We start from the raw sequence: 115,343 nt of genomic DNA on the forward strand, positions 1-115,343 counted from the left end.
GAGGAGACCACGACCTGCCGGGTCGGGCCGTCCGCGACGACCTCACCGTCGGCGAGTATCACCACCCGGTCCGCCAGCTCCGCCGCCAGCTCCACGTCGTGCGTGGCCAGGACGATCGCGTGGCCCTCACCGGCCAGCCGCCGCAGTACGCCGACGAGCCGGGCCTTCGCCGCGTAGTCGAGGCCGCGCGTCGGTTCGTCCAGGAGGAGGAGCGGGGGCCGGGCGGTGAGGACCAGGGCGAGGGCCAGCGCGAGCCGCTGCCCCTCGGAGAGATCACGGGGATGGACGTCGTCCGGCACCCCGGGCAGCAGCTCCGAGACCAGCGCCCGGCAGCTGCCCGCGGGCGCGCCGGCGTCGGAGTCGGCCGCCGCGCACTCGGCGGCGACCGTGTCCGCGTACAGCAGGTCGCGCGGCTCCTGCGGGACCAGCCCGACCCGGCGCACCATGTCGCGCGGCGGGGTCCGGGACGGCTCCAGACCACCGACGAGGACGGAGCCCGTGGTCGGCGCGGTCATCCCGACGAGCGTGGTCAGCAGGGTCGACTTGCCCGCGCCGTTGCGGCCCATCAGCGCCACGGTCTCGCCCGGGGCGACGGACAGCGTCACCCCGCGCAGCGCCTGGACCCGCCCGTGCCGCACCCCGAGCCCCTCGACCCGGGTGGTACCGCCGTCCTTCGGCGGCTCGGCGGGACCGGGCTGCGGGCGGCGGCCCAGCAGCCGGCCCAGCAGACCGGGCCGGGGCGCGGCCGGCGCGGGCAGCGGGGCCACCGTGGCGTCCGCCGGCGCCGTGCGCGGCGGCGGCTCCACGTCGGCCAGCCGCTCCCGCAGCTCCTTCGCCCGGCGGCGCGCGTCGCGCACCGACAGCGGCAGCGGGTCCCAGCCCACCAGCCGGCCCAGGGCGACCACCGGGGGCCGGACGGGCGACACCGCCATGACGTCGGCGGGCGGGCCCATCACCGGTGCGCTGCCCGGCGAGGGCAGCAGCAGGACCTGGTCGGCGTACTGCACGACACGCTCCAGGCGGTGTTCGGCCATCAGCACCGTCGTCCCCAGGTCGTGCACCAGCCGCTGGAGCACCGCGAGGACGTCCTCGGCCGCGGCCGGGTCCAGCGCGGACGTCGGCTCGTCGAGGACCAGGACCTTCGGGTGCGGGGTGAGGACCGACCCGATGGCGACCCGCTGCCGCTGGCCCCCGGAGAGCGTGGCGATCGGCCGGTCGCGCAGTTCGGCGAGGCCCAGCAGGTCCAGCGTCTCCTCGACCCGGCGCCGCATGACGTCCGGGGCGAGACCCAGCGACTCCATGCCGTACGCCAGCTCGTCCTCGACGGTGTCCGTCACGAAGTGGGCGAGCGGGTCCTGTCCCACCGTGCCGACGAGGTCGGCGAGTTCACGCGGCTTGTGGGTGCGGGTGTCCCGGCCGCCGACCGTCACCCGGCCGGTCAGCGTCCCGCCGGTGAAGTGCGGCACGAGACCGGACACGGCGCCCAGCAGGGTCGACTTGCCGACGCCCGACGGGCCGACGACCAGCACCAGTTCGCCCTCGGGGACGGTGAGGTCCACCCCGGACAGGGTGGGGCGTCCGGCGCCCTCGTACCGTACCGAGACCTGCTCGAACCGGATCATGGGCGCTCCTTGGAGTCCGAGGGGGAGGCGGGCAGCGGCGCCACCACGGCGGGCAGCAGCCCGATCAGTACGGCCGCGGCGGGCCACAGGGGAAGGACGGGGGCCGTGAGCGGCACGACACCGGGGCTCAGGGCGTCCGGGTCGACGGCGCCGGCCCGGATCATCGCCGCCGCGACGGCCGCGCCCGAGGCCGCGACGAGCCAGGCGCGCACGTCCCACCGGTCGGGCCGGTAACGGGTGCGGACCGAGCGGCGTCCGCCGAGCCGGAGCCCGGCCAGCGCCGCCACCAGCCCGGCGAGCAGCAACGGCAGCCCGTACGCGGCGCCCTGCGCGGCCAGCAGTCCGTACGTCCCCGCGCAGACGCCCAGCAGCCCGCCGAGCGTGAGCACACGGGTGGTGCGGCGGACGGCGGGCGGGACCTGCGCGGTGCGGCCGTAGCCGCGCGCGTCCATCGACGCGGCCACGGCCACCGAGCGTTCCAGGGCGCCCTCCAGCACCGGCAGGCCGATCTGGAGCACCGCCCGGATCCCGCCCGTCGGACGGCCGCGCAGCCGTCGGGCCGTACGCAGCCGGGCCACGTCGGCGACCATGTTCGGGGCGAACGTCATCGCGACGACGACGGCGACCCCGGCCTCGTACAGCGCGCCGGGCAGCGACTTCAGCAGCCTGGCGGGGTTGGCCAGGGAGTTGGCCGCCCCGATGCAGATCAGCAGCGTGGCCAGCTTCGCGCCCTCGTACAGTGCGAAGACCAGCTGCTCCCCGGTGACCCGGCCGCCGATCCTGATGCCCTGCGCCCAGTCGGGCAGGGGCACCTCGGGGAGGGTGAAGAGGGTGTCCGTACCGGGCACGGAGGAGCCGAGGAGGACGGAGAAGACGAGGCGCACGGCCACGACGAACAGCCCCAGCCTGATGAACGCCCCGTAGGAACGGGCCCACGGGGCATCCGTGCGGCGTGCCGCCACCACGTAGCCGGCCACCCCCACCAGCAGCCCGAGCAGCAGCGGGTTGGTCGTGCGGGACGCGGCCGTCGCCAGCCCGAGCGCCCACAGCCACCAGGCCCCGGCCGGTACGGCGTTGGACCGCGTCGCCCGCGGGGCGCGCAGCGCAGGGCGGAGCCGGGCGGGGCCGGTGGAGCGGGTCATCGGCGGCGGCGGGCCTGGAACACTGCGGCGACACCCAGCAGGAGCACCGCGCCGACGCCCGTCAGCACACCGGCCGACGGGCCGCCGCCGGAACTGTCCGAGCCGGAGCCGTGGCCACCGGGCGCCGCGGCGTCGTCGCGGTCGCCGTCCGCCTCGGTGGTCTCCTCCGACCCGCCGTCCCCGGTCTGCTCACCGCAGCCCGAGCGCGGATAGCCGGATATCGCGCAGAGCATCGCGGAACCGTCGTACCGCAGTGGCTTCGCCACCGAGGCGAGGGCCTCCGCCGTGCTGGCGTCCGGCGCCACCTGGGCGCAGGCGGTGCGCAGCGCGGGCGGCTTCTCGCCGTCCGGCGCGTCCGCGGCCGTGCCGGGGTCGACGACCAGCGCGACCCGCTTGCGGCCGTCCTTCGCCGGGGTGTCCGCGCAGACGGCCCCGAAGTCCGGGGCACGGCGCGGCTGCGCCGAGTCCTGGGAGTCCTCGCTGACCGAGAAGCGGAAGCCCTGCACCGCGCCGTCGTCCGGCCGGACCACGGACGGCCCCTGGGTGGCGTACGTCCAGCCCTTCCCGCCGTCCCCCTCCCAGAACGACCAGTAGCGGTACCCGGCCGCCTGCGCGTTCCCCGCGCCCAGCAACGCGAGTACGGCGCCCACGAGGAGAAGCAGCGCCGCCGTTCCCAGCGGGCGCCTCACAGCTGCTGGTTCTTCCGGCGTCCGCTGAGCAGGAAGCCGATGCCCGCGCCGAAGGCGAGACCGATGCCGATGATCCACCAGAGGCCCAGGCCCTCGTCGTCGCTGCTCGTGTCCGCCGGCTTCGAAGGAGCCGTCGCGGTCGGCGAGGGCACGGCGGTGGCGGCGGGGGCCGGGCCCGTCGCGTTGAGCTGCCTGACGAGGTCGACGCCGCCGAAGTCGCGGGCGTCACTGCCGGTCGCGTGGGCGGCGAGCACCAACTGCGCGGTGGCCGCGGGGCCGCCCTCCTTCGCCCAGCCCTGCGCGTGCTTCTCCAGGTAGGCGACCGCGCCGGCCGCCTTGTCCTTGTGGCCGGCGGCCGCCAGCGCCACGACGGCGTCGGCGGTGTTCCCGAAGTCGGGCTGCGGGTCGGACTCCTCGGCGCCCGGCATCGGCGGCAGGTCCAGGTGCCCGGACCCGTCGAGCGCCCTCGCCAGGTAGGAGGCGCCGTTCTGCGCGGTCTGCTCGATGGTGAGGCCGGTGCCCTTGTGGCAGACGGGGGCCTTCACCGCGTTGGAGTTGCCCGCGGCCAGGCCCTTGCCCATCGCACCGATCACCGCGGCCGCCGTCGCGTCCGCGTTGGCGGTGAGCTTGCCGTCCTTGTCCGGCTGGTAGGCGAACGCCCCGCCGTCCTCGCCCCCGCACGGCAGGGCGAAGCCCTGCAGTGCGGTGTACGGGGTCTTCCCGTCCGCCGTGGTGACATCGGCGAGCGGCACGCCCGCCCGGGCCAGGGCCCCGGTCACGACGGCGGTGGAGTTGGCGTCGCTCGGGCTGCCCGGGTTGTAGCCCCAGCCGCCGTCCTTGTTCTGGACGGACTTCAGCCAGCTGACCCCGTTGTCCACGACCTCACGGTGCACACCGAGCTCGACCACGGCCTGGACGGCCGCCGCCGTGGCGTTGGTGTCCGCCACGGTCTTGGCGTCGCACGGTGCGGACGCGTCCCGGTAGGCGGCGAAGGCGCCGCTGGAGCACTGCTGGCCGACGAGCCAGTCCACGGACTTCGTGGCGGGCGTGACCAGCTCGACCTTCTGGGCGAGGAACGCGAGCGACTGGCGCCACACCCCGTCGTACGTCGGGTCCTTGGTGCCGTACAGCCCGGCCGGCAGGTCCGGCGTGGACGGGGACGGGGTGGGACTCGGCGCGGCGACCGCCACCGGGGCGGCAGCTCCACAGAGCACGGCGGTGATCGCGAGCGCGGCCGCGCGGCGGCGTACGGACATGAAGGACTGGGCCTCTCGAATGGGGTTTCCCCTGCTCGAGCTGGGCCGAGCGCGCGGGGAAGGGTCGGCGCCGGATTCGCACCGGCTTCCCCCTGTACGGGCATGATGACGACCAGCCCACTCTACCGGGGCCCCTCCGGCGCCCTCCGGGCGGACAGCCGCACCTCGTCGGTGAAGGGCCTTCCCAGCAGGTCAGGGCCCATGCAAGACTCCCGCGGGGGTCACATGGGCGCGTGCCCGTGGGGGAGGAACGACCTGGTGGGAAGCAGAGTTGCGCAAGCGAAGGACGGCGGCCGTCGTTGCGGTGGCGGGATTCATGACGGTGACGGCGGGCTGCGGTCTCGCGGGAGAGACCGGGACCGTGCCGAAGGCCACCCGGGTCCCCCTCCCCCCGCTCACCGCCGGGACGGTCGGTGACGAGATAGAGGGCTTCGCCCGGGCGGGAGGACTGCCGCCCGGGGACACCTCCGCGACGGGACTCCCCGGAGGCGAGTGGCGGACGTGCGTGGCGCCCTGGACGGGCTACGCGCCGGCGGCGGACGCCGCCGGCGCCTTCGAGGCGACGGTGATGCGACTGCGGCAGCACGACTGGGAGATCGTCTCCAGCCATGCCGAGCGGGACGTCACCTACCGCACCCTCGCCAAGCGCGGCTGGAAGGTGTACGCCCGGTACTACGCCGCGGAGAGCGCCGGATGGACCGTGTCGCTCACCGCGGTCGAGGACGGCTGCAAGCTGCCGGGAAAGGTCCGGGCCGGCTACGAGGACCCGGCCTGACAGCCGGAGTCGGCGATCACGAAGTGGCCCGCCGGTGACTCCCTCAGGGTGTGGGTGACGAAGACGTTGTACAGCCCCATGTCCTGGTTCGAACCGTTCGCCCAGGCGTGGCCGCCCGAGGTGTGCGCCCGGCCGGCCGTCACATGCGCGTAGTTCGTCGCCGTGAAGCACCGCGCCGGCGTCGTACCGCCCGTGGTGGTCGCCGTCACCGCGGCCGACCCCGCCCCGGCGGTCCCCGAGGAGTCGCTCGCGGTCACGGAGTAGCGGTAGGCGGTGCCCGCGGTCAGCCCGGTGTCCGTGAAGGAGGCCGAGGCGGTCGTGGTCACCTTCGTCCCGTCCCGGTACACCGTGTAGGAGGCTGCGCCCGTGACCGCGTTCCACGTCAGTGAGGCCGTGGTGTCCGTGACCCCGGTGACCTTCAGGCCGGCCGGGGCGGGCAGGCCGTTCCCACCGCCCGGGGCGCCCTTGTCCAGTCCCCAGAACACACCCGTGTGGTACGACGAGCAGACGGTGTTCAGGAAGTAGGCGGCCGTCGACCCGCAGCTGTCGGCGCCCGACCCCGGGCTCACCGGCAGACCGTGGCCCATGCCGGAGACCGAGAAGGTCTCCACGGCGGGCTGCCCGGACGTGTCGTTGTAGACGCTCCGGGTGGTGCCGCCGGGCAGGCTCTGGGTGCTGGACGGCGTCTGCCCGATGCCCCAGACGTCGGTCCACTGGTCGCGCAGGGCCGTGGCGTTGGCCGGGTAGACCGTGTAGTCCGAGGTGCCCTGCCAGATCGCCACCCGGGGCCAGGGGCCGGTCCAGCCCGGGTACGAGCCGCGGACCTTGTCGCCCCACTGGGCGGGCGAGAGGTTCTGCGGCCCCGTCTGGCAGGCGGACGCGGCGGCCTGGCTGGTGGCGCACTGGGCCGGGAGCCCGGAGGCCACGGAACCGCCGGCGAAGACGTCCGGGTAGGCGGCCAGCAGGTCGGCGGTCATCCCGCCGCCCGCCGAGAGCCCGGTGACGTAGACCCGGCGGCCGTCGGAGCCGTACGTCTTCTTCGCGTACTCGACCATCTGCACGACGGACGCGGCCTCGCCCCTGCCCCGCGTGCTCTCCGCCTGGTCGAACCAGCCGAAGCAGGAGAGCGCGTTGTTCGCCGAGGTGGTCTGCGGGAACACGACGTCGAAGCCCCAGAGGTCGGCGTACTTCGGCCAGCCCGAGTTGGTGTAGTAGGCGTTCGCCGACTGGGTGCAGCCGTGCAGGGCGACGACCAGGGGAGCGCCCGCCGGTACGGAGTCCGGGGTGTACGCGAACATCTGGAGGTTGCCGGGGTTCGAGCCGAAGCCGGTGACCTGCTGGAGGCCCGCGGCCGACGGGGCCGCAGGTGCGGCGGTGACGGGATGCGCGGCCAGCAGGGGCAGCACGGCACAGACGGCGACGGAGGCGACGCGGCGGAGCAGGCGTCGCAGGACAGGTGGGCGCACGGTGGGGCCTCCTCATCGGACGTGCGGAAGGGCTGGGGAAGGACGTGGGGAACTGCTGCCGGAACCTACGAGCCGGAGACGGGGCCGCCCATGTGGCAGGCGGACATCCGCCGCCCACCGCTGTGTGCGGCGCTCCCCTTGCGCCCGCGTCCGGCGTCCCGGACACGCGCCCGACCCGCCGGGCCGCACCATGTACGCCGCCACCATGCGGCCGCCCAGGGGTGTGTGCACCGACCCCGTGTGATGCGGGCGGCGACATCCTTACGGTGACGCCCATGCAGACTTCCCGGACCCCCCAGCACGACCCCCTCGCCCCCTCGGCCCTCGCCGGGCGCACCGCCCTGGTCACCGGGGCCGCCAGCGGCATCGGACTGGCCTGCGCCGAGGCGCTCGCCGCCGCCGGAGCCCATGTGCACGTGGTGGACAAGCAGGGAGACGCGGCCAAGAGCCTGGCGACACGGATCGGCGGGACGGCCTGGGTGGCCGATCTCTCCGTGGCCGAGGCGGTGGACGCGCTGCCTGCCGACGCGGACATCGTGGTCAACAACGCGGGGCTCCAGCACGTGGCGCCCGTGCACGAGTTCCCGCCGGACCGCTTCGCGCTGATCCAGCGCGTCATGGTGGAAGCCCCGTTCCGCATCTTGCGCCGTACGCTCCCCGGCATGTACGAACGCGGCTGGGGCCGCGTGGTCAACATCTCGTCCGTGCACGGACTGCGCGCCAGCCCCTACAAGTCGGCCTACGTCTCGGCCAAGCACGCACTGGAGGGGCTCAGCAAAGTGGTCGCACTCGAAGCGGCTCCGCACGGGGTGACGAGCAACTGCGTCAGCCCCGGCTACGTCCGCACCCCCCTGGTCGAGGACCAGATCGCGGACCAGGCCCGCAGCCACGGCATCTCCGAGCAGGAGGTGGTGGGCCGGGTGCTGCTGGAACGCAGCGCCCTGAAGTCGCTGATCGAGCCCGCCGACGTGGCCGGCGCCGTCCTGTGGCTGTGCGGACCCGGCACGGGACACATCACCGGAAGCTCCCTCACCATGGACGGCGGCTGGACCGCCAACTGACCCGACCGACCAGGAAGCCCGGAGAACGATGGAAGCCGGAAGAACGATGGCCGCACATGTCTGAACCGCCCCCCGCCGCGGCGCCCCTCCTGGCGCGCCTCCTCGACCTGCTGGCCGACGACGCCCCCGCCGAGGCGCTGGGCGCCGTCACCTCGGAGGCCAGGGCCGCGGGGGTCTCCCCGGCCGAGCTGGCCGAGGTGGAGCGGGCGGCCGCCACCGCCCTGCGGATCAGGGGCGCCCTGCGCCAGCACCGGCGCAGGGAACTCCAGCTCACCGCGCTCTTCGACACGGCGGGCGACCTGGCGGCCTCCCGGGACCTGGACGACGTGCTGAAGGCGATCGTGCGGCGGGCCAGGATGCTGCTCGGCACCGACACCGCCTATCTGACGCTCCCCGACGAGGAGGCCGGGGACACCTACATGCGGGTGACCGACGGGTCGGTGTCCGTGCTGTTCCAGCGGCTCCGCCTCGAACTGGGCGAGGGGCTCGGCGGGCTGGTCGCCCAGACCGCCAGCCCCTACGCGACCCCCGACTACCGCACCGACGAACGCTTCCGCCACACCCGCAACATCAACGCCGGTGTGCTGGACGAAGGGCTCGTCGCCATCCTCGGCGTCCCCCTGCTGCTCGGCTCCAGCCGGGGCGGTACGGGAAAGGTCATCGGCGTCCTCTTCGCGGCGGACCGCGCCGCACGGGTCTTCAGCCCCGACGAGGTGGCCCTGCTCTGCTCGCTCGCCGCGCACGCCGCCATCGCCATCGACACCGCCCGCGCCCTGGACGACACCCGGACCGCCCTGGCGGAACTCGCCGGCGCCAACGCCGAACTGGCCGAGGCCAACGCCGCCGTACGCGCGCACTCGGCCGCCATGCGACGCGCCGAGGAGGCCCACGACCGGCTCACCGACCTGGTGCTGCGCGGCGGCGACGTGAAGGACGTCGCCGTCTCCGTCGCCGGACTCCTCGACAGCTCCCTGACCATCCACGACCCGGGCGGGCGCCCGCTGGCCGCCGTACGGCCAGACGGCTCGGGCCTCGCCGCCGACAGCATGGACGCCGGCTGGCTCGCCGCGACCGCCGAGGAGTCCCGGCACGGGGCGCGCGCCGTGCACCGCGACGGCCGCTGGATCTGTGCGGTGCTCGCCGGACAGGAACTCCTCGCCGGGCTGGTGCTGCACCGGCCCGGCCGGCTCGACGACTCCGACCGGCGGCTCTTCGAGCGTGCCGCCGTCGTCACCGGGCTCCTCCTGCTGCTGCGCCGCACGGTCGCCGAGACCGAGAACCGGATACGGGGGGAGCTGATCAGCGACCTGCTCGGCGATCCGGAGCGTGATCCCGCCGGGCTGGCCGAGCGGGGCCGGAGACTCGGCATCGACCTGGACCGGCCACGCCTCCTGCTGGTGGCGGAGGCGGCGGCCCGGGAGAAGCTCGGCGGCGCCGCGATGCGGTACCTGTTCGGCGGTGACATCCACGGGGTGAGCGCCGAACACGCGGGCACCGTCGTGCTGCTGATCGACTGCGACGGCCGCTCGCCGCACGACGCCGGGGACGCCGCGCGCGCGGCGGCGGCCCAGCTCGGCCACCTCGTCCAGGCGCCCGTCACCGTCGCCGGCACCGGCCCCGCGGGCGGCGCTCGCGAACTGGCCGCCGCCTACGCAGAGGCCGCGCGGTGCCTGCGTGCCATGAGGGTGCTGGGGCGCGAGGGCGAGGGCGCCTGCGTCGACGAACTCGGCTTCCTGGGCGTCGTGCTGGGCGACGCCAAGGACGTCGACGGCTTCGTGACCGCCGTGCTGGGGCCCCTGCTGCGCTACGACGAGCGGCGTGGCACCCACCTCGTGAGGACCCTTCGCGCGTACTTCGGCGCGGGCGGCAGCCTGATCCGGGCCAAGGACGAGCTGCACGTGCACGTGAACACCGTGGTGCAGCGCCTCGACAGGATCCAGGTGCTGCTGGGGCGTGACTGGAACGAGCCCGACCGCGCCCTGGAGCTCCAGCTGGCGCTGCGCCTGCATCTGCTGGGGGGCGGCCGGGACACCCCGTAGGGCCCCGGCCGCCCGGACCGCTCAGCGCCGGAGGGCTGCCCGCAGCAGGGCGCCGGCGACCTCGCCGGCGCCCTTGTCGCCCGTCAGCACCGTGTAGTGGTTGACGTCCTCGACGGGCACCGCCCCGACCTTGGTGTCCGGCTGGCCCGCAGCGGCCAGCCGGGTCTCGTCGTACAGGCCCTGCTCCTCGTTCATGAGCCCCCGGCGTGCCCACAACAGCGTCGCCGGCACAGGGAGTTCGCGTACGGCTGCGAGTACCTCGTCCCGGAACAGGCCCACCCCGTCCGTGCGGACCGCCTCCAGGACGCAGCCGGAGCGCATCGCCGGTTCCGTGCCCGTCAGGTCGCGCTGGAGGTACGCGTCCACCTCCGGCGTCCAGCCCTCACCGCCGAACGCGGGATGGGCCCGCCAGAACGACCGGTAGGCGTCCCGGTCGGGGAACGTCATCGCGAGCCGGTCCATGGCCGGCCCGATCACCGCCGTCAGCAGCTCGTCCGCGGACAGGTGGGTGGGGGCGGGGAAGCCGAAACCGCCGTCCACGAGCACCAGTTCCCCGAAGCGGTCCGGGTGCCGCACCGCCGCGAGCGCCGCGACGAACGCCCCCATCGAGTGGCCCGCGAGGACCACGGGTCCGTCACCGGCCGCCTTCGCCAGGGCGGCCGCGTCGTCCGCGTGGGGGGCGATGCCGTACGGGCCGGGCAGCCCCGCGCTCCCGGCCCGGCCGCGCAGGTCCGGGGCGACCAGGGTGACGCGGCCGGCGAGGACACGGGCGACCGCGCCCCAGGACAGGGCGTTGGCCGTGATGCCGTGCAGGGCCACCACCACCGGGGCGCCGGTCTCCCCGGCGGGCCAGCGCAGGGCGGCCAGTTCGCCGCCGGTGACGGGGACGCGTATCTCCTCGTACGGGGTCATCGGTTCTCCTCACGGGTCCTGCGCAGACGGGACGGCAGCCGGGCCAGGCCGCCGGGCAGCAGGTGTACCACGGCGACGAACAGCACCCCGAGCAGGAAGAGCGGCTGGGAGAGCGGCACGCGCAGGACCGCGGGCAGGTCGGAGACCGCGCCCGACCCGGCGAGGTCACCGAGCCGGTGGTCGGCCCAGGTGTAGAGGATGCCGCCGACCATCGGACCCCAGCGGGTGCCCGATCCGCCCAGCACCACCATGACCAGCAGCGACAGGGTGAAGTCGGAGGTCGTCGTCTGAGGCGTGGAGCCACCGGTCAGCAGCAGGTGGACGAGCCCGCCGGCCGCCGCGAGCGCCCCCGCGAGGACGAAGGCCGTCAGCTTGAAGCCGTACGGCCGCAGCCCCAGCACCTCGACCCTGCGCTCGTTCTCCTTGATGCCCTCCCAGACCCGGCCGGTGGGGGAGCGCACCGCCCAGTGGACGACGCCGAGAGTGAGGACGAGGTAGGCGAGCGCGATCCAGTACAGATTCGCGGTGTGGTCGATCCCGACCAGCCAGGACGGCAGCAGCTCCGCCGGAGCCGCCCGGCCCTCCTCGCCACCGGTGAAGCCGCCCGGGTCGCGGGAGACGAGGATCGAGCCGGCCTGGGCGAACGCGAGCGTCACCATGGAGAAGCCGATGCCGGTGACCCGCAGGCTCACCGAGCCCAGCAGCAGGGCGAGCAGGGTGCCCGAGCACAGGCCGAGGATCGCCGCGACGGCGAAGGGCAGCCCCGCCTCCAGGAGGAACATGTTGGTGGCGTAGCTGCCCGCCGCGAAGTACAGGGCATGCCCGAAGGAGAGCAGCCCCGTGCGGCCGAGCAGCAGGTCGTATCCGGTGGCGAGAGCGCCGAACAGCAGGCAGGTCGCCAGGAGTTGCAGGCTTCCCGGGCTCCCGACCGGACCGTCCAGCAGTCCGGGGACGGGCAGAGCGCTGTACGGCGCGACGGCCAGGAGCACGAGGACGGCGGCCGGCCACCAGCGCAGCAGCCGGGGGCCCTCGCGCCCGGGCGCCGTCTTCACGGCGGTGGGTGCGGGTGTGGTGGCGGTGCTCACGCGAGCCTCCCGGTCAGTCCGCGCGGCCGGACGAGCAGCAGCGCGGCGAGCAGGACGACGACCGCCAGGTCGCCGAGGCCCGCTGCGGTGTAGTAGTTGGCGAACTGCTGGACGAGGCCGATCACGACGGCCGCCACGGCGGCGCCGGTCACCGAGCCCATGCCGCCCGTGACCACGACGACGAACGCGAAGATCAGCAGCGAAGTGCCCTGGCGGGGGTCGACGGAGCCGAAGTACAGCCCGCCGAGTGCCCCGCCCAGTGCCGCGGCGCAGCCGCCGATCGCGAAGACCAGCGTGAACGCCGTACGGACGTCGATGCCCAGGGCCGTCACCATCGCCCTGTCCTCGACCCCGGCCCGCACGACCAGGCCGTGCCGGGTCCGGCCGAGGAACAGCCGCAGGGCGACCAGTACGGCCACCGCTGCGGCGATCAGCACCAGCCGGTTGACCGGCACCTCGGCACCCAGCAGCCCGAAGGTGCCGGACAGGGCCCCGGGCCCGGGGAAGGTCCGGGCATCGGACCCCCAGATCCCCGAGAGCAGGGCGGGTACGGCCAGCCCCACCCCGACCGTGGCGAGCACCTGCTCGCGAGGCCGGGTGTACAGCGGGCGCACGACGGCCAGTTCGAGCACCACGGCGGCGAGCGTGCCCACCGCCGTCCCGAACAGGACCGCCAGGACGAAGCCCCACCCGCCGGGACCCGCGCCCGGCAGATGGCCGGACGCCGCCCACCAGGTGCCGTACGCGCCGATGGAGAGAAGCGCCCCGTGGGCGAAGTTGAGCACGTCCATCAGGCCGAAGATCAGTGAGAGCCCCGACGCGACGAGGAAGTAGAGCGCCCCCAGACCGAGTCCGGTCATGGTGAGCAGCACGATGGTGGACATCAGGAATCCGCCTCCGCGGGGTGGGGGGCGAGGGGGCCGTGGCCCACGCCGAGCAGCCGGCGGGTGGCCTCCGCGTCGCCCAGCAGTCCGGCGGCCTCGCCCCGGTGGGCCGTCCGGCCGTCGGCGAGCACCACGCAGTGCCCGGCGAGGCGGCGTACGACGGCGAGGTTCTGTTCGACGAGCAGCACGGGTACCGCCTCCGCGGCGCGCTCCAGGACCTGGGCGACCTCGGTGACGACCTTGGGGGCGAGGCCCTTGGTGGGCTCGTCGGCGATGATCAGCCGGTTGCCGTTGAGCAGGGTGCGGCCGATGGCCACCATCTGCTGCTGGCCCCCTGACAGGGTCCCGGCCAACTGCCCTCTACGGGTCTTCAGTTCGGGGAAGAGCTCGTGGACCAGGCCGTACGCGGGCCCGTCGGCGCCCCGGCGTTCGGCCAGCCGCAGGTTCTCCGCGACGGTGAGGCCGGCGAAGATCCCCCGGTCCTCGGGGGCGTAGCCGATGCCCCGGCGGACCAGGGTGTGCGTGGGCAGTCCCACGGTCTCCTCGCCGTCGAGGAGCACGCTCCCCTCGCGCGGGACCAGCCCGAGGATGCCGCGTACGGTCGTGGTCTTGCCCGCACCGTTGCGGCCGAGCAGCGCGGTCACGCCCTGGCGCGCCACCTCCAGGTCCACGCCGTGCAGGATGTGGCGGCCGCCGATCAGGACCCGCAGGCCGCGCACGACGAGCAGCGCGGGCGCCGTCACAGCCCCTCCCCGAGGTAGGCCTGCTGGACGACCGGGTCGGCGGTCACGGCGGCGGGGGTGTCCAGGGCGAGGAGGCGGCCGTGGTGCATCACCGCCAGCCGGTCCGCGAGATCCAGCAGGACGTCCATGTGGTGCTCGACCATGAGCACGGTGCGGCCCTCCTCGCGGTGCAGGGTGCGGATCAGTTCCGTGAGGGCGGGCACCTCCTCGGCGCTCACCCCCGCCATCGGCTCGTCGAGCAGCATGAGCCGGGGTTCGCCCACCAGCAGCACCGCGAGCTCCAGCTTGCGTTTCTCGCCGTGGGAGAGCTCGGCCGCCGTGGCCCCCGCGCGGTGGCCGAGGCCCGTGCGCTCCAGCACGCCGGCCACCTCGGCGGCGTACGCGGAGGCGCGCCGCCACAGCCGGTGCGAGCCGCCGTGCCGGGCCTGGGCGGCCAGCCGGACGTGCTCGGCGACGGTCATGCCGGGCCAGAGGCTGGAGGTCTGGAACGTCCGGCCGATCCCGCGCCGCGCACGGGTGTGCACGGGCAGGCCGGTCAGGTCCGCGCCGTCCAGCGCGAGGGTGCCGGCGGTGGGCCGGACGATCCCGCTGATCAGGTTGAACAGGGAGGTCTTGCCCGCCCCGTTGGGCCCGATGAAGGCGAGGAACTCGCCCTCCCGGACGGTGAAGGTGACGTCCTCGACGATGGTCGCCCCGCCGACGCGCCAGCCCAGTCCGTCGAGCCGGAGCACGGGGGTGCCCGCCCGTGCCCCTTCGTCCCGCGCGGTGGCGGTGCCTGGTGCGTGCACGGGTCAGCCCGCCGAGGGCTTCGCGGGCGGTGCCACCGTGTCGGCCGGCTCCGTGCTCACGAGCTCGGGCACTGCCGCGGCGCCGGTGCCCTTCAGCTTCGCGGTGAACATCGGCTGGAGCAGTGCGTGGTCCTCGGCACGGATCTGCTGCCCGCCCTTCACCCCGTCGAAGCTCCAGCCCTCCAGGGCCTTCGCCATCGCCGCGGTGTCGGTGGCCCCGCCCTCCTCGACGGCCCGCACGATCATCTGCGCCGCGGTGAACCCGTCGGTGCTGAACAGGTCGGGGGTGCCGCCCTCCTTCCCGACGCCGTCCAGCATGGCCTTCTCCACGGCGTTGCCGCCGCCGGCGCCGGGGAAGTAGTGCGCGAGGAAGGAGACCTTCGTCCCGGCCGCCCCGAAGACCGGGTACGAGGCCGTCCCCGCAAGCCCGGTGACGACCTTTCCGGCACTCAGCACACCCTGCTGGTCCAGTGCCGTCCACAGTGCGGGGGCGGTCGCGCCCGCCCAGGCCACGAAGACCAGGTCGGGGCCGCCCGCCTTGACCTGACGGGCGAACGGCGTCAGGTCGGTGGCGCTGGGCGGGGCGAGGACGGAGCCCACCGTGGCCCCCTCTGCGCCCAGGACCGCCTTGACGGCGGCGACGTTGGCCTGGCCGAAGGTGGAGTCCTGCGCGAGGACGGTGACCTTCTTGCCCTTCGGGTCCCCGAGCATGGTGCCCGCCGTGAGGATGTCCTGGTACGACTGCCGGCCGGAGCGGAAGGTGTACGCGTTGACGCCGGTCACGGCATCCGTGGCGGCCGGGCCGCTGACGTACAGCACCTTGTTCTGGGCGGCCAGCGGGGCCATCTGGAGGGCGACCCCGGAGTCGGTGGTGCCGGCCAGCACCTTGTACCCCTTGCCGATCAGGTTCTTCGCGGCGGACACCGCCTTGCCGGGATCGCCTGCGTCGTCCTGCTCGGTGACCTCGATGGGATGGCCGTCCGCCTTGCCGGTGCCCTTCGTCGCGTAGTCGAGGCCGGCCATGAACCCGTCGCGGTACTGCTTCCCGTAGGCGGCGAGCAGCCCCGTACGGGAGTAGACGAGCCCCACCTTCACGGCCTCGTCGGCCCCGGACCCGCCGCCGGACCCGCCCGCCTGTCCGGCGGCGGTGCAGCCCACCAGGAGCAGACCGGTGGCGCCGAGCACGGCCGCGGTCAGGGTTCTTCTGTGGACGGTGGCTACGGCTCTGCGACGCATGGTGACCGGCTCCTCGGCAGGTTCGGGTGATGTGGGCCGAACCGTACGAAGACCGGGGCGCCGTCGACATGGTGCAGGGCACCCCACCTGGCGGGATCCCGGTGTGGGCACCGCACATGGGCAGCTCCCGGCGGGTGCCCGCCGCGGGGCAGGTCAGCCCGCGGCGGCCGGCCGGCCGATCAGTCCGCACACCGTCTCGATGTCCCGCTTCACCTGCGCGATCGACTCCCTGCCCGACAGCCAGGTGATCAGCGCCGAGTGCCAGGTGTGCTCGATGACGCGGACCACGGACAACTGCTCCTGGGTGGGGTCCTCCAGCCCCATCGCGTCCAGGACGATCGCCGTCGTCAGCCGCGAGACGGCGTCCACCTCGGGGCTCACCCCCCGGTCCGCGAAGGTCAGCGCCCGCACCATGGCGTCCGCCAGGTGGGGGTCGCGCTGGAGCGCCCGGAAGGCCCGCATCAGGGTCTCGGCGACCCGCTGGGCGGCGTCGTCCCCGGCGGGCGGCTGCCTGCGCAGGGTGATCTGCAGGCGCTGGAGCTGGTCCTGCATGATCGCGACCAGCAGATGGACCTTGGAGGGGAAGTAGCGGTAGAGCGTGCCCAGGGCGACCCCGGCGGCGTCGGCCACCTCACGCATCTGCACGGCCTCGAAACCGCCCCGCCCGGCGAGCTGCGCACCGGCCCGCAGGATGCCGCGCCGACGCGCCTCCTGGCGCTCCGTCAGGGGACTCGCCGCCGGCCTGGCTTCCGCTGTCATCTGCCCCATCCAAAAAGGGAGAACCCGTTACCTGTCCGGCCGGCCACCGGTTTCCGGTCGCGCACAGCCGGCCAGGGCGTCCGTCGTGGCGTGAATCACCTGATCCGGCCGTCACGCAGACGCTACCTGCCGGTAGATTCGGTGCGTGTTGAACGAACGAGTCTGAAACTTGTTCTAGATTAGCGCGACCGGTTACGCTCCGGCGAAAACGCAGTGAGAAGGGGGCCGAGTGTGACCGCTGAGGCCATAGAGTCAGGCCCCCTCGCGGGCGGTGGTGCGCCGGGCACCGACGGTGACCGGCCGTTGCGCATCGCCCTCCTGACGTACAAGGGCAACCCGTTCTGCGGCGGCCAGGGCGTCTACGTCCGCCACCTCGGCCGCGAACTGGCCCGGCTGGGCCACAGCGTCGAGGTGATCGGCGCCCAGCCCTACCCCGTCCTCGACGAGGGAGTCCCGCTCACCGAGCTGCCGAGCCTCGACCTGTACCGCCAGCCCGACCCGTTCCGCACCCCCGGGCGCGGCGAGTACCGCGACTGGATCGACCTCGCCGAGGTCGCCACCATGTGGACCGGCGGCTTCCCCGAGCCCCTCACCTTCAGCCTGCGCGCCCGGCGCCATCTCCTCGCCAGGCGCGGCGACTTCGACGTCGTGCACGACAACCAGACGCTCGGCTACGGCCTGCTCGGGGACCTCGGCGCACCCCTCGTCACCACGATCCACCACCCGATCACCGTCGACCGCCGACTGGACCTGGACGCCGCGGAGTCGAGGCGCCGCCGCCTGTCGGTGCGCCGCTGGTACGCGTTCACCCGCATGCAGAAGCGCGTCGCCCGGCGCCTGCCGTCGGTCCTCACCGTCTCCGGCTCCTCCCAGCAGGAGATCACCGAGCACCTCGGGGTCCGGCGGGACCGTGTCCACGTCGTGCACATCGGGGCCGACACCGACCTCTGGTCGCCGGACCCCTCGGTCGCCGAGGTCCCCGGCCGCATCGTCACCACCTCCAGCGCCGACGTGCCCCTCAAAGGCCTCGTCCACCTCGTGGAGGCGCTTGCCAAGCTCCGCACCGAGAACCCCGCGGCGCACCTCGTCGTCGTCGGCAGGCGTGCCGAGGACGGTCCCGTGGCCCAGGCCATCGAGCGCTACGGGCTCCAGGACGCCGTCGAGTTCGTCAAGGGCATCAGTGACGCCGAACTCGTCGACCTGGTCCGCAGCGCCCAGGTCTCCTGCGTCCCTTCGCTGTACGAGGGCTTCTCGCTGCCCGCCGCCGAGGCCATGGCCACCGGGACCCCGCTGGTGGCCACCACCGGCGGTGCGATCCCCGAGGTCGCGGGGCCCGACGGGGAGACCTGCCTGGCGGTCCCGCCCGGCGACGCGGGCGCCCTGGCCGCCGCGCTCTCCCGGCTGCTCGGCGACCGCGAGCTGCGTGTCCGCCTCGGCGAGGCGGGCCGCGCCCGGGTGCTGGCCAACTTCACCTGGGCCAGGGCCGCTCTCGGTACCGTCGAGCTGTACCGACAGTCGATCGCCGCCCGGGGAGCCCGCAGGTGAGCGTCCCCGTGACTCCCGGAACCCGTACCTCCGACCTCGAAGGCAGGCCCCCGTGCTGACCGTCGACTTCACCCGCTTCCCGCTCGCCGCCGGCGACCGGGTGCTCGATCTGGGCTGCGGCGCCGGCCGGCACGCCTTCGAGTGCTACCGGCGCGGCGCCCAGGTGGTGGCCCTCGACCAGAACGCCGAGGAGATCCGCGAGGTCGCGAAGTGGTTCGCCGCGATGAAGGAGGCCGGTGAGGCGCCCGCGGGCGCGACCGCCACCGCGATGGAGGGCGACGCGCTCAACCTGCCCTTCCCCGATGCCTCGTTCGACGTCGTGATCATCTCCGAGGTCATGGAGCACATCCCCGACGACAAGGGTGTCCTCGCCGAGATGGTCCGCGTGCTCAAGCCCGGCGGCCGCATCGCGATCACCGTGCCCCGCTACGGCCCCGAGAAGGTCTGCTGGACGCTCTCCGACGCGTATCACGAGGTCGAGGGCGGCCACATCCGCATCTACAAGGCCGACGAACTCCTCGGCAAGATCCGGGAAGCGGGCCTCAAGCCCTACGGCACCCACCACGCGCACGCGCTGCACAGCCCCTACTGGTGGCTGAAGTGCGCGTTCGGCGTGGACAACGACAAGGCGCTGCCGGTGCGGGCGTACCACAAGCTGCTGGTCTGGGACATCATGAAGAAGCCCCTGGCCACCCGGGTCGCCGAGCAGCTGCTCAACCCGGTCGTCGGCAAGAGCTTCGTGGCGTACGCGACCAAGCCGCACCTGCCGAAGGCCGAGGCGTGAGCACACCCGAGCAGACCGAACACCTGGTCCTGCCGGGCGTCCTGACCGCGGAACAGGCGGCCGAGACCGTGGCCGCGCTGCTCGCCGTGCAGCGCGAGGACGGGGCGTTGCCCTGGTTCCGCGGTCACCACCTCGACCCGTGGGACCACACCGAGGCCGCCATGGCCCTGGACGCGGCAGGTGAGCACGAGGCCGCCGCCCGTGCCTACGCCTGGCTGGCCCGCCACCAGAACGAGGACGGGTCCTGGTACGCCGCCTACCACGACGGCGAACCGGACCGGCCGACCGACCTCGGGCGCGAGACCAACTTCTGCGCCTACGTGGCCGTCGGCGTCTGGCACCACTACCTCGCCACCGGGGACGACGCCTTCGTCGACCGGATGTGGCCGACGGTCTACGCCGCGATCGAGTTCGTGCTGCGGCTCCAGCAGCCCGGCGGCGAGATCGGCTGGAAGCGCGAGCCCGACGGCACGCCCGTCACCGACGCCCTGCTGACCGGCTCCTCCTCCGTCCACCAGGCGCTGCGCTGCGCGCTGGCGCTGGCGGAACAGCGTGAGGAGGCCCAGCCGGACTGGGAGCTGGCGGCCGGTGCGCTCGGCCACGCGATCCGCAGCCACCCCGAACGCTTCCTGGACAAGAGCCGCTACTCGATGGACTGGTACTACCCGGTCCTCGGCGGCGCGGTCACCGGCGCCGACGCGACACGGCGGATCGAGGACGGCTGGGACAGCTTCGTGGTCCCCGGCCTCGGCGTGCGCTGCGTGCTGCCCAACCCCTGGGTCACGGGCGGCGAGAGCTGCGAACTGGCCCTGGCGCTCTGGGTGACGGGAGAGTCGGACCGGGCCCTGGAGATCCTCCAGTCCATCCAGCACCTCCGGGCCGAGGGCGGCCTGTACTGGACGGGGTACGTCTTCGAGGGCGAGCGGGCCGTGTGGCCCGAGGAACTCACCACCTGGACGGCGGGCTCGCTGCTGCTCGCGGTGGCCGCGCTCGGGGGGGACGAGGCGACCACCGCGGTCTTCAGCGGCGTACGGCTGCCGACGGGACTGGAACCGGACTGCTGCCGTGAGGAACCGGCCCGCTAGTGCGGGCAGGCCCTAGTGGCGGCGTACCCGGCCCGCGATGGCGTGACCGATGAACAGGTAGACGACTGCGGCGAGACCGTAGCCGGTGACGACGCGGGCCCACGCTTCGTCGAAGGTGAACAGGTCGTACGACCAGCCGGCGAGCCAGTGGGCGGAGTCCTGGACCCACTGGACCAGGTCGTTGCCCCGGTTGGCGTCGAGCAGGTACATCAGGATCCACAGAATGATGATGAATGCCATGATGTCCGCGACGACGGCTATGACACGTGCGGCGGTACTGCTTCCTGAACCTGATCTGGGAGACATGCTCTCCGGATTGCCGCTTTGCCGTGGGTGAAACCCGTACGGCGGGCACCGGGTGGCGCCCGTCTCCCGCACGGGTGAGCCTGGCGAGGAGTGCCGGCTCACGTCACTCACGGTGAACACCCCGGTCAGGGAGGTCCCTCGTGCCCCGTTCCGCACCCCTCAGCCGGCTCGTCGTGGCGCTGCTCCTCTCCTGCGCCCTGTTGGCGGGGGCCACCGCCTGCGGTGGTGACGACGACGGCGGCGGCACGCAGGCGTCCGGCTCCGCGAGCCCGAGCCCCACGACGTCGGCCCAGCGGCAGAAGTGGGCCAAGACCCGCTTCGTGGCGAACGCCGGCCTGGCGGCGGGGGCGGCGTACCAGTGGATCGTGAAGCCCTACCGGGCCGGCACGTTCAAGAAGGGCGCCGACGGGCGGACCTTCGCGGTGGTCAAGGCAGGCGTCGCGGGGGCGTTCACGTACAACAGGCTCAAGGCCGCGGCGGACAACGCCAAGGGTGACCCGCTCCTCGCGAAGGCCGTCGCGCCGCTGACCGCCGGGATCGAGTCGCTGAAGGACGTGGCCGCCAGGATGGCCAAGGGCGAGGCGGGCGCCGGAGACGTGGGCGCGTTCGAGAGCGTCGTCAACAGCGTCAAGGAGGCAGGGAAGAGCGCGGGCGCCGAGGTGCGGGACAAGGTCCCGACCACCTCGCAGCTGAGCGGATAATCCGCTGGGAGGGCCGTCGTACGCCGCATAGGGTGCGAGGATGACCCACCTTGCGCACGAGCGCTACTGCGACGAGATCGTGGCCCAGACCGACCGGCTGGCCGCGCTGGTCACGGACGCCGGCCTGTCCCGGCGGGTTCCCACCTGCCCCGACTGGGACCTGCGCGAACTCGTCCTCCACGTCGGCGGTGCGCACCGCTGGGCCGGGGAGATCGTCCGCAGCAGGGCGGCCGAGGAGATCCCCGACGACCGGGTGCCGGACGCCGCCGGCCCGGCCGGCGGCGACGCGGCCGCTCTGCGCGCCTGGCTGGCGGAGGGCGCCGCCGCGACCGCGCACGCCCTGCGCGAGGCGGGCCCGGACACCGGGGTGTGGACCTGGGCGTGGGAGCGCCGGACCGCGTTCTGGGCCCGGCGCATGGCCCACGAGACCGCCGTCCACCGGGCGGACGCGGCGCTGGCCACGGGGACGGCGTACGAGGTGGCCCCCGAGCTGGCCGCCGACACGATCACCGAGTGGCTCCAGATCGTGGCCTTCGCGCAGGCGGAGGGCGACCCTGAGGCGGCCGAACTGCGCGGTGGCGGAAGGTCCTTGCACCTGCACGCCACGGATGTGCCCGGGGCCGAGTGGCTGATCGAGTTCGGTGAGGACGGCTTCACCTGGAGCCACGCCCACGGGAAGGCGACCGTGGCCCTGCGGGGTCCGCTGACGGGGCTGATGCTGGCGTTCAACCGCCGGCAGAAGCCCGACGAGGGCGGGCTCGACGTGCTGGGCGACCGGGAGCTCCTGGACTTCTGGCTGGAGCGGTCCTCCTTCGGCTGAGCACCGCCACGCCTCCCCTGACACGCCGATGGCCCCCACCCTCGCGGGCGGGGGCCATCGGCGTGACGCCGCTCAGCCGCGCTGGATGCCGGTGGTGTCCTGGAGGACACCACGACGGCCGTCCTGCGTCTGGGCGATGAGCCCGGGACCGCGCTGCTCGACCGCGAGGTACCAGGTACCCGGGGCGAGTTCGGCGATCGGGTTGGGGGCGCCGTCCTCGCCGTACAGCGGACGCGCGACGGGCACCGCGAACCAGAACGGAGTGAAGTCGCCGGCCGGCGCGCCACCGCTCTGCGGAGCCTGCTGCGCGGCCTGCTGGTGCTCCGGCTGGGCGCCGTAGGGCTGCGCCTGGCCCGGCTGCGCACCGAACTGCTGCTGGCCACCGGGGTAGCCGTAGCCCTGGCCGGGCTGCTGGCCGTAGGCCGGCTGCACGGGCTGCGCCGGGCGCGGCGCGCCCATCAGCGGGGCCTTGAGGGCGGGGACCAGCGGGGTGGCCACGGCGCCGCCCGCCAGCACGAGGGTGGCCAGCAGGCCCAGGATCAGACCGGCGCCCGCGTCACCCGCGTCGATGATCGTCCAGAACATGGTCCACAGGGCGTACACGGTGAACGCGGCACCGAACTGGCCGAGTTCGAAACCGGCCACCTTGCGGCCCGGCATCGCGCGGCTGACGATCAGCAGCGCGGCGCCGATGATGCCGGCCAGGTAGATGCCCATGAGGATGGAGAGCGAGTCCCAGGCATTCGCGCTGTAGCCCGAGCAGTCCACGCCCGAGGGGCAGTCGTAGCCGGAGAGGTCGAGGAAAGAGGCGATGAACAGCACGACCGCTGCTCCGATCACCACGCCGTCGCCTCGAGTGAGGGAGCGGATATTCACGTGAAGGTCCTTAGTCGGTCGTATCGTCGGGGCGGTCGTCGATGCCGCCGGACGGCGGTTACGGCGCGAAGCTCGGGGGCGGCTCCCCATCGTACGGATGAATCTATCGTCTGCCCGGGCGGGTTGTGATGCTGCCCGGACCTCGGACCGGCTATCCCCCCGATGTCATCACCATCCGCGCAGAACTACTTCTTCAGATAGCTGCCGATGCCCTCGGCGATGCCGAGAGCCGCTTTCCTGCGCCAGCCCTCGCTGGTGAGCAGGGCGGCATCCTTCGGATCACGCATATTGCCGCATTCGATGAACACTTTGGGCACGGTCGAGAGATTCAGGCCGCCGAGATCGTCACGGGTGTCCAGCCCGGTCCCGCCGCCGATGTAATTGGAGGGGGCGCTTCCGGTAAGGCGTACGAAATTCCCCGCAATCCGTTCTCCCAGTTCACGCGAGGGGGCCACGATCTTCGCGGTGTCCGCGCCGCCGCCGTTCACCGCTGCGGGGAGAATGACGTGGAATCCCCTGTTGCCGGTCGCGGAGCCGTCGGCGTGGACCGAGACGACGGCGTCGGCCCGCTGCTCGTTGCCGATCCGCGCCCGCTCGTCGACGCACGGGCCGAAGGGGCGGTCGCCGTCCTGGGTGAGGACGACCCTCGCCCCCTGTCCTTCGAGCAGTGTGCGCAGCCGGCGGGAGACGTCGAGGGTGAACGCGGCCTCCGCGTACCCCGCGTCGGTCGCCGTGCCCGTGGTGTCGCACTCCTTGCGCCCGGTGCCGATGTCCACCGAGGCGTTGATCTCCCGGGTGTGGTCGCGGTTCCCCGGGTTGTGCCCGGGGTCGATCACCACGGTGCGCCCCGAGAGCGGGCCCCGGGGCAGGGGCCTCGCGGACGTGCGGCCCGCCGACGGGCTCGCGTCCTCAGCCGCCGGACGCCGGGGCGAGGGGGAGGAGGACGGCGCGGACGAGGCCGGCCGGGACGCGGTCGCGGGTCCGGCGCCGGACCCGCCGCCACCCCCGCACCCGGCGGCGGTCAGACAGACACCCGCCAGTGCCGCGGCGGTCAGAGCGGACCCGCGGCGCGGGGCGGGGGGAGGGAAGTGGTCGTGGCGCACGTCGCGATGCTATCCGTGGCCCTCAGACCCCCGGCCCCGTACGCCGCAGGACGCGCAGTGAGTCCGTCACCGAGATCTCGGTGAACGCCCCCGAAGCCAGGGCTCGTTGGTGGACGCGGTAGGGCGCCTGCCCGCCGTCGGCCGGGTCGGGGAACACGTCGTGGATCACGAGCAGACCGCCGTCGGCCACCTTCGGCGCCCAGCCCTCGTAGTCGCCGTTCGCGTGTTCGTCGGTGTGCCCGCCGTCGATGAACACGAAGCCGAGCTGACCGCCCCACACCGCGGCGACCTGCGGGGAACGCCCGACGAGTGCCACCACGTGCTCCTCCAGGCCCGCCCGGTGCAGGGTGCGCCGGAACGTCGGGAGCGTGTCCATGAGGCCGATCTCCGGGTCGACGACCGACGGGTCGTGGTACTCCCAGCCGGGCTGCTGCTCCTCGCTGCCCCGGTGGTGGTCGACGGTCAGGGCCGTCACCCCGGCCGCCCGCGCGGCGGCGGCCAGCAGGATCGCGGACCGCCCGCAGTACGTGCCGACCTCCAGGAGCGGCAGCCCCGACGCGGCGGCCCCGACGGCGGCGGCGTACAGCGCGAGCCCTTCGCGGACCGGCATGAAGCCCTTGGCGGCCTCGAAGGCGGCGAGAACGTCCGGCTCGGGACGGGCGGGCACGGCGGCCACGGGTTCCTCCTGGTGGGGCGGTGGATCGGACGGCGTCCCATCGTGCCGTACGCCCCCGCGACGCAGGTCGGCGGGGGCGTACGGGTGGGGTGGGCCCGGGTCGGGGCAGGCCCCTGGCAGGGCTGCGGGGGTCAGGTCAGCAGCTCTGCCAGAGTCGGGTCATGACCCGGACGCCGAAGCGCAGGCCCTCCAGCGGGACGCGCTCGTCCACGCCGTGGAAGAGCCGGCCGTAGTCCAGGTCGTGCGGGAGCTTGAGCCCTTTGAAGCCGAAGCAGCGGATGCCCAGGCGGGTGAACGCCTTGGCGTCCGTGCCGCCGGGGTTGCAGTACGGCACGGGGTGGCCGTCCGGGTCCTCGGCGCGCACGGCGTCGCACATCGCGTCGACGAGCGGACCCTCGAACGCCGTCTCCATCGCGATGTCGTGGTTGACCCACTCCCGGCTGACCGAGGGCAGCAGCAGCCGGTCGATCGTGTCGATCAGCTCCTGCTCGTGGCCCGGCAGGAACCGGCCGTCGACCCGCGCCGTGGCCTTGCCCGGGATCACATTGGTCTGGTAACCCGCGCTGAACATGGTGGGGTTGGCGGAGTTGCGCAGCACCACCTGCATGAAGTCCGCCACCGGACCCAGCCGGGCCAGCGTGCCCTCGACGTCGTGCTCGTCGAACTCCACCCCGTACAGCCGGGCCGCCTCCTGGAGCAGGGCGCGGACCGGTTCGATCAGCCGGACCGGGAAGGTCTCGCGGCCGATGCGGGTGAGGGACTCGGCGAGGTCGGTGACCGCGTTCTCGTCGTTGGGGGAGGAACCGTGGCCGGCCCGGCCCGTGGCGGTGAGCTCCATCCAGGCCATGCCGCGCTGCGCGTTCTCGATCGGGTACAGCCGCCGGGTGCCGTCGATGGCGAAGGAGAAGCCGCCGCCCTCACCGATCGCCTCGGTGACCCCGGCGAACAGGTCGGGGCGGTGCTCGACGAGCCAGTGCGCGCCGAACTTCCCGCCCGCCTCCTCGTCGGCGAGGAAGGCGAGGACCAGATCGCGGGCGGGCCGGACCCCGGTCCGGGCGAAGTGGCGGGCCGTGGCCAGCACCACCGCGACCGTGTCCTTCATGTCGATCGCGCCGCGCCCCCAGAGGTAGCCGTCGCGGATCTCACCGGAGAACGGCGGCACCTGCCACTCGGACGCGTCGGCGGGCACGACGTCGAGGTGGCCGTGGACCAGCAGGGCGCCCCGGTCCGGGTCGGAGCCCGGGATGCGCGCGACGACGTTGGCCCGGCCGGGGGCGGACTCCACCAGGACGGAGTCGATGCCGGCCTCGGAGAGCCGGGCCACCACCCAGTCCGCCGCCGCACGCTCGTCGCTCGTCGGGTTGGAGGTGTCGAAGCGGATCAGTTCGGCGCAGAGGCCGACGGCCTCCTCCTGGGCCTCTTCGGAAGCCGGGACGATGCTCATGCCGCTCCTGCCGTGGTGGTGGTGCGGACGGCGGGCGCGGGGGTGTGCGCGTCGTCGTCCAGGGTGGAGGTGCCGTACGGGCGGACCCAGCCGAGCAGGCCGAGCACGCAGTACAGCAGGAAGGCCGTGGCCAGCGAGTTGAGGGCGGGTATCCCGCCGTCGTAGAACTTGCCGACGCAGAACGCCGCGAGCCAGATCGCCAGGGACATCGGCACCCAGGTGGGCGAGGTCGCCGGGAGTGTCTGCGCGGCGCGGGTCTCGTCCAGGGGGCGCCGCATCCGCTTCACGACCCAGTACTCCGCGACGATGATCCCGCCGATCGGCGGGATCATCACGCCCAGCAGGGAGAGGAACTCCGTGAAGTGGGTCATGATGCCGACCGCGGAGAGGAGTGTGCCGGCGGCCCCGAGGGCGACGGTGACGACCCCGCGGTGCAGCCGCTTGCCGAAGACGACCTGGAAGAAGTTGACGACGCCGAGCGAGGAGCCGTACAGGTTCCAGTCGTTGATCTTGGCGGTGGACATCAGGACCACGGCCACGCCGAACGCACCCGAGGTCGAGAGCACGATGTGCGAGACCTCGCCGGACTTCACCAGGTGGCCGAGGAGCACACCCGTCATGCCGACGATGTACTCGGAGAGGATCATCGAGGAGGCGCTCTGCACGAAGACGTGCGAACCCTTCCTGTTGTAGCGGGTCATCTCCGGGGAGACGATCGCCCCCGTCATGTACCCGCCCGCGATCGCGGTGGCGGCGACCGCCAGCGGGATGGTCTCGCCGGGCGGCGGCGAGTTCACCAGGTCACCGAGCGAGTGGTCGTTCAGCGTGGTGACGACCGACCAGGCGACCATGGCGAAGAAGAGCGGGGTGACGATCTTCGCGAACAGCGCCATGTACCGGAAGCCGAAGATCACCAGCGCGGTGATGGCGATGCCCGCGACGACGCACCACATCCATGACGGGCCGCCGGCCAGGGCCGAGACGCTGTCGCCGAAGATCGTGTTCTGGACGCCGAACCAGCCGACCAGACTGACCGCGATGACGAAGCTGACCAGCGCCGAGCCGTTGCGGCCGAAGCCCGCCCAGCGGGTCAGCATCGGGGTCGCCAGGCCCTCGCGCATCCCCGCCAGACCGATCGCGAAGATGACGATCTCCAGGATCACGGCGCCGAGGGTGAAGGCGAGGAAGGCGTCCCCGAAGGTCATCCCGACACCGATGGTGGCGCCGAGGGTGAACTGCGAGATCGACCCGGACTGCGCCAGCCACTGAAGGAGCATCGACCAGAAGCCGAAGCGCTTCTCGCGCGGCACCCGGGAGAGCGCGTAGTCGTCGCTGCCGATGCTCTTGGCCTCGGGGGCCGTGGCGGCGGCCCGGCTGTCGGATGCCATCAGGACTCCAGGGGTGTGCGGCCGAAGGTCTGCAGGTGAGCCAGCGACCCGTAGCGGGTGACGAGGTTGTCGAACTCCACCGCGTCGTGGAAGTCCAGGGTCCCGGCGCCGAAGGCCTTGGCGACCTCGACGGCGTACCGGGCGGCGGAGGCGATGTCCGTCTCGTGACTCGCGCCCGTCTGGCAGCCGGGCACCGCGGCGGCCGAGGTGACCGCCAGACCGACGACCGGGGCGGCGGTCGCGGTGGAGGGCTGAAGGATCGAATTGATGTGGTGTGCACCGTTACCGTACGGGGTGATGTCCTGGGTGGTCACCGGGTACGTGACCAACGGCTCACCGGTCACCACCGCGAGCAGCTCGCCGAGCTGCTCGGAGACGCGGAGCACCCAGCCCTCCTTGACGGTGGGCGAGAGGGCCAGCCCCTTGTGGTTGATGATCCGGTTGCCCTTGGTGGTGTCGATGGAGAGCACGGCCTCCATCTCGCCGGTGACCTCGTGCCGGTTCATCGTGGCGATGTCCACCGGGGACCCCATGAACGGGACCGGGTCGTGCGGCTCGGTCGGGGCGCTCGGGCAGATGTGCGTGGCGACGATCACGTCACCGGGGAGCGCGTCGCCCCGGCGGCGCATGTCCAGCAGCTTGGCGGCCGTGGCGAGCGCCGAGGCCGCGCCGTCGGCGTCCGACACGAGTCCGGTCACCTCCGGGCGGGCGCCGACGCCGCCGAGCCGGCCCACCACGCCGAGGGTCCGCGCGCTGCCGCCCGCCGTGCGCCCGTCGGTGCCGGGGATGCGGACGAGCACGAAGTCCGTCGCCCCCCGGTCGCCGGTCACCGTCGTGACCTGGGCGGACGAGCCCTCGGCCCCGGCGACGGAGTCGAGGTATCCGGCGACAGACCTGCCACAGACCTGCGGGTCGTCCAGCAGCTCGACGATGTCCAGTACGTACTTGAGCATGGGGGGCCTTTCTCGGAGCGGGACACCCGCCCGGCGCTCCTACGGGGAAGCGCGGGGCGGGGTGCTGGAGCAACATTCGGGATCGGCTACCGTGGAACGCAACAGTTTCCCGTTATCTGCAATTCAGGTCTGAATGGTGAGATGCTGCTGATGGCCGACTTCCCGCTGGACCGCCGCACCCCCACCGGGGCCCTCCAGACCGTCGACCGGGCGCTCCTGGTGCTGCTGGCCTTCGAGCGGACCCGCCCCGACTGGGGCGTCACCGAGGTCGCCGAGGAGTTCGGCTGGGACACCTCGGTCGCCCAGCGCCTGCTGGCCACTCTCGCGGGCCGCGGCTTCCTGGTCTCCGACCCCGTCACCCGCCGCTACCGCATCGGCCCCGCCGTGCTGCGGCTCGGCCGGCTCTGGGAGCGCTCCGGGTCGCTGGAGCTGCTCGCCGCGCCGGTGCTGGAGGAACTGCGCCGGACCACCGGCGACACCGTCCTGTTCTGCCTCCCGGACAGCTTCCACATGCGGTGCGTGGCGGCCGAGGAGGGCGAGACGGGGCCGCTGCGCTACTACCCGCTGGTCGGCGAGCTCTACCCGGCGCACGCCGGGGCCACCAGCAAGTCCTTCTACGCCTACCTGCCCGACGACCAGCGCCACCGGCTCTTCCGGGGCCGCCCCATGGCGCGCTTCACCGACCGGACCGTCACCGACCCGGACCTGCTGGAGCAGGAGTTCCTCAAGGTCCGCGCCCAGGGGTACGCGTGGACCGTCGGCGAGTACGACGCAGGCGTCGCGACCGTCGCCGTGCCGGTGTTCCTGGGGCGCGAGCCCTACGGCAGCCTCAGCCTCGGCGGCGGCGAGGACCGCTTCCGGGGAGCTCCCGAGGACCGGCTCGACGCACTGCGCCACGCCGCCCACCTGCTGGAGCAGCGGCTCACCCACCCGCCCCAGCGGCCCAAGTCCCGCGCGGGGCGCCCCCGCACCACCACCACCACCCCAGGAGGAACCCCGTGAATCTGCTGCTCCTGTCCAACTCCACCCAGTACGGCTGCGGCTACCTGGAACACGCCCTCGACACCGTCACCACGTTCCTTCCGGACGGGGCGCGGCTCGCCTTCGTGCCGTACGCGCTGGCCGACCACGACGGCTACACCGCGCGCGTCCGGGGCGCCCTGGAACCGTCCGGCATCAGCGTGCGCGGCGTCCACGAGAACCCCGACCCCCTCTCCGAACTCGCCGCTTCGGACGCCGTGTTCATCGGCGGGGGCAACTCCTTCCGGCTGCTGGACGCCCTGTACCGCACCGGTCTGCACGAGGCGGTGCGTGACGCCGCGCGGAACGGGCTGCCGTACATGGGAGCCAGCGCGGGCACCAACATGGCCGCGCCGAGCCTGCGGACCTCCAACGACATGCCCATCGTGCAGCCGCCGTCGTTCGAGACGCTGGGCCTGGTCCCCTTCCAGATCAACCCGCACTACCTGGACCCGGATCCGGCCAGCACCCACAAGGGCGAGACCCGCGAGCAGCGGCTCACCGAATTCCTCGAGGAGAACGACGTCCCCGTGCTCGGGCTGCGCGAGGGTTCCTGGCTCCGGGTGCGCGAGGGCGGGGCGAGCGTCGAAGGGGCCCACCCCGCCCGGCTGTTCACCCGCGGAGCCCCGCCGCGGGAACTCGCGGCCGGGTCCGATGTGTCCTGGCTGCTGGCTACGGAGCCGGAGTTCGACGCTCCGAGGCGCTGACCGGCACCTCCACGGGGGCGGATTCCGCGGCCTCGCGCGCGTCGCCCGCGCTGCTGGCCAGCAGCACCGGGCGCGCGGGCCGCTGCGCCGGCAGGAACGCGGCCAGCACCAGACCGATCAGCACCGCACCGGTGGCGATCATGAACGAGGTCCGGAAGCCCTCCATGGTGGGGACCTCCACGGCGCCCGCCCGCACCGAGGTGTTCGCCAGGACCATGCCGATGACCGCGCTCGACAGCGAGGTGCCGATCGACCGCATCAGCGTGTTCAGGCCGTTCGCCGCACCGGTCTCGGAGGCGTCGACCGCCCCGATGATCAGGGCGGGGAGCGAGGAGTAGGCGAGCCCGATCCCCGCCCCGAGCACCACCGCGATGATCACGGTCTGCCAGGCGGCGCTCATCAGGCCGAGGCCCGCGCCGTAGCCGACGGCGATGACCAGCATGCCGAGCGTCAGGGAGATCTTGGGGCCGCGGCGGGCGGAGATCCTCGCGTAGAGCGGGGCCACGAACATCATCGTCAGACCCAGCGGAGCCACGCAGAGCCCCGCCACCACCATCGACTGCCCCAGGCCGTACCCCGTCGAGGCGGGCAGCTGGAGCAGCTGCGGCAGGACCAGGGAGACGGCGTAGAAGGCGACCCCGACCATGATCGAGACGAGGTTCGTGAGCAGCACCTCGCGCCGGGCGCTGGTGCGCAGGTCGACCAGCGGTGCCGGGGAGCGCAGCTCGAACAGGCCCCACAGCACCAGGACCACCAGGGACGCGCCGATGAGACCGAGCGTCAGGGGAGAGGTCCAGCCCCAGTCGCCGCCCTTGGTGACGGGCAGCAGGAGGCAGACCAGCCCGAGGGAGAGCCCCAGCGCGCCGACGAGGTCGAAGCGGCCCGGTGCGCGCAGCGGGGGCTCCGGCACGACGAGGAAGGTCAGGGTCATGGCCAGCACGCCCAGCCCGGCCGAACCGAGGAAGAGCGCGTGCCAGTCGGCGTGCTGCGCGACGAGCGCGGCGGCGGGCAGCGCCAGCCCGCCGCCCACGCCTATGGACGAACTCATCAGGGCCATCGCCGAGCCGAGCTTCTCGCGCGGCAGCACGTCGCGCATGATGCCGATCCCCAGCGGGATCGCGCCCATGGCGAAGCCCTGGAGCGCCCGGCCGGCGATCATGACCACGAGGTCGTCGGTGGAGGCGCAGATCAGCGAGCCGACCACCATCACGGCGAGGCTGGCCAGCAGCATCCGCCGCTTGCCGTGGAGATCGCCGAGCCGCCCCATGATGGGCGTCGCGACGGCTCCCGCGAGCAGGGTGGCCGTCATCACCCAGGTCGCGTTCGCCGGGTCGGTGCCGAGCAGGGACGGCAGGTCCTTGATGACGGGGACGAGCAGGGTCTGCATCACCGCGACGGTGATCCCGGCGAACGCCAGTACGGGAACGACGCCTCCGCCCTTCCCCTTGCGCGGGCCGGGGAGCGCCGCGCGCGACCCCTGCTGTTCGTTCGTCGTCCGTCGCATACGTGTGGCCTCCGGGCAGGGGATATACGGAACAGGGGCGAGCGGGTGGAGCGTGCGGCAGCGCGCGGAACAGGCAGCGCCGGCCGCCAAGTGTGTGCATGTTGAACACTTCCCTGTGCCTGCGATATTCCGGTGAACGCGGCGTAAAAACCGGGAAGTCGGCGGAGGTCCTACGCCGGGAGGCGGAGACGGGGCGGGACCGATGGGGGACCGGAAACGGATGTACGGGGCACGAGTGGCCTGCGAGTATGACACCCATGGTTGACGACTCCACGCCCACGAGGCCGCCCGCCCGATCGAGAACCCGCACCTGGGCCGTGGTCGCCGCCGCCTGCACCGGCCAGTTCCTCGTCGTCCTCGACGTCTCCGTCGTCAACGTGGCGCTGCCGTCCATGCGTACCGACCTGGGCCTGAGCGCCCCCGGTCTCCAGTGGGTCGTCAACGCCTACTCCATCGCCTTCGCCGGCTTCATGCTGCTCGGCGGGCGGGCCGCGGACATGTACGGCCGCAAGCGCATGTTCCTGACCGGGCTCGCCCTCTTCACCGCGGCCTCGCTGGCCGGCGGCCTCGCCCAGGAGGGGTGGCAGCTCCTCGCCGCCCGCGCCGGGCAGGGGCTCGGTGCCGCCGTGCTCTCCCCGGCGACCCTCACCATCCTCACCGCGGCCGTGCCCGAAGGACCCGCGCGGACCAGGGCGATCGGCACCTGGATGGCGGTCGGCGCGGGCGGCGGAGCGGCGGGCGGGCTGATCGGCGGGGTGCTCACCGACGCCTTCTCCTGGCGCTGGGTCCTGCTCATCAACGTGCCGATCGGCGCCCTCGTCATCGCAGGCGCGGCGGTGTGGCTGGCCGAGGGCGGTGCGGGCGGCCGGCGCCGGGTGGACCTGCTGGGCGCCGTGCTCGTCACGGCGGGCCTCGCGACGACGGCGTACGGCATCGTGCAGACCGAGGCCTCCGGCTGGACCGCCGCAGCGACCCTGGTTCCGCTGCTGGGCGGCCTGGCCCTGCTCGGTCTGTTCGTCCTGGTGGAGTCCCGGGCGCCCGCGCCGCTGATGCCGCTGCGCGTGCTCGGGGTGCGGGCCGTCTCGGCGGGGAACGTGTCGATGATGCTGCTCGGGTCGGCGACCTTCGGCATGTGGTACTTCATGACCGTCTACGCCCAGAACGTCCTGGGCTACACACCGCTGCAGGCGGGCCTCGCCCTCCTGCCGACGTCCGTCGCCGTCTTCGCCGGCTCCAAGGCCGCGCCCAGGATCATGGCGCGGACCGGCGCCAGGACCCTGGCCGTGACGGGTGTCCTGGTCGCCGCCGCCGGCTTCGGCTGGCAGTCCACCATGGACGTGGACGGCTCCTACCTCACCTCGGTCTGCCTCCCCGGGATCCTGATGATGGCCGGTGCCGGACTGGCCTCCACGCCGCTGGCCTCCCTCGCGACCTCCGGCGCGGCCCCCGGCGACGCCGGCCTCGTCTCCGGACTGGTCAACACCTCTCGCACGATGGGCGGCGCGCTGGGACTCGCCGTGCTCTCCACCGTCGCCGCGGCCCGTACGGGGGGATCCGGCGGGGCCGCCGAGATCACGGCCGGATACGCCCTGGCCTTCCGCACGTCCACCGTCGTCCTCGTGGCCGGAGCGGTGATGATGCTGCTCTGGCTGCCGGGCAGCCGCGCGAAGACGGCAGTGCGTCCGGGCACACCGGCCGGGGGACGGCCGGACCGGTCCGGCGAGGAGCCCGTGACGCCGGCGCTGCACGCCCCGGAGGCCTGAGGACCCGCCGCTCCCGACGGGCGCGGCGGTACGCGGCGGACGCGCCGGGTGGCGTCAGAGCCAGCCCTGCCCGCGGGCCGCCCGCATCGCCTCCATGCGGTTGCGGGTGCCGGTCTTGCCGATGGCCGAGGAGAGGTAGTTGCGGACCGTGGACTCCGACAGGCTCAGTCTCGCCGCGATGTCGGCGACCGTCGCGCCGTCCACGGAGGCGTTCAGCGCGTCCCGCTCCCTCGGCGTCAGGGGACTGGGGCCCGCGCCCAGGGCGGCGGCGGCCAGCGCCGGATCGATCACGGTCTCGCCGCCCAGCACCTGCCGGATCGCCTTCGCCAGGTCCCCGACCGGGCCGTCCTTCACCAGGAAGCCCGAGGCCCCGGCCTCCATGGCTCGCCGGAGGTAGCCCGGCCTGCCGAAGGTGGTCAGGATCAGCACCCGGCAGTCCGGGACCTCCGTACGCAGATCCGCCGCCGCGTCCAGGCCGCTGCGGCCCGGGAGTTCGATGTCCAGCAGCGCCACGTCCGGGCGGGACAGGAGGGCCTGGTCCACGATCCCCACCCCGTCGGCCACCTGGGCGACCACCTCGAAGTCCGGCTCCATCCCGAGCAGCAGGGCGAGCGCGCTGCGCATCATGCCCTGGTCCTCGGCGAGCAGAATGCGTACCGATCCGGTGGGGCGGTGGTCCTGCGGCATCTCGTCCACGGGGTCAGCGTAGGCCGCCGGGTGCCCGACGGAGGCCCTGACGCAGCCGCCGGGCCGGTCGGGCTCCCGCGGGGCCTCCGCCGGCAGCGGTCGGGCCGCCCGTCGGTCATGCGTCAGCAGCGGCCCCGGCGCCTGGAGCCGCTTGCCGTGCCGGCCGCGCCCTCCGTGCCGCTTCCCGTGTCCGCCGGCAGCTCCGCCGTCACGACGAAGCCGCCGTCCGCCCCGGGGCCCGACTCCAGGGAGCCGCCCGCGGCGGCCAGCCGCTCGGCCAGGCCTTTCAGCCCCGTACCGCGCACCGGGCCCTCCGGATCCCCCGGGCCTGCGCCGTCGTCCGTCACGGTCAGCCGGACCCGTTCGGATGTGGAGTCCAGGACGAACTCGCAGCGGGCCGCGCCGCTGTGGCGCACCGCGTTGGTGACGGCTTCCCGCGCCACCCAGCCCAGCAGGGCGTCGGCCTGCGCACCGGGCGCCGGGCCCGAGCGGTGGACGACCGCCTCGATCCCGGCGGCGGCCAGCACCGGTCCGGTACGGTCCAGCTCGGTGGCCAGGCTTCCCTCGCGGTAGCCCGTCACCGCCTCGCGGATCTCGGTGAGTGCCTGGCGGCCCACGGACTCGATGTCGGTGACCTGCGCGACCGCCGCATCGATGTCGTGCGGAGCGAGCCTGCGTGCCGCCTCCGACTTGACGACCACGACCGACAGGGTGTGGCCGAGCAGATCGTGCAGGTCGCGCGAGAAGCGCAGCCTTTCCTGTTCGACGGCGTTCCGGGCGAGTTCCTGCCGGGTCGCGCGCAGTTCCGTCACCGTCTCGGACAGGGTGAGGATCGCGGCGGTCACCGCCCCGGAGATGAAGGTCCCGTAGCCGATCGTCCACGGCTCCGAGACGTGGTCGCCGCGCCACACGGCCACCGCGCACGCGCATCCCGCCAGGACGAACAGGCCGATGCCGAGCCGCCGGCCACGCAGAATCGTGCCGCAGGCCAGCGAGAGCAGGGGGAAGAACAGCAGCCAGTTGCCGCCGTAGCCGGCCGCGAGACCGAAGGTGAGGGCCGCCATGGCGGCCAGCAGCACGTAGGACGTGGCGCTCTCCCGCCGCCGTCTGTCGAACCCCCGGAACACCACGGAGATGTAGAGGGAGTTGAAGGCCAGCAGCCCCAGGCCGCCGACCCAGGGGTTCGGCGTCTCGCCCTGCCACAGGTTGGAGAACGCGCCGAGCCCCATCAGCAGGGTGGGCAGCAGGGCGTAGGGGCCGGGCGGACCGGGCCGCCTGTCCCTCTTCTTCGTCTTCCTGAACGTCTTGACGGACACGGGCACTCCGCTCACAGGGTCCTCGCCGACCGACGGTAGGACATCACGGCGTAGCCGCCGAACAGCAGCAGCCACCCGCCCAGTACGGCCACGGAGCCGGCACCCGGGGAGTGCCCGGCGATCGTCGACCAGCCGAGGTCGGCGAACCCGTGCGCGGGAGTGAACCCGCCGACGGCGCGCAGCCACCCGGGGAGGACCTCGAGCGGGAACCACAGCCCGCCCACGAGCGCGAAACCCATCAGGCAGGCCACGTTGACCACGCCCGTGCCCTGCGGGGTGAGCCGGTACCCGTTGCCGATGCCGAGCAGGGTGAAGGGCAGCGCACCGGTCCACAGCAGCAGCACCAGCGCGACCCACTGCCAGACCGCCAGCCGCACCCCGTTGACGAGCGCCCCGGCCAGCAGCACGGTCAGGACGGTCGGCAGGACCGTCACCGAACCGCTGATCGCGCGGCCCGTCACCGCGCGCCACGGGTCCAGCGGTGTGATCCTCAACTGCTGCAACCAGCCCAGGGACTTGTCCGACGCGATGCCCGTCCCGATCGCCATGGCCGAGCCGAGTGCACCGTACGCCGCCATACCGACCATCGACGCGGCCTTCCAGTCGTCGTACGTGCCGCTCCCGCCGACATTGGTGAAGAGCAGGTACATCATCACCGGCATGCCCGTCCCGAAGATGAGGAACGCGGGGTCCCGCAGGGTGCGCCGGATCTCGAGTGCGACGTAGGCAAACATCACGCGGTCTCCTTCACCTGGTCGGCCGTCGGTGCGGTGAGGGAGAGGAACGCGTCCTCCAGGGTCGCCCTGCCGACCTGGAGACCGCGTACCGCACCGATCCGCGCCAGTTCCACGACCGTCGAGTCCGAGTCGTCCGTACGCAGCAGGGCCCGGCCCCCGCGCACCTCGACATCCAGCACGCCGGGGAGCGCCTCGAGGTCCGTGGCCGAGCGGCCCGCCAGGTCGACGGAGACCAGCCCGCCGCCCGCCGACCGCTTGATCGCCTCGCCGCTGCCGTCCGCCACGACCCGGCCTCCGTGCAGGACCACGATCCGGTCGGCGTTCCCGTCGGCCTCCTCCAGATGGTGGGTGGAGAACAGGACGGTGTTGCCGCGTTCGGCGAAGGCCCGGATCGACGCCCAGAACGCGCGCCTCGCCTCCACGTCCAGAGCGGAGGTCGGCTCGTCCAGCACCACCAGTTCGGGATCGCCCGCCAGCGCGACGGCGAACCGGACGCGCTGGATCTGGCCACCGGACAGCTTGTCCACGCGCCGCTCCGCGTACTCCGTCACCCCCGCGAGGGCCAGCGCTTCGGCCACGGGCAGCGGGCGGGGGTAGAGGGACGCGACGAAGCGCACCAGCTCACCCACCGTCACCCGGGGGATCGGACGGCCGTCCTGGAGCATCGCCCCGGCCAGCCCGGCGCGGACGGCCCGCCCGGGGGTGCGGCCGAAGAGGCGCACCGTGCCCGAGTCGGGCTCGTTCAGGCCGAGCAGCAGGCCGATGGCCGTGGACTTGCCCGCCCCGTTGCGGCCCAGCAGGGCGACGGTCTCGCCGCGCCCGACCGTGAGATCCATGCCGTCGACCGCCCGGACGGTGCTTCCCGCCCGGCCGAACGTCTTGACCGCTGCGGTGAACACCACCGCAGGTCCGTTCCCCTTGGTCCCCGTTGTCCGTGTCATGGCGACGACGCTACGGGCCGGGCGTTCCCCGCGGCAGGGGCGAGTGTACGGAGTCCATGAGGACAAATGTCATGGGTGCGCGGGCTGTTGGGGGCGGTGCGCCGCCGCACCGCACGAGGGCCGCCGCAGCCGGGTGGCTGCGACGGCCCTCCTGTCGTACGAAGCGGCTCAGGCCGCCGCGCTGCCACCCCCTTCGGAGGGGCGGCGGTGACGGCCGTGCGGCTCTGCGGTCACACTCTCCGCGGATGCGCCTCCTCGGTGCTTTCCGTAGCCGCCGGCTTCGGCCCGTTCCGTGTCCGCCTGGGGCGGACGCGTCTGGGTCGTGTCGGTTCGGGCTTCAGACATGTGGGAAGTCTCCCCGTTGCAATCGCTTACGTGTGTGTCGCGGCTCTGCCGCCCTCCCGGCGCGGTCACCGTCGGCGCCCGCGTGGAACGGCTGCGTAGCCCGGCCAGAGTTTATCCAGGTGCGGTGCGCCCGGTGAGAGGCGCCTGCCCGAGAGGAACGGGTCTGCACGCGGCGGGGACCGGGGCGGCACCGGACGCGTCCGTTCCGTTCGCGACGGTCCGGTACGGCTCGTCCGCGGGGGCCTCCAGCAGTGCCACGGCGCAGGGCGCGCCCTCCTGCGCGTACGGCAGGTGCAGCACGCCGTCCCGGGTCCAGAAGCCGGATCCGGCCGCCCATCCGCCGGGCGCCGCGAACTGGTGCAGCCGGCGCCCCGCAGGGCGCCACAGCCCCAGCCAGCTGCACTCCGTCCCGTCGATCCGCAGCGCCACCGCGCAGCTCTCCGGCATCAGCATCTGGCCCGGCTGGACGGCGAAGGGCGTCAGCGTCGCGTCCTGCACGCGCAGGCACTCGGGGAAACGCACCGGGAGGCAGCTGCCGAGCACGCCCCAGCCGAGCCGGTCCTGGCCGGGCGCGTCGGAGCGGACCAGCAGCAGGCCGCTGTCGGGATCGGCCAGCAGCAGGCGGTCGTTGCTCTCCGGCGCGATCTGCAGCAGCGGGGTCACCTCGCCGTGGCGTTCCAGGTCCACGACGACCGCCTTCACCGGGCCGCCCCCGGGCATCTGCCGGTCCAGCGCGAGCAGCCGGCCCTCGCGGTCCAGCCAGACACCGCCCGAACAGCGCCCCGGGACGTCGGCGACGTGCTCCGGGCCGAACGCCCCGCCCGCCACGAGCCAGACACCGGTGGAGCGGACGCCGGGAAGCAGGGCGTAGGCGCTCATGCCGTCCGGGGACGGGGGCAGGAGCGTGAGCTCCGCGCAGTCGAGGACCCCGAGGGGCAGCTCCCCGGTGCCCGGCCCCGTCGGGTAGAGCAGCGAGAACGTGTGGCGGCCGTCCGCCACCTCACGGCGGATGAGGACCCGCCCGTCCGAGAGCGGCAGCACGTCGGAGCCGGCCTGCTCCGGCCGGTCGAGGGGGAGCGGCACGGCATAGGGCTCGGGCCCGTCGAGGGTCCAGCGCTCGGGGAACCAGGCCGGTTCGGCCGCCTCCCCGGTCGTGGTGAGCCGCGCCGCGTACGAGTGGTCGGCGGCGATGGTGAGCGGGGGCGGCGGTGCGTCGCGGGGCGGGGTGCCGGAGCCGGTCTCCGCGTCCGCCGGGAGGGTCTCCTCACCCGTTCCAGCGGGTGATGCGGGGGGCGCCGACGGCACGGGAGGTGCGGGCGGTGCGGACGGGAGCGGAGGGACGGAGGGGAGGGGCGGCAGGGGGACGACAGCTCCTCCCGCCCCGCCGCTCGGCGTCGCCGGGGCTGCCGATCCCGAGGGATCGGACGGCTCCGACGGGCCCGCCGCCGGCGACGGCGACGGGCCGGCCGATCCCGACGAACCGGCCCGCCGGTCGGGCGGCACCGCTCTGACCGGATCCGCGCCTTCGTCCGACGCGTCCGCGGTGCGGTGTCTCCCCGGCCCGTCGGCCCCGTCAGGTTCAGCGGGCCCGGGTGCGGGTTCGGCCGTCGTGGCCGCTCCTGCGACCCCGGTGGTCTTGTCCTCGATGGCACAGGCAGTCATGGTCCGGTCACCTCCGGCAACCGAAGCTAGGTTTCGGACACCCCACCGGACAACACGAGCCACGTCACTTCACACATAAGGGTGCCGATGCCCCGATTCGCCTGCGGAGGCGAGGGTGGCTGTGCTGTGGATTCTCCCTACATCTAAGGTGAGCCTTCCCTAAGAATTTCCTGTGTGCGACTCGAACCGGAGCAGAACCATGTCCCTCAGACGCCGCGGCACCGCCGCGATCGGCCTCGCGGTGGCCGCCGCCCTCTCGCTCTCGGCCTGCGGCGGCGAGGCGGACGGCACGGCGGGTGACACGGGCGGCGACAAGAAGGCGGCCGTCGCCACCGGGGGCAAGGACTTCGGTGACGCGGCGAAGAAGACGGCGGAGTACGGGACGGACGCCGCGGCCGGCGAGTTCCCCCGTACGCTCACCCACGCCATGGGCACCACGGAACTCCGGTCCGCTCCGAAGCGCGTGGTCGTGCTGGACGTCGGCGAGTTCGACAACGTCGTCTCGCTCGGTGTGAAGCCCGTCGGCTACGCGCCCTCCGAGGGCGACGCGGCCATCCCGTCGTACCTGAAGAAGGACGCGGGCGACCCGGTGAGCGTCGGGACGATCAACAGTCTCAACCTCGAGAGGATCGCGGGCCTGAAGCCCGATCTGATCCTCGGCAGCCAGCTGCGTGCCGCGGACACGTACGACGAGCTCTCGAAGATCGCGCCGACCGTGTTCTCCATCCGTCCGGGCTTCACCTGGAAGGAGAACTACCTCCTCAACGCCGCCGCGCTCGACCGGACGGCGAAGGCCGAGTCCCAGCTCGCGGCCTACGAGGCGAAGGCGAAGAAGCTCGGCGCGGACATCGGCCCCGACAAGCCGACCGTCTCGATGGTCCGCTACATGCCGGACAAGATCCGCCTGTACGCCAAGGCGTCCTTCATCGGCACGATCCTCCAGGACGTGGGCCTGCCGCGGCCCGCGAACCAGCAGATCGACGACCTCGCCGCGGAGATCAGCCCCGAGAACATCGACGAGGCGGACGCCGACTGGATCTTCACCGGTGTCTACGGCGACGCGAAGGCCACCGAGCGCGACACCGCCCGGGCCAACCCCCTGTGGAAGAACCTCGGCGCCGTGAAGGCGGGGCACGCCAAGGACGTCCCGGACGAGACCTGGTACCTGGGCCTCGGGGTGACCGCGGCCGGCCTGGTCCTGGACGACCTCCGCGCCGACCTCGCCGGCTGACGATCCGCGCCCGCCGCCGTTCCCCCTGAGCGGGGTCAGGCAGCCAGGGGCGACGGGGCGCGGGGGACAGGTAGCCTTTCCCCCGTGCCCCGTCTGTCTGAAGTCATCGCCGAGCTCGACGCCCTCTGGCCTCCCGAGCGGGCCGAAGGATGGGACGCCGTCGGCACGGTCTGCGGAGATCCCTCGGCGGAGATCGACCGGGTCCTCTTCGCGGTCGACCCCGTCCAGCAGGTCGCGGACGAGGCCCGCACCCTCGGTGCCCAGCTGATCGTCACCCACCACCCGCTCTATCTGCGCGGTACGACGACGGTCGCGGCCTCCACCTTCAAGGGCCGGGTGGTGCACGGGCTCATCAAGCACGACATCGCCCTGCACGTCGCGCACACCAACGCCGACACCGCCGATCCCGGCGTCTCCGACGCCCTCGCCGGCGCCCTGGACCTGCGGGTCACCGGCCCGCTCGTGCCGGACACCACCGACACCGAGGGCCGTCGGGGACTCGGCCGGATCTGCGAGCTCGACCACCCCGAGTCCCTCCGCGACTTCGCCGCACGCGCGGCCGCCCGGCTGCCCGCCACCGCGCAGGGCATCCGGCTGGCCGGCGACCCGGACGCGATCGTGCGCCGGGTCGCGGTGAGCGGCGGTTCCGGCGACAGCCTCTTCGACGCCGTGCGCGCCGCCGGTGTGGACGCCTTCCTCACCGCCGACCTGCGCCACCACCCGGCCTCCGAGGCCGTCCAGCACTCGCCGCTCGGCCTCGTCGATGCCGCACACTGGGCCACCGAATGGCCCTGGTGCGAGCAGGCCGCCGCGCAGCTCGACGCACTGTCCGACCGCCACGGATGGGACCTGCGGGTCCACGTCTCGAAGCAGGTCACCGACCCCTGGACCACCCACCACTCTTCTGGAGCCCCCAACTGAACGCCGCGCCCGCCGACCAGATCCGACTCCTCGAAGTCCAGGCACTCGACGTACGTCTGTCGCAGCTCTCCCACCGGAGCACCTCGCTCCCCGAGCACGCCGAGCTCGACTCGCTGGGCAGCGACCTCGCGCAGCTGCGCGACCTGCTCGTCGCCTCGCAGACCGAGGAGAGCGACACCACCCGCGAGCAGACCAAGGCGGAGCAGGACGTGGACCAGGTGCGCCAGCGCGCCGTCCGCGACCAGCAGCGGCTCGACTCCGGCGCGGTCTCCTCGCCCAAGGACCTGGAGAGCCTCCAGCGCGAGATCACCTCGCTGGCCAAGCGCCAGGGCGACCTGGAGGACGTCGTCCTCGAGATCATGGAGCGCCGCGAGTCCGCCCAGGAGCGCGTCGCCGAGCTGACCGAGCGCGTCGCCGCCGTCCAGGCCAAGGTCGACGACGCGACCGCCCGGCGCGACGCCGCGACCCAGGAGCTCGACGCCGAGGCCGCCACCGTGGCCAAGGACCGCGAGGTCGTCGCGGGGGCCGTCCCCGCCGACCTGCTCAAGCTGTACGACAAGCTGCGCGCCCAGCAGGGCGGCGTCGGTGCCGCCCGGCTCTACCAGCGCCGCTGCGAGGGCTGCCGCCTGGAGCTGAACATCACCGAGGTCAACGACGTGAAGTCGGCGTCCCCCGACACCGTGCTGCGCTGCGAGAACTGCCACCGCATCCTGGTCCGCACGTCGGAGTCGGGCCTGTAATGACAGCTCCCCGCCGCCTGGTCGTCGAGGCCGACGGCGGGTCCCGGGGCAACCCGGGACCTGCCGGCTACGGCGCGTGCGTCATCGACCCCGTCGACGGCGGGACGCTCGCCGAGGCCGCCGAGTACATCGGGGTCGCGACGAACAACGTCGCGGAGTACAGGGGGCTGATCGCCGGCCTCCAGGCGGTGAAGGAGCTGTTCCCGGACACGCCCGTGGAGGTGCGTGTCCGGATGGACTCCAAGCTCGTGGTCGAGCAGATGTCGGGCCGCTGGAAGATCAAGCACCCCGACATGAAGCCGCTCGCCGCCGAGGCCGCGGGCATCCTGCCCGCCTCCTCCGTCACGTACGAATGGATCCCGCGCGCGGAGAACAAGCACGCCGACCGGCTCGCCAACGAGGCGATGGACGCGGGCCGGCGGGGCGAGCAGTGGGACCCGGCGGCCTCGACCGCCGACATGGAGACGCTGCGCACCCCGGTCCTCCCGGAACCGCCGCCCCCGTCCGGGCCGCCCGGCGACGCGGTGGCGGGCGCGGCGAAGGTCCGCGCCGCGCTGGCCGCGGCCCGTCCGGCGGCGGCTGCCCCGCGGACGGCTCCGGCGGACGGCCCGCAGGCGGACCCGACGGCCGTCCCGCAGGTGGGCTGGGGGATCGCGGCCGATCTGGGCGCGCCCGCCACCCTGATCCTGCTCCGGCACGGCGAGACGGCCCTCACCCCCGAGAAGCGCTTCTCGGGAAGCGGCGGGAGCGACCCCGAGCTGTCGGAGACCGGCCGTCACCAGGCTTCCTGCGCGGCGGAGGCGTTCGCCGCGCGCGGCACGGTCCAGGAGATCGTCAGCTCCCCGCTGCGCCGCTGCCGTGAGACCGCGCAGGCCGTCGCCGACCGGCTCGGCCTGGAGGTCCGTGTCGAGGAGGGCCTGCGCGAGACGGACTTCGGCGCCTGGGAGGGCCTCACCTTCGCCGAGGTGAGCGAGCGGTACGGCGCCGACCTGACCACCTGGCTGGCGTCCCCGGACGCGGCCCCCACGGGCGGCGGCGAGAGCTTCGCGGAGGTGGCGGAGCGGGTCTCCGCGGCCCGTGACCGCCTGGTCGCCCGCTACGCGGGCCGCACGGTGCTCCTGGTCACCCATGTCACACCGATCAAGACCCTGGTCCGGCTCGCGCTGGGCGCCCCGCCGGAGTCGCTCTTCCGTATGGAGCTCTCACCCGCCTCCGTCTCGACGGTGGCGTACTACGCCGACGGGAACCCGTCGCTGAGACTCCTCAACGACACCTCGCACCTGCGGTAGGGCGCCGGGTGACGTGGTCCACCGGGTTCCTGGGCTTCCTCGCCGGTCTTGTGATCTCGGTGGCCACCGCCCCCGTGGGGGTGTCCGGCGCGGTCTTCCTGCTGCCGGTGCAGGTCAGCGTCCTCGGTGTGCCGAGCCCGGCGGTGACCCCCACCAATCTGCTCTACAACGTGGTGTCCTGCCCCGGTGCCCTCCTGCGCTACCGCAGCACCGGCCGGCTCCGGGGTCCGCTGACCCGCCTGCTCGTGGCGGGCGCCGTACCGGGAGTGCTGATCGGCGCGGTGATCAGGGTCTTCGCCGTACCCGGTGCCACGGTCTTCCGCGCGTTCGTCGCCGTCCTGCTGCTGCCGCTGGGGGCGTGGCTCTGCGCCCGTACGCTGCGGCCCGCACGGCGCACGCCCGAGGCGGCGCAGCCGTCGCCCCGCGCCACCCGAGTCCTCGCCCTGGCCGTCGGTGTCGCGGGAGGCGTGTACGGGATCGGCGGCGGCTCCCTGATCGGCCCGATCCTCGTCGGCCGCGGGGTCCCCGTCGCGAAGGTCGCTCCCGCGGCGCTCGCCTGCACGTTCGTCACGTCCCTGGTGGGCGCGGGCGCCTACGCGCTGCTCTCCCTGGCGGCCACCGGTGACATCGCCCCCGAGTGGGCACTGGGCCTGGCCTGCGGCCTCGGCGGGCTCTGCGGCGGCTATCTCGGCGCACGTCTCCAGCCGCGGCTCCCGGAGACGGCGCTGCGCCTCCTGCTGGGCACCCTCGCGCTGGGGATCGGCCTGCTGTACGCGGTCAGGACGGTGGCCTGAGCGGACGGCCCGGGCCACCGGGCCGTCCGTGAGCCGTGCTCAGCCGCGGCCCAGGGCCGACGCCTCCGCGGCCAGCCGCTCCACGCGCGCCCAGTCCCTGGCCGCCACCGCGTCGCCGGGCACCATCCAGCTGCCGCCCACGCAGCCGACGTTGGGCAGGGCCAGGTACGAGGGCGCCGAGGCGAGCGAGATGCCGCCCGTCGGGCAGAAGCGGGCCTGGGGGAGGGGCGAGGACAGTGCCTTGAGATAGGCGGTGCCGCCCGCGGCCTCGGCCGGGAAGAACTTCATCTCCGTGACGCCGCGCTCCAGCAGCGCGACCACCTCGGAGGTCGTCGAGACGCCCGGGAGGAACGGCACGCCCGAGGCCTTCATCGCGTCCAGGAGGGCGTCCGTCCAGCCGGGGCTGACCAGGAAGCGCGCTCCGGCCGCGACGGTCTCCTCCACGTGCGCCGGGGAGATCACCGTGCCCGCGCCGACCACGGCCCCGGGTACCTCCGATGCGATCGCCCGGATCGCGTCGAGTGCGGCGGCCGTCCGGAGCGTGACCTCGATCGCGGGCAGCCCGCCTGCGACGAGCGCGCGGGCCAGCGGCACCGCGTCGGCCGCGTCCTGGAGGACGACGACGGGGACGACGGGGGCGAGATCCAGGACGGAGGCGGACACGGCGGCGGGCGCGGAGGAGGTCATGCGCTCATCCTGCCGCGAGAACCGCACACTGCGCAACGCGCGTTGCGCATGTTGCAATACTCCGGGGTGTTCCGACCGGCTCAGTGGATCTCGGTGACCACCACGTCCAGGGCCCACGGCCGCCCCGCCCGCCCGGGAGCCTGCGCCTCCACCACGTGGCCGAGGTCCCGCAGCACCTCCACGAGCTGCGCCGGGTCCTTCGGACTGGCCCCGGCCAGCAGCAGATCGCGGACCATCCGGCCCTTCGTCGCCTTGTTGAAGTGGCTGACCACCGACCGCTTCTCCACCCCGTCCACCATCCGGGACTGGAGCACCCGCACACTCGCCGTCCGCCCCGCGACCTCGCCCGCGGGCTTCCAGGCCGCGGTGTACGCGGACGAACGCAGGTCCAGGACCAGCCCGTCCCCGGCCGCCTCGGGCATCACCGACGCCATCGGGGCGCGCCAGAAGGCGTTCAGCGCGCCCAGGCCCGGCAGCTTCACCCCCATCGAGCAGCGGTACGAGGGAATGCGGTCGCCGACCCGCACCGCGCCCCACAGTCCGGAGAAGACCAGCAGCGACCTCCCGGCCCGCCGCTTGGCCGCCGCGTCCAGCGTGGCCAGGCCGAGGGCGTCGTACAGCACCCCCGTGTAGATCTCCCCGGCCGGACGGGTCCCGGCCGTGCGCAGCTCCGCGTTCTTCGCGATCTCGCCCCGAAGCCCCTCGCTCAGCCCCAGCACGTCACGGGCCTTGTCCTCGTCGGCCAGGCAGAGTTCGACCAGCTCGTCGAGGATCGCGGCCCGCGCGTCGGCGAGGCCCGGCAGGGAGAGCGACTCCGGCTTCAGCGGTGCCCCGCGCCCCGAGGTGGCCTTACCTTCGGAGGGCGGCAACAGCACGAGCACGGGGCTTCTCCTTCATACGCGGCACCGGGCTCCGCGCGCGTGGGAGCCCCCCCGGCAAGGGTACGGTCCGCACCGGACCGCCCCCGGCTCGTCCCCCTCTCGTACGATCACGTCCTCGGTCACGGACTGCGTACCGACTCCGTACCAGGGAAGGTCTTATGCGTGAGTGACCTCGCCATCGCCCCCACGGCCGGCAGGCCCCGGCAGATCGTCGCGGCCGCCCGCGCTCTTCTGGAGGCGGAGGGCCCCGAAGCGCTGACCATGCGCCGGCTGGCCGACCGGGTGGGCGTCAAGGCGCCGTCCCTCTACAAGCACTTCCCGGACAAGTCGTCCGTGGTCGCCGCCTTGGCCGCCGAGATGCTCCGGGAGACCACCGGGGTGCTGGCGGCCGCCGAGGCCGCGGCCCCGGGCTCCTTTTCCGCGCTCGCCACCGCCTACCGTGCCTACGCCCTGGCCCACCCGCACCTCTACCTGCTCACCATGGGGCGCACCCTTCCCGGTGGCTCGGCCGCGGACGCCGCGGCCGCGCCGCTGGTCCGCGCCGCGGGGGGCGACGAGGACCGGGCCAGGGCGGCCTGGGCCTTCGCCCACGGGATGGTGGTCCTGGAGCTCAACGGCCGCTTCCCTCCGGGTGCCGACCTCTCGGCGGCCTGGGAGGCGGGCATCACCGCCTTCACGGTCTGACGGCCGGCGCGACCGCAGCGCCGGGAACGCCCGCACTGCCGGGTAGCATGGTCACCACGGCAGACGAGCCGGGCGGACGGCCGCGTGAGGATCTCCGGATCCTCCCGAGGAACGTCCGGGCTCCACAGGGCAGGGTGATGGCTAACGGCCACCCGGGGTGACCCGCGGGACAGTGCCACAGAAAACAGACCGCCGGGGACCTCGGTCCCCGGTAAGGGTGAAACGGTGGTGTAAGAGACCACCAGCGCCTGAGGCGACTCAGGCGGCTAGGTAAACCCCACCCGGAGCAAGGTCAAGAGGGAGCACCCCGGTGCTCCTGCGTGAACGTCCGAGGGCTGCCCGCCCGAGTTCACGGGTAGACCGCACGAGACCGGCAGCAATGCCGGTCCTAGATGGATGGCCGTCTCCCCGGCCGCCGCGAGGCGACCGGGCGACAGAACCCGGCGTACAGCCCGACTCGTCTGCCGCCGTCAGCGGCTCAGGGTGAAAGGGCCTCCGACGTGTGTCGGAGGCCCTTCCCGCTCAGTGCGCGGGCAGTTCCAGGCCCCCGATGCGGCGTACGCCGTCCGCGAATCGAAACTCGAAGGAGAGGGCTGCGCGAGCTTCCTCGATCGTGCGCACCATGGACTCGTGGCTCCGACGCGGTCCGGATGAGCGGACAGCCCTCAGACGAGTGCCGGCTCCCGGGAGGGGACGTCACGGAGCTTGCGCAGGGGTGAGAACACCACGAACAGGGAGGCGCTCCACATGCCGATCACACACACCCACAACGTCGCCTCGAGCCCCACGGCCGTTCCGAGGCTGCCGCCGAACAGGGAGCCCAGCGGGATGACCCCGTAGCAGATCCAGAGGTAGACGGCGCTCACCCGGCTCTGGAGCTCGGGCGGGCAGACCGACTGCCGGTACGACAGGGCAGCGGTGTTGAACATGACGGCATTGGCCGACAGGGCGGCGAGGCCGACCCCGTAGAGGGCCAGCCCCCAGCCGGGCTGGGCGAGCGGCATCAGGAAGTAGAGCGGGCCAGGGGCCAGCATCGAGACCCAGATGATTCGCGCGGTGCCGACTCGTGCGGAGACCCGGTGCGCGAACGCGCCCGAGAGGAGCCCTCCCACGGCACCGAGACTGAACACCAGGCCGACGGCCGCCGCGGGTGCGTGCAGTTCACGGAGCATGAACGTGACCGCGATCGACGAGGTCGCCATGACGAAGAAGTTGGAGACGCTGGTGCAGATCAGCAGCTTCCGCAGGATGGGCTGCCTGCGGACGAACGTGAGTCCCTCGCCCATGGCGGCCTTGAAGGAGACGCGGTTCGAGGTGTTCGGCTCGTCGGTGTCGGCCGCGGGCACGCGCATCAGTCCCAGGGTCAATGCGCTGAGCCCGTAGGTCAGTACGTTGGCGAACAGGGTGCGTGAGGATCCGATCAGGCCGACGAACGTACCGCCCAGGGCTGGACCGACCAGTTCGGCCAGCGATTCGCACATCCCCAGTTTTCCGTTCCCTTCGACCAGTTGGGATGTGCGCACCAGTTTGGGAAGCTGACTGCGATAGGCGATCGTGAACTGCACGGTCAGGATCCCCGAGACACCGATGATCGCGTAGAGGTACGGCAGGCTCAGCCAGCCGGCCAGTCCCACCAAGGGGACCGAGGCAATCAGCAGCATGCGGATGACATCGCAGAAGATCATGATCTTCCGCTGGTCGAACCAGTCCGCGACGACACCGGCCGGGAGGGAGAAGAGCAAGTACGGAATCCAGCCGGTGAAGGTCAGCAGCGACACCTGGAAGGTGGTGGCATGAAGCACCTCGAGGGCGAGCAGTGGCAAGGCGACCATGGCCATCTGAGGGCCGAGCGTCCCGGCTCCCTGCCCGCACCACAGCAGCATGAAATTCCGATTACGCCACAACGACTGCTTGCGGTTCGATATGACACCCGGATGCGGCGCCTCCTGCGTCATCGGTTACTCCTCTTACCCTGCCGATACGGGTGTGCCCGTGCGGCGCTTCCACGATGCCGGCTGCCTCGGCCGCCGGCGTCCATGGTGACCGTTCCAGGCCCCTGCGGCCGACGGAAGACCCCCTGTGACGCCGCTATGCGCCGACCGTGGCAACGAGGTCCCTGCTGGCCTCGGCGTCCCGCATCGCTCGCAGATGGTTCACACCCGCCTCGACGCTGTCGTTCCGGGTCTCGAACGCGATGATGCCGGACCAGTTCCGGGCTCGAAGGGCAGCGGTCAGCTCCCGCACCGACAGCGTGCCGTCGGCAGGGGAAAGGTGCGCGTCCCTCCGGAGCGCCGGCGCCCGGGGAGCCGGGCCCACGACCGGGGCCGGACGGCCGCGAACGTACAGGTCAGGACGTGACCGCCTTCTGAGAGGGCAACACCAGGCGTACAGCCGGACTCGCCTGCCGCCACCCGCCTGCGGCCTGCCGCTATCCCGCCGGAGTCGCCAGAACCGCCGCTGCCGCCCGGAGCGACTTGTGGTGGCACGCCTGGTAGAACGCCCGTGCTCCGGGAGTCAGTTCCGAGCTGCGGGGGAAGACCGCCTCGAACGGCAGGCTGTTCCTGCGCACGGCATCCGCGTGCCTGCCGGTGAGGCTGGCGAAGTGACGGAGGTTGCGGTCGAGCAGGGCCGCATCGGTCGTGCCGCCGTGACTGGGCAGCACATGGTCCGGTGAGAAGGAGCGCAGGAGGGCCAGCGAGGCGGTGAGCTGCTCCAGAGAGAGGGCGTCCCCCTCCCAGAGTTCGGGAAGCGGGTCCTCGGCGGCGTCCCCGGCCAGGCACACGCGCAGTTCCGGGATCCAGACGGCGATGTGGTCCGGAGTGTGGCCGGGAGTGTGCAGCAGCTCCAGCGTCAGGTCCCCGCCGTCCAGGGTCAGCGAGGTGTCGAAGGTGACGGTCGGCGCGACGAGACGCACCCGTGCGAACCGGTCGTCCGCCGCGCGCTTGGCGCGCAGGATCTCCTGCGCCGCGGCCGAACGCACGCGGGTGGCGGCCGAGCGGTGGCCGATGACCGGGGCCAGCCCCTCGACGGCGGCGTTGCCCCACACGTGGTCCCAGTCGGCGTGCGTGTTGATGACGAGGAGCGGGCGCCCCGCGGTGTCGTCCGCGATCAGGTCCAGTGCCTGCCGGCACAGTTCGGGGGTGCTCAGGGTGTCGATCAGGGCGACGAACCGTTCCGTCCGCACCACGAAGCCGTCGACCTCGTCCGGTACGCGCAGCGCGAGGATCCGGGGGTCGATGCCGGGCAGGAGGTGCTTGTGGACCCGGGGGAGGGCCGGTGGCGTCATTCCGGGGCGCCGATGCGATGGGCGCGCACCGCGTCCAGATGGCCCTTGAGATAGCGCATGAAGGGCGTGCCGCCGGTGCCCACCTCGGTGGAGTTGGCCTCGGACCGCTGCGCCTGCCGCTGTACGTACGTGGCGGCGTACCGCATGTGCAGTTCGCGGAAGTCCGCCATGGCCGTGACGCACGCGTCGTACGCGGCGACCGCCCCGGCCGGACGGTGGTGCAGCAGGAAGCCCCGCAGGTCGACCCGGGGTCCCACCTTCTCGATGAACGCCCGGTGGTCCGGCGGGATGTACGCGCGCAGGGCGTGCATGTACGCGGCGAGCGGGTCGTCCTCGCCGGAGAGCCCGAGGACCTCGTCCAGGAAGGGGATGATGGCGCTCTGCGCGCCGGTCTCACCGCTGAACTGCTGCGGCCTGCCGCCGTAGGCGTCCACCCCCTCGTAGACGACCCCCTCCGGCAGCGCCGGGTTGTTCTTCCAGCCGAAGAGGTGACTGCGCACACGGTGGTAGTAGATGTGCGGGTCGCACCGCTCCGGCATCCGTGCGAGCGTGCCGTACATCACGGAGAGTCCCGCCGCCATCTCGCCCAGCGCGTGGACGAGGGCGTCGGAGTCGCCGTCGAGGACGGCGTCCTGGGCGGCGATCGAGGCGCGCAGGACAGGTGCCGCGGCCGCCTCGATCGCCACATGGACGAGGACGAACCAGTCGTCGTCCATCCCCCCGAGGAAGTCCTGGAGCCGGTGGATGTTGCCGAGTTCGATCCGGGGATCGTCGGAGAGACGGCCCCAGTTGTGCAACTGCTGGGTGGCGTAGGACAGAACCGGCGGCCGGCCGAGGAGGCCGGCCGCCTTGTGCCAGGGCACCGCGATGTTCGCCGGACAGACATTGGCCGGTACATCGCCGCCGAAGATGTGTGCGTGTCCGAAGTAGGACAGCAGGAGCATCGCCCTTTCACGTTCCGCCTGTCCGGTCAGCGCACCGGGATCGAGCGGAGCGACGTTGCTCAGCAGCTCCCGGGCACGGCCCGCGGCGAGGTGCTTGGGCAGCACCGAGCCGATCGCGTCCCATTCGGCGAAGCGGCCGGGCAGCTGTGTCAACGGGGCGGCGTCGGGCAGAAAGCCGTTGCTCTCACTGACCCCGTACTCCGCCGGCGACACACTGCTGGTCATCCCGTGACCCCACCTTCCAGGACCGGCGCCTCCACGGCTCGGTTCGCCGTCGCTTCGAAGCGCCGACCGTTGAAGCTACTCTCGGCGCGGACCTCGTCCAATGGCCAATAGGAGGAAGACCGAAGATGCCACCTGTGGAAGGGCCGACGCCCGGGCAGAGGGCCAAGCCGCATCTGGCCCTGCCGGTGGTCCTCGACCGTGAGGACGGCCGGCCCTTGGTGGCGCAGCTCGTCGGGACACTGCGTGAAGCGGTGCTCTCGGGGCTGTTGCCGCCCGGTGAACGGCTCCCGTCGACCCGTACCCTCGCGCAGGACCTCGCCGTCTCCCGCACGGTGACCGCGGAGGCGTACGTCCGCCTGGAGGCCGAGGGCTTCCTGGAGAGCCGCTCCGGATCCGGCACCTATGTCGCGCGGCTCAACGAGGCGGCCCGGCAGATGGTCGCGGCCCCCGCCGCCGCAGCCGTGCCCGACCCTACGGCGACGGCGGCGCCTCCGGCGCTCAGCCTGCGCACCGGCGGGACCGGACCGGTGCAGGAGGGCAGCGACGGCTGGGCCCAGGCATGGCGGGCGACCGCCCGCACGGTGGCCCCGACCCGCTATCAGGACGCGGCGGGCCTGCCCGCACTGCGCGCCGAGATCGCCGCCTACCTGGCCCGGGCCCGCGGCCTGGTCTGCGCCCCGGACGACATCGTGGTGACCACCGGCACGACGCAGTCCATGGACCTGGTGCTCCGCACCCTTCTGCGGGCCGGCGACACCGTCGCCTGCGAGAACCCGGGCCATCCGGTGGTCCGTTCGCTGATCCGGGCCCACGGCCTGGACGCGGTGCCGGTGCCGGTCGACGACGACGGAGCCCGGGTCGACGTGCTGGCGGGCCTGGACCCGGCGCCCCGGGTGATGCACGTGACGCCCTCGCACCAGTTCCCGCTCGGCGTGCGGATGAGTGTCGGCAGGCGGCTGGACCTCGTCATGTGGGCGCGGGAGCACCGCTCCTGGATCCTGGAGGACGACTACGACAGCGAGTACCGCTACAACGGCCCGCCGCTGCCGGCGCTGGCCGGCCTCGACCGGGACCGGGTCGTCTACCTCGGGACCCTGTCGAAGGTCCTCACCCCGGCACTGCGCTGCGGATATCTGGTGGCGCCCGGCGGACTCCCGGGCCGGATAGCAGAGTTGAAGGACATCGTGGACGGCCCGGTCAGCTGGCCGGTGCAGGAGACCGTGTTGCGGCTGCTCTCCTCCGGGGCGCTGGAGCGGCGCATCCGCCGGACCCGGCTCCACTACGCGCGGGCCAGGAACGTGCTGCGGGAGGCGCTCGAGCCCGTGGCCGACGTGGTGACGCTGACCGGCCTGGAGGCCGGCCTGCACGCCGTGCTGCTGCTGGGGGGCGGTGTCAGCGGCGTGCGCGTGGCGCGCCGGGCCGCCGGACTCGGGGTGGAGGTCGCCCCGTTGTCCGCGTTCCAGCAGGGCCCCTGCGCCACCGAAGGGCTGGTCGTCGGGTACGCCGGCCTCTCCCTGGAGGACCTCGCCGAAGCGGCCTCGCGCCTGACGAGGGCGGTCGCCGAACACCGCGTGTAGCCGGCCGGTGTCCGTGTGAGGACTTGTCCTCACACGGACACGGAGAGTGTTGGACTGGGGCGATCGGGGTCCCCCAGACTTCCGGACGGGGAGTCCCTCTCGTATACGAGGCGGGGTCCCGTGCAGGGCATCGCCCGCACGGGGACGTGGCGGGAGGCACCCCTGCTCACCGCTGACCGACCGGGGCGTTCCGCCGTTGCTCGTCGCCCATGTCGTCGGGCCCCAGAGGGCCGTACGGAGTCTTCCGCGCCAGCGCTTCAGACCTCTTCACGACAAGGATCGTCACCGTGCCGAAATTGACCGTGCCCACGGCTCCCGAGCTGACTCCGCGCGCCGCCGACAACGTGCCGTGCCTGGAGCTCACGGACGCCGAGCGGACGCAGGTGCAGGACATCGCGGACCACGTACTGGACACCGAGACCGGCGTGCCGCTGGAGCAGCGGCTCGGTCAGCTCTCCCTCCTCTCGCACGAGCTCCCGGCGCGGCTGCGGGCCACCGTCAGCCAGTTCCGCCTCACCGGGCGCCCGTTCGGCGGCTTCGTGATCTCGAACCTGCCGATCGACGAGGCCGAGGCCGGCCCCACCCCGCTGAGCTACACGGACGTCCCGGACAGCCGGGAGGCCAGACGGGCCGCCGCGTCGCTGCTGCTCCTCGGCTCCCTCCTGGGGGACCCGGTCTCCTACCTCACCCAGCAGCGCGGCCGCATGGTCCTCGACCTCTTCCCGATCGCGGGGCACGAGAACGAGCAGCTGGGCTCCAGCTCCACGGTCAACCTGGAGTGGCACAACGAGGACGCGTTCCACCCGCTGCGCGCGGACTGGATCATGCTGGTCGGTCTGCGCAACCACGACAAGGTGCCGACGACCTTCGCGCCGGTCCAGGACATCGAACTCGACGACAGGACCCGCGAGGTGCTCTTCCAGGAGCGCTTCGTGATCCTGCCGGACGAGTCGCACACCGCAGGCTTCAACGCCGGCACCACGGGCGTCGAGGAGGGCGACTGGGTCGCGGAGGCGTTCCGCAAGATCGCCGAGATGAACGAGGAGCCCCGCCGCACCTCGGTGCTCTCCGGCAACCCGGACTCGCCCTTCATCTGCATCGACCCCGCGTTCATGCCCCGTGACCTCGACCCGGAGGCGGCCGCCGCCCTGGAGGCGGTCATCAAGGGCATCGACGCGAAGCTGCGCGACGTGGCGCTCGCCCCGGGCGAGATGCTGATCGTCGACAACAAGCGCGCCGTCCACGGCCGCCGTCCGTTCGCCGCCCGCTACGACGGTACGGACCGCTGGCTGCGCCGCATCAACGTGATGGCGGACCTGCGCAAGGCGGAGGGGCGCCGCTACTCGGACCACGGCCGGGCCCTCGTCTGACCGTGCTCCCGTGGCCGGCCGGACACCTCCGGCCGGCCACTCCCTCCGCGTCCCCCCCCCACCGACCACGGCCCCACACGAGAAGGAACGTCACATGCCAGACTCGCTCCGCAGCACCGCTGAACGGCGTACCAGGGTCCTCATCGTCGAGCCGGTCTCCTCGGGCACCAGAATGGTCGAGGACGCCTACCTGCTCGGGTTCGAGGTGGTCGTGGCCAGCGCCGGGGTGGACGACCGCAGCCTCCCGTCCGGCGTCGCGGGGTTCGTGGGCACCCTGCTCACCGTCGACACCAACGACGAGCAGGCGCTGGCCGACGCGGTGGTGGCGTTCCACGCGGAACACCCGGTGGACGCGATCGTTCCCGGACAGGAGTTCTACATACCCGCGGTGACCCGTCTGGTGCACCGCCTCGGGCTGCCCGGCCTGCCGCTCGAAGCCGTCGACCCGGTCCGCAACAAGGCGCTGATGCGGGAGCGGACCGCCGCGGCGGGTCTGCGGGTGCCACGGCACGTCCGGGCGGGGACGCCCGAGGAGATCGAGCAGGCCGCCGAGGTCATCGGTTTCCCGTGCGTGATCAAGCCGGTCGAGTCCTCGGGCAGCATCCACGTCCGCCGGGCCGACACCGCCGGCGAACTGCGCGCCGCCTTCGAGGAACTGGCCGAGGACCGCCGGCTGGACCTGGGGTTCGCCACGGACACCCGGGTGGTCGTCGAGGAGTACGTGGCCGGGCCCGAGTTCAGCGCCGACGGCTACGTCCACGAGGGCGAGGTCGTGGTGCTCTCGGTGACCCGCAAACTCCTGGGCTCCGAGCCGTACTTCGTGGAGCTGGGGCACATCGTCCCGTCCGACGTCCCGGCGGACGTCGTGGAGCGCGTGACGCAGTACGTGCGGGGCGTCACCGAGGCCGTGTGCATCACCTCCGGCCCGTTCCACTGCGAGCTGCGGCTGCCCGGGGACCAGCCCGTACTGATCGAGATCGCGGCCCGGCTGCCCGGTGACCGGATCACCGAACTGGTCCAGCTCGCCACCGGGACCTCGATGTCCCGGGTGATGCTCGCCGCCTACCTGGGCAGGACGCCGCAGGAGCTCCGGGCGGAGGGCGAACGGCAGGTGAAGTGCGCGGGGATCCGCTACTTCACGGCCGAGGGGCTGACGAGCTACTCCGAGCTGAAGGGCTGGGACGACATCGCAGCCCGGCCCGAGGTGACGGAGACCGGGCTGGTGATCGCCGCGGGGGAGGAGATCCCGCCCCTGCACGACTTCCGCGGCCGCATCGGGTACGCGCTGTTCTCGGCGGACTCCCCCGAGCAGGCACGGGAGATCTGGCAGAGCCTCGGCGAGACGGTGGTCCCCGTCGCGTAGGCGGACGGCCGCCGGGCGGACACCCCGTCCGCGGCCCGCACCCTCACGACGCCCGCACCGGACCGGTGCGGGCGTCGTGCCCGTCCGCAGGGACGCACGTCCCTCCCCCTCCGAGATCCACATCCTCACGGAGTCCTCATGACCACATCCCTCTCACGCCTCACCACCCCCGTGCACCGCTACTACGCCCTGCGCGCGGTCGGCTGGACGACCGACCAACTGATCCAGTTCCTGCTGCCGGTGCTCGCCTACCAGGCCACCGGTGAACTGTCGTGGTCCGGGATCGTCCTGGCCGCCCAGTGGGTACCCCGGCTGCTGTCGCTGCCGGCCGCGGGGCTGCTGGCCGACCGCTTCCCCGAGCAGCGCATCTACTGGGTCAACGACCTCGTCAGGGTGGCGCTCGGCGCCGTCGCGACCGTGCTCGCCGTGGTCCTGGAGGACCGGGCCTTCGCCGTCGTCATCGTCTTCGCCCTGCTGGCCGGGGTCTGCTGCGAGCAGGTGCTCGTGGCGGGCGAGAAGCTGGCGGGCGCCCTCGTGGCGCCCGAGGACATGCACCGTGCGCAGAGCGTGCTGAGCGGGATCGAGCAGGGGACGCTGCTGCTCGCCCCCGTCATCGGCGGGGCCCTGCTGCTGACCGGCCCGCTGCCGATCGTGGCCGTGGTCGCGGGCCTGTTCGGCGTGAGCCTGCTGCTGAGCATCGGCCTGCCGCGCGGCCCGCACACCGGCGGACCCCGGCCGGCGCCGTCCGAGGGCTCCGCCGGGCGCCGGCTGCTGCGCGACTCGGCCACCGGCATCCGCAACGTGGTGCGGATCCCGGTGCTCCGGACCATCGTCCTGGCCACCATGTGCATCAACGTCATGCTGGGCCTGATCCAGGGTGCCGCGCCCGCACTCGCCGACCGCTACGGCCGCAGCGAAGGCGCGCTGGGCCTCGTGTACTCGGTCGCGGGCCTCGTGGCGATGGTGACGCTGACCGCGGCGCCCCGGCTGATCCGCCGCTTCGGCTTCCTGGGGGTGGCCGCCGCGAGCGCGGTGGTCCAGGGGGTCGTCTTCATCGCGCTGGGTCCCACCACCGGGTTCTTCTTCTTCGCCGCGCTGGTCGCGGTGTTCATGGCCGGCGACAGCGTGTTCAGCGTCGTCATCCGCACGCTGCGGCTTCGGGTCGTGGCGAGCGAGGAGTTCGGGCGTACGGTCGCGGCCGTCTCCCTGCTGAACTTCCTGTCGCTGCCCCTGGCCGGCGGGCTGCTGGCGGTGGCGGGCCATGCCGTGCCGCTCGTGGTGCTCATCCCCGTGGCGGGGGCTGCGGCGCTGGCCGGCCTCACGGTGCTGATGGCGCGGCTCAAGCGGTACATGGCCGCGGAGCCCGCTCTGTTCGCGACGGAGCAGCCCGCCGTCGAGGCGGACGAGGCGGCCCCGGCCGTGCCGTCCACGATGTGAACTCAGACCGTTTTTTGTTGCGGAATTATGTACGGATCGCTGAATATGAATCCGGTGTGACGGCCAGCGTCGCGAAGCGATCACTGTCCGTCACATTGCTTCGGCGTGCGGACGCCGGAGCGCATGAGCCGACCATGAAGTGGGGGAATTGATCAAATGGGTACTTCTCGGAAGGACTTGTGTACGAGGTGTGAGAGCGGTGTGGGGGGTTCGGGAGTGGCCGGCTGGCCCGGTGGTCCCGTCGTCCTGGGTGATCTGATCTGGGGCTGAGCCGACCGCCCTGACGGCCCGCATATCTATGCGGGCCGTCAGGTTCGGCGCGGGCCGCTCACAGTTCGCCGACCTCGCGGGCGTGGCCGGCCGCGGAGAGCTCCCGCACATGGCGGGTCAGGCCGCCGAGCGTGGGGTTCTCGACCACCGCCAGCACCGAGAGGGGCACGCCCAGTTCCTCCGAGAGGGTCGTGACCATCCGCATCGCGAGGAGCGACGAGGCGCCCAGAGCGAAGAAGTTGTCCTCCTCCCCGATCCGCAGACCGGGCTCCGCGAAGAGGTCGCGCCACACCGCCGAGATCCGTTCGCGGACCTCCTCGTGAGGTGTTCCGGCGGAAACGGGCGGAAGAGGATGTGCTGCGGTCATCGAAGGGCCTTTCTCGTCACGTCTGTCTGTCGTCCTGGCCCACGGCACGTCCGTGGGCGTGTCCCCGGCCGGGAGGGCGGTGCCGCCCTGACCGTGCCGGTGCGCCGTGTTCACCCGAGCCGGTCGGCGTTGTGCGCGTGCAACTGGTCCGCGACCCGTGCCGAGGAGTCGGAGGGGCGGCTGCGGAAGGAGGCGATCTGCGCGACGACGTCCTCCTCCTTCTTGTTCTGGCCGAACTTGAAGATGCCGTCGATCCGGTCGATGGGCAGTTCGAAGGCGACGATCCTCGTGCGGAACTGCTCGACCAGGTCCCGCGGCACCCGGTCCAGCGTCCAGGGCTTTTTGGGCAGCCGGCGGGCCTCCTCCGCCGCGATCAGGTCGTCGAGCTGCCGCAGCTCCTCCTCCGCGTCCATGAGCCGAGGCCGTCCGTAGACGTGCACCGCCGCGTAGTTCCAGGTGGGGAAGTGCGTCTCGGTCGCGTAGTCGTCCGGGCAGATGTAGGCGTGCGGGCCCAGGAACGCGGCCATCACCTCGGTGCCCTCCGCGAGGACCTGCACCACCGGGTTGGCCTTGGCCAGATGGGCACGGAGCCGGCCGTGGGGTCCGTGCCCCGGGCCCTTGTCGAGTACGAACGGGATGTGGGTGCCGTGCGGCCGGCCGTCCACCGTGGCGGTGAGCATGCCGAAGGAGTGGGCCTCGATCAGCGCGTGCTGCTGGGCGAGTTCCTCGGAACGGTACAGCGGGGGTGCGTACATGAGTGGTCCTCGGACGTCGGGAGGGCTCAGCGGGGGCAGAGCCAGCGGGCCAGGGTGCCGGTGCCGTACCCGGTGGCACCCGCGTTGTAGTAGCCGTCGATCCTGGGGGACCACGCCGGTTCGGTGATCTCCAGATGGGCCCAGCCGTCCGCCGGGGCGAAGCGGCGAAGGAAGGCGGCGGCCGTGGCGGCGTCGCCGCTCTCCGGTCCGGCGGCCCGCATGTTGGCGAAGGGCGCCCACAGTTCGTCGTCGTACTCGTCGACGAGCGGGAGCCGCCACAGCAGTTCCCCCGCCCCGTGTCCGGCCGAGACGAGGTCCGCCGCGAGCACCTCGTCCGTGCTCCACAGGCCGGCCGCCTTCGGGCCGAGCGCCGCCGCGACGGGCAGGCCGAGCGCGGAGACGCTGACGGTGCGGGCCGCCCCCAGCCGCGCGGCCAGGTGCAGGGAGTCCGCGAGCAGGAGACGGCCGTGCGCGTCCTCGTGGTTGACCTCGACCGTGGCGCCGGAGGCCGTCGTCACCAGGTCTCCCACCCGGAGCGCACCCGGACCCGCGGCCTTCGCCGTCGCCGGGATCAGCAGATGGACCTCCGTCCGGCTGCCGAGCGCGGACAGTGCCGCCGCTGCGCCGAGCACCGCACCGGCCCCCGCCATGTACTTCTTGGCCCCCTGGACCGCACCGCCGGACCGCAGCACGCCCCGGTCGTCGTAGGTCAGGCCCAGGCCGATCAGGGCGACGGGCGGACCGGCCGGGTCGTCGGGCCGGTAGCTGAGGCGGACCAGACGCGCCGGGTCCGCACCGCCGGCCGCCGCTGCGGCGAAGCCGGTCAGCTCCTGCGCGGCGCACTGCTGCTCGTCCCACACCTCCAGGTCGAAGCGGGCGTCGGAGGCGGCGATCGCCGCCGCCTCCCGGGCGAGCCGGTCCGGGGTGATCAGATTGGCCGGCGCGGCCACCAGCTCCCGGGCCAGCACGACGGCGTCCGTGAACACCCCCGCGCGGTGCAGGACCCGCTCCGGTGCCGCGCAGCCGAGCAGTTCGACGCTCTCGGGCTCCCTCGGCAGGTCGGAGCCGTAGTCCGCCCGGAACCGGTCGGTCAGCACGTTCCACCGGCCGCAGTGGACGGCCAGGCTCAGGCCCTCGACGACGTGCTCGACGATCTCCTCACCGCCGGCGCGCCAGGACGGGAGCGCCACGGCCACGCGCCGGTTGGGGCCCGTGGTCAGGGTCCGGGCCAGGGCGGCGCCCGCGCGCCGCGCGGTGTGCGGCGTCACCGCGTCGGGACGGCCGAGCCCGACCAGCACCAGCCGCTCGCACCGGCCCGGCACACCGGGCCCCGCCACCAGCTCGTCGGGGCGCGCCCCGAAGGAGTCGTACGCCAGCAGCCGGGCGACGGCCCCGCCGAGCGCGGTGTCGACACCGCTCAGCCACGGCTGGGCCGACGGCGCACCGCCCTCGTCGTACACGCCCAGGGCGAGCACCTCACCGGCCCAGCCGGCCGGAGCGGCATCGGAGATCGTCAGTTTCATCGTTCCTCCCGGAGACGGTGTTCAGGCTCGGGTGATGCGCAGACCGGCCAGGTACAGCACGTCGAGCTCGGTCTTCAGGAAGAGGTCCAGCGCCTCCTCGGGCCGCTCGACGATCGGCTCCCCGGGGCCGTTGAGGGAGGTGTTCATCACCACGGGCACACCCGTCCTGCGGTGGAAGGCGGCGATCGCCGCGTGGTAGCCGCCGGCCGAGGCGTCCACGGTCTGGATCCGAGCGGTGCCGTCCACATGGGTCACGGCGGGTATCCCCGTCTGCCGCACCGTCGCGTTGAACAGCATGTACGGCGAGGGCAGCGGTACGTCGCCGAACCAGTCCGCCGCGTGTTCGGCGAGCACGGCGGGGGCGAACGGGCGCCAGCCCTCACGGCTCTTGACACGGTTCACCCGCGGCCAGTTCTCCGCGTCCCGCGGGTCGGCCATGATCGAGCGGTGGCCGAGCGCCCGGGGCCCCGCCTCGCTGCCGCCCTCGAACCAGGCGACCACGCGGTTGGCGACGAGGTCGTCCGCCACACGCTCCGCCAGCTCGTCCCCGGTGCCGGGGCGCTCCACCGTGATCCGGGAGCCCGCCGCGGCGACCGCCGCCTCGATCTCGCCCGCCGTGGGAGCCGTGCCGAGGTACGGCGAGGGGAAGCGGCCCTCGTCGTCGGCGCCGGGGACCGGGTGGTCGAGGATCGAGTGGTAGACGGCGAGCGCCGCGCCGATCGCGATGCCGCCGTCGTCACAGGCCGGCTCGACGAAGACCCGCCGGAACGGCCCGTCCTTCGCGATCTGGCTGTTCGAGGGGCAGTTGAGCGCCGTGCCGCCGGACATGCAGAGCGCGGGCACCGTCAGCCCCGCCGCGCCCAGCGAGGCGTGCAGCGTACGCACCGCCTCCATCCGCACCTCCTCGAAGAGCTTCTGGGTGCTGGCCGCGATGTCGGCGTTCACCGGGGCGGTGGCCTGCTCCGGGTCGCCGTACGGGGCGAGGTCGTACCCCATGCGCTCGGCCTCCCGGCGGCAGTGCCGCAGCCAGGCGGTGGTGACGTCCACCGGGAACCGCTCCCGCAGGTCGGCGTGGTTGCCCAGGAAGCGGGACGAGTGGAAGCGCGGACGGCCGTAGGCGGCCAGGCCCATCAGCTTCCCGGCCGGACCCACCAGCCCGAGCCCCAGTGCCGCGCCGACCCTGTCGTACAGGCCGCCCAGGCCCAGGTGGTGCGGGGCGAGCGGGTACAGCGCCTGCTCCCGGCCCAGATAGAACATGCCGCTGTGGTAGCTCTCGCCCTCGGCGTAGCCGTCGTGGGTGAAGACCGCGGCCTCCCGGAAGCCGGAGGCGTAGTACACGCTCCCCGCGTGGGCCAGGTGGTGGTGGACCGCGTACCCGGGGACCGTGACCCCGTCGAGCGTCACCCGCACCGGCAGGTGGAAGCCGTACCGGTGCCGTTCCTCGGGCGCCAGCGGCGTGGCCGCGAGCTCCGTGAGACCACGGGTGCCCGCCCACTCCGGCACGGTGACGTAGTCGTCCACCCACGGGGTGACCGGCACGTCCGCCCGGTCCTGAGAGGCGTGTTCGGGATACAGGCGCGCGTAGGAGCGGCCCAGCCACGTCGCCGACAGACCGGGGTCGTAGAGGAAGTCGAGCAGGGTCCCCCCGCCCCGCTCTTCCGCCGCCCCGGGCTCCTCCTCCAGCAGCGTGCAGGGCCGGCCGAACGTGTCGCCCGGCGCGTACGCGACGGACAGCGCCGCCGGGTCGTCGACGATCAGCTCCACCCCCTGGGTGGAGCAGACCGCGACCACGTCCAGGTCCTCGGCCCGGAGACCCGCGTCGTCGAGAGCCCGGCGCACGGTGGCCACGTCGAGGGTGGCCGCGTGCTTGACCCGGGTGTGCCGCTCACGCAGCACGTAGGAGACGACGGCCCCGTCACGGAGGACGGAGACGGCCGCGTCGTGGCCGAAGTGAAGACCTAGGACGATCATCGAATCTCCAAGTGCTGCGCCACGGCGGGCGCGTCGATCGGTCTGCGGGGTGGGGTTGCCCGGGGAGGCGGTCACGTCAGGGTCAGGCCGCCGCCGCCGAGCCAGGTGTCGAGGGGCTCCCGCGCCGAGATCTCGGACGGCGGGTGGAAGGCGAGGCCCCGGCTCGCGGCCAGGGTGTCGACACCCTCCGCACTCGTCACGAACGGCATGCCGCCCGCGAGTTCCAGGGCCCGGTCGGTGGCCTCGGCGATGACGCGCTGGGCGGTGTAGCGGACGAGCAGGGCACGGCCGAGCAGGTCCTCGTCCCACCGGTGCTCGTCCACGTCCCGGGCGACCGCCTCCAGGGCGGCGCACACCGTCTCCAGCGGGGCCAGAGCGGCCACCCGGTCGCCCGGGGTGCCACGCTTCGCGGTGTACAGACGCTCCACCTGGCCGGTGGCGATGCCCAGGTAGGACGCGGTGATGAGCAGCTGGAACCAGAGGAGGTTGGAGGTGAAGGTGCCGGGCGAGAGCGCCGGGTCGCCGACCGGGACGATCATGGCGTCCGGTACGAACACCTCGTCGAGGACCACCGCGTCGGTCTGGGTGGCGCGCAGGACCCGGTTGCGCCAGAACGGCTCACGCCGGATCCCGGGCCCGTCCGCCGGGATCACCAGCATCAGCAGCCGTCCCTCCTGGCCCGTACCGGCCGGTGCGGTCGCCGTCATCGAGAGCAGCCCCATGGACCGGGTGAGGGAGCAGGGGCGTTTGGTGCCCGACACCGTCAGCCCCCCGTCGGCGGCCGTGACCTCGATGCCGGGCGTGAACAGGCTCCGGCCCACCTGTCCCTCGGCGCCGCAGGAGGCCACCAGATGGCGCTTCCCGGCGATCTCCCGGAGCACCTCCCCGGCGTCGTCGCCGAGCGCGCCGGCCAGCCAGGCGACCTTGTAGTGGTGCATGGTCGTCGCTACGGCCAGCGCCGGGGCCCGGGAGCCGACCGCCCGCTGGAGCCGTACGCCGTCGCGGCAGCCGAGCCCGGCGCCCCCCAGGCTCCGGGGGACGAACAGGTTGCCGCCGCCGGCCCGGCGGAACTCCTCGACCACGTCGCCGTCCGGATCCTCGGCGCCGGTGATCCCCAGCTCGGCGAGCCACGCGTCGAAGCCGGGCAGATGGGCGTCGAGCAGGGCGCGTTCGACGGACAGGGGCCTCATCCCCGTGCTCCTCTCGGGCGGTCGGCGGCGGGGGCGCCCGAGCACAGCGCGCCGATCCGCCGGGCCAGCCGGGCCGCGGCTCGTCCGCGCACCACCGAGAAGTGGTCCTCGTCGACGGTCTGCACGGGGCCGGGATCGTCCACGACCTCGTCGAGCGGCAGCAGCCCCGGGAAGCTGTGGCGGGCGGTCCGCCCGGCGCGGATCAGCAGCCACGGCTCCACGGACGGTCCGGCCGGTGTGCCGGGGTCCCAGGGAACCGGCGTGTGGCGTTCCAGCAGCTCCGAGTTGTTGCGGTACACGGCGAACAGCCGGGACAGCTCCGCGGGTTCGACGGCGCGTCCGATCAGCCCCTGGGCGAACAGGGTGTCGTGGGCGGCGAGCAGCCGTTCCTCGTCGGACAGGTCCGGGCCGGTGTCCGGGAGCCGTCCGGCGAGGTCGCTCCGGCCGAGCAGGTCGCCGAAGAACCCGGCCAGCCGGACCCCGACCGGGGTCGCGCAGCCGTTTGGGCGTCCGACGAAGGAGTCGATCGTGGTCAGGGAGGCCGCCGGCCGCCCCTCCTGCTCCAGGAGCACCGCCGTGTGCAGGGCCACGGTGCCTCCCAGGGACCAGCCCACCAGGTGCAGCGGACCGTTTGGAAGCCGCTCGACGAGTGTCTGCGCGTACTGCTTCGCCATGGCGTCGAGGCTGCTCGCGGGCTCCTCGGCGCCGTGCAGTCCCGCGGCGCGCAGGCCGTGCAGCGAGACCCGCGCGGCGAGGTCCGGATCGGCCGTCAGGGCGGACACGGCCTCCTCGTAGCACAGGACGTCGCCACCGACCGGGTGGACGAACACCACGTGCTGGTCACCGCTGCCGCCGAATCCCACCAGCGGACCGGTGTCCTCGGCCCGCGCCCCGCCGTCCGCGTCGGTGAGCAGGGCCGCCTGGGCCCGCACGGTCCGGTGGCGGAACAGCGAGGCCAGCGGAAGCCGCCGGCCGAAGGCCGTCTCGATCCCGCGGAAGAGCCGTACGGCGGTCAGCGAACTGCCGCCCAGCGCGAAGAAGTCGTCGGTGACGCCTCCCGCGGCCGGGCCCAGGAGTTCCTGCCACAGGCCGAGCAGCCGGGCCTCCACCGGGGAGGCGGGGCTCTCCGCGCGCCCGCCCGCCGCGTCCGGCGAACCGGGCTCCCCGGCACCGCGCACCGTGTCGGCGAGCAGGCCGAGGAGCGCCTTGCGGTCCACCTTGCCGTTGCCGCTCAACGGCAGTCGGGGCACCTCGACGATCGTGGCGGGCACCATGTACGGGGGCAGGGTGGTGCCGAGCTCCTGCCGCAGCGCCGGTCCGTCGGGAGCGGCCCGGGCCGTGTCCACCGAGGCGCCGGGCACGTCCCGGGTGACGAAGGCGGCGAGGTACGGCTGGCTGTGGGCGGTGTCGACCAGGGCGACCGCGGACCGGATCCCGGCGCAGGCGGTCAGCTTCGCCTCGATCTCGCCCAGTTCGACCCGGTAGCCGTTGATCTTGACCTGGTGGTCGGCGCGTCCCAGGAACTCCAATATGCCGCCCGGCCGGTAGCGGGCGCGGTCGCCCGTCCGGTACAGCCGGTCACCGGTCACCGGGTGCCGCAGGAACGACGCGGCGGTGCGGCCGGGCTCTCCGAGATAGCCGGTGGCCAGGCCGGCGCCGCCGATGTAGAGGTCGCCGGGCACCCAGGCCGGGACGTCGGCCATGGCCCGGTCCAGGACGTGCATGGTCTGGTTGGCCAGCGGAGTCCCGTACGGCACGCTCTGCCAGCCGGCGGGGACGCCGTCGACAGGGTGCCAGTTCGACCAGATCGACGCCTCGGTGGCGCCGCCCATGGCGATGACCTCCGCGCCGGGGCAGTACTCGGCCAGCCGGTCCACGAGCGGCAGGGGCACCCAGTCACCGCTCAGCATGATCAGACGCAGCGGTGCGAGGAGTTCGCGGGTCTGCTCCCCGAGATACTCCAGGGTCAGGGCGAGCAGGGCGGGTACCGAGTTCCACACGGTCACGCCGTGGCGCCGTACGCTCTCGCCCCAGGCCTGCGGGTCCGGTACGGCGCTCTCCGGCGGGCACACCACGGTGCCCCCGCAGCCGAGCACGGCGAACTGGTCGAAGACCGACAGGTCGAAGGCGAGCGAGGAGACCGCGAGCACCTTGTCGGCGGCCGTCAGGGCGAACCGCCCGGTGAGGTCGAGCAGGGTGTTCACGGCCGCGCGGTGCGAGATGTCCACCCCCTTGGGGGTGCCGGTCGACCCGGAGGTGTAGATGACGTACGCACTGCGGTCGAGACCGACGCCGGCCTCCGCCGGGACGTCCGGGGACCCGGACACGGGCCCGGCGGGAGCGGCCGTGCCGGGGGAGCGGTCGAGGACGACCGTGGCCACGCCGTCGGGGAGTCCGCCGGGCGTTGCGAGCCCCGCCCCGGTCACCAGCGCCCGGGCGCCGCTGTGCCGCAGCACCGTGCGGACCCGTGCCTCGGGCCAGCTCGGGTCGATCGGTACGTACGCACCCCCGGCGCGCAGCACCGCGAGGACCGCCACCGACTGGGACCGGCCGCGGGGCACCCGCACACCGACCAGCTCGGGACGGTCCGGGGTCCGGCCGACACCCAGCTCCCGCAGGCGGCCGGCGAGCTCGGCCGAGGCCGCGTCCAGCCCGGCCCGGCTCAGCGTGCCCTCGGCGTCGTGCACGGCGGCGGAGTCCGGCGCGGTACGGCACGAGCGCAGGGCGAAGGAGTGCAGCTCGCCGGTGGGCAGGGGCGTCGCGGTGGCGTTGGCCCGGACGCGGCCGGCCAGCTGGCCGGCGGGCAGCGGGGCCGGGGCGGTACCGCCCCACTCCTCGGCGGCGTCGGCCAGCGCCCGCAGCCGTTCGCCGTGGTAGGCCGCCAACTCCTCGATCAGGCCGGACGGATAGGCGCTCTCGGCGTAGTCGAGGTTGCAGACCAGCTCCCCGCCCTCCTCGTACACCTGGTGGTCGAGGAGGATCTGCGGCGTGCTGATGGAGCTGTGCACCAGCTCGGCGCCGGGCAGCGGCAGCAGGAAGCCGCCGGGGGCGCCGTCGACCAGATCGAGTCCGCTGGTGAAGACCACGGGAGCCGGACTGCCCGTCCCCGGCCGGCGGCTCTGGAGGGAGCGGCTCACCTCCACGCCGGACACCTCCAGGGCGGAGAGGTCCGCGTACAGGCCGCTCTGCAGCCGGCGGCACCGGTCGGCGAAGGAGAGGCCCGGCTCGTCGGGGCCGTAGCCGATGAGCACGGTGGTGCTGGCGTTGCCCCAGACGCGCGGGAGCTCGGGGTGGCTGCCGGGGCGGTGCGAGGCCAGCACGGTGACGGCTCCGGCGGCGCCGTCCGACCAGCGGTGCAGGGCCTCGACGAACAGGGTGAACAGCGCGCTTCCCGCCGGGAGTCCGGCGGCCGCGGCATGGGCCCGGAACCGGGCCCAGGACACGGTGTCGAGACGGGTGGACAGCCGGCGCAGCGGGGCGCCCGGGCGGGGCTCGGCGGCGGGCTCCGCCGTGGCCCCGGCAGCGGGCGCGACCGCGGGCCGGGACGGAAGGGCGGGGGGCGCCGGGAGCAGGTCCGCCCTGCGCTCCCAGTAGCGCAGGGCGGAGTGGTGCGCACCGGTCGCGCGACGCTCCTCCAGACCCCGCACGTAGTCACGGAAGGAGAGGCCCAGCGTGTCCGGGAGGTAGGACGGCTCGACACAACATCGGGCCAGCTCGGTGAAGAACAGCTGGGTGGTGACGCCGTCGAAGGCGATCAGCCGCAGGGCTATCTGGAGCCGGGCGGTGCCGTCGGGCAGCAGCACGTGGCGCAGGAGGAAGGGGCGTCCCTCGGCGTACGGCGGCAGGTCGTCCGTGAGGCGTTCGCGCAGCGCCAGCAGTCCGGCCCGCGCCCGCTCGCCGGAGAGGGCGGTCAGGTCGTGCCGGTCGACCAGGGAGGGCTCCTCGCCGCTCCCCGGGACGGGCAGGATCCGCTGGGTGCCGTCGGTGAAGACCGCGAGCCGCAGCGCCCCGTGGGCCCTGCGCAGCAGGGTGAGGGCCGTCTGCAGGGTGTCCGCGTCCGGGAGCGACCCGGCGGGGAAGGCGTACTCGTGCACGAACACCGCGGGCGCCGGGTGGTCGTAGAAGTCCTGCTCACCGATGAGATAGGCCTGCTGGAGGTCGGTCAGGGAGAAGGCGGCGCCGGCGGAGCGCGGGTCGGCCGTGAAGTGCCAGGCGTCCTCGGCGGCCGACCCCGCGGCGTCCCGGCCGTCCTGGTCCTGCTCCGTACGGCGCAGCAGCTCGATCAGATCGTCGCGGCAGGCACGCACCGACCGGCGGAGTTCCTCGGTGAGCGCGCCGGGCGGCGCCGAGTAGCGGAGCGCTCCGTCCTCCAGGTGCAGGACGAGTCCGGCGGCGTACAGCTTGTCGCGGACAGCCGCTGCTGCGGAGAGGGGTGAGCCCGGCATAATTCGTCTCCATAAACCGTCGGGGGAACGATTGAATACTGGTGTGCCGAAGGGTGCCTGTACAGGCTCGAAGGGTGTCCGTGTGCGGCCACGTCCTCTGCCGGAATGTCGATCCTTTCCGGCCGGCCGCCATTTCGGGGGGCCGTGCTAGCATCCCGCCATGTCGATGATCGAATTCAATGGAATGCGGGTCCGGCATCCGGAACCCGACGACCAGGCACGCGTGTTGCGGGTGCTCGACCGGTGGTGGGGGGAGTTCGAGGGAAGCACGGGAAGTGTGCAGCGGGCGCTTCTGCTGCCCCGCCTTTACTTTCAGCATTTCACCACGGGGAGTTTCCTCGTGGAGCGGGACGGGGAAATGGTCGGATTCCTCATCGGCTTCCTGTCCCAGACGCGATCGGACGAGAGCTACATTCATTTCGTCGGTGTCGCTCCCGAGGAGCAGCGCAGTGGGCTCGGCGCATTCCTCTACCAGCACTTCTTCGACTACAGCAGGGAGCACGGACGCAGCGTGGTGCGCGCGATCACCTCGTCCGCGAACGCCGGGTCGTACGCCTTCCACACACGCATGGGATTCACCGCCGAGGCGGGTCCCGGCGAACTCGACGGGCGGCCCGTCCAGCCCGACTACGACGGGCCCGGTCTGGACCGGGTCTCCTTCGTCCGCTCCCTCTGAGGTCAGCCGCGCGGATCGGTGCGCAGCATGCCGAGGATCGCGGTGTCGTGACGGACGCCCTTCACGTCCTCGTAGCCGCGCAGCACCCCCTCCGGGACGAAACCGGCCGCTTCCATGGCCCGGCGGCCCCGGGTGTTGCCGCTGAGGCAGAGGGCCGCGATCCGCAGCAGGCCCATCTCGCGGAAACCCCACTCGGTCAGGAGCGCCATCGCCCGGCGGCCGACGCCCCGGCCGCGCGCATCGGCCGCCAGCCAGATGCCGAGTTCGGCCCGCCGCTGCGGCAGGTCGAGGTCGTGCAGCCCGACCCAGCCGAGCACCCGTGTGCCCTCCGCACGGTCGGTGACGACGAGGTCCACGGTGCCGGCGGCGTCCTGGGCGGCCAACCAGTCGCGGGCGTGCCCGGCGGTGAAGGGGGAGGGGAACGGCGTCCAGCGCGCCACCTCCGGATCGTCACCGGCCCGCGCCACGGCCGGCGCGTCCTCGGCACGCACGGGCCGCAACCACACGACTCCGTCCGTCAGTTCGGTGGCCGGGGCGAGGGCGCGGGCCGGTGCCGCGGCGTGGTCGGGAGCCATCTGGAGTTCCTGCCTTCGACGGGGCGAGCCACTGGCTGGGGGAGTGCAGCGCCCATCCAACGGAGCGGCCGGTCCGGTGTCCATGCCCGGCCGCTGGCCGGGACAGGCCACTGCCGCGAGCGGACAACCCGCACGGGGGACGCGGTGTCCCGCCCGTCGCGCCGCACGGTCCGCCGCCCCGCCCCGCCTCACGGGTGCGCGGGGCCGCGGGTCACAGGTCCGTGGGAGCCGCGCCGGTCACAGGTCCGCCGACCCGCCCGGTGAGGTCTCGACGAGTGCCAGCGTCGCGGCCCTGACCCCTGCCTCGAACCGGCTCCGGGCGCCGATCTTCTCCAGGATCACGGTGGTCATCCGGCGCAGGGTGCGCGTCGAGATCCCCAGGGCGCGGGCCACGGAGGCGTCGGTGTACCCGGCCGCCAGCATGCGCAGCACGGCCCTCTCCCGGTCCGACAGATCCACCTCCTGGACGGCGCTCTCCCCCTTCGGGATGGCCCTCCCGTGCAGCCAGCAGTGTTCGAAGACCTGGCGCAGCAGCCAGCAGATCTCCTCGCCCCGGATCTCCAGCGCGGACACCTGCGAGCCGGCGGAGGGGGCCGAGACGTAGGCGAGCACGCCGTCGACGAGGATCAGCCGGAAGGGCAGCGCGGGGGTGAGCCGGACCTGGCACCCGGAGTCCTCCAGCGCTTCCAGGTGCGCCCTGGCCCGCGGCACCTTGTTCATGGCCTCCAGGTGCAGGGAGCGCATGGTGACGCCCCGTTCGAGCGCCGCGCGGTTGCGGTCCATGCTGCCCTCCAGCACGGTCCGCGGCAGCGGTGTGCCCGGATGCATGCTGAGGATCTCCTGCTGCGCGGTCACCGATACCCCGTTCAGCGCCGTGGCTATGCGCTCCTGGCCGGTGAGCAGCACGACCCGGGTGTCGGTGTCGGCCTGGGCCTGGAGCCGCATCATCTTCGAGCCGAGCGCGGCCAGCGTGGAGCGTCTCTCGTGCACGGAGGCCATCCAGTTCCTGGCGCTCTCCTCCTCCATCGCGAGCAGCCTCGCGACGGCGATCGCCGGCTCGACCGCCGTGGGGCGTGCGGGCTTCCCGCGCGTCATGTGCAGCAGCCCCGCCTCCAGCAGCGCGTGCTGGGCCAGCTCCAGGTCGATCTGCGAGAAGCCGAGACTGCTCCGGGCGCCCTCCGGCGTCCAGTCGGGATCGTCGAGCATGAAGCGGAACAGCTCCTGCGCCTTCCCCTGTGCGTCCATGTGCCCGTGTCCCCCCGACGATCAGTGTCGCGCTGCCCCTTGCATGGTAATGAGCTGCCCGTCTCCGCCGGTAGCGGTCCAATATCCGGTCTCGGCGCGCCCCGGTGGGCGGATCCGCCAGGACCTTCCACGCCACCCCGGGCGCCGCCCGTCCGGGTGCTGTCCGGTTGGGGCCAAGTCACGGGGTGGCCAGCGCGAGCCCCTGTGACCCGGTCCCCGGCCGTGACAGCTTGAGCCGGGCCGTTGTGGAGGCGGCGGGCCGCACGGACCGTCCGCACCGCGCCACGGCGTCCCCGGGCGGCGGTGCACCGCCCGGCTCCACCGTCCTCACGCGACGGGACCCGGCCGCCCCCGGGTCCGCCGCACGGTTCGCAGCGCTGCGGGCCCACCCCTTTCAGAGCCCGCCGCGGTGCTGGGTTCCCCAGACCACCCCGCCGGTGACCCGGGCGTCAGAAGAGGAGTAACCAGTGCCAGAAGTCCAGAGCTTCGCCATGCCGATGACCGAGTCGGCGGACCTCGTGGTGGACGGCGGCAGGACCACGCGATCCGGTGCGGCACACGAGGTGGTCGTGCCGGGCGACAAGTCGGTGAGCCACCGGGCGCTGCTCGCGGCGCTGCTGCCCGGCGCCCCCGGGACGCTCACGGTGCGGGGGGCCAACCCGGGTGGCGCGGTGCGCGCCCTGCTCCCCGCGATGCGCGCCCTCGGGCTCGGCGTCGAGACCGAGGGCGACGCGCTCGTGGTCCGGCGCCCCGTCACGCCCCGCCCGCAGTCCGTACGGCCGCATCCGGACGTGGACGTCTGGCCGCAGGACGTTCCGTACCTGCACACGGAGGGGTCGAGTGCCGCCGCACGCCTGCTGATCGGCGTGCTCGCGGGAACAGGCACGCACGCCGTCGTCGACGGTGACGAGGTGCTGCGGCACCGGCCCATGGACTGGCTGGTGGACCCGCTCACCGAACTCGGCGCGGACCTCACGTACCTGGGCGAGCCGGGGTGCCTGCCCGTACGGATCGCCGGCCCGGTCCACCGGCCGGGCACGGTCGACCTGCGCGTCGGCAGCGCCCAGGCACGGTCCGCCGTGGTGCTCGCCGCGGTGGCGGCCGGACTGCCGGTGACGGTGCGGCACCCCGTCAGATCGCGGGACCACACCGAGCGGATGCTCGCCGCGTTCGGCAAGGGGCTGACCGGGACGGAGCGCGAGGTCGTCTGCGACGCCGGCGGATACACCGTGCCCGAGGTCATCGACGTCCCCGCCGACCCGTCCCTCGCGGCGTATCCCGTGGCGGCCCACCTGCTCTGGGGCGACGGCGGAACCCTCCGGGTGCCGCGGGTCTGCCTCAACCCGACCCGGCTCGGCTTCTTCGACGTGCTGCGGGCCGCCGGGGCCGGCATCTCCTACGAGGACCGGGGAACCACCTCCGGCGGCGAGCCGGTCGGCACCGTCGTCGCGCGCGGCGGTCTGGACGAGGTGGACTCCGTGCGGGTCGACAGCCCGGCCGTCCTGCACGCCCTGATCGACGAGGTCCCCCTGCTCGCCGTGGTCGCCGCCACCCTCCCCGGTGACTCGTGGATCGGCTGCGCCGAGGAACTGCGGTTCAAGGAGACCGACCGGCTGGCCACCACGGCCCGGATGGCCGGGGCCTTCGGAGCCGTCGTCGACGTGGCCGACGACGGACTCCTGGTCCGGGGCGGGGCGACGCTCGGCGCCGGGCTCGTGCCCGGCTTCGAGGACCACCGGATCGCCATGGCGGCCGCGACCCTCGCGACGGTCCTGCCCGGCCGCACCACCGTCTCCGGCGGCGCCTGCCACCGCACGTCGTTCCCCGACTTCGCCGGTGTGCAGCGTGCCGTCGGCGCCAGGATCAGCGAGGACAGCAACCGATGACGGAAGTGAAGGCCCAGGCTCCCGAGGCGCGTTCCACCGGCACCGTGCTCGGACCCGAGTTCGCCACGGGCAGCGGCCCCTGGCTGTACACCGAGGACGGCACCGCCTGGTTCGACGGCACGTCGGGCAGTGGCGCGGCGACCCTCGGCCACCAGCACCCGGCGGTCACCGCGGCCGCCGCCGGGCAGCTCGGGCGGCTCACCCACACCGGCTGCAAGCTGGGCTCCGACGCGCGTTCCCGGATGGTCTCCGCCATCGGCCGGATCAGCCCGTACGAGGACCCGGCGGTCCTGCCCACCACGACGGGTGCCGAAGCGGTCGAGTCCGCGCTGAAGATCGCCCGGGCGTTCACCGGGCACCGCGCGGTGGTCGCCTTCCGGCACGGCTACCACGGCAAGACCGCGGGGGCGCTCGCCCTGACCTGGCGGGCCGAGTTCAAGGCCTACAGCGGCGGGACGGACGGCCCCGTGGTGCGCGCCGAGCTGCCCGATCCGCGGCGGCCGCACCCGGACGACGCCCGCGGTTTCGCCGCCGCCCTCTCCGCGGCGCTCGACGAGGCCGACCTGCTGGGCGGGACGGCCGCGGTCGTCCTGGAGCCGGTCCAGGTCACCGAGGGCGTCCTGGCGGTGGAGCCCGCCCTGCTCGACGAGATCGCCCGGCAGGCACACGGCCGGGGCGCGCTCCTCGTCCTGGACGAGATCTACACGGGCCTGGGCCGCGCCGGCCGGATGTTCGCCGCCGAGGAGATGACCGAACAGCCCGACCTGACCCTGCTCGGCAAGACGCTGGGCAACGGCTTCCCGGTGGCGGCGGTCGTGGGCGAGCGGCACGTCGTCGACGCCCTGCCCGCCGGAGTGCAGACGTCCACCTTCTCGGGCCACCCGGTCTCCTGCGCGGCGGCGGCGGCCGTGCTCGACACCGTGGCCGAGACCGGCCTGCCGGCGCGGTCGCGTGCCCTCGGGGCCCGGCTCCGCACCGATCTGGACGCCCTGGCCGACCGCCACCCCTGGATCGCCTCGGTCCGCACCGCGGGCGCGCTCGCCGCCTTCGACTGCGTACGGGACGGCCGGCCGGACCCCGCGCGGGCCCGCGCCGTGCTGGGGGCGGCCCTGGACGGGCGGCTGCTGCTCTTCGGGGGCGGCCCGGAAGGCGCCACCGTCAAGATCGTCCCGCCCGTGCTGCTCGACGACGAAGCGTACCGACACCTGATGAACGGCCTGGCGGCCGCGGTCGCCGAGGCCGACTCCTGTAGTGAGGAATCCCTGTGACGTTCCAGCAACTGCAGAAGGACGTACTCGACCTCGACCTCTGCACCGTGTGCGGGGCCTGCCAACTCGCCTGCCCCGAAGCGGTCATCGGCTTCGACGGGCTCGCCCCCGTGCTCACCGCCGCGTCCTGGACCGACACGGACTGCGGTGACTGCGGTGACTGCCTCGACGTCTGCCCCGGCGCCGACCCCGCCACCCCCGTCTCCGAGGAGAGGCTGTTCGGCCGGAGGCGCACCCCCGAGGAGCGCTGGACCGGCGTCTTCTCCGAGGTGGTCGCGGGGTACTCGCTCGACCCGGCCGTCTTCGAGGCGTCCGCCAGCGGCGGCACCCTCACCGCGCTCCTGCAGACCGCGATGGCCGCGCTCGACGTGGGTGTCGTGCTCTCCATGGGCCGGGATCCCGACGAGCCGTGGCGGGCGGCCCCCGCGCTGGTGCGGGACCCCGCCCAGCTGACCGAGACCGCCCAGTCCACCTACCAGCTGGCGCCCTATCTGGGCGCGTTGCGCCAGGTGATGGAGGAGGAGCCGGACACCCGGGTCGCGATGACCGGTGTGGCCTGCCACATCCAGGCCCTGCGCAAGCTCCAGGCGATGGACACCGCGGCGGGCCGCTGGGCCCGCGACCACGTGGTGCTGGCGATCGAGCCCGCCTGCTCCTCCAGCACCCGGCCCGAGGGCACCGCCGCCGTGATCCGCGACCGTGCCGAGGTGCCCCTGGAGTCCGTGGTCCGGCTGCGCTACCGCGAAGGCGAGTACCCCGGCGACATCCGGATCCGCACGGACGACGGGGCGGAGCACCAGGTCGCCTTCTGGCAGGCCGTCAGGGACTTCGCGGGGAACAAGACCTACCGGTGCCTCTCCTGCGGCGACTGGATGTCGGGCCTGGCCGACGTGAGTGTCAGCGACGGCGACCCCAACATCTTCGCCGCGAGCGTGGGCGGCGGCGATCAGGTCAAACACGGGCGGGTGTTCATCCGCACGGCGGCCGGCGCCGAAGCCGTCTCCGAGGGCCGGGCCCGTGGACTGCTCACCCACAGCCCCGTGGAACTCGCGGGCCTCAACCTCGGGCTGGAGCGCAAGCGCAACCGGCGCGCCTCGTACGAGAGATCGGGCAGGCCCACCCCGATGGGCCCCATACCCGGCTTCCGCGAGGACCTGGAGATCGTTCCCGACGAGCGCTGGATCGCCGCCCCCACGGACACGGAGGAGCAGCGATGACGGCCCCGCCCGCCGCCCGCGCGCTGCGCACCCGGCGCCTGGTCGCCGGGGGCGGCCCGCTCCCGGTGCTGGAGGAGACCGACTGCCCCGCGCCCGGCCGTGGCGAGCTGCGCGTCCGTGCCGCCTACAGCCTGGTCAGCCCGGGCACCGAACTGCACTACCTGGACCGCTCCGCGCGGACCGGCGAACGCTTCCCGCTCGGCTACTGCTCCGCCGGCGTCGTGGAGGCCGTCGGCCCCGGCGCGCCCGGGTTCGCCCCCGGTGACCGGGTCATCGCGATGGGCTGGGGCGAGGCCGTGCACGCCGGGGTGATCACCGCCGGGTACCGGCTCTGCCGGAGGGTCCCGGACGGGCTCGGGCTCGCGGACGCCGTCGTGGCCAATCTGGCCGCCACCGCCGTCCACGCCGTCGACCGGGCCGGGCTTGCCCCCGGCGACGAGGTCGCCGTGGTCGGGGCGGGCATCGTCGGGCAGCTCGTCGCGCAGACCGCCGCCGCCCGCGGCAACCGGGTCACCCTCCTCGACCTGCGCCAGGACCGGCTGAAGGAGGCGGCTGCACTCGGCCTCGACGTCGCCGAGGCGGCCCCGTTCCTGGCCGGCACCCGCACCCCGGCCGAGGGCGGCCGCTGCGTGCTGCTCTGCGGCACCGGCGACGCCGACGAGACCGTTGCCGCGGCCGCCCGCTGGGCGGGCCGGGCCCCCGGGCGGCCACGGCTGGTCGGGGTCGGGCGGTTCGCCGCCCGGGTCGAGTTCAGCGTCGAGCTGGGCAACCTGGACATCCGGTACGCGGCCCGCTGCGGCGCCGGTTACCGCGACGCCGCGTACGCGCGCGGCCGCGCCGACGTCACGGCGCCGGACGGCGAGGGCACCGTCACGGAGAACCTCCAGCGAGCCCTCGACCTGATCGTCTCGGGCGGCATCCGGCCGGCCGCGATGCGGCTGCCGTGCTTCCCGCTCGACCGGGCCGGCGAGGCCTACGCCCAGCTGCGCGCGCGGCCCGCCCACCCCGCGGTGCTCTTCTCCCACCGCACCGGCGACCGACCCGAGGAGCACCGCGCACCGTGACCACCGCCATCCCGTCCGGCGCGCCGGACACCGGCCACCGACCGTTCCCCGCCGCCGAGCGGGCCGGGACCCTGGTCCACCGCTTCCTGGAGACCGCAGCCGCGCACCCCGGCCGGGAGGCGGTGGTGACCCCCGGGACCCGGTGGACCTACCGGGAGACCGAGCGGCTGTCCGCCCGGGTCGCCGCCGGGCTCGTCGCTGCGGGCCTGCGGCCGGGCGAACGGGTCGCCCTGCTCTTCTCGCACGGCGCCGAGATGATCGCCACCCTCCTCGGGGTGCTGCGGGCCGGCCTGTCGTACGTGCCGCTGGACGCCGCCTACCCCGAACCGCGGCTCGCCTTCATGGCGGGGGACTCCGGGGCCCGTGCCCTCGTGACCGTACGGGAGAGCCTCCCGTCGGCCGCCGCGCTCGCCCAGGGCCGGCCGGTGCTCGCGTACGAGGACCTGGTGCGCCACGACGCGGGTGACCCGGAGGTGCGCGCGACGCCGGACGGCGAGGCCTACGTGCTCTACACCTCGGGCTCCACCGGCCGCCCCAAGCCCGTGGCCCAGGTGCACCGCAACGTCCTGCACCACACCAGGGTCTGGACCGACGGCCTGCGGATCGGGCCCGGGGACCGGCTGACCCTGCAGTCCGCGTACAGCTGGGACTCCGCCGTCCAGGACACCTTCGCCGCCCTGCTCAACGGCGCCGCCCTCTACCCCGTCGACCTCAAGTCGCTCGGGGTGAGCGGACTGCTGGAGTGGATGGCGCGGGAACGCGTCACCGTCTACCACTCGACCCTGCCCGTCTTCCGGGCGCTCGTCCGGGCCATGGAGTCGCGCGGGACCGCCCTCCCGGCGATGCGCCTGCTCGCGCTCGGCGGCGACACCCTGCACCTCAGCGACCTCGACGCCCACCGGCGTTCCTTCGGGCCGCACTGCCGGGTCGCGGGCGCCTACGGCTCCACCGAGTGCTCGTGCGCGCTGCTGCGCGTCGAGGACCCCGGCTACCGCCCGCCGACCGGTGTCTTCCCCCTCGGTCTGCCCGTGGTGGGGACCACCGTCCTTCTCCGGGACGGCGAGGGCGCGACGGTCGAGGGGCCCGGCGAGGGCGAGATCGTCGTCGTCAGCCCCTATCTGGCGCCCGGGGCCGTCGCCGAGGACCTGTCGTACCGCACCGGCGACCTCGCGCGGCGGCTCGCCGACGGCACCCTGCTGCTCATCGGGCGGGTCGACTTCCAGGTCAAGATCTCCGGCATCCGGGTCGAGACCGGCGAGGTGGAGAGCGCGCTCAAGGGGCTGCCGCAGGTCCGCGAGGCCGTCGTCATGCCGTTCACCGACCGGCTCGGCGAACGCCAGCTGGCCGCCCACCTGGTCGCCGAACCCGGGACCCGGCCCGAGGCGGCCGCGTTGCGGGCGGCACTCCGGGGCATCCTCCCGGACCACGCGGTACCCACCGCGTACGTCCTGCTCGACGAACTGCCGCTGACGGCGAACCACAAGATCGACCGGAGGGCGCTGCCCGATCCGCTGACGGTGGCGCAGGCGGCCGGTGCCGCCGGCCCGCGCCCCGCCGGTTCCCTCGAACGCGCCGTCGCCGACGCCTGGCACGAGGTGCTCGGCACCCCGGGAGCCGGGCCCGACGACAACTTCTTCGACCTCGGGGGCACCTCGCTGCGCATGGCGGCCGTGCACGAACGGCTGACCAGGACCATCGCCCCCGGCCTGCGGATGACCGACCTCTACCGGGCGCCGACCATCCGGAGCCTGGCCCGGCTGATCCGGCGGGCCGCAGGCCCCTCGGGGGCGGCGGCCACCGAGGACGCGGCCGGCGGCACCGCACGCGGCGCCCGCCGCCGCACGGCCCGCCGCCCGCGCCGCCCCGCGACCGGCGCCCACCACTCCCCGACACTCCCGCCTCCCGGCGGGGACCGAACCATGGCCCCTGGAGGGACCCGTGACTGATCGCGCGTACGACGACGCAGCCCTGGACGGCCGGATCGCCGTCGTGGGCCTGGACTGCCGACTTCCGGGGGCCCGTGACCACGCGGAGTTCTGGCGCAATCTGCTGGCAGGCACCGAGCAGATCGCCGACGTGGACGAGGACCTGCTGAGCGCCGCCGGGGTCCCTCCGGAGGCGGTCGCCGACCCCCGCTACGTGCGCCGTGCCTCGACGGTCGCGGACGCCGACCTGTTCGACGCGTCGTTCTTCTACCTCAGCGCCCGCGAGGCCGAGCGGATGGACCCGCAGCTGCGGATGTTCCTCCAGTGCTCCTGGGCGGCCCTGGAGCACAGCGGTCACGACTCGGAGCAGTACCCCGGCCGGATCGGTGTCTTCGCCGGCTCGCTCAGCAGCACGTACCTCCTGAACAACGTGCTCACGGGGGAGAAGGGCTTCAACGGGTCGATCCGGCGGATGCGCCAGGACCTGCCGACGATGATGGGGAACGACCCCAACTACCTGGCCACGCGGGTCTCCTACCACCTCAACCTCACGGGCCCCAGCATCTCGGTGCAGACGGCCTGCTCGACCTCCCTGGTCGCCGTGCACACCGCGGTCCAGAGCCTGCTGTCCCAGGAGTGCGACGTCGCCCTGGCGGGGGGCGTGGCCCTGCGCTTCCCCCAGGAGGCGGGATACCTCCACGAGTCCGACGGCATCGCCTCGGCCTCCGGCACGGTCAGGCCGTTCGACGCCGGGGCCGACGGCACCGTCTTCGGTAACGGGGCCGGCGTCGTGGTCCTCAAGCGCCTGGCCGACGCGCTCGCCGACGGCGACACGGTCTGGGCGGTGGTCCGGGGTTCCGCCGTCGGCAACGACGGCGCCGACCGGGCGGGTTACCCCGCACCCGGGGTCTCCGGACAGGCCGCCGTGCTCGCCGAGGCGCTGGCCGTGGCCGACGTGGAACCCGCCGACGTCAGCTACCTGGAGGCGCACGGCACGGGCACCAGGATGGGTGACCCGATCGAACTGTCCGCCGTGGCACAGGCGTACGCCGCCGAGGGTGCGCAGCCGCTCACCATCGGCTCCGTCAAGGCGAACCTGGGCCATCTGAGCGTGGCCGCGGGGGTCACCGCCTTCATCAAGTGCGTCCTGATGCTGCACCACCGCACCCTCGTGCCCACCCCGCACTTCACCGAGTGGAACCCGGAGTGCGCCGTGGAGGGCACCCGCTTCCGCGTGGGCACCGCCGTCGAGCCCTGGGACGGCGGCGAGAGCCCCCTGCGCTGCGCCGTCACCTCCACGGGCATGGGCGGGACCACCGCCCACGTCATCCTGGAGGAGGCCCCGGACAGCGGAGCGCGCCCCCGCGCCCACGCCGCGCCCGTGGTGGTGCTGCCGGTCTCCGCGAAGTCGCCGGCCGCGCTGCAGGCGGCGCGGACCGCGCTCGCCGACCACCTGGAGGCCACCGCCCCCGCCGAGGCGGGCCCCTCCGGCGACACCGGTCTCGACGACACCGCGTACACCCTCGCCACCGCGCGCCGCACCTTCAACTACCGGGCCGTCATCACCGCACCGGACCGGGACACCGCGGTACGGGCACTGCGCAGCGCGGACCCGCGCCACACCCACCAGGACTCCGGGCAGCCCGCCGACCGGCCCGTCGTCCTGCTGCTCCCCGGCCAGGGCACCCAGCACCCCGCCATGGGCCAGGGCTGGTACGAGCACCTGCCGGTGTACCGCGAGACCCTGGACGAGTGCGCCGAGCTCCTCCTGCCCCATCTGGGGCTCGACCTCCGCGACGCACTCCACCCCTCCCTGCGCGGCGTCGGCGCCCCGTCCCCCGAGACGAACCTGGACCGCACCCGGCTCACCCAGCCCGCCCTGTTCGCCGTCGAGTACGCCCTCGCCAAGCAGTGGGAGGCCTGGGGCGTCCGCCCTGCCGCCCTCGTCGGGCACAGCGTCGGCGAGTACGTCGCCGCCACCCTGGCCGGGGTCTTCCGCCTGCCGGACGCCCTGCGGGTGATCGCCGAACGCGGCCGCCTGGTGGACGGGCTCCCCGGCGGGGTGATGGCCGCCGTCATGCTGCCGCCCGCCGAACTGGCCGGGTACCTCGGCGACGACGTGGCGCTGGCCGCGGTCAACGAGCCCGCCGTGTGCACCGTCGCCGGGAGCCGGGAGGCGGTCCGTGAGCTGACCGCCAGGCTCACCGCCGACGGGGTGGCCCACCGCAAGGTCACCACCTCCCACGCCTTCCACTCGCCGATGATGGACCCTGCCGTCGGCCCGCTCACCGAGCTGCTGCGCTCCGTCGAGCTCAGCCGCCCGCAGACACCGTTCCTGTCCAACAGGACCGGGACCTGGATCAAGGACGAGGAGGCCACCGATCCCGCGTACTGGGGCGGCCACCTGCGCGACACCGTCCGGTTCGCCGACTGCCTCGCCACCCTCCTCGCCGACGGCGACCACGTCTTCCTCGAAGTGGGCCCCGGCCAGACCCTGGCCACCTTCACGCGCCGCCACCCGGACCGGGAGACCGGGGTGCCGGTCATCACCTCCGCCGCACGCGGACGCGACGCCGGCGCCGACCTCACCGCGGTGCACGCCGCGCTCGGCCGGCTCTGGGCGGCCGGCCTGACGGTGGACTGGGCGGGCGTCCACGCCGGCCGGGGCAGCGGCCGGGTGCCGCTGCCCACCTACCCCTTCGAGGGCACCCGGTACTGGATCGAGCCCGGCCCGGACACCCTGACCGCGGGCACCGGCCGGAGCACCACCGCCCCGGGCGGGAAGCTGCCGCTGGACGACTGGCTCTCGGCGCCCGTGTGGCGCCAGGCCGTCGGCACCCCGGACACCGCAGCCCGGCCGCTCACCGACCCCGTACTCCTCTTCGCCGACCCGGACGGCACCGCCCTGCGCCTCGCCGCGCACGCCTTCGCCGGCGAAGTGATCACGGTGCGCGCGGGAGAGTCGTACGGACGTGACGGCGACACCTGGACGGTGCGTCCCGCCTCCGAGGACGACCACAGCCGTCTCGTCGCCGACCTGCTCGGCGAGGACCGGCTGCCCGGCCACGTGGTGCACGCGTGGTCCGCAGGGGAACTCCCGTCCGAGCGAGGCGCCGAGCGCTTCGAGCAGGCCCAGCAGGCCGGTCTCTACAGCCTGATAGCCCTGGTGAAGGCGCTGAGCGAGCACGGCGTGACCCGCCCCGTCCAGCTCGACCTGGTGAGCGCCGGAGCGTACGCGGTGAGCCCCGCCGAGCCCGAGCCGGCGTCCGAACTGGTCACCCTGGCCGTGGCCGCCCGGGTCATCGGCCAGGAGCACGGCAACATCGGCTCCCGTCACTTCGACCTGCCCGCGCGGCCGGACGAGCGCTCGCTGCGCACGCTCGCCGTCGAACTCGGGTCGTTCCGGCGCCCCGAGGTGGCCGTCACCCTGCGCGGCGCCACCCGCTGGGTCGCCGAGATGGCCCGGGTCCGCGCGGACTGGACCGCACCGGCCGAATCCCGGCTGAAGGACGGCGGGGTCTACCTGATCACCGGCGGACTCGGCGAGATCGGTTCCACCGTCGCCGGATGGCTGCACCGCGAGTGCGGGGCCCGGCTCGCCCTGCTGACACGCGAGGCACTGCCCGCGCGGAGCACCTGGGACGCCTGGCTGGAGGACCACCCGCACGACGACGAGACGGCGCTGCGGATCGAGCGGCTGCGCGCCCTGGAGGCCGCGGGGGCCACGCCGTTCCTCGTGAACGCCGACGTCGCCGACGAGGACGCGCTGCGCACCGCGGTCGAGAAGGTCGAGGCCCAGTTCGGCGGTCTCGACGGAGTCGTCCACGCGGCGGGCCTGCCCAGCGAGCAGTGGGACCGCGCCATCACCGCGGCCAGCGTCGAGCAGTGCCGGTGGCACTTCGTGTCCAAGGCCCACGGCCAGATCGCCCTGGAGAAGGTCCTCGCCGACCACCCCGTCGACTTCTGCCTCATGCTGTCCTCCCTCGCCGGTGTGCTCGGCGGACTGCGCCTGCTGGGCTACGGCGCGGCCAACCACTTCATGGACGCGGCGGCCGAGCGCGCCAACCGGGGCCTCGACCGCACGGTGTGGATCAGCGCGGCCTGGGACGTGTGGCAGCACCACCAGGACGAGAAGCGGGCCCTGTCGGCCATCGGCCGCAGCATGGACGACAAGGCCATCCAGCCCGAGGAGGGCCTGGAGACCATCCGCCGGCTCCTGACGCTGCGCGACGTCTCCCATGTGGCCGTCTCCACCTGGGACATCGACTACCGGCTGGACCAGTGGGTGCGCGACGAGCGCATCGCCAAGCCGGTGGCGGGGGTCCTCGTCACCGGGGCAGGCGCGGACGGCGACGCCGGTGACCTCACCGACCAGGTGGCCCGGCTCGTGCGCGACGCCCTGGGCAGCGAGGACATGCCGCTCGACGGCGACATCTTCGAGTTCGGCGGCGACTCGCTGCTGATCGTCCGGCTGCTCTCGAACGTCCGCGAGCAGTTCTCCGTCGAGGTGTCGCTGGCCGACGTGCTCGGCGACCCGACCCCGCGGGCGCTCGCCGGCCTGGTCGGTGACCGCCTCCGGGCCACCGCCGAGGACGACGACGAGATCGCCCTGCTGGCCCGGGAGCTGGACGGGCTCGACCCGGCCGAGCTCGAACGGCTGCTCGCGGAGGCCGAGACCGGCCCGGCCCCGGACCCGACGGCCACGACCCCTCAGGAACAGGAGCGCTGACGGTGGACTTCAGTCTGATCTTCTTCTCGGGCGACGAGAAGAACAAGTACCGGTTCGTCCTGGACGCGGCCAAGTACGCCGACGAGAACGGCTTCACCGCGATCTGGACCCCGGAACGGCACTTCCACCGGTTCGGCGGCCTGTACCCGAACCCCTCGGTGCTCGGCGCCGGCCTGGCCATGGCCACCCAGCGCCTCCAGATCCGGGCCGGCAGCGTCATCCTCCCGCTGCACAGTCCGATCCGGGTCGCCGAGGAGTGGTCCGTGGTGGACAACCTCTCGCGGGGACGTGCCGGGATCGCCCTGGCGACGGGGTTCAGCCCCGTCGACTTCGCCATCAACCCGACGGGCTGGGAGGACCGGCGCCGCCGCACCTTCGACGCCGTCACCACCCTGCGGGAACTGTGGGAGGGGGCGCCGGTCTACGTCCAGGACGGCCTGGGCAACCACGTCGAGGTGGAGCTGCATCCGCAGCCCGTCCAGCCCGAGCTGCCGATCTGGCTCACCTGCACCAAGAGCCCGGAGACCTTCGAGGCCGCGGGCCGGCTCGGCTGCAACGTGCTGACCGCGCTCATCGACATGACCAACGAGGAGCTGGAGGAGAAGCTCGCCCTGTACTTCAAGACCCTCCAGGAGTACGGACACGACCCGGAGGGCGTCACCGTCACGCTGATGCTCCACACGTTCATCGGGGACGACCTCGACGAGGTCCGCGAGACGGTCCGGGAGCCCTTCAGCGACTACCTGCGCTCCTTCTTCACCGTCATCGACTCGCAGAAGAAGAACCTCGCGCCGGGCGCCGGCGTCCGCGACATGACGCAGAGCGACCAGGACCAGCTGATCGAGTTCGCCTTCGAGAAGTACTTCGAGAAGGGGGCGCTGCTCGGCACCCCGGACTCCTGCGGCACCGTCGTCGACCGGTTCAAGGGGATGGGCGTCACCGAGATCGCCTGCCTCATCGACTTCGGCGTGGACGAGGACCTCGTCGTGCAGAGCCTCAGCCACCTCGACGAGCTGCGCAGGCGGTACGCATGAGTGACGCGCTCGCGACCCGCCTCGCGGCCCTCGGCCCGGAGCAGCGTGCCCGGCTCCGTGCCGCGCTGCCCCGGCAGCGGTCCGACACCGGTGAGCTGACACCGGGCCAGCTGCGCCTGTGGCAGGTGCACCACCAGGTGGACGGCCGCCCGGTCGACGTGGTGTGCCAGGCCGTCCGGCTCAGCGGGGCGCCCGTCGACCTCGGTCTCCTGGCCGAGCGGGTGCGCGGCTTCGTGACGGCCCACGAGGCGCTGCGCACCACCTTCGAGACCTCCGGGGACGGCACGGTGCGCCGCGTCGTCCACCAGGAGTCGGAGCCCCGCGTCGACCGGATCCGCTGCGCCGACGAGGCCGAGGCCCATGCCGCGGCCCGGCGTCTCGCGGCGGAGCCGTTCGACCTGGCCGCCGGGCCGCTGCTGAGGGTGACCCTGGCGGAGGGGCCGGCCCCGGACCTGGCCTGGGTGCTGGTCGCCGTGCACAACCTGGTCTTCGACGCCTGGTCGTTCGAGCTGCTGCTCGACGAACTGGCCCGGGAGACCGGTGCGGCCGCCCCCTCCCGTCCGTTCGGCACCTTCGTCCACGACCAGGCGGGCTGGCTGCGGGGTCCCGACGGCCGGGCCGGCGCGGTCCACTGGGCCGCCGAGACCGCGGACGCCCCGGCACCGCTGCCGACCGACCGGCCCCGCGGCCGGGGGACCGGCCGCACCGGCGGGCGGGTCGGGTTCACCCTGCCCGCATCGGTCGCCGACGCCGTGGCGGCGTCGGCGAAGAGGGAGGCGGCCACCGCCTACATGGGCTGGCTGGCCGTCGCCTGGGCCGCGTTCGCGGAGTTCGGCGGCACCGAGGACACCCTGCTCGGCACCTTCACCACCGGCCGGAACCGGCCGGGCACCGACACGGTCGTGGGCTATCTGCTCAACGTCCTGCCGGTACGGCTGCGGGACGGCGGCAGCGGATCCCACCGGGACCGGGTCCGCGCGGTGCGCACCGCCACCCGCGCCGGACTGAAGCACGCCTCGTACCCCGGGGAACTGATCGACGCCGGACGGCGCGTCGCCGGCACCCACCCCCTCCTCGACGCCGTCTTCGTCTTCGACAACCTCGGGGCGGACGAACGGCGGATCCAGGGAGCCGAGGTCACCACCACCGACCTGGACAAGGGCACCGCGCGGTTCGACCTGACCCTCGCCGTCTACCCGGGCCCCGACGGGGTCGCCGGATGGCTGGAGTTCGACACCGGCCTCTACGACGAGGCCACCGTGCGCCGCCTCGCCGAGCGGTTCACGGCGCTGGCGCACACCGCGGCACAGGAGGCGGACCAGTGATCACCGCACGGTTGTGCGCCCCTGCCTACGAGCTCGGCGAGTGCGCCGATCCGGTGGCGGAGCTGCCCGAGATGCTGGCCGACCCCGCGGCGGCCGCCGAACTCACCGCACCGGCGGCCGGGTTCCACACCTACCGCTGGTCGGACGCCGACGTCACCGAGCTCATGGCCCTCGCCGTGGGCCGCACCCTCGCCGAGGCCCGGGTGCCGGGATCCGACATCGACATGGTGATCCTGGCGACGGACTCGCTGCCGCGCGACCGCACCGCCCACCGGGACGTGGCCGAACTCCTCGACGGGACGGGCATCGACCGGGCGACCGTGGTCACGATGGGGCTCATGGACTGCGCCACGGCCATGGTCGCGGTGGGCACGGCGGCCTCCTACGTGCGCGACGGGACGGCCCGCAACGTCCTGGTGGTCACCGGCGACCTCGCCGACCGGGCGACCGGCGGGGCGCGGATCGTGGCCGGCGGCGCGGCGATCGCGAGCGACGCCGCGGCATCGGTCCTGGTGTCCGCCACCGCGCCCGGTCTCCCCGTCCTCGGCATGGCCCACCACTCGGCACCCGAACTGAACCTGGGCGGCGGGCCCCAGCAGCAGCTGCTGTCCCGGATCACCGCCCACCGTGCGTTGTTCGCCCGTCTCGCGGACCGGGCCGGAACGGGTCTGGGCACCGTGCGCTCCGTGCTGCCCAGCAACTTCGCCCGCAGCGTCCTGAAGCTGTACCTCTCCGAGGTGGGACTGGGCGACAGGCTGTCGCTCGGCAACGTCGCCCGGATCGCCCACTGCCTGGGCAGCGATCCGCTGATCAACCTCGCGGACCGTACGGCGCAGGAGAAGGAGGCCGCGAGCGGGGCGGCGGGCGACGACTCGCTCGTCCTTTTCGGCGCGGGGGTCTCGCACCTCGCGGCCGTCCTGCTCGGCGCGGCGCCGCTGCCGGCGGAAGGGGACCTGTGAGCACCACGGATGTCGAACCGGCCACGGTGACCGCGGCCGAACTGCGCGCCGCGGCCCGCTGTCTGCCCGCCGGGGTGACGGTGGTGACCAGCGGGCGGGGCGCTTCGGTGCACGGCATGACGGTGAGTTCCTTCACCACGCTGTCCCTCACCCCGCCCCTCGCGTCCTTCTCCGTCAAGGAGGGCGCCCGCATCCGCGGCGTCATCGAGGAGTCCGGCGCGTTCGTCGTCAACGTCCTGGCGGCCGAACAGGCCGGTGTGGCGCGATGGTTCGCCGACCCCGAACGTCCCATGGGGGCGGGCGGGTTCGCCGACGGAGCCGGGCCTGCGGACCCCCCGCCGGCCGGCGGTTTCGTGCTGGCCGGAGCCATCGGCTACTTCATGTGCAGCCTCGTCCGGTTCGTCGAGGCGGGCGACCACGTCATCGCGATCGGCGCGGTGGAGCGCTGCGGGACGCTCCGGGACGCACCACCCCTGGTGTTCGAGGGCGGAGCCTTCCGCACCCTGAGGCCCGTCGCACCCGACTGACCCGCACCCCGGAGCGTCCCGCTCGCCCCGGCCACCGTCACAGCTCGCCCGTCCGCCCCTGTCCGCCGTGCCTGCCGGGTCCCCGGCCCGCCACGGCCCCCGTCCCCTAGGAAGACCATGACCCAGCACCTCGACGACGACCTCATGCGTGAGGACCGCTCGCCCCGGTCCGCCGCGCCCGTCCCCGAAGCGCCCGCCGCCGGGGCGCCCGCCCGGCTGTCCCGCCGGGACCGGCTGATCCTCTTCGTGCTGTGCGCCGCACAGTTCATGATCGCTCTCGACTTCTCCGTGCTGAACGTGGCGCTGCCTGAGCTCGGCAGGGACCTCGGCCTCGGACAGGCGGAGCTCCAGTGGGCGGTCACCGCCTTCGCCCTGCCCTCCGGCGGGTTCCTGCTGCTGTTCGGGCGGATGGGCGACCTGTACGGCCGCCGGAAGCTGTTCCTCTCCGGACTCGCCCTGTTCGGCGCGGCCTCGCTGCTCGCCACCTTCGCCTGGGACCCCGCCTCCTTCCTCGCCGGACGCGCGCTCCAGGGCGTCGGCGCGGCGGCGATCGTCCCGACCGGCATGTCGCTGCTGACCACCACCTTCCCCGAAGGTCCCCTGCGCGACCGGGCGCTGGGCATCAGCGGCACGCTGCTCTCGCTCGGCTTCACCACCGGGATGGTGCTGGGCGGCGTCCTGACCGACACCCTCGGCTGGCGCTCGACGATGGCGCTGCTCGCCCTGTTCGCCCTGATCGTCCTGCCGCTCGCCCCCGCCCTGCTCGCAGAGTCGAGGCGGCCCGAGCGGCCCCGCCTGGACGTGCCGGGCGCGGTCACCGTCACCGGCGGTCTGCTCGCCCTGATCTACGCCCTGTCGACCGCGGCGGACCGGGGCTTCGGCGGGACCGACGTGATCGTGGCGCTCGTGGCCGGTGTGGTGCTCCTGACGGCGTTCGTCGTGGTCGAGTCCCGTACGGCCGAACCGCTGATCTCGCTGCCGATGCTGAAGCGCCGCACGGTGGCCTGGGGCAACCTCGGCGGCCTGGTCACCTTCTCGATGATGAGCACCGTCGTCTTCGCCATGACCCTGTACTTCCAGGAGGTGCTGGAGCTCTCGGCGTTCCAGACCGGTCTGGTCTTCGGCTTCCAGGGCACGGCGGCAGCGGTCTCGGGAGGCTTCGTCCCCAAGGTCGTCGGCCTCCTGGGCGCCCGGTGGACTCTCGTCGCGTCCCTCGCGGTGCAGGGCCTGTCCGTGGCCGGACTGCTGGTCGTCGGGACCGAGAGCTGGAGTGTGTGGCCGGCGGCCTTCTGCCTCGCGCTGGCCTGCGTGTGCAACCTCGGGGCGATCGTCGCGTACGGGCTGACGGTCACCTCCGGCGTGCCCGACGAGGAGCAGGGGCTCGCGACCGGGCTGGTGACCTCCACCCAGCAGGTCGGCATCACCGTGGGCATCCCGCTGCTCGGCGTCGTGGCGACGACGACCTCGGACCGGCTGTCGGGCGTCCACACCGTCCTGGCGATCGACGCCGCGGTCGTCCTGGCCACCGCGCTCCTGGTCGCCCTCGGCCTGGGCCGCGCCCGCGCCGGAAGGCACTGACGGGTGGCTCGCGACGTACGGGGCGGGGCCCGGCACGATGCCGGCCCCCGCCCGCACGACCCGGCGGGTACCGCGGAGGGAGGGACGGTGTACGGACGTGCCGCGACGGAGGCCCGCGGCCCGGTGTACGCCGCGTTCCGCACCGTCGCTCTCGACCGGCCCGGTGCGACGGCGGTCATCGGTCCCGACGGGACGGCGACGACGTACGCGATGCTGCTCCGCGCGGTCGACGACGCGGCAGGGCGGCTCACGGCGGGGCTCGCCCCCGGCGAGGTCCTGGGCCTCGCGGCCGAGGACCCGCTGACCTTCGTCACCGTCTATCTGGCCGCCGCGAAGCTGGACACGGTGGCGGTCCTCCTCGACGGACGGCTCCCCGCCGGCGAACGGGCCCGCGACACCGAGAAGTTCGACCTGGACCTGCTGGCCGTGGACGCCCCCGGCCCCGGCGCCTTCGCGCTGGAACCGGCGGGCGCGCGGCGGACCGGCGCGCACGGCTACGCCCCCGACGACTTCGTGGTCCACTGCACGTCGGGGTCGACCGGCCGGCCCAAGGGCATCGTGATGAGCCAGGAAGCGGTCCTGGCCAGGGTCCTGCTGTGGGCCGGCGAGACGGAACTGGTCCCGGCCGACGTGGTGCTGTGCGCCCTGCCGCTGTGGCACTGCCACGGCATCGACGTCCTGACCCTCCCGGCCCTTCTGACCGGTGCCGCCGTCGTGTTCGCGCACGGCGCCCGGCTGACCGGCCGGGGCCTGGCCCGGTGCGTCGAGCGCCACGCGGTCACGGTCATGAGCGGACTGCCCGTCATGTACCGGATGCTCACCGAGGCGCGCGGCGTACCCGCCACGGCACTGGGCTCGCTGCGGCTCGCCGTCTCCGGCAGCGCACCACTGCCCACGCACACCCAGGAGAGCTTCCTGATCCGCTACGGGCTGCCCCTGCGCCAGGTGTACGGCCTCTCGGAGATCGCCGTCATCTGCTTCGACCGGGACTACACCGGCAACGGCTCCATCGGCACGCCCGTCGCCGGGGTGGAGTACCGCCTCGACCCGGTGCGCACACCCGAGGCGGCCGCCGGCACCGCCTACGAGCTCTCCGTACGCGGCCCCGCGCTCGCCCGGGGCTACTACCGCGACGCGGAGGCCACGGCGGAGATGTTCGAGGACGGATGGCTGCGCACCCGCGACCTCGTCCGGGTGGAGCCGGACGGCTGGTACGTCCTCGGCCGGCACTCCGCCTTCGTCAACGTCGCCGGGGAGAAGGTCGGTCCGCTGGAGGTCGAGGACGCCCTGCGCGCCTGCCCGGGAATCCGCGAGTGCGCGGTGGCCGGTGTCCCCGACCCCCGGACCACCGAACGCGTCGCCGCGCTGCTCGTCACCGGACCGGAGTTCGACCTGGATGCGACGCGCCGGCGACTCGGTGAGCGTCTGCGCTCCGGCCAACTGCCCCAGAGATACGCGTTCGCCGCGGCGCTGCCGCGGACGCCGCTCGGCAAGACGGACTACGCCGCGGTGCGGGAGCTCCTGGACACCGAAGAGAGGGATGCCACGTGATCGACGGCGCCACACAGGCCGCACCGGACGGTGTACGGGAGGAGACACGGGTGCCGGAAGGCGGGCCCGGGGTCGTCCCCGACGCCGCGGAGCGGCTCGACGCGATGGCGGACGGGCTGCACGCCGCGCTGGCGACCAGGCCGGCGGTGGAGTACGAACAGGACTCGGGCCCCGTGTACGCGGCGCTCAAGCGGTCCCGCGCCACCACCATGCTCATCCCGGCGGCCTGCGGCGGCCGCGGGGCGTCGGCGGTGGAGGCGGTGCGCTTCCAGGTCGCCCTCGGCGCGCTCGCGCCGTCCGCGGCCGTCGCCACGACCATGCACCACTACAAGATCGCCGCGCTGGGCCGGGTGGCCGCCACCGGCGACGAGCGGGCCGCCGCCATCCTCGCCGAGCTCGCAGGGGGAGCCCGGCTCGTCGCCTCGGGCGGCGCCGAGTCGATGCCCGGACGCGACCTGCGGAGCCTCGGCAGCCATGCCGTGCGCGGCCCCGACGGATATCGCGTCACGGGTCTGAAGCGGCCCTGCTCGCTCTCGACCAGCATGGACACGATGTCCCTGATGGTCGAGCTGCGCGCGCCCGACGGAACGCCCGAGGGGTACGCGCAGGCCTTCGTCGACGCCGGCGCGCAGGGGCTGGAGCGCGAGCCGTTCTGGCAGAGCCCGGCCTTCCGGGCGGCGGAGAGCCACGCCGTGCGGCTGGACGCGGTCCGGGTCGCGCCGGAGCGGGTGTTCCCGCTGCTCGGCGAGGCCGGCCGCCGCTTCGCCACCGACTGCTACACCTGGTTCCAGCTGCTGATCAGCGCCTCCTACCTGGGCGTCGCCTGCTGCCTGGCCGAGGCCACCCCCGAGGAACGGCGGGCCGGCTCCCGCGCCTGGAACGAGGCGGCCGAGGGGATACGCGGCCTCGAAGCCGGGCTCGTCGAGGCGGCACACGCGGTCGACGCGGGAGCGGACGCCGCCGAGCAGCTCGACGCCGCGACGCGCGCACGGGATCTCGTGGAGGACCGGCTGGCCGGACACGGCGGTCAGCTGCTCCGCGCGGCCGGAGGCGGCGCCTTCGCCCGCACCTGCTTCCACGCCCTGCTCGCCGGCGCGCTCAACGCGATCGCCTTCCACCCGCCGCAGCGCGGCGCCCGGGAGGGCATCGGCCTGGAGAGCCTGGCCCCTGACGTGAGGGACCGCGACTGATGTACACCCGCGAACAGTTCAGCCTTCCGCTGCCCGCCATGACCGCCTTCGTCCGGGCCAAGTCCTTCGGCGTCCTGGCCACGCACCACGCCGGCGAGATCCTCACCTCGCCGCTCCCCGTCGACCTGCGCTCCACCGACGACGGGGAACTGTTCGTCGCCGGGCACGTGGCCAGGGCCAACGACATGTCCGAGGTCTTCGCCACCGGCGCCCCCGCCACGATCACTGTGCTCGGGCCGGACACCTACGTGCCCGCCGAGTGGTTCGGCACCCGCAGCCGGATCCCGACGTGGCTGTACTGCGCGGTGGAGATCCGGGGCCGGCTGGAGCCCAGCGACCCCGGGCGGACCCGTGCCGACGTGGAGGTGATGATCGACCGGCTCCAGAGAAGCGCGGTCGAGGGCCCGCCCTGGACCCTGGACGAGATTCCGGCGAACCTCAGTGAGGGGTATCTGAAGGGCATCACCGGCTTCCGGCTGCGCGGCCTGCGGCTCACGTCGTGCTTCCGGCTCAACCAGCGCAAGGGCGGCACGGACACCCTGGCCGAGGCGCTGCGCGCCGACGCCGACAGCGCCGTGCGGGAGCTGGCACGGCTGGTCCTGGAGCCCCCGACCACCGGTGGCGGGTGCCCGGTCTCATGACGGAACACGCCCGGCCGGGGCCGTTCGTGCCCCTCGTACCGAGCGACCGCACCGCCGTCGAATGGTGCGGTCACCGGCTGACGTACGCCGAACTCGCCTCGGCCGTCGACGAGCTGACGGGCCTCCTCGTGGAGCGCGGCGCGCCACACACCCATGTGCTCGTCCTCGGCCCGCTGAGCCCGGCCTACGTCGTCGGGCTCCTCGCCACCCTGCGGTGCGGCGCGGTCCCCGTGCCGGTCGACGCCGGTCTGACGCCCGGCCAGTACGAGTGGACCGAGCGCACGGCGCAGCCGTCGGCCGTCATCAGCAGTGACGTCTCCACGGCCGGGCACTACCGGGGGGCGCTGCCGGCCGACGAGTTCGTGCTGGCTGCGGCCACCGGACGCGTCGTCCTGGACACCCCCGTACGGGGCGGGCCGCGCACGGTGCGGCGCCACGCGAGCGCCGACGCCGGCTACCTCATCCCCACGTCCGGGTCGACGGGTTCGCCCAAGGCGATCGTCGGCAGCCGCACCGGGCTGCACACCTTCCTCTCCTGGTTCACGGAGGAGTTCGCGCTCGACGGTGCGGACGTCTGCGCCGCCGTCACCCGGGTCAACTTCGACCCGTCCCTGCGCGAACTCCTCGCCGTGCTCGCGGTCGGCGGCAAGCTGTGCCTGCCCGCGCCCGACGCCCAGCTGGACCTGAAGGAGCTCGCCCGGCACCTGGTGTCGAGCAGGGCCACGACCGTCTTCCTCGTCCCCTCGCTCGCGCGGCGGATCGCCGACGTCCTGCGCGCCGAGTCCCTCCGCCTCGACGACCTGCGGCTCGGGTTCTTCGCGGGCGAGGTGCTGCCGCCCCGGGTCGTCGCCCGGTGGGCCGGACTGGCACCGCGGGCCGAGTGGGTGAACCTGTACGGGACGACCGAGGGGACCCTGTCCCAGCTGTTCCGCCGCGACGCCGGTGCCGCCACCGGCAGCTCCGCGCACGGCGTGCCGGTCGGGCGGCCCCGGCCGGGGATATCGGTGGAGGTCGAGGAGCCGGACGCCGACGGGTGCGGGGAGGTGCTCATCACCTCCCCGGCCCCGGCCCTCGGTGTCCTCGGCGAGGGCGACGGCCCGGAGCCCGGAACGTTCCCGGTACGGCCCCTGGGAGCGGTACTGCGGACCGGTGACAGCGGATTCTTCACCCCTCAGGGCGAGTTGATGATCGCGGGCAGGGTCGGCAACGACCTGAAGGTGTCCGGCCGGCGGGTCTCCTACCACCGGTTCGTCGACGAGGTGGAGGCACTGCCCGGCGTACGCCAGTGCGTGGTCGTCGACCGGGACGGGCCGCAGGCGTACGTCTCGGTCGACGCACCGGCCGAGGGGCGGGCGCCCTCACCGGCCGCGGCCGTGCGCGAGATCGCCCGGCGGCTCGGCCTGCCGCGCCCCGGCGTCCACCCGCGGGCCGAACTGCCGCTCCTGCGCAGCGGGAAGGTCGACCGGGTGGCGCTGGCCGCGTCGCCGGCCGGCACGGACCCCGCGGGGGACGCGGGCCCCGGAGGCGCCCCGGCCGGACAGGGGACGCACCCCGGGGAGACCGCGCCCGGGCAGGAGGCCGACGTCACCGGGACACTCCGCTCCCTGCTCCGCCTCGACGACGGCCTGCCCGCGACGACCGCCTTCGTCGACGCCGGTCTCACCTCGCTTGACCTGATGGAGTTCGCCCTGGAGGCGGAACGGCGCTTCGGGGTACGCCTCTCGGTGCAGGACTGCTTCCGCCACCGCGACCTCGCCTCGCTGGCCCGGACGATCGAGCGGACGCGCGGTGCGGCCCCCCTCACCGCCCAGCCCCCCGGCCCGGACACCGGCTCCCACTCCGAGGACACCGGCACCCATCCGCTGTCCACCCGGCAGTGGGCGTACCAGGCCCTGTGCATGGCGCACGGCAACGCCAACTGGTGCAACATCTCCCGGGAGACGCTGTTCGACCGGATCGTCACACCGGCCGAGGTACGGGCCGCCGCCGAGGTGCTCCTCGCCCGGCACGACGTGCTGCGTCTCGCTCTCACCCCGGACGGGACACGGCAGACGCACACCCCTGCCGCCGCCCTGGGCTGCCCGGTCACCCTGCACCGGGACGCACCGCCGGACGGCGGCAGTGCCGCGGACCACCGGGAGCGGGTCCAGCAGGCACGGGTCCGGGCGGTGTCGGAACTCCTCGACCCCACCGCCCCGCCGGTCCTGCGCCTCGTCGTCGTCCAGGGCCCCGGCATCACCTCCGTACTGGTCGTCGTGCACCACCTCTTCGTCGACGGGCTGAGCCTGGACCTGCTCGTCGGTGAACTCCGCTCGCTCCTTCGCGGGGAGCCGCCGGGCGACGCGCCGGACCCCCGGAGCTACCGCGACTACTGCCGGGCGACCGAGCGGGTCACGCGGCCGTACGCACCGGAGGCCGGCTACTGGAACGACCTGCTCAAGGGCGCCGCACAGGTCGAACTTCCGGCGACGCGGGGCGCGGACGGACGCGCCGGGATGCTGGTCTCCCGTCCGTTCGGGCTCACCGGCAGCCGCGCCGCCCACCGGATCGCCGCGAGGAGCGGCGTCTCGGTCTTCGCCGTGGTGCTCGCCGCCTACGAGGCGGCCGTCGCGCGGACCTTCGGCCTCGGCCCGCTCACCGTGGTCGTACCCGTCCAGGTGCGGCACGGCGTCCGCTCCGGCGCCGCGGGCATGTTCACCAGCCAGCTCGTCGTACGCGCCCAGGGCCCGGACGAACTGGACGAGCGCGCACGCGAGTTCGCGCGCCAGCTGGATGCCGGGGCGGCCGCCGGCGCCTGGGAGTTCGACCAGCGGGCCGCCGACGCCGGTCTCGCCGACGCCGAGTGCTTCCCGTTCTCGACGGTGCTCTTCAACCAGCACCCACGAGAGCGCGGCCTGCGCGTCCGCGACCTGGGGGACTGGCGCCCGCGCCCGCTCGGCCGGGAGCTGCGCTACCAGTTGCAGGGCGAACTCCAGATGTCGGCCGCCGAGATGGTGCTGACCTACTACTACCGGCAGGAGATCGCCGTGGACCGGCCCGATGTGATCGACCGGGTGCACGCGGACGTCGTCGCCGCGCTGTGCGCGGCGGAGAGGACCACGGGTGCGTGAGGACATGGCCAGGCCGGCCGACAGGGAGGCACGGCTGCTCGCCCGGCGGGCCGGCGGGACACCGGCGTACGTCTACAGCCGCGAGGCGCTGCGTGCTGCCGTCGGGCGGGTCCGCGCGGCCTCGCCGCCGGGAGCCGGTCTGTACTACTCGCTGAAGGCCAACCCGCATCCGGGGGTCGTGCAGGCCCTGGCCGCGCTGGTGGACGGCTTCGACGTCTGCTCGCTCGCTGAGCTGGAGACCGCCCTGAACACCGGAGTGCCGCCGCGCGACGTGCTGTTCACGGGGCCCGCGAAGTCCGGTGAGGAGGCCGAGGCCGCGCTCGCCGCGGGCGTCGCGGTGACCGTCGAGTCACCGAACCAGGCCCGCCTGTTCGCCGGGGCCGCGGCCGGACTCGGCGTCCCGGGACGGGCCGTCATCAGGCTGAACACGCTCTACCCGGGGCGCGTCGTCGGGGCCGAACCGTCGCCCAACCAGTTCGGTGTGGCGCCGGAGGACCTCGCCGAGGTCGTGGACGTCCTGCGCGCCTCCACGCTGTCCGTCACGGGGCTCCAGCTGTTCTGGGGGTCGCAGCACGCGGACGCCGACGTCATCACGGCCGCACGCGCGAGCATGACGGAGCAGGCACTGGCGTGCGTGGACCGGTTCGGGCTGACGGTGGACTTCGTGTCCGTGGGCGGCGGCATCGCCATGCCGTGGTGCGACGCGGACCCGGAGGTGGACTGGGCGGGACTCGCCGGAGCCGACGCCGAGGACCGGCTGCCCCTCGTCTGCGAGTACGGGCGGTCCCTCGTCGGCCCCGCGGGAAGCCTGCTGACCACGGTGCTCGACACCAAGACCGTCGGGGACCGCCGTTACGTCCTCGTCGACGCCGGGATCAACCACGTGTTCATCGCGAGCCGGCTGATCGCCGGAGGCGACCGGGGCGAACCACGCGTACGGGTGGTGGGCGCGCGGCCCGGCGCGGCGGTCGCCCCGGCCTGGGTCACCGGTCCGCTGTGCTCCCAGCTCGACGTGCTGGCCGAGGACGTCCGGCTGCCCGAGGTGGAGATCGGCGACCTGCTCCTCTTCGAGGGCGTCGGCGCCTACGGCCCGAGCTTCAGTCCCAGCGGCTTCCTGAGCCGCGACCAGGTGAGAGAGATCGTCTACTGAGATGCGCGACACCCTGACGCAGCCGGTCCCCGAGGGGGCCGCGCAGCCGGCGCTGAGCCCGATCCAGCGCGCCTATCTGGTGGGCGGCCAGGACGGACTCGAACTGAGCGGGCCCGCACGCTACTACCTCAGCTGCGACCTGAGCACGGACCGCGCCGCCGAGGTGGGCGCCCGGCTGCGCGCCCTGGTGCGCGACAGCGACATCCTCCGCACCGGCGTGTCCGCCGGCCTCGTGGTGCGGACCCTGCCCCCGGACGCGGCCCGTCACATCGACGTGGACGTCCGCTGGACCGACGACACCGGCTTCGACGGGGCGAACCGCAGGGTCCGGGAGGCATGCACGGCGGACGGGTTCGCCTTCGGCGACTGGCCGCAGTTCGAGGTCACGGTGGTGCGCACCGAGGACCGTGCCCGGCTGCACCTCGTCTACTCGCTGTGGCTGATGGACGCGGCGTCGCTCGCCGTGTTCCTCACCGGACTGGCCGCCGGGGAAGGCGCCCGCCCACGCACCCCGGTGGCCGGGGAGCCGGCGGAGCGGCGGACGCGCCGGGACCGCACGGCACGCGACGAGCGGTTCTGGCGCGAGCGGGCGGCAGCCCTTCCCGGTCCCGCGGAGCTGCCGCTGCGGCCCGGGTGGCGCCGGGCCGGACCGCGGGTGACCCACCGCACGGTCACCCTCGACGCGACGGAGGCGCGGCGCCTGCGCGAGCACGCGAGCAGCCTGGGGCTCACCCCCGCGATGGTCCATCTCGCGGTCTACGGCGTCGTCCTGGGCCGCCTCGGCGGCGGCTGCCCCCACACGGTCACGGTGCTGCGCTCGCTGCGGACCGCCGCGCCGGCCGCCGCCGCCCTGGGCAACCTGGGCACCACCATGCCCCTGGAGATCCCGGCCACCACGGGCCGCAGTTTCGCGGAGATCGCCAGGACCGTGCAGAGCGGCTTCCTGACCCAGTCGATGCACGGGTCGCTGGGCGGCGCGCAGATCGCACGCCTCGCCGGCCCCGACGCCGATCTGAGCCGGCTCACCCACCCCTTCGCGTTCACGGCACTCGAATCCGACGGCGCGGGCGAGAGCGCCGTGGGACTGCGCCGTCGCTGGGACGAGGTCCAGCTGCGGGTGCCGCAGGTGCTCATCGACCACCAGGTGATCACCGACTCCGACGGCACCGTCCGGCTGGGTTTCGACTGGCGGACGGACGCCTTCGACCCCGGCTTCGCCGAGGACTTCGTGACACGGTGCGCGGATCTCGTGACCACTCTGGCCGGCTCGGCCGACGCCTGGACGGCTCCTCCGGCACGCACCCTGGCCGCCGGCCCGACCCGGCCCGGCACCGGGAAGGACCGCCCCGCCGCCGGCAGGGCCCGCTCCGCCCCGGGGGCCGCGACCCTGCACGACCGCTTCCTGAGCACCGCCGCCGCGCACCCCGACGCGACCGCCGTGCACGACGCGGCCGGCAGCCTGAGCTACGCCGGACTGGCTGCCCTGGCCGGGGCGTTCGCCGGCACCCTGCGGGCGGCCGGTGCCAGGAGCGGGGACCGGGTCGCCGTCCACCTCCCCAGGGGGCGCGGGCAGGTGATCGCCGTACTGGGCAGCCTGATCGCCGGGTGCGTCTACGTACCGCTGGACCACGAGACCCCGCAGGGGCGCCTCGACAGCATCGCGCGCCGCGGCGACGTCCGCTTCGCGGTCACCGACGGCGCCCCGGCCGGCGACGAGCGCTGGACCCGACGCGGCGTGCGGCCGCTGCCGCTCCCGGCCGGCCCCGGCGGGCCCCGCGCGGACACGCCGCACCCGGCCTCCTGCCCGACCGCCTACGTCATCTTCACCTCGGGCTCGACCGGTGAGCCCAAGGGCGTCGTCCTCTCGCACGCGGCGGTCCTCAACACGGTCGACGCGGTCGACGAGGAGCTCGGTGTCACACGGGCCGACCGGGTGCTGTCCGTGTCCTCGATCGGTTTCGACCTCTCCGTGTACGACATCTTCGGCCCGCTGCTGCGCGGCGGCTCGGTCGTGATGCTCTCGCCGGAGAGCGCCAGGAACCCCGCACAGTGGGCCGAGCTCATCAACCGGCACGGGGTGACCCTGTGGAACTCCGCCCCGGCGCTGGCGTCGCTCCTGGCGGAGGAGGACCACGCCGTGCCGTCGGTGCGGGCGTTCCTGCTGAGCGGCGACTGGATCCCGACGGCTCTGCCGGGGGCCCTCGAACGCCTCGCACCGGGCGCGGAGATCGTCAGCCTGGGCGGGGCGACGGAGGGCGCGATCTGGTCGATCAGCCACCGGGTGACCGAGGCGGACCGCACGGGCCGCTCCATTCCCTACGGCAGGGCCCTGCCGGGCCAGGACATCCTCGTCCTCGACGCCGAACGGAACGTCTGCCCGCCCTGGCAGGTGGGCGAGATCCACATCGCGGGCGCCGGTCTCGCCGACGGCTACGCCAACGACCCGGAGAAGACCGCCGCCGCGTTCCTCCCCGACCCCGTGCACGGCACGCTCTACCGCACGGGGGACCGCGGACGCCGCCACCCCGACGGGGTGGTCGAATTCCTGGGGCGCACCGACGGCCAGGTCAAGCTCAACGGCCACCGCGTAGAGCTCGGGGAGATCGAGCACCGCGTGGAGAGCGCCCCCGGCGTCGTACGCTGCGCCGTCTGCGTCCGGGGCGAGGGACGCCGCAGGAAGCTCGTCGCCTACGTCACCCTCGCCGCCGGCGCGCCGGACGGCTGGCGCGAGGATGTGTCCGGGGTGCTCAGGGACACGCTGCCGCACTACATGCTGCCCGATGCGCTGGTCCCGCTCGACGCCCTCCCGCTGAACGGCAACGGCAAGCTGGACCGCCGCGCGCTGGCGGCGCTGCCCGTGCCCGGACGCGCCGTGGACGGTCCGGCCGCCGCGCGGTCCCGGACGACGCGGCAGCCGCACGCCCAGGACCTGTACACCCAGGAGATCGCCGGCTGCTGGCAGGAAGTCCTCGGAACGCCCCCGGGCGAGCAGTCCTTCTTCGAGGCGGGCGGGAGCTCGTACGACGCGATCCGGCTGCTCTCCCTGCTGCGCAGCAGGTTCGGCCGCACCGCACCGTTCGGGGCGTTCATGTCCCGTCCCACGGTGGCGGGGCTGGCCGAGCTCTGCCGGGGGACCCGCACCACGGGAACGCCCGGCGTCTGGACGCACCAGCCGCGGGCCGCCGCCGCGCCCCGGCTGCGGCTGGTCCTGTTCCCGCCGGTGGGCGGCGGGGCGTCCTGCTACTCCGGTCTGGTCCGGGAGCTCGCGGGCGACATCGACGTGCATGTCGTCGGCCTGGACACACCCCTGCCCCGCTCCGACGAGGGCCACGGCTCGCTCGCCGCGCTCTCGCGGCGCTGTCTGCGGGAGCTGCCCGCGCGGACGCTCACGGACGGGGTGCCCCTCGTCCTCGCCGGATGGTCCTTCGGGGGAGCGCTGGCCTTCGAGGCCGCCCGGGTCTGCGGCGCGGCCGTGGCGCGTGTCGTGGTGCTGGACACCCCCGCCTCGGGGTCCGGGCACGGCCGGGGTGACGAGGCGGACGAACCCGCACTCGAAGGGTTCCTGCGGGACGTGGTGGAGACGAGCGGCGTACGCGTGGACCCCGCGCAGGCGGCCGAGGACACCGAGTTCGGCACCAGGTTCGAGGTCTACCGGCAGAACCTGACGCTGCTGCGCGCCTGGGCGCCGCCGCCCGCCGACGTCCCCCTGGTCGAGTTCCGTGCCGCTCACGGGCCCGCCGAACCCGACCCCGCCGCCTGGGCCCGGCTCGCCCGCCGCGAGGAGGCCACGGTGCTGGCCGGCGGGCACTTCGACCTGGTCCGTGAGCACCACACCCGACGGATCGCCGACGCGATCGAAGGAGCGAAGAGCGAATGACCGAGTCCGAGGTACGCGCCGCGATCCACGAGGAGCTGACGGCGCACGGCTTCCCGTTCCTCAGGGACCGCCCCGGTCTCGACCTGATCAGCGCCGGGGTCAACTCGGCCGCCCTGATCCAGATCCTGTCCGCCCTGGAGGACAGGTTCGACGTGGACCTGGAGACGGAGCCGCTGTTCGCCGAGCCGGCGACGGTGGAGCGCCTCGAAGCGGAGATCACCCGCGCGGCCCGGCTCGCCCGCCCGTCCGGCTGACCGGGCCCTCCCCGCGCACCCGCACCGAACCTCACGAAGGAACAGACATGTCCGATGAAGACGCACCCCGGCAGCTGACCCCGTCCGGCATGGGCGCACTGCTCCCCTGGGACCCGGCCACCTCCGTCCAGGACCTGGCCCGGCGGGCCAGGCGCGTCGCGCTGGACAGCGGCTGCGCCCTGGTCCGGGGGGTCGAACTGGACGAGGCCGACTTCAAGGTCCTCGTCCGCTCGCTCGGCGACCGCGTCGACCACAAGTTCGGCGAGGGCCAGGCCGACCTGCTCAAGCTCGACGCCTCCCGCGACAAGGGGAAGGTGGTGACGGGCCGCGGACCGCTGCCCGTCCACACGGACGGCCTGCTCGTGGGGGAGCGCGTCGACCTGATCGTCCTGTACGCCGCCGAGTTCTCCGACGTCCCGGGCTCAGGCGAGACCTATGTCAGCGACCAGCTGACCGCGTGGGACGAGATGCCCGAGCACCTGCGGCGGGTCCTCGACGAGCACGAGCTCGAGTACCTCGTGACGGAGCGCGGTTACTTCCCCTCCGTCCCCGAGGACTGGTACACCATCCCGACCACCCGCGACCACGGCCGGGTGAAGTCGCTGAACCTCGCGACCGCCTTCTCCCGGGACGTCGAGCAGCGCTCCTGGGAGGTCCGGGTCAAAGGCATGGCGCCGGCGCGGTCCGACGCGTTCCTCACCGAGCTCGACGCCTTCCTGCGCGCGGAGCGCTACGCCTACACGCACCGCTGGCGGGCGGGGGACCTGCTGATCATCGACAACCAGCGGACCCTGCACGGCCGTACGGCCATCAGCGAGGGCGGCACCCGTGTCCTGTTCCGGGGGCAGCTGACCCTCTCCGTCGCCTAGAACCCGGTCCGTCCCACGTCCCCTCTGGAGGAGTTCTCCGTGCTCACGCCCCGACAGCCCGTACCCGCCCTGGACGTCCCCCTCGCCGGCGGCGGCCGCTGGGTCCTCGCGGACCAGCATCCGGACCGGTTCAGCCTGGTCGTCTTCTACCGGGGCGTGCACTGCCCCATGTGCCGGGCCCATGTGACCGAACTCGACGGTCTCGTCGACCGCTTCGCCGAGGTCGGCGTGGACCGCGTCCTCGCGGTGAGCGGCGACGACGAGGGCCGCGCCCGGCGGGCCGTCGACGAGTGGGGCATCACCCGGGTCCCGATCGGCTACGGGCTCCCCACGGAGTCGATGCGGCAGTGGGGGCTGCACCGCTCCAAGGCCATCAAGGAGGGCCAGCCCAACGAGTTCAACGAGCCAGGACTGTTCCTCGTCCGCCCGGACGGCACGCTGTACGCCGCGGTGCAGACCACCATGCCCTTCCTGCGTCCGCACCTCGACGAGGTCGTCGAGACGGTCCGCTGGATCAACGAGAACGACTATCCGGCCCGCGGCGAACTCTGATCCCCGCCGGCCGCCGGGCCCCCCGCGGCCGCCGGGCCCTCCCCGCCCGCCGGGTCCCCCACGGCCGCCCCGGCGGACACCCACCCCGGCACCGAGTGCAGTGAAACACCCCTTACCGCCACGGCAGTTGACAAGGAGAGACGTGACGACGACGGACGTTGTGCCGCAGAGCATCGCCTGCGAGGTGCTGCCCGGAGCGGTGGCCCTGGTGGAGTTCTCGCACGCGCACGAACAGAACCCGTTCAGCCGCACACGGATGCGTGAGCTGACCCGTCTGATGCGGGAACTGGACGGCGACGACGGCGTGAACTGCGTCGTCCTGTACGGCGGAGCGGGCCGGTCGTTCGGCGCCGGGGGTGACTTCAACGAGGTGTCGGAGTTCTCCGGCGGCGACGAGGTCGACGCCTGGATCGACGACATCACGGACCTGTACAGCACCGTCGCCGGGATATCCAAGCCGGTCGTGGCCGCGATCGACGGCTTCGCCATCGGCGTCGGCCTGCAGATCGCGCTCTGCTGCGACCTGCGCATCGGGAGCAGCGCCTCGAAGCTCGTGATGCCCGAGTTCAAGGTGGGCATCGCCTGCAACTTCGGCGGCTACATGCTGGAGACGGTGGTGGGCCGCAGCGTGATGCAGGAGATGCTCTACACCTGCGCCGAGTGGCCCGCCGAGCGGGCCCTCGCCGACCGGCTCCTGCACGAGGTGACCTCTCCCGGGGAACTGCTGGAGCGCGCCCTCGACCACGGCAGGCGCATCGCGGGGTACACCGCGGCGGCGGTCAGGTCGACCCGGGCCCGGGTCAACGGCCCGTACGTCGAGGGCCTGCGGCGTGTGCGTGAGGAAGGCAAGCAGTCCCACCGCACCGCGTTCTCGGCGGGCGAGGCCCAGCAGCGTATGCGCCGCATCATCGGAAAGGCCTGACCATGGCTCCGCTCAGCAAGTGGTGTGTCGTCAGCAACACCCCCCTGCCCGACCTGGCCGCACTGTCGGTCCACACGGGTACCGGCGTCCTGCACGTGTACCACCGGGGCCCCGAGGGGGCGGACCTGCCCGCCGATCCGCCGTTCACCCTCGACGTCGGCACCCTCCTCGCGGAGCCGGCCGGTGCGGGGGACGACCTGACGGCCTCCACCGTGCGGGTCGAACCGGACGCCGTCGTGGTCAGGGTCTCCGGGCTCAACGAGAACCCGGTCCACTACGCGGTCAACCGGATGCGCGGGCTCTTCGCGTACTTCACCGACCTGTTCCTCGCGCCGCTCGTCCTGCCGGCGCTCGGCCTGCCCGTCGAGCTGACGGGCACCGCCGTCGGCCACGCGTGCGGCACGCTGCTGCGCGGGGTGAACCGGCTCCCGCACAGCAGCGTGCACCGGACCCGCTACGACGACGGCCACTGGCGGACGGAGACCGGCGACCTGCACGATCCGCTGCGCGACTTCCGTGAGCCGCACCGCACGGACCCGCACGCCGCGGGTGAGGCCCAACTCGACGCACTGACGGCGGAGATCGAACGGATCGACCGGTCCACCCCGGCCGGTACGGGCTACGCCACCCTGCTCTCCGGCGGCATCGACTCCGGCACGGTGACCTACCTCGCGGCCACTTCCGGGCTCTCCGTCACCCCTTACAGCGTGGGCACCCCGTGGGGCGACGAACTCGCCGACGCGGCCGAGCTCTGCGCGGAGCTGGGCATCGGCCTCGAAGCGGTCCACCTGACCGAGGACGACATCATCGCCTCGATCCCGGAGGCCGTCCGCTGGCTGGGCGTGACCGAACCCGAGGTGGTGGAGGTCGCGCTCACCGCGACGTCGGTGCAGCGCCTCGGCGCCGTGCCGGCCGGACGGCCGCTGCTGACCGGCTACGGGAGCGACCTGATCAACGCCGGGCTTTACCGCCCCTTCGCGCACCACCACGAGCTGGTCGACCAGGTCCTCTCGGCCGTCGACCGCACCCGCCGCACCAACGAGCTCTCCGGCCGCATGCCACTCGCCTACGGCACCGGAGTCCACCACCCCTTCTGGTCCTGGCCCGTGATGCGGGTGGCGCTCGAGACCGCCCCCGAGTGCAAGGTGCGGGAGGGGAGGGAGAAGTACCACCTGCGGACCGCGATGGGCCGACGGGTCTCCGAACCGGTCGCCTGGCGGAAGAAGATCGCCGTGCACCACGGCGGCGGACTCCAGGACGGCGTGACACGCCGTCTGGAGAAGGAGACCGGCAGCACCGACCGGGAGCCGGTCTACCGGGCCTGCTTCGCGGAGCTCCTCGGCCGGTCCGCCCGGGGCGAGCTGGAGCCCGCCGACCCCCAGGACCTCTTCGAGCGCGCCCTGGGCCGCCTGCGGTTCCGCTGACCCCACGCGACCACCTGACGCGCCTCCGCCCGGCGGCCCGACCGCCCGACGCGCCTCCGCCCGCCCGACGGCGACATCCGCAGCTGCGTGTCGCCGGCCCTTCGTGACCATGCGAGGAAGACGAACCTTGCCGTATCCAGTCAGAGAATGCACGGCGCCGGAGACACCGCCCGAAGCGGACGGCGCCGTACCGGGTCCCGCCGACGGGTACCTGTTGCACCGACGTCCGCTGACCCGGCCCGAAGCCGCCGAGGTCATGCGCGAGATCAGGCAGTCGCCCCACATCACCGGCTACAGCGCGGGTGAGTGGACGGGGCGCCGGGACACGTTCGCCCTGGTGGACACGGGGACCGGCCGGCTGGCCGGCGCCCTGCTCGTGCACCATCTCGCCGGCCGCTGGAGCGAGATAGCCGTGGTGTTCCTGTTCGACGAGTACCGGGGCAGGGGACTCGGGCAGCGGATGCTGCGGGGCGCGTTGTGTGCGCTCGAACCGGGCGGCCGCGACCTGCTGCTCTTCTTCTGCTCGTCAGGGATGGGCCGGATCGCGGGGGAGTCCGGATTCGACGTCCTCGCCGGTGAGGCCGAGTTCACCCGCGGCTCACTGCGGCGCAGGCTCTTCCTCTCCGTCCTCTACAAGGCGCAGTGGCTCTGCAGTGCGTACCGATTGCGTGAGATCCGTAGGAAGAAGAGGGAGTTCCGATGCTCCTTCGCATTCAAGGTGGCCGTGATGACGAGACGAGGAGACCGGTGAACAGGGAAGAGACCCCGCGCGAGGAACAGGTCTGGGAGGGCTGGCTCACCGGCAACAGCGCGCTCCTGGAGGAGATCAACGCCTCGGTCCGCTTCGACCACCGGCTGGCCCAGCAGGATCTCGACGGCTCGGTGGCCCACGCCCGCATGCTCGCCGGGAGCGGGGTGATCTCCTCAGCGGAGTCGGAGCTGATCGTCTCCGGTCTGGAGCGGATCAGGGGCGAGATCGAGGCCGGGGAGTTCACCTTCGACCCCGCGCTCGAAGACGTCCACATGAACGTGGAGGCCCGGCTGCGGGAGCTGATCGGGCCCGTCGCGGGCCGGCTGCACACCGCCCGTTCCCGCAACGACCAGGTCGCCGTCGACGCCCGGCTCTGGGTGCGCGACGCGATCGGCCGGCTCGACGCACTCCTCGGCCGCGTGATCGACGTGATCGCGGAGCGGGCCGAGGTCCATCACGCCGACGTCATGCCCGGCTTCACCCACCTGCAGTGCGCGCAGCCGGTGACCATCGGGCACCATCTCCTGGCCTACGGCGAGATGTTCCTCAGAGACCGCGACCGGCTCCGCTGCGCCCGGCTGCGCCTCGACGAGTCCCCGCTGGGAGCCGCCGCCCTCGCCGGCACCGGCTACCCGATCGACCCGTACGACACCGCCCGCCGCCTCGGCTTCGGAGGTGTGACCCGCAACTCGCTCGACGCGGTCTCGGACCGTGACTTCGTCCTCGACTACCTGTCCGCGGGTGCCACGCTCGCCGTGCACATCTCACGGCTCGGCGAGGAGATGGTCATCTGGAGCACCCCGCAGTTCGGCTTCATCGCACTCCCCGAGGACCTCTGCGCCGGATCGTCGATCATGCCGCAGAAGCGCAACCCGGACCTGCCCGAGCTGATGCGGGCCAAGTCGGGCCGGATCTTCGGCGACCTGATGGCACTGCTGACGGTCATGAAGGGGCTGCCGCTCGCCTACAGCCGGGACATGCAGGAGGACAAGGAGGCGCTCTTCGACGCGGCGGACAACCTCGAAGTGGGTGTCCGGGCGGCCGAGGCGATGCTGCGCGGCATCACCTTCCGGCCGGAGAAGACCCGCGCGGACGCGGCCCTCGGCAACACGGTGGCCACCGATGTCGCCGACTGGCTGGTGGCCGGGCAGGGCCTGCCCTTCCGCGAGGCCCACAGCGTCGTCGCCGGACTCGTCAAGTGGCTGGGCGTCCAGGGCCGGGAGCTCAAGGACTCCTCACCGGCCGAACTCGGCGACTTCGACGCCCGGCTCCGGCCGATGCCGCCCGAGGTCCTCACCGTCGAGAACGCCGTCGCCCGCCGCACCTCGCCGGGCGGTACCTCCCCCGAACTCGTCCGCAAGGCAGCCGTGGAGCTGCGCGGACGCAACGCCGAGTCGAACTGAGGAGCGAACCATGACCAAGCGTGTTGTGCTGGCCTATTCGGGCGGCGTGGACACCACCGCCTGCATCCCCTACCTGCGCCACGAGATGGGCGCCGACTTCGTCGTGGCGATGGCCGCCGACCTCGGGCAGGGCGACGAACTGGAGCCGGTCCGGGAGAAGGCCCTCCGTGCGGGCGCCGACGTCTCGATCGTCGTGGACGCGAAGGAACGGTTCGTCCGGGAGTTCGGCTTCCCCGCGATACAGGCCAACGCCCTGTACGACGGCCAGTACCCCCTCTCGTCGGCGCTCGGCCGCCCGCTCATCGGCGAACTCCTGGTGGAGCAGGCCCACGCGTACGACTGCACCGCCGTGGCACACGGCTGCACCGGCAAGGGCAACGACCAGGTCCGCCTCGACCTGACGGTCGGCCTCCTGGACTCCGGCCTGGAGATCCTCGCCCCGGCCAGGGTCTGGCCCTTCAGCCGCGCCGACACCATCGCGTACTCCGAGAAGTACGGCATCGAGCCGCACGTCTCCAAGGAGAAGCCCTGGGCCATCGATCTGAACATCCTCGGCCGCAACGTCGAGGCCGGGCTGATCGAGGACCTCTCCTGGGAGCCGACCGAGGAGGTCTGGTCCCTGACGACGGCCCCCGAGAGCGCACCCGACACCCCGGCGCACGTGCGCATCGGCTTCGAGGGCGGCATCCCCGTCACCCTCGACGGCGAACGCCTCGCGCCGCTCGACCTGCTCGGCCGGCTCAACACGCTCGGTGGCCGGCACGGGGTGGGACGGATCGACATGCTGGAGAACCGCGTGGTGGGCGTCAAGTCACGCGAGCTGTACGAGGCCCCGGCCATGCTGCTGCTCATCAGGGCCCACCAGGAGCTGGAGAACCTCACCCTGCCCGCGGACGTGCTGAACCAGAAGCGCCAGCTGGAGCAGCAGTACAGCCGGACCGTCTACGACGGGCACTGGCACGGCCCGCTGCGCGCCGCCCTGGACGCCTTCGTCGCCTCGACCCAGCGCACGGTCACCGGTGAGATCACCCTCAAGCTCTACAAGGGCGGGGTGGCGGTCGCCGCGCGCTCGGCGGAGCACTCCCTGTACCGGCACGAGCTGGTGACGTACGGGAACGAGTGCACGTTCGACCAGAGCAGCGCGGAGGGGTTCATCGACATCTTCGGTCTGCCCGGCCGGGTGTGGAACAAAGTGAACGGCTGACATGACGGGTCCACTCCCTACGCTGTCCCGCGAGCGCAACACCGGTGCGGTGCGTGCCGCGGTGGGGCCGATCGCCGTCATCGGTGTCTTCGGCATGACGCTGGGCATCACCTATCCGCTGCTGTCCCGCATGCTGGAGGAACGGGGGGCCTCGGGCACCGTGATCGGGCTCAACGGGGCGATGACCCCGCTGGGCATGGTCCTGACCGCGGCGCTGATCCCCGTGCTCGTGCGACGGTTCGGCCCGTGGCCGCTGATGATGGCGGCGGCCGCGGGCAGCTCGGCGATCCTGAGCCTGTTCGCGGTGACGGACGACCTGGTGCTCTGGTTCGTCCTGCGCGCCCTGCTCGGCAGCTGCGCGGTCGCCATGTTCATCCTCAGCGAGACCTGGATCAGCGAGAACGCCGACGTGGCCCATCGAGGGAGGCTGCTCACCGCCTACACCTCGGTGCTCGCCCTGGGGTTCTGCGTGGGGCCGGCGGTCCTCAGCGCCTCGGAGAACTCCGAGGCGCTCGCCCTGACGGTGGCGGTGGCCAGTCCTCTGGTGGCGCTGTGGCCGCTGTGGACCGAGAGGTCCCGGGTGCCCGCCATGGGGGCCTCGGGGCGGGTGCCGGTGGCATCGCTGACCCGGCAGCTCTCGGTCCTCCTGGTGGCGGTCCTGGCGATCTCCGTCTTCGACGCCGTCACCCTGCAGTTCCTGCCCCTCTACGCGGACGCGGCCGGACTCCCGGCCGGGCGCGGTGAGCTGGCCCTGACGGTGCTGCTCGTCGGCCAGACGACCCTGCAGTTCCCGCTCGGCTGGCTGGCCGACCGCCTCGGCGGACGCACCGCCCTGCTGCTCTCCCTCACGGTGGGCACGGCGGGGGCGCTGCTGCTCCCCGCGGCCATGGGCTGGGGGCTGTGGCTGTGGCCGACGGTGGCCGTGTGGGGCGGTATCGCCTTCGCCGGCTATCCCCTGGTCCTGAGCATCCTGGGGGCCAACCTGGACGGGGAGAGCCTGCTCCTGGGGAACACCGCATTCGCCATCGTCTGGGGGGTCGGAGGCGTGGTCGGACCCCCGTACGCGGGCGCGGCCATGGACGTGTGGGGCGCGAACGGCATGCCGTGGTCGTTGGCGGCGCTCTGGGTCCTGGCCGTGCTCACCACGGTGGCGGCGTTCCTGCGGCGTGCCGCAGGACACGGCGCACCCGGCTCCGGGCGGTGAGACACCCGGAGCCGCGCTCCTCTACGCCCCGCCGTCCGCCGGGGCGGCGAGCGGCTCCGCCGTACTGCTGAGCGGCAGCAGCAGGGGGCGCTTCGCGGTGCGGTCGTCACCGGAGGACCGGCCACGGAGACGGCGGCCGAGCCAGGGCCCGAGGAAGGAGGCGGTCCAGCGCACTTCGGCCGCCGCCGCCTGCCAGGCGGACGGCGTCGCCCGCGGGGGCAGCGGAAGCGCCCAGGCGTCGTCGCTCCCGGGCAGGTGCAGGGCGTGGGCGACGGCCGCGGCGATCCGCTCGTGGCCCAGCGGGCTCGAATGGAGGCGGTCGGTGCTCCAGAGGCGCGGGTCGGTGGTGACGTCGTGCCCGGCGCCCTCGGCGACCGTGACCCCGTGCCGGGCGGCCGCGGCGCGGATGTGGTCGTTGAGCGCGAAGACGCGGGACCTGACCGGCCGGGCGAGGGGCGCGATCTTCCCGATGTCGGGGAAGGTGAGGGTCACCACGTGGGCTCCGGCGGCGGTCAGCGCGGAGAACATCGCCTCCAGGTGGCCGACCGTCTCCGCCGGGTCGAACCGCGGCCGGAGCGCGTCGTTGACCCCGGCGACGACGCTGGCGATGTCGGGGCGCAGGGCCAGCGCGGGTTCCAGCTGCTCGGCGCGGACCTGGTGGGCGACACGCCCCCGTACGGCCAGGTTGGCGTACGTGAGCGAGGGGCTGACGGCCGAGAGGTGCTCGGCGAGCCGGTCGGCCCAGCCCCGGAGGCCGACGGTGTCGTCGCCGTCCCCGACCCCCTCGGTCTGGCTGTCGCCCAGGGCGACGTACCGCAGGTATTCACCGCTGCTCATGAACGGTCCGCCTTTCACGGAGAACGGCTGAGATGCGCAGGCACCAGTCCCGGTTGTCCCGCTCGAAGGCGAGACCCCGCAGGCAGGTCAGGTAGGGGCCGATCCGCTCGCCCCGGAGCAGGAACTCCTCCTCGTCGGCGTCCCCGCGCATCTGGCGCAGCAGCTTGCCGAAGAGCTCGATCCTGGCCTCGGCGGCGGACGCCCGTTCGTCGAGCTGCTCGATCACCGGCCCGACGCCGATGTGGTCGGCGGCCTGGACCTTGACGAGCAGGTCGTCGCGGATGAACGAGGGCTTCGACAGGGTCGCGGCGAACGTCTCCAGCTCGGCGAGACCGGCGTCGGTGACCCGGAACAGCCGCTTGTTGGGGCGGGTCTCCTGGACCACCTGCCTCCCCGCGACCAGCCCGTCCTTCTCCAGCTTCGCCAGCTCGGCGTACAGCTGCTGGGGCAGGGCGTGCCAGAAGTTCGCGACGCCGATGTCGAACGCCTTGGCCAGCTGGTATCCGCTGTACTCGCCGTCCAGCAGTGCCGCCAGCACGGCATGTCGCAAGGCCATCGAAGCGGCCCCTTCCCTTTTCGTGTCCGCCGCTTCATCATACTCAAGAAACTGACTAGTCACATTGTTGAGTAAGAGGAGAGGCCATGGAGACCGCCGAACGCTTCCGCGCCGCCGTGGAGAAGCACGATCGCGCAGCACTGGACGAGCTGTTCACCGAGGACATCCGCCTCCACAGTCCGGTGAAGTTCACCCCCTTCGAGGGGAAGGCCATGGTGTCGGGGCTCTTCGGCGTCCTGCTGCGCACCTTCGAGGACTTCCGCTACGTCGGGGAGTTCGAGGGCACGGCCGAGTCCGGAGACGGCGGCGGGGACGCCCCGTCGGCGATCCTCGTCTTCCGGGCCACCGTGAACGGAAAGCAGATCCACGGCATCGACCTGCTCCAGTTCGACGAGGAGGGCAGGATCGACGAGTTCACCGTGATGGTCCGCCCGCAGTCCGCGGTGCACGCCCTGGGTGAGGCGGTCCTCGCGGGCCTGGTCGCCGACGGCCTGGTGCCCGAGGCCGGCTGAGGGGAAGCGGAAGCGGAAGCGGAACCGGCGGCGGGGGGCGGGTGCCTCCGGGACCTTCGCCCGGAGCGGCCGCTTCCGCGCCTTCCGGCCACCTCCGTCCTGCTTCCGCCGAACGGGGCGGACGGGGGACCGGTGCTGTTCAAGGGGTGTGCGTGACGGCGACCGGAAGGTTCCGGCCAGCGCATGATCGAATACCTCCCGGTATGCGGAGGACGGTTGATCAATTCGATCTGGAACCCGATAGGCTCCTCTGCGGCGCGGCGAGTTGACGTGAAGTCACATCGCCGCCGCGATGCTGCGCGCTCCCCTCGGGCGCCGCCCGCACCGCCCCCGTTCGAAAGTGTTGCTCTCGAAGGATGCAGATGGAACTTGCCACTCCACCCCCAGCGGCGCGCGCTCCGGTCGCCTGGTTCGGCTGGTGGCTGATGCCGCTGGCCTTAGGAGCAGGAACCGTCGTCACCGCAGTGGCGGGACCCGAAGAGGTCCAGATACCCGCGACGTTCGCGGGAGCGGCGGTCACCGTCGCCGGCTCGGTCTGTGTACGGCTCCTGATCCGCACCCGTTCCCAGCTCCGCCGCGCAGGCGAGGAGTACCGCTCCGCGCAGGCCGAGCACTCCCAGCAGCTGTACGCGGACGTACGCGGCAGGGAACAGAGATTCGCGTCCGAGCGATCGGCGCTGGAAGCACAACTGGGCGAGCAGGCAGCCCACTTCGAAGCCCGGGTCGCGGAACACACGCAGGCCTGCGAGGCCGCCGTCGCCGCACGGACCGACGAGACGGAGGAGCAGCTCGCGCACCAGCAGGCCGTCGTCGCCAGGCTCGGCGAGAGCCATCTCCCCGAAGCGGTCGAGCGGCTGCGGGACGGCGAGGCCATCGACGACATCCTGGCGGAGATCGGCCAGGAGGCCGAGGCGGGTCCGGAGCTGCGCGCGGCGCTGCGCAGGGTCCTGCGGACCGCGCTGCTCGCCGTCGAGGAAGAGCTGAATCGTTCCACCTCCGCCGAGCAGGCCGTGGTCGGCATCGGCAGCCGGATCCACGTGCTGACGGGCCGTCTCCGCGGCCGGCTGCACGAGATGCAGGGCGAGCACGGGCGTCTTCCCGCGGTGGCCCAGGGCCTCATGGAGCTGGACCAGGAGATCGGCCCCGCCGACTGCCTCGCCGCCAGCATCGGCGTACTCGGTGGTTCGGACCGGCCCGGACGCCAGTGGCAGGAGCCCCAGCGGCTGCTCAGCGTGGTCCGGGGCGGCATCGGCCGCATCAAGGACTTCAACCGCATCCAGGTCCGCCACCTCCCCGAACTCGGTGTCGACGGCGGACTGGTGGACCACCTCACCCTGATCTTCGCCCACCTCCTGGACAACGCGGCACGCTACTCGCCGCCCACCGAGCCCGTGGTCGTCTCCGGCAAGGAGGTGCCCAACGGTGTCGGCATCGAGATCCAGGACGCGGGCAAGGGACTGAGCGACGAACGGAAGCGCGAGGCGGAGCAGGCCATCGCGGGTACGTCGAAGGGCCCCGGCCTCGGCGGCATCTCGGAGGACGCCAACCTCGGTCTGCGCGTGGTGGGCGCCCTGGCTCGCCGCTACGGCATCAGGGTCACCTTCGCGGACTCCCCGTGGCTCGGCACCTCCGTGGTCGTCGTGGTCCCCCACAAGTACTTCAGCCATCTGTCCGCCCCCGTCACCGAGCCGGCCAGGCCCGTCGTGGAGAGGGCGGAGCCCGTCCCCGCACCGGCGGGCACCGCCGCGCCCGTGGACACCACCGGAGCCGGCGACCTCATGGACACCACCCCCGGCGGTCTGCCGAGGCGCAGGAGCAGGCGGGCCGACGCGCCGGCCACCCGGCCGAGCGCCGGTGAACGCACAGGCGAGTCCATGGCCCCCGTGCCCCCGGACGCGTCGTTCGCCGGCCTCGCCGCCTTCGCCACGGCCGGGCGTGAGAGCACCCCGCCGGAGACGATGACCGCGGACGCCGCCCCGGGCGCACGCGAGACGACTGCCGGCCGCGAGTACCACCGCACTGAAGAGAGCGACTAGTCCACATGACGCAACAGGGAACCGACGTGAGCTGGGCGCTCCGGGATCTGACGGAGAGCATCCGCGAGATCCGCTTCGCCCTCGTCGCCTCCAGCGACGGCAAGGCCATCACCTCCTACGGCGCCGACGATCCGGACGACGTGGACCGCTTCGCCGCAGTGGTCGCCGGGCTGCAGGCGCTGGCGCAGCCCGTGGCCGAGCAGTTCCCCTCGTACGCGGGGCAGCTCCGGCTGGCGATGATCGAGGTCGACGGCGGTCACCTCTTCGTGGTGCGGGCCGGAGTCGAGACGTACCTCGGGGTCCTGGCCAGGGAAGGGCTCGACCAGGGGCTGCTCGGACACCAGATGAGAGACCTGGCGCGCAGGATGGGTGAGCTCCTCGGCACCAGCCCGCGCCTGGAGGAGCACTCTGGATGAGTGGTCCCCGCCGGCCCACGGACCCGCCCGGTCTCGAGCGCTACTACGTCCTCACCGGGGGGCGCAGCGGACCGGGGGGTTCGTCGTCGACCCTGGACGTGGCGACCCTCATCATCTCCCGTGCCGCAGCCGGGACCGGCCTGCAGCACGAACACGAGGAGATTCTCCGGCGCTGCCGCGATCCGCTGTCGGTGGCCGAACTCGGCGCCCATCTCGGATTGCCCTTCAACATTCTCGCGGTGCTCCTTGCCGATCTGCTGGACGCAGGACGCGTCGAGGCCCGCGACCCCATTCCGGCGTCAGGCGCCGGCCGCGGGCCCGACCTGGCGCTCCTCGAGGAGGTACTCAGTGGACTTCAAAGGCTTTGACCAACCCGGCCGGCAGACGGACGGAGGCGGCACCCGCTCGGTGAAGGTGATGATCGCCGGCGGTTTCGGCACCGGGAAGACCACCCTGGTGCGCTCGGTCAGCGACATCAAGCCGCTCACCACCGAGGAGACGCTGACCCAGGCCAGCGTGGACGTCGACGACCTGATCGGGGTGGCGGACAAGCAGGAGACCACGGTCAGCCTCGACTTCGGCAAGATCGGCATCAACGAGGAACTGGTCCTGTACCTGTTCGGGACACCGGGGCAGGAACGTTTCTGGTTCCTGTGGAACGGTCTGTTCAAGGGCGCCCTGGGGGCCGTGGTCCTGGTGGACACCCGGCGGCTGGCCTCCAGCTTCCGGGCCATCGAGGAGATGGAACGGCAGAACGTGCCCTTCGTCATCGCCCTGAACGTGTTCCCCGACTCCAAGAACCACCCGGTCGAGGAGATCCGTGACGCCCTGGACATTCCCGAGCACACCCCGGTCGTGACCTGCGACGCCCGTGACCGGACCTCCAGCCGTGACGTGCTGATCGCGCTGATCCGCCACCTCAAGGCACGCTCCGCCGTCGCTCTGGAGCCCCGATGACCGACGGACACCCGGTGAACGAGGCGGACGCCCCCCGCGGCTGCCCCGTCATGCACGGAGGGGCCGGCGGTCCCACCCGGCTCTACGGGCCGGACGCCGCGCTGGACCCGCAGGGCATCTACGGCCGGCTGCGCAAGGAGTACGGCGCCGTGGCGCCCGTGCTCCTGGAGGGCGATGTCCGCGCCTGGCTGGTCCTCGGCTACCGCGAGAGCCGGCGCGTGCTCGACAACCCCCTCCAGTTCAGCCGGGACTCGCGCATCTGGCAGGACTGGAAGGACGGAGGAGTCGAGGAGACCTCGCCGCTGATCCAGATGCTCGGCTGGCGGCCCGACTGCGTCTCCCAGGACGGCGAGCCGCACCGCAGGCTGCGCCGGGCCGTCACCGACAACCTGGACACCCTCGCGGGGCGCGGCATCCGGCGCCACGTCACCCACTTCGCGAACAAGCAGATCGACGTGTTCGCGGGGGCAGGCACCGCGGACCTGGTGGGCGGGTACGCCGAGTACCTGCCGATGCTCGTCCTGACGAGGCTCTTCGGACTCCCCGCGGCCGAGGGGCGCAGCCTCGCGGTCTCCTGCGCCCAGGTCATCAAGGGGGGCCCGGACGCCCTCGCGCACAACGACCGCATCATGCAGATCCTCGGGGAGCTCGCCGAGCGCAAGCGCGCCGAGCCCGGCCCCGACTTCACGACCGGACTGCTCGATCACGCCGCGGGCCTGGACGAGGGGGAGATCCTCAGCCACCTGCGGCTGGTGCTGATCACCGCCCACACCACCACCAGCAACCTGCTGGCCCGGGTGCTGGAGCTGATCCTCACCGACTCCTCCCGTCTCGCGGGGCTCGTCAGCGGCCAGCGGGCCGTCTCCGAGGTCGTCGAGGAGGTCATGTGGAACACCCCGCCGCTGGCGGTCCTCCCGGGGCGCTTCGCCACCGCGGACCTCGAACTCGGCGGTACGCAGATCAAGGAGGGCGACCTGCTGGTGCTCGGGCTCGCCGCGGGCAACCTCGACCCGGACATCCGGCCGGACTCCGGGGTGTCCGTCCACGGCAACCAGTCGCACCTGGCGTTCAGCGGCGGTCCCCACGAATGCCCCGGCCAGAACATCGGCCAGGCCATCATCGAGACCGCCGTCGACGTCCTGCTGCACCGGCTGCCGGGGCTCCGGCTGGCCGTGTCCGCCGACGAGCTGACCTCGACCGCCTCCACCTGGGAAGCGCGGCTGGACGCCCTTCCGGTCGAGTTCGCCGCGCAGCCCGTCTGAGCTCCGCAACTCCCCGTTCCCGCCCGGCCGTACCTCAGGCCGGGCGGGAACGGCGCGTCAGACGGCGAGCAGGTCGTCCAGCGATCCGCGTCCCGCCAGCTCCGCCGTCGCCGCCGGGCCCTCCTTCGCGGCGGCGTAGCGGCCGGAGGTCAGCGCCCACTCGTAGTTGCCGCTGATCCAGTGCTGGATGGCTTCCACGCCCATCCGCACCTGGTCGCGCTGCTCGGAGCCGAGGCCGAGCTCCTCGCACATCACCGGGACGTGCGCCTCGAGCGCGAGGTACTCGTCGAGGCACTCGGTGGTCATCCGGTACGCCTCGTCCGCGGCCTCCTCCCAGGTGCCGCCGCGCTCGCGGTGCAGTACGGCGATGAGGTTGTGGCCGTCGCCCCGGCGCTTCTCCCGCTCGAAGCTGTGGATGTCGTTCATGAAGCCGATGGTGTCGGCGGCCAGGTCCCGCATCCTGACCATCAGGTCGTGGGCCTGCACCTGCGCCGGCACCTCGAAGCCGCGGCTGCGTTCACCCGCGTCGATGCTGTGGTGGATGCCCACGGTCCGGCGGCGGAACTCCGCGTACTCCTCTATGCCGAGCGTCCCGGCGCGGCCCTTGGCCGCCAGGTCGACCTCCTCGGTGTGTGCCACGAGGAAGCGCCCCCAGGAGGCGGCGAATCTCGTACGCCAGGCCAGGGACATGCCGTCGGAGAGCTGCGCCCACACCTCGGCCCAGGCGGTGGTGATCGGGCAGACCACGCGCGGCGCCGTCCCGGCCGGGCGCAGCGGGGTGGCTATCAGCTCCCGCGCGACCTCCGCTATGCGGTCCGCGCGGTCGGGGCTCCCGGCGTCGAACTGGTCGTCGAAGAGGAAGGCCAGGGAGAACCAGTTCATCAGGACGACCATGTCGTCGGCCGAGGCGTAGGGGTACGTCCGCGCCGCCGCCTGGGGCAGGTCCCAGGACTGGTACTCCTCGAAGCCCGCCTGACTGCGTACCAGCCCCATCTCCCACACCCAGCGCAGGTGGCGCTCCCTGGCGGGGGCGAGGTGCTCGCTCACCGGGGCCTCGAAGGGGAGGTCGAACGTGACGTCCTGCGGCATTGGCGTCCTCTCTTGAGACGATTCACAGGCCCCCGCCCTGCGACCGGGCGATCGGAATTGACGCCCATTGACTCTAAGTGCGCGTTTTGAGCCACAAACTGATGGCTCATCATGTGCGACCTGATGCTGCCCAGAGCCTAAACGATCTATGCCACAAGATCGGAAGCAAGAATTCCTATCGGAACGAACGCCTCACCTGCTGTCCGGGAGGGGCGGGGAGGGGCGGTTGGCGCCCGATCGCCCCGTTTCCTCACGCGGATTGCCGGGCGCCGCGACCGGCCCCGGAGGGGTGCTTCGGGCCGCTCGCGGTGCGGCCCCCGGCACGAGGGCGACGCGATGTCGCCTTCACCGGCGCTCCCGGCGTCACCAGGATGAAGGCGGAGTGGGCCCGGACGCTCGACGGCCGGGCGCCGCGTTCCTCAGGGCCCGTCAGGGGCCGGCCGGGCGCGGGCACCCCTCCCGGCGGCTCAGCCCTTGCCGAGATCGGCGCTCAGCCAGCGCTGCGGGCGCATGTGGATGACGACCTGCTCGCCGTGCTCCCTCCAGGCGAAGTCGACGTAGCCCTCGACCTTCTCGGCGGGGAGGTAGCGCGACGAGATCTCCACCAGCAGGTCACGCGTGGCGGGGGCCGTGGACACGACGGGGCCCTCGACGGAGACGTAGCGGACCGTGGGTGTGACGCGGTCGACCATCATGCTGAAGCGGCCCGACGCGGCGATGGAGTTGCCCTTGCGGGAGTCGCGCCCCGTCATGATCCACAGGTCGCCGCCGGGTTCGTAGCCGTACCAGATCGGCACG

The 115,343-nt window shown here is 73.4% G+C and carries 97 protein-coding genes and 1 other RNA gene (2 of these 98 cut by a window edge); 55 read left to right on the top strand and 43 right to left on the bottom strand.

Annotated elements, in window-relative coordinates:
* The 4 genes in view from ACFC51_RS08860 to ACFC51_RS08875 are tightly spaced (each overlapping or abutting the next) and all read right to left on the bottom strand, a layout consistent with a single transcriptional unit that may run on beyond the window.
* Window positions 1-1,622, bottom strand: the 5' portion of a protein-coding gene (locus ACFC51_RS08860) for an ABC transporter ATP-binding protein (protein WP_376368110.1). It extends 94 nt beyond the left edge of the window; the window shows 1,622 of its 1,716 coding nt (coding positions 1-1,622); it begins with the start codon at window positions 1,620-1,622; the stop codon falls past the left edge of the window.
* Window positions 1,619-2,764 carry an energy-coupling factor transporter transmembrane protein EcfT gene (locus ACFC51_RS08865; protein WP_376368108.1) on the bottom strand — a complete coding sequence of 382 codons (1,146 nt, stop codon included), beginning with the start codon at window positions 2,762-2,764 and terminating at the stop codon, window positions 1,619-1,621. Before ACFC51_RS08865 ends, ACFC51_RS08860 begins: the two co-directional genes overlap by 4 nt.
* Entirely contained in the window at window positions 2,761-3,453 is a 693-nt protein-coding gene (locus tag ACFC51_RS08870) for an SCO2322 family protein (RefSeq protein WP_376527715.1), read from the bottom strand. The genes ACFC51_RS08865 and ACFC51_RS08870 overlap by 4 nt, the downstream gene beginning before the upstream one ends.
* Window positions 3,450-4,709, bottom strand: coding sequence for a prenyltransferase/squalene oxidase repeat-containing protein (locus tag ACFC51_RS08875; RefSeq protein ID WP_376527717.1), 1,260 nt, complete (start codon window positions 4,707-4,709; stop codon window positions 3,450-3,452). The genes ACFC51_RS08870 and ACFC51_RS08875 overlap by 4 nt, the downstream gene beginning before the upstream one ends.
* Before the next feature lie 271 nt (window positions 4,710-4,980).
* Between ACFC51_RS08875 and ACFC51_RS08880 the strand changes: the two genes are divergently transcribed.
* Complete coding sequence (locus tag ACFC51_RS08880; protein WP_376527720.1) at window positions 4,981-5,484, top strand: hypothetical protein; 504 nt, start codon at window positions 4,981-4,983, stop codon at window positions 5,482-5,484.
* Here the strand turns inward: ACFC51_RS08880 and ACFC51_RS08885 are convergent.
* Window positions 5,466-6,950 carry a PHB depolymerase family esterase gene (locus ACFC51_RS08885; RefSeq protein ID WP_376527723.1) on the bottom strand — a complete coding sequence of 495 codons (1,485 nt, stop codon included), beginning with the start codon at window positions 6,948-6,950 and terminating at the stop codon, window positions 5,466-5,468. The genes ACFC51_RS08880 and ACFC51_RS08885 overlap by 19 nt on opposite strands.
* Window positions 6,951-7,225: 275 nt before the next feature.
* Here ACFC51_RS08885 and ACFC51_RS08890 point away from each other — a divergent pair, with 275 nt between their 5' ends.
* Together ACFC51_RS08890 and ACFC51_RS08895 are read left to right on the top strand one after the other, a co-directional pair.
* Entirely contained in the window at window positions 7,226-8,011 is a 786-nt protein-coding gene (locus tag ACFC51_RS08890) for a 3-hydroxybutyrate dehydrogenase (RefSeq protein ID WP_376368099.1), read from the top strand.
* A 56-nt stretch (window positions 8,012-8,067) separates the two neighbouring features.
* On the top strand, window positions 8,068-10,050 hold the full coding sequence (locus ACFC51_RS08895; protein WP_376368097.1) for a helix-turn-helix domain-containing protein: 1,983 nt from the start codon (window positions 8,068-8,070) through the stop codon (window positions 10,048-10,050).
* A gap of 21 nt (window positions 10,051-10,071) precedes the next feature.
* Here the strand turns inward: ACFC51_RS08895 and ACFC51_RS08900 are convergent, their stop codons facing one another.
* From ACFC51_RS08900 to ACFC51_RS08930, 7 genes are all read right to left on the bottom strand, one after another.
* On the bottom strand, window positions 10,072-10,962 hold the full coding sequence (locus ACFC51_RS08900; RefSeq protein ID WP_376527725.1) for an alpha/beta fold hydrolase: 891 nt from the start codon (window positions 10,960-10,962) through the stop codon (window positions 10,072-10,074).
* Window positions 10,959-12,047, bottom strand: a complete 1,089-nt coding sequence (locus ACFC51_RS08905) for a branched-chain amino acid ABC transporter permease (protein WP_376368093.1) — start codon at window positions 12,045-12,047, stop codon at window positions 10,959-10,961. Before ACFC51_RS08905 ends, ACFC51_RS08900 begins: the two co-directional genes overlap by 4 nt.
* A complete protein-coding gene (locus ACFC51_RS08910; protein WP_376527727.1) occupies window positions 12,044-12,931 on the bottom strand; it encodes a branched-chain amino acid ABC transporter permease in 888 nt (295 codons plus the stop codon). The genes ACFC51_RS08905 and ACFC51_RS08910 overlap by 4 nt, the downstream gene beginning before the upstream one ends.
* The gene (locus ACFC51_RS08915) at window positions 12,931-13,674 is read right to left on the bottom strand and encodes an ABC transporter ATP-binding protein (RefSeq protein ID WP_376368089.1); all 744 of its coding nucleotides are present in this window, start codon (window positions 13,672-13,674) and stop codon (window positions 12,931-12,933) included. Before ACFC51_RS08915 ends, ACFC51_RS08910 begins: the two co-directional genes overlap by 1 nt.
* Window positions 13,671-14,462 carry an ABC transporter ATP-binding protein gene (locus ACFC51_RS08920; RefSeq protein WP_376368087.1) on the bottom strand — a complete coding sequence of 264 codons (792 nt, stop codon included), beginning with the start codon at window positions 14,460-14,462 and terminating at the stop codon, window positions 13,671-13,673. Before ACFC51_RS08920 ends, ACFC51_RS08915 begins: the two co-directional genes overlap by 4 nt.
* 3 nt (window positions 14,463-14,465) lie before the next feature.
* Window positions 14,466-15,698: a substrate-binding domain-containing protein gene (locus tag ACFC51_RS08925; RefSeq protein WP_376368085.1), complete on the bottom strand. Its 1,233-nt coding sequence runs from the start codon at window positions 15,696-15,698 to the stop codon at window positions 14,466-14,468.
* 153 nt (window positions 15,699-15,851) lie between these two features.
* Window positions 15,852-16,457 carry a TetR family transcriptional regulator gene (locus tag ACFC51_RS08930; RefSeq protein ID WP_376368084.1) on the bottom strand — a complete coding sequence of 202 codons (606 nt, stop codon included), beginning with the start codon at window positions 16,455-16,457 and terminating at the stop codon, window positions 15,852-15,854.
* 231 nt (window positions 16,458-16,688) lie between these two features.
* Here ACFC51_RS08930 and ACFC51_RS08935 point away from each other — a divergent pair, with 231 nt between their 5' ends.
* From ACFC51_RS08935 to ACFC51_RS08945, 3 genes are read left to right on the top strand one after another with little or no spacing between them, the layout of a single operon-like run.
* Window positions 16,689-18,002 carry a glycosyltransferase family 4 protein gene (locus ACFC51_RS08935; RefSeq protein ID WP_376368082.1) on the top strand — a complete coding sequence of 438 codons (1,314 nt, stop codon included), beginning with the start codon at window positions 16,689-16,691 and terminating at the stop codon, window positions 18,000-18,002.
* Between the two features lie 52 nt (window positions 18,003-18,054).
* The gene (locus ACFC51_RS08940) at window positions 18,055-18,786 is read left to right on the top strand and encodes a class I SAM-dependent methyltransferase (protein WP_376527729.1); all 732 of its coding nucleotides are present in this window, start codon (window positions 18,055-18,057) and stop codon (window positions 18,784-18,786) included.
* Complete coding sequence (locus ACFC51_RS08945; RefSeq protein WP_376368078.1) at window positions 18,783-19,871, top strand: prenyltransferase; 1,089 nt, start codon at window positions 18,783-18,785, stop codon at window positions 19,869-19,871. The genes ACFC51_RS08940 and ACFC51_RS08945 overlap by 4 nt, the downstream gene beginning before the upstream one ends.
* A 12-nt stretch (window positions 19,872-19,883) precedes the next feature.
* Here ACFC51_RS08945 and ACFC51_RS08950 read toward each other — a convergent pair whose 3' ends face one another.
* Window positions 19,884-20,177 carry a hypothetical protein gene (locus tag ACFC51_RS08950; protein ID WP_329228298.1) on the bottom strand — a complete coding sequence of 98 codons (294 nt, stop codon included), beginning with the start codon at window positions 20,175-20,177 and terminating at the stop codon, window positions 19,884-19,886.
* Between the two features lie 140 nt (window positions 20,178-20,317).
* Here ACFC51_RS08950 and ACFC51_RS08955 point away from each other — a divergent pair, with 140 nt between their 5' ends.
* Together ACFC51_RS08955 and ACFC51_RS08960 are read left to right on the top strand one after the other, a co-directional pair.
* On the top strand, window positions 20,318-20,878 hold the full coding sequence (locus tag ACFC51_RS08955; protein ID WP_376368076.1) for a hypothetical protein: 561 nt from the start codon (window positions 20,318-20,320) through the stop codon (window positions 20,876-20,878).
* 40 nt (window positions 20,879-20,918) lie between these two features.
* Window positions 20,919-21,698 (top strand): maleylpyruvate isomerase family mycothiol-dependent enzyme, encoded by a 780-nt coding sequence (locus ACFC51_RS08960; protein WP_376527731.1) that lies wholly within the window; start codon window positions 20,919-20,921, stop codon window positions 21,696-21,698.
* 72 nt (window positions 21,699-21,770) lie between these two features.
* Here the strand turns inward: ACFC51_RS08960 and ACFC51_RS08965 are convergent, their stop codons facing one another.
* From ACFC51_RS08965 to ACFC51_RS08990, 6 genes are all read right to left on the bottom strand, one after another.
* Window positions 21,771-22,574, bottom strand: a complete 804-nt coding sequence (locus ACFC51_RS08965; protein WP_376527734.1) for a DUF5336 domain-containing protein — start codon at window positions 22,572-22,574, stop codon at window positions 21,771-21,773.
* A gap of 185 nt (window positions 22,575-22,759) precedes the next feature.
* Window positions 22,760-23,677, bottom strand: a complete 918-nt coding sequence (locus ACFC51_RS08970) for an N-acetylmuramoyl-L-alanine amidase (RefSeq protein WP_376527737.1) — start codon at window positions 23,675-23,677, stop codon at window positions 22,760-22,762.
* Between the two features lie 22 nt (window positions 23,678-23,699).
* Window positions 23,700-24,344, bottom strand: coding sequence for a class I SAM-dependent methyltransferase (locus ACFC51_RS08975; protein WP_376528017.1), 645 nt, complete (start codon window positions 24,342-24,344; stop codon window positions 23,700-23,702).
* A gap of 145 nt (window positions 24,345-24,489) precedes the next feature.
* On the bottom strand, window positions 24,490-25,797 hold the full coding sequence (locus tag ACFC51_RS08980) for a M20/M25/M40 family metallo-hydrolase (protein WP_376527739.1): 1,308 nt from the start codon (window positions 25,795-25,797) through the stop codon (window positions 24,490-24,492).
* Window positions 25,794-27,185 (bottom strand): cytosine permease, encoded by a 1,392-nt coding sequence (locus tag ACFC51_RS08985; RefSeq protein WP_376368067.1) that lies wholly within the window; start codon window positions 27,183-27,185, stop codon window positions 25,794-25,796. The genes ACFC51_RS08980 and ACFC51_RS08985 overlap by 4 nt, the downstream gene beginning before the upstream one ends.
* Entirely contained in the window at window positions 27,185-28,138 is a 954-nt protein-coding gene (locus tag ACFC51_RS08990) for a DUF1177 domain-containing protein (protein ID WP_376368065.1), read from the bottom strand. Before ACFC51_RS08990 ends, ACFC51_RS08985 begins: the two co-directional genes overlap by 1 nt.
* A gap of 150 nt (window positions 28,139-28,288) precedes the next feature.
* Here ACFC51_RS08990 and ACFC51_RS08995 point away from each other — a divergent pair, with 150 nt between their 5' ends.
* Both ACFC51_RS08995 and pepE read left to right on the top strand, forming a co-directional pair.
* Window positions 28,289-29,140, top strand: coding sequence for an IclR family transcriptional regulator (locus ACFC51_RS08995; RefSeq protein WP_376528018.1), 852 nt, complete (start codon window positions 28,289-28,291; stop codon window positions 29,138-29,140).
* Entirely contained in the window at window positions 29,137-29,865 is a 729-nt protein-coding gene (gene pepE / locus ACFC51_RS09000; RefSeq protein ID WP_376368063.1) for a dipeptidase PepE, read from the top strand. The genes ACFC51_RS08995 and pepE overlap by 4 nt, the downstream gene beginning before the upstream one ends.
* Here the strand turns inward: pepE and ACFC51_RS09005 are convergent.
* Window positions 29,831-31,369: an MFS transporter gene (locus ACFC51_RS09005; protein ID WP_376527742.1), complete on the bottom strand. Its 1,539-nt coding sequence runs from the start codon at window positions 31,367-31,369 to the stop codon at window positions 29,831-29,833. The two genes, pepE and ACFC51_RS09005, sit on opposite strands and share 35 nt — an antisense overlap.
* A gap of 248 nt (window positions 31,370-31,617) precedes the next feature.
* Between ACFC51_RS09005 and ACFC51_RS09010 the strand changes: the two genes are divergently transcribed.
* On the top strand, window positions 31,618-33,132 hold the full coding sequence (locus tag ACFC51_RS09010; RefSeq protein WP_376527744.1) for an MFS transporter: 1,515 nt from the start codon (window positions 31,618-31,620) through the stop codon (window positions 33,130-33,132).
* Window positions 33,133-33,186: 54 nt separating this feature from the next.
* Here the strand turns inward: ACFC51_RS09010 and ACFC51_RS09015 are convergent, their stop codons facing one another.
* The 5 genes from ACFC51_RS09015 to ACFC51_RS09035 form a co-directional block, all read right to left on the bottom strand.
* The gene (locus ACFC51_RS09015; protein ID WP_376528020.1) at window positions 33,187-33,819 is read right to left on the bottom strand and encodes a response regulator; all 633 of its coding nucleotides are present in this window, start codon (window positions 33,817-33,819) and stop codon (window positions 33,187-33,189) included.
* A gap of 122 nt (window positions 33,820-33,941) precedes the next feature.
* Entirely contained in the window at window positions 33,942-35,135 is a 1,194-nt protein-coding gene (locus ACFC51_RS09020) for a sensor histidine kinase (RefSeq protein WP_376527747.1), read from the bottom strand.
* Between the two features lie 11 nt (window positions 35,136-35,146).
* Window positions 35,147-35,869: an ABC transporter permease gene (locus tag ACFC51_RS09025; protein ID WP_376368238.1), complete on the bottom strand. Its 723-nt coding sequence runs from the start codon at window positions 35,867-35,869 to the stop codon at window positions 35,147-35,149.
* Window positions 35,869-36,813, bottom strand: coding sequence for an ABC transporter ATP-binding protein (locus ACFC51_RS09030; protein ID WP_376368055.1), 945 nt, complete (start codon window positions 36,811-36,813; stop codon window positions 35,869-35,871). Before ACFC51_RS09030 ends, ACFC51_RS09025 begins: the two co-directional genes overlap by 1 nt.
* Before the next feature lie 456 nt (window positions 36,814-37,269).
* Window positions 37,270-38,820 (bottom strand): hypothetical protein, encoded by a 1,551-nt coding sequence (locus ACFC51_RS09035; protein ID WP_376527749.1) that lies wholly within the window; start codon window positions 38,818-38,820, stop codon window positions 37,270-37,272.
* Between the two features lie 199 nt (window positions 38,821-39,019).
* Between ACFC51_RS09035 and ACFC51_RS09040 the strand changes: the two genes are divergently transcribed.
* From ACFC51_RS09040 to ACFC51_RS09060, 5 genes are all read left to right on the top strand, one after another.
* Window positions 39,020-40,051 carry an ABC transporter substrate-binding protein gene (locus tag ACFC51_RS09040; protein WP_376527751.1) on the top strand — a complete coding sequence of 344 codons (1,032 nt, stop codon included), beginning with the start codon at window positions 39,020-39,022 and terminating at the stop codon, window positions 40,049-40,051.
* Window positions 40,052-40,135: 84 nt separating this feature from the next.
* Window positions 40,136-40,972, top strand: a complete 837-nt coding sequence (locus ACFC51_RS09045) for a Nif3-like dinuclear metal center hexameric protein (RefSeq protein ID WP_376368050.1) — start codon at window positions 40,136-40,138, stop codon at window positions 40,970-40,972.
* Complete coding sequence (locus ACFC51_RS09050; RefSeq protein ID WP_376368236.1) at window positions 40,969-41,712, top strand: zinc ribbon domain-containing protein; 744 nt, start codon at window positions 40,969-40,971, stop codon at window positions 41,710-41,712. The genes ACFC51_RS09045 and ACFC51_RS09050 overlap by 4 nt, the downstream gene beginning before the upstream one ends.
* Window positions 41,712-43,001, top strand: a complete 1,290-nt coding sequence (locus ACFC51_RS09055) for a bifunctional RNase H/acid phosphatase (protein ID WP_376527754.1) — start codon at window positions 41,712-41,714, stop codon at window positions 42,999-43,001. The genes ACFC51_RS09050 and ACFC51_RS09055 overlap by 1 nt, the downstream gene beginning before the upstream one ends.
* Before the next feature lie 8 nt (window positions 43,002-43,009).
* Window positions 43,010-43,795, top strand: coding sequence for a TSUP family transporter (locus ACFC51_RS09060; protein WP_376368047.1), 786 nt, complete (start codon window positions 43,010-43,012; stop codon window positions 43,793-43,795).
* A gap of 39 nt (window positions 43,796-43,834) precedes the next feature.
* Here ACFC51_RS09060 and eda read toward each other — a convergent pair whose 3' ends face one another.
* Window positions 43,835-44,482, bottom strand: a complete 648-nt coding sequence (gene eda, locus ACFC51_RS09065) for a bifunctional 4-hydroxy-2-oxoglutarate aldolase/2-dehydro-3-deoxy-phosphogluconate aldolase (RefSeq protein ID WP_376368045.1) — start codon at window positions 44,480-44,482, stop codon at window positions 43,835-43,837.
* Between the two features lie 80 nt (window positions 44,483-44,562).
* Window positions 44,563-45,363: a peroxide stress protein YaaA gene (gene yaaA, locus ACFC51_RS09070; protein ID WP_376527756.1), complete on the bottom strand. Its 801-nt coding sequence runs from the start codon at window positions 45,361-45,363 to the stop codon at window positions 44,563-44,565.
* A gap of 162 nt (window positions 45,364-45,525) precedes the next feature.
* Here yaaA and ACFC51_RS09075 point away from each other — a divergent pair, with 162 nt between their 5' ends.
* Both ACFC51_RS09075 and rnpB read left to right on the top strand, forming a co-directional pair.
* Entirely contained in the window at window positions 45,526-46,047 is a 522-nt protein-coding gene (locus ACFC51_RS09075) for a TetR/AcrR family transcriptional regulator (protein WP_376527759.1), read from the top strand.
* A 64-nt stretch (window positions 46,048-46,111) separates the two neighbouring features.
* Window positions 46,112-46,511, top strand: an RNA gene (gene rnpB, locus ACFC51_RS09080) — RNase P RNA component class A.
* A gap of 201 nt (window positions 46,512-46,712) precedes the next feature.
* Here the strand turns inward: rnpB and ACFC51_RS09085 are convergent.
* The 4 genes from ACFC51_RS09085 to ACFC51_RS09100 form a co-directional block, all read right to left on the bottom strand.
* Window positions 46,713-48,002, bottom strand: coding sequence for an MFS transporter (locus ACFC51_RS09085; protein WP_376527761.1), 1,290 nt, complete (start codon window positions 48,000-48,002; stop codon window positions 46,713-46,715).
* A gap of 133 nt (window positions 48,003-48,135) precedes the next feature.
* Window positions 48,136-48,291 (bottom strand): hypothetical protein, encoded by a 156-nt coding sequence (locus ACFC51_RS09090; RefSeq protein ID WP_376527764.1) that lies wholly within the window; start codon window positions 48,289-48,291, stop codon window positions 48,136-48,138.
* A gap of 184 nt (window positions 48,292-48,475) precedes the next feature.
* Window positions 48,476-49,333, bottom strand: a complete 858-nt coding sequence (locus ACFC51_RS09095; protein WP_376368036.1) for an MBL fold metallo-hydrolase — start codon at window positions 49,331-49,333, stop codon at window positions 48,476-48,478.
* Window positions 49,330-50,502, bottom strand: coding sequence for a hypothetical protein (locus ACFC51_RS09100; RefSeq protein ID WP_376368034.1), 1,173 nt, complete (start codon window positions 50,500-50,502; stop codon window positions 49,330-49,332). Before ACFC51_RS09100 ends, ACFC51_RS09095 begins: the two co-directional genes overlap by 4 nt.
* Before the next feature lie 125 nt (window positions 50,503-50,627).
* Between ACFC51_RS09100 and ACFC51_RS09105 the strand changes: the two genes are divergently transcribed.
* The 4 genes from ACFC51_RS09105 (at window position 50,628) to ACFC51_RS09120 (ending at window position 56,249) form a co-directional block, all read left to right on the top strand.
* The gene (locus ACFC51_RS09105; RefSeq protein ID WP_376368032.1) at window positions 50,628-52,079 is read left to right on the top strand and encodes a PLP-dependent aminotransferase family protein; all 1,452 of its coding nucleotides are present in this window, start codon (window positions 50,628-50,630) and stop codon (window positions 52,077-52,079) included.
* Between the two features lie 287 nt (window positions 52,080-52,366).
* Window positions 52,367-53,449, top strand: coding sequence for a guanitoxin biosynthesis L-enduracididine beta-hydroxylase GntD (gene gntD / locus ACFC51_RS09110; protein WP_376527766.1), 1,083 nt, complete (start codon window positions 52,367-52,369; stop codon window positions 53,447-53,449).
* 94 nt (window positions 53,450-53,543) lie between these two features.
* Window positions 53,544-54,812: an ATP-grasp domain-containing protein gene (locus ACFC51_RS09115; RefSeq protein ID WP_376368028.1), complete on the top strand. Its 1,269-nt coding sequence runs from the start codon at window positions 53,544-53,546 to the stop codon at window positions 54,810-54,812.
* A 138-nt stretch (window positions 54,813-54,950) separates the two neighbouring features.
* Window positions 54,951-56,249, top strand: coding sequence for an MFS transporter (locus ACFC51_RS09120; RefSeq protein WP_376368026.1), 1,299 nt, complete (start codon window positions 54,951-54,953; stop codon window positions 56,247-56,249).
* 328 nt (window positions 56,250-56,577) lie between these two features.
* On the opposite strand, the gene ACFC51_RS09125 is transcribed toward ACFC51_RS09120, so the two are convergent.
* The 6 genes from ACFC51_RS09125 to ACFC51_RS09150 all read right to left on the bottom strand — a co-directional run bounded on the left by ACFC51_RS09125 (window position 56,578) and on the right by ACFC51_RS09150 (window position 66,770).
* Complete coding sequence (locus tag ACFC51_RS09125; RefSeq protein ID WP_376368024.1) at window positions 56,578-56,886, bottom strand: acyl carrier protein; 309 nt, start codon at window positions 56,884-56,886, stop codon at window positions 56,578-56,580.
* A 110-nt stretch (window positions 56,887-56,996) separates the two neighbouring features.
* On the bottom strand, window positions 56,997-57,641 hold the full coding sequence (locus ACFC51_RS09130; protein WP_376368022.1) for an FMN-binding negative transcriptional regulator: 645 nt from the start codon (window positions 57,639-57,641) through the stop codon (window positions 56,997-56,999).
* 26 nt (window positions 57,642-57,667) lie between these two features.
* Entirely contained in the window at window positions 57,668-59,164 is a 1,497-nt protein-coding gene (locus ACFC51_RS09135; RefSeq protein ID WP_376527769.1) for a M17 family metallopeptidase, read from the bottom strand.
* Window positions 59,165-59,185: 21 nt separating this feature from the next.
* Window positions 59,186-61,135 (bottom strand): carbamoyltransferase, encoded by a 1,950-nt coding sequence (locus ACFC51_RS09140; protein WP_376527772.1) that lies wholly within the window; start codon window positions 61,133-61,135, stop codon window positions 59,186-59,188.
* A gap of 71 nt (window positions 61,136-61,206) precedes the next feature.
* A complete protein-coding gene (locus ACFC51_RS09145) occupies window positions 61,207-62,325 on the bottom strand; it encodes an acyl-CoA dehydrogenase (RefSeq protein ID WP_376368016.1) in 1,119 nt (372 codons plus the stop codon).
* The gene (locus ACFC51_RS09150; protein WP_376527774.1) at window positions 62,322-66,770 is read right to left on the bottom strand and encodes an amino acid adenylation domain-containing protein; all 4,449 of its coding nucleotides are present in this window, start codon (window positions 66,768-66,770) and stop codon (window positions 62,322-62,324) included. Before ACFC51_RS09150 ends, ACFC51_RS09145 begins: the two co-directional genes overlap by 4 nt.
* A gap of 160 nt (window positions 66,771-66,930) precedes the next feature.
* Between ACFC51_RS09150 and ACFC51_RS09155 the strand changes: the two genes are divergently transcribed.
* Complete coding sequence (locus ACFC51_RS09155) at window positions 66,931-67,446, top strand: GNAT family N-acetyltransferase (protein ID WP_376368012.1); 516 nt, start codon at window positions 66,931-66,933, stop codon at window positions 67,444-67,446.
* Between the two features lie 2 nt (window positions 67,447-67,448).
* Here ACFC51_RS09155 and ACFC51_RS09160 read toward each other — a convergent pair whose 3' ends face one another.
* Together ACFC51_RS09160 and ACFC51_RS09165 are read right to left on the bottom strand one after the other, a co-directional pair.
* Window positions 67,449-68,021, bottom strand: a complete 573-nt coding sequence (locus ACFC51_RS09160; RefSeq protein WP_376368010.1) for a GNAT family N-acetyltransferase — start codon at window positions 68,019-68,021, stop codon at window positions 67,449-67,451.
* Between the two features lie 237 nt (window positions 68,022-68,258).
* Window positions 68,259-69,266 (bottom strand): LuxR C-terminal-related transcriptional regulator, encoded by a 1,008-nt coding sequence (locus tag ACFC51_RS09165; protein WP_376368009.1) that lies wholly within the window; start codon window positions 69,264-69,266, stop codon window positions 68,259-68,261.
* 467 nt (window positions 69,267-69,733) lie between these two features.
* On the opposite strand from ACFC51_RS09165, the gene ACFC51_RS09170 reads away from it, so the two are divergent.
* From ACFC51_RS09170 to ACFC51_RS09295, 26 genes are all read left to right on the top strand, one after another.
* On the top strand, window positions 69,734-71,152 hold the full coding sequence (locus tag ACFC51_RS09170) for a 3-phosphoshikimate 1-carboxyvinyltransferase (RefSeq protein WP_376527777.1): 1,419 nt from the start codon (window positions 69,734-69,736) through the stop codon (window positions 71,150-71,152).
* Window positions 71,149-72,420: an aspartate aminotransferase family protein gene (locus ACFC51_RS09175; protein WP_376368006.1), complete on the top strand. Its 1,272-nt coding sequence runs from the start codon at window positions 71,149-71,151 to the stop codon at window positions 72,418-72,420. Before ACFC51_RS09170 ends, ACFC51_RS09175 begins: the two co-directional genes overlap by 4 nt.
* Window positions 72,417-73,637, top strand: a complete 1,221-nt coding sequence (locus ACFC51_RS09180; RefSeq protein WP_376368005.1) for a Coenzyme F420 hydrogenase/dehydrogenase, beta subunit C-terminal domain — start codon at window positions 72,417-72,419, stop codon at window positions 73,635-73,637. The genes ACFC51_RS09175 and ACFC51_RS09180 overlap by 4 nt, the downstream gene beginning before the upstream one ends.
* Window positions 73,634-74,701, top strand: a complete 1,068-nt coding sequence (locus ACFC51_RS09185) for a 3-hydroxyacyl-CoA dehydrogenase NAD-binding domain-containing protein (RefSeq protein ID WP_376368003.1) — start codon at window positions 73,634-73,636, stop codon at window positions 74,699-74,701. Before ACFC51_RS09180 ends, ACFC51_RS09185 begins: the two co-directional genes overlap by 4 nt.
* On the top strand, window positions 74,698-76,647 hold the full coding sequence (locus tag ACFC51_RS09190; protein WP_376527779.1) for a non-ribosomal peptide synthetase: 1,950 nt from the start codon (window positions 74,698-74,700) through the stop codon (window positions 76,645-76,647). Before ACFC51_RS09185 ends, ACFC51_RS09190 begins: the two co-directional genes overlap by 4 nt.
* The gene (locus ACFC51_RS09195; RefSeq protein WP_376527781.1) at window positions 76,640-81,355 is read left to right on the top strand and encodes an SDR family oxidoreductase; all 4,716 of its coding nucleotides are present in this window, start codon (window positions 76,640-76,642) and stop codon (window positions 81,353-81,355) included. The genes ACFC51_RS09190 and ACFC51_RS09195 overlap by 8 nt, the downstream gene beginning before the upstream one ends.
* A 2-nt stretch (window positions 81,356-81,357) precedes the next feature.
* The gene (locus tag ACFC51_RS09200) at window positions 81,358-82,389 is read left to right on the top strand and encodes a MupA/Atu3671 family FMN-dependent luciferase-like monooxygenase (protein WP_376367997.1); all 1,032 of its coding nucleotides are present in this window, start codon (window positions 81,358-81,360) and stop codon (window positions 82,387-82,389) included.
* A complete protein-coding gene (locus tag ACFC51_RS09205; RefSeq protein WP_376527783.1) occupies window positions 82,386-83,714 on the top strand; it encodes a condensation domain-containing protein in 1,329 nt (442 codons plus the stop codon). Before ACFC51_RS09200 ends, ACFC51_RS09205 begins: the two co-directional genes overlap by 4 nt.
* Entirely contained in the window at window positions 83,711-84,673 is a 963-nt protein-coding gene (locus tag ACFC51_RS09210) for an acyl carrier protein (RefSeq protein ID WP_376367993.1), read from the top strand. Before ACFC51_RS09205 ends, ACFC51_RS09210 begins: the two co-directional genes overlap by 4 nt.
* Window positions 84,670-85,200 (top strand): flavin reductase family protein, encoded by a 531-nt coding sequence (locus ACFC51_RS09215; protein ID WP_376367991.1) that lies wholly within the window; start codon window positions 84,670-84,672, stop codon window positions 85,198-85,200. The genes ACFC51_RS09210 and ACFC51_RS09215 overlap by 4 nt, the downstream gene beginning before the upstream one ends.
* 117 nt (window positions 85,201-85,317) lie before the next feature.
* Complete coding sequence (locus tag ACFC51_RS09220) at window positions 85,318-86,778, top strand: MFS transporter (RefSeq protein WP_376367989.1); 1,461 nt, start codon at window positions 85,318-85,320, stop codon at window positions 86,776-86,778.
* 87 nt (window positions 86,779-86,865) lie between these two features.
* A complete protein-coding gene (locus tag ACFC51_RS09225; RefSeq protein WP_376527786.1) occupies window positions 86,866-88,329 on the top strand; it encodes a class I adenylate-forming enzyme family protein in 1,464 nt (487 codons plus the stop codon).
* Window positions 88,326-89,519, top strand: a complete 1,194-nt coding sequence (locus tag ACFC51_RS09230; protein ID WP_376527789.1) for a hypothetical protein — start codon at window positions 88,326-88,328, stop codon at window positions 89,517-89,519. Before ACFC51_RS09225 ends, ACFC51_RS09230 begins: the two co-directional genes overlap by 4 nt.
* A complete protein-coding gene (locus ACFC51_RS09235) occupies window positions 89,519-90,160 on the top strand; it encodes an FMN-binding negative transcriptional regulator (RefSeq protein ID WP_376367983.1) in 642 nt (213 codons plus the stop codon). The genes ACFC51_RS09230 and ACFC51_RS09235 overlap by 1 nt, the downstream gene beginning before the upstream one ends.
* Complete coding sequence (locus ACFC51_RS09240; RefSeq protein WP_376527792.1) at window positions 90,157-93,270, top strand: AMP-binding protein; 3,114 nt, start codon at window positions 90,157-90,159, stop codon at window positions 93,268-93,270. The genes ACFC51_RS09235 and ACFC51_RS09240 overlap by 4 nt, the downstream gene beginning before the upstream one ends.
* A complete protein-coding gene (locus ACFC51_RS09245) occupies window positions 93,263-94,420 on the top strand; it encodes an alanine racemase (protein ID WP_376367979.1) in 1,158 nt (385 codons plus the stop codon). The genes ACFC51_RS09240 and ACFC51_RS09245 overlap by 8 nt, the downstream gene beginning before the upstream one ends.
* A 1-nt stretch (window position 94,421) precedes the next feature.
* Complete coding sequence (locus tag ACFC51_RS09250) at window positions 94,422-98,297, top strand: amino acid adenylation domain-containing protein (RefSeq protein ID WP_376414611.1); 3,876 nt, start codon at window positions 94,422-94,424, stop codon at window positions 98,295-98,297.
* Window positions 98,294-98,551: an acyl carrier protein gene (locus ACFC51_RS09255; protein ID WP_376373097.1), complete on the top strand. Its 258-nt coding sequence runs from the start codon at window positions 98,294-98,296 to the stop codon at window positions 98,549-98,551. Before ACFC51_RS09250 ends, ACFC51_RS09255 begins: the two co-directional genes overlap by 4 nt.
* Window positions 98,552-98,598: 47 nt before the next feature.
* Window positions 98,599-99,420, top strand: a complete 822-nt coding sequence (locus tag ACFC51_RS09260; protein WP_376373095.1) for a TauD/TfdA dioxygenase family protein — start codon at window positions 98,599-98,601, stop codon at window positions 99,418-99,420.
* A 39-nt stretch (window positions 99,421-99,459) separates the two neighbouring features.
* Window positions 99,460-99,972 (top strand): peroxiredoxin-like family protein, encoded by a 513-nt coding sequence (locus ACFC51_RS09265; RefSeq protein WP_376373093.1) that lies wholly within the window; start codon window positions 99,460-99,462, stop codon window positions 99,970-99,972.
* A gap of 142 nt (window positions 99,973-100,114) precedes the next feature.
* Window positions 100,115-100,894 (top strand): enoyl-CoA hydratase/isomerase family protein, encoded by a 780-nt coding sequence (locus tag ACFC51_RS09270; protein ID WP_376373090.1) that lies wholly within the window; start codon window positions 100,115-100,117, stop codon window positions 100,892-100,894.
* Between the two features lie 2 nt (window positions 100,895-100,896).
* Window positions 100,897-102,318, top strand: coding sequence for an asparagine synthase-related protein (locus tag ACFC51_RS09275; RefSeq protein ID WP_376373087.1), 1,422 nt, complete (start codon window positions 100,897-100,899; stop codon window positions 102,316-102,318).
* Between the two features lie 214 nt (window positions 102,319-102,532).
* Window positions 102,533-103,069 (top strand): hypothetical protein, encoded by a 537-nt coding sequence (locus ACFC51_RS09280; RefSeq protein WP_376373084.1) that lies wholly within the window; start codon window positions 102,533-102,535, stop codon window positions 103,067-103,069.
* The gene (argH, locus tag ACFC51_RS09285) at window positions 103,066-104,472 is read left to right on the top strand and encodes an argininosuccinate lyase (RefSeq protein ID WP_376373081.1); all 1,407 of its coding nucleotides are present in this window, start codon (window positions 103,066-103,068) and stop codon (window positions 104,470-104,472) included. The genes ACFC51_RS09280 and argH overlap by 4 nt, the downstream gene beginning before the upstream one ends.
* Window positions 104,473-104,482: 10 nt before the next feature.
* Window positions 104,483-105,676, top strand: coding sequence for an argininosuccinate synthase (locus ACFC51_RS09290; protein WP_376373079.1), 1,194 nt, complete (start codon window positions 104,483-104,485; stop codon window positions 105,674-105,676).
* Window position 105,677: 1 nt separating this feature from the next.
* Window positions 105,678-106,880, top strand: coding sequence for an MFS transporter (locus ACFC51_RS09295; RefSeq protein WP_376373076.1), 1,203 nt, complete (start codon window positions 105,678-105,680; stop codon window positions 106,878-106,880).
* A 21-nt stretch (window positions 106,881-106,901) separates the two neighbouring features.
* Here the strand turns inward: ACFC51_RS09295 and ACFC51_RS09300 are convergent, their stop codons facing one another.
* Window positions 106,902-107,717: an SGNH/GDSL hydrolase family protein gene (locus ACFC51_RS09300; RefSeq protein WP_376373073.1), complete on the bottom strand. Its 816-nt coding sequence runs from the start codon at window positions 107,715-107,717 to the stop codon at window positions 106,902-106,904.
* Window positions 107,704-108,273 carry a PadR family transcriptional regulator gene (locus ACFC51_RS09305; RefSeq protein ID WP_376373070.1) on the bottom strand — a complete coding sequence of 190 codons (570 nt, stop codon included), beginning with the start codon at window positions 108,271-108,273 and terminating at the stop codon, window positions 107,704-107,706. The genes ACFC51_RS09300 and ACFC51_RS09305 overlap by 14 nt, the downstream gene beginning before the upstream one ends.
* Before the next feature lie 86 nt (window positions 108,274-108,359).
* Between ACFC51_RS09305 and ACFC51_RS09310 the strand changes: the two genes are divergently transcribed.
* From ACFC51_RS09310 to ACFC51_RS09335, 6 genes are all read left to right on the top strand, one after another.
* Window positions 108,360-108,785: a nuclear transport factor 2 family protein gene (locus ACFC51_RS09310; RefSeq protein ID WP_376373067.1), complete on the top strand. Its 426-nt coding sequence runs from the start codon at window positions 108,360-108,362 to the stop codon at window positions 108,783-108,785.
* Between the two features lie 362 nt (window positions 108,786-109,147).
* On the top strand, window positions 109,148-110,821 hold the full coding sequence (locus ACFC51_RS09315) for an ATP-binding protein (protein WP_376527794.1): 1,674 nt from the start codon (window positions 109,148-109,150) through the stop codon (window positions 110,819-110,821).
* 5 nt (window positions 110,822-110,826) lie between these two features.
* Window positions 110,827-111,237: a roadblock/LC7 domain-containing protein gene (locus ACFC51_RS09320; protein ID WP_376373062.1), complete on the top strand. Its 411-nt coding sequence runs from the start codon at window positions 110,827-110,829 to the stop codon at window positions 111,235-111,237.
* On the top strand, window positions 111,234-111,605 hold the full coding sequence (locus ACFC51_RS09325; protein WP_376373059.1) for a DUF742 domain-containing protein: 372 nt from the start codon (window positions 111,234-111,236) through the stop codon (window positions 111,603-111,605). Before ACFC51_RS09320 ends, ACFC51_RS09325 begins: the two co-directional genes overlap by 4 nt.
* The gene (locus tag ACFC51_RS09330) at window positions 111,586-112,194 is read left to right on the top strand and encodes an ATP/GTP-binding protein (protein ID WP_376527796.1); all 609 of its coding nucleotides are present in this window, start codon (window positions 111,586-111,588) and stop codon (window positions 112,192-112,194) included. The genes ACFC51_RS09325 and ACFC51_RS09330 overlap by 20 nt, the downstream gene beginning before the upstream one ends.
* Entirely contained in the window at window positions 112,191-113,456 is a 1,266-nt protein-coding gene (locus ACFC51_RS09335) for a cytochrome P450 (protein WP_376373053.1), read from the top strand. Before ACFC51_RS09330 ends, ACFC51_RS09335 begins: the two co-directional genes overlap by 4 nt.
* 57 nt (window positions 113,457-113,513) lie before the next feature.
* Here ACFC51_RS09335 and ACFC51_RS09340 read toward each other — a convergent pair whose 3' ends face one another.
* Together ACFC51_RS09340 and ACFC51_RS09345 are read right to left on the bottom strand one after the other, a co-directional pair.
* Window positions 113,514-114,545 (bottom strand): 7-epi-alpha-eudesmol synthase, encoded by a 1,032-nt coding sequence (locus ACFC51_RS09340; RefSeq protein ID WP_376373050.1) that lies wholly within the window; start codon window positions 114,543-114,545, stop codon window positions 113,514-113,516.
* A gap of 467 nt (window positions 114,546-115,012) precedes the next feature.
* Window positions 115,013-115,343, bottom strand: the 3' portion of a protein-coding gene (locus ACFC51_RS09345) for a pyridoxamine 5'-phosphate oxidase family protein (protein ID WP_376527798.1). The gene runs 98 nt beyond the window's last position; 331 of the gene's 429 nt are visible here — the last part of the coding sequence; its start codon lies beyond the right edge, outside the window; it ends in the stop codon at window positions 115,013-115,015.

Source organism: Streptomyces sp. NPDC055962 (genome assembly GCF_042270185.1).
In the GTDB taxonomy this organism is placed as follows: Bacteria; Actinomycetota; Actinomycetes; order Streptomycetales; family Streptomycetaceae; genus Streptomyces.

What these genes read in the sequence shown, in the direction of transcription:
- ACFC51_RS08865 (WP_376368108.1), bottom strand. Translation starts at nt 2,764, where the DNA reads ATGACCCGCTCCACCGGCCCCGCCCGGCTCCGCCCTGCGCTGCGCGCC.
- ACFC51_RS08875 (WP_376527717.1), bottom strand. Translation starts at nt 4,709, where the DNA reads ATGTCCGTACGCCGCCGCGCGGCCGCGCTCGCGATCACCGCCGTGCTC.
- ACFC51_RS08890 (WP_376368099.1), top strand. Translation starts at nt 7,226, where the DNA reads ATGCAGACTTCCCGGACCCCCCAGCACGACCCCCTCGCCCCCTCGGCC.
- ACFC51_RS08895 (WP_376368097.1), top strand. Translation starts at nt 8,068, where the DNA reads ATGTCTGAACCGCCCCCCGCCGCGGCGCCCCTCCTGGCGCGCCTCCTC.
- ACFC51_RS08900 (WP_376527725.1), bottom strand. Translation starts at nt 10,962, where the DNA reads ATGACCCCGTACGAGGAGATACGCGTCCCCGTCACCGGCGGCGAACTG.
- ACFC51_RS08910 (WP_376527727.1), bottom strand. Translation starts at nt 12,931, where the DNA reads ATGTCCACCATCGTGCTGCTCACCATGACCGGACTCGGTCTGGGGGCG.
- ACFC51_RS08925 (WP_376368085.1), bottom strand. Translation starts at nt 15,698, where the DNA reads ATGCGTCGCAGAGCCGTAGCCACCGTCCACAGAAGAACCCTGACCGCG.
- ACFC51_RS08930 (WP_376368084.1), bottom strand. Translation starts at nt 16,457, where the DNA reads ATGACAGCGGAAGCCAGGCCGGCGGCGAGTCCCCTGACGGAGCGCCAG.
- ACFC51_RS08950 (WP_329228298.1), bottom strand. Translation starts at nt 20,177, where the DNA reads ATGTCTCCCAGATCAGGTTCAGGAAGCAGTACCGCCGCACGTGTCATA.
- ACFC51_RS08960 (WP_376527731.1), top strand. Translation starts at nt 20,919, where the DNA reads ATGACCCACCTTGCGCACGAGCGCTACTGCGACGAGATCGTGGCCCAG.
- ACFC51_RS08980 (WP_376527739.1), bottom strand. Translation starts at nt 25,797, where the DNA reads ATGAGCATCGTCCCGGCTTCCGAAGAGGCCCAGGAGGAGGCCGTCGGC.
- ACFC51_RS08985 (WP_376368067.1), bottom strand. Translation starts at nt 27,185, where the DNA reads ATGGCATCCGACAGCCGGGCCGCCGCCACGGCCCCCGAGGCCAAGAGC.
- ACFC51_RS08990 (WP_376368065.1), bottom strand. Translation starts at nt 28,138, where the DNA reads ATGCTCAAGTACGTACTGGACATCGTCGAGCTGCTGGACGACCCGCAG.
- ACFC51_RS08995 (WP_376528018.1), top strand. Translation starts at nt 28,289, where the DNA reads ATGGCCGACTTCCCGCTGGACCGCCGCACCCCCACCGGGGCCCTCCAG.
- ACFC51_RS09005 (WP_376527742.1), bottom strand. Translation starts at nt 31,369, where the DNA reads ATGCGACGGACGACGAACGAACAGCAGGGGTCGCGCGCGGCGCTCCCC.
- ACFC51_RS09010 (WP_376527744.1), top strand. Translation starts at nt 31,618, where the DNA reads ATGACACCCATGGTTGACGACTCCACGCCCACGAGGCCGCCCGCCCGA.
- ACFC51_RS09015 (WP_376528020.1), bottom strand. Translation starts at nt 33,819, where the DNA reads ATGCCGCAGGACCACCGCCCCACCGGATCGGTACGCATTCTGCTCGCC.
- ACFC51_RS09025 (WP_376368238.1), bottom strand. Translation starts at nt 35,869, where the DNA reads ATGTTTGCCTACGTCGCACTCGAGATCCGGCGCACCCTGCGGGACCCC.
- ACFC51_RS09030 (WP_376368055.1), bottom strand. Translation starts at nt 36,813, where the DNA reads ATGACACGGACAACGGGGACCAAGGGGAACGGACCTGCGGTGGTGTTC.
- ACFC51_RS09035 (WP_376527749.1), bottom strand. Translation starts at nt 38,820, where the DNA reads ATGACTGCCTGTGCCATCGAGGACAAGACCACCGGGGTCGCAGGAGCG.
- ACFC51_RS09040 (WP_376527751.1), top strand. Translation starts at nt 39,020, where the DNA reads ATGTCCCTCAGACGCCGCGGCACCGCCGCGATCGGCCTCGCGGTGGCC.
- ACFC51_RS09055 (WP_376527754.1), top strand. Translation starts at nt 41,712, where the DNA reads ATGACAGCTCCCCGCCGCCTGGTCGTCGAGGCCGACGGCGGGTCCCGG.
- eda (WP_376368045.1), bottom strand. Translation starts at nt 44,482, where the DNA reads ATGACCTCCTCCGCGCCCGCCGCCGTGTCCGCCTCCGTCCTGGATCTC.
- ACFC51_RS09085 (WP_376527761.1), bottom strand. Translation starts at nt 48,002, where the DNA reads ATGACGCAGGAGGCGCCGCATCCGGGTGTCATATCGAACCGCAAGCAG.
- ACFC51_RS09095 (WP_376368036.1), bottom strand. Translation starts at nt 49,333, where the DNA reads ATGACGCCACCGGCCCTCCCCCGGGTCCACAAGCACCTCCTGCCCGGC.
- ACFC51_RS09100 (WP_376368034.1), bottom strand. Translation starts at nt 50,502, where the DNA reads ATGACCAGCAGTGTGTCGCCGGCGGAGTACGGGGTCAGTGAGAGCAAC.
- ACFC51_RS09105 (WP_376368032.1), top strand. Translation starts at nt 50,628, where the DNA reads ATGCCACCTGTGGAAGGGCCGACGCCCGGGCAGAGGGCCAAGCCGCAT.
- ACFC51_RS09115 (WP_376368028.1), top strand. Translation starts at nt 53,544, where the DNA reads ATGCCAGACTCGCTCCGCAGCACCGCTGAACGGCGTACCAGGGTCCTC.
- ACFC51_RS09120 (WP_376368026.1), top strand. Translation starts at nt 54,951, where the DNA reads ATGACCACATCCCTCTCACGCCTCACCACCCCCGTGCACCGCTACTAC.
- ACFC51_RS09125 (WP_376368024.1), bottom strand. Translation starts at nt 56,886, where the DNA reads ATGACCGCAGCACATCCTCTTCCGCCCGTTTCCGCCGGAACACCTCAC.
- ACFC51_RS09130 (WP_376368022.1), bottom strand. Translation starts at nt 57,641, where the DNA reads ATGTACGCACCCCCGCTGTACCGTTCCGAGGAACTCGCCCAGCAGCAC.
- ACFC51_RS09135 (WP_376527769.1), bottom strand. Translation starts at nt 59,164, where the DNA reads ATGAAACTGACGATCTCCGATGCCGCTCCGGCCGGCTGGGCCGGTGAG.
- ACFC51_RS09140 (WP_376527772.1), bottom strand. Translation starts at nt 61,135, where the DNA reads ATGATCGTCCTAGGTCTTCACTTCGGCCACGACGCGGCCGTCTCCGTC.
- ACFC51_RS09145 (WP_376368016.1), bottom strand. Translation starts at nt 62,325, where the DNA reads ATGAGGCCCCTGTCCGTCGAACGCGCCCTGCTCGACGCCCATCTGCCC.
- ACFC51_RS09150 (WP_376527774.1), bottom strand. Translation starts at nt 66,770, where the DNA reads ATGCCGGGCTCACCCCTCTCCGCAGCAGCGGCTGTCCGCGACAAGCTG.
- ACFC51_RS09155 (WP_376368012.1), top strand. Translation starts at nt 66,931, where the DNA reads ATGTCGATGATCGAATTCAATGGAATGCGGGTCCGGCATCCGGAACCC.
- ACFC51_RS09160 (WP_376368010.1), bottom strand. Translation starts at nt 68,021, where the DNA reads ATGGCTCCCGACCACGCCGCGGCACCGGCCCGCGCCCTCGCCCCGGCC.
- ACFC51_RS09165 (WP_376368009.1), bottom strand. Translation starts at nt 69,266, where the DNA reads ATGGACGCACAGGGGAAGGCGCAGGAGCTGTTCCGCTTCATGCTCGAC.
- ACFC51_RS09175 (WP_376368006.1), top strand. Translation starts at nt 71,149, where the DNA reads ATGACGGAAGTGAAGGCCCAGGCTCCCGAGGCGCGTTCCACCGGCACC.
- ACFC51_RS09185 (WP_376368003.1), top strand. Translation starts at nt 73,634, where the DNA reads ATGACGGCCCCGCCCGCCGCCCGCGCGCTGCGCACCCGGCGCCTGGTC.
- ACFC51_RS09205 (WP_376527783.1), top strand. Translation starts at nt 82,386, where the DNA reads ATGAGTGACGCGCTCGCGACCCGCCTCGCGGCCCTCGGCCCGGAGCAG.
- ACFC51_RS09220 (WP_376367989.1), top strand. Translation starts at nt 85,318, where the DNA reads ATGACCCAGCACCTCGACGACGACCTCATGCGTGAGGACCGCTCGCCC.
- ACFC51_RS09235 (WP_376367983.1), top strand. Translation starts at nt 89,519, where the DNA reads ATGTACACCCGCGAACAGTTCAGCCTTCCGCTGCCCGCCATGACCGCC.
- ACFC51_RS09240 (WP_376527792.1), top strand. Translation starts at nt 90,157, where the DNA reads ATGACGGAACACGCCCGGCCGGGGCCGTTCGTGCCCCTCGTACCGAGC.
- ACFC51_RS09250 (WP_376414611.1), top strand. Translation starts at nt 94,422, where the DNA reads ATGCGCGACACCCTGACGCAGCCGGTCCCCGAGGGGGCCGCGCAGCCG.
- ACFC51_RS09255 (WP_376373097.1), top strand. Translation starts at nt 98,294, where the DNA reads ATGACCGAGTCCGAGGTACGCGCCGCGATCCACGAGGAGCTGACGGCG.
- ACFC51_RS09260 (WP_376373095.1), top strand. Translation starts at nt 98,599, where the DNA reads ATGTCCGATGAAGACGCACCCCGGCAGCTGACCCCGTCCGGCATGGGC.
- ACFC51_RS09275 (WP_376373087.1), top strand. Translation starts at nt 100,897, where the DNA reads ATGGCTCCGCTCAGCAAGTGGTGTGTCGTCAGCAACACCCCCCTGCCC.
- ACFC51_RS09290 (WP_376373079.1), top strand. Translation starts at nt 104,483, where the DNA reads ATGACCAAGCGTGTTGTGCTGGCCTATTCGGGCGGCGTGGACACCACC.
- ACFC51_RS09295 (WP_376373076.1), top strand. Translation starts at nt 105,678, where the DNA reads ATGACGGGTCCACTCCCTACGCTGTCCCGCGAGCGCAACACCGGTGCG.
- ACFC51_RS09300 (WP_376373073.1), bottom strand. Translation starts at nt 107,717, where the DNA reads ATGAGCAGCGGTGAATACCTGCGGTACGTCGCCCTGGGCGACAGCCAG.
- ACFC51_RS09305 (WP_376373070.1), bottom strand. Translation starts at nt 108,273, where the DNA reads ATGGCCTTGCGACATGCCGTGCTGGCGGCACTGCTGGACGGCGAGTAC.
- ACFC51_RS09310 (WP_376373067.1), top strand. Translation starts at nt 108,360, where the DNA reads ATGGAGACCGCCGAACGCTTCCGCGCCGCCGTGGAGAAGCACGATCGC.
- ACFC51_RS09315 (WP_376527794.1), top strand. Translation starts at nt 109,148, where the DNA reads ATGGAACTTGCCACTCCACCCCCAGCGGCGCGCGCTCCGGTCGCCTGG.
- ACFC51_RS09320 (WP_376373062.1), top strand. Translation starts at nt 110,827, where the DNA reads ATGACGCAACAGGGAACCGACGTGAGCTGGGCGCTCCGGGATCTGACG.
- ACFC51_RS09325 (WP_376373059.1), top strand. Translation starts at nt 111,234, where the DNA reads ATGAGTGGTCCCCGCCGGCCCACGGACCCGCCCGGTCTCGAGCGCTAC.
- ACFC51_RS09335 (WP_376373053.1), top strand. Translation starts at nt 112,191, where the DNA reads ATGACCGACGGACACCCGGTGAACGAGGCGGACGCCCCCCGCGGCTGC.
- ACFC51_RS09340 (WP_376373050.1), bottom strand. Translation starts at nt 114,545, where the DNA reads ATGCCGCAGGACGTCACGTTCGACCTCCCCTTCGAGGCCCCGGTGAGC.